86 protein-coding genes and 1 tRNA gene (1 of these 87 cut by a window edge) are annotated in these 90,774 nt (G+C 33.4%); 38 read left to right on the forward strand and 49 right to left on the reverse strand.

Annotation, left to right across the window (positions count from 1 at the left end; all coding sequences use genetic code 11):
- From ACUSJC_RS05425 to ACUSJC_RS05440, 4 genes are all read right to left on the reverse strand, one after another.
- Positions 1 to 626 carry the 5' portion of a vWA domain-containing protein gene (locus ACUSJC_RS05425; RefSeq protein WP_449268538.1) on the reverse strand. Its footprint begins 382 nt before the window's first position, so the window shows 626 of its 1,008 coding nt (coding positions 1–626); it begins with the start codon at positions 624 to 626; its stop codon lies off the left edge, out of view.
- On the reverse strand, positions 619 to 2,307 hold the full coding sequence (locus ACUSJC_RS05430; RefSeq protein WP_449268539.1) for a hypothetical protein: 1,689 nt from the start codon (positions 2,305 to 2,307) through the stop codon (positions 619 to 621). The genes ACUSJC_RS05425 and ACUSJC_RS05430 overlap by 8 nt, the downstream gene beginning before the upstream one ends.
- A gap of 27 nt (positions 2,308 to 2,334) precedes the next feature.
- A complete protein-coding gene (locus ACUSJC_RS05435; RefSeq protein ID WP_449268540.1) occupies positions 2,335 to 3,201 on the reverse strand; it encodes a DUF58 domain-containing protein in 867 nt (288 codons plus the stop codon).
- Positions 3,202 to 3,284: 83 nt separating this feature from the next.
- Positions 3,285 to 4,289 (reverse strand): AAA family ATPase, encoded by a 1,005-nt coding sequence (locus tag ACUSJC_RS05440; RefSeq protein ID WP_449268541.1) that lies wholly within the window; start codon positions 4,287 to 4,289, stop codon positions 3,285 to 3,287.
- A gap of 180 nt (positions 4,290 to 4,469) precedes the next feature.
- On the opposite strand from ACUSJC_RS05440, the gene ACUSJC_RS05445 reads away from it, so the two are divergent.
- The gene (locus tag ACUSJC_RS05445; RefSeq protein ID WP_449268542.1) at positions 4,470 to 5,333 is read left to right on the forward strand and encodes an aldo/keto reductase; all 864 of its coding nucleotides are present in this window, start codon (positions 4,470 to 4,472) and stop codon (positions 5,331 to 5,333) included.
- A 49-nt stretch (positions 5,334 to 5,382) separates the two neighbouring features.
- Positions 5,383 to 6,522, forward strand: coding sequence for a DUF5929 domain-containing protein (locus ACUSJC_RS05450; RefSeq protein WP_449268543.1), 1,140 nt, complete (start codon positions 5,383 to 5,385; stop codon positions 6,520 to 6,522).
- Positions 6,523 to 6,856: 334 nt separating this feature from the next.
- On the opposite strand, the gene ACUSJC_RS05455 is transcribed toward ACUSJC_RS05450, so the two are convergent.
- From ACUSJC_RS05455 to ACUSJC_RS05470, 4 genes are read right to left on the reverse strand one after another with little or no spacing between them, the layout of a single operon-like run.
- Positions 6,857 to 7,534 (reverse strand): response regulator, encoded by a 678-nt coding sequence (locus tag ACUSJC_RS05455; protein ID WP_449268544.1) that lies wholly within the window; start codon positions 7,532 to 7,534, stop codon positions 6,857 to 6,859.
- On the reverse strand, positions 7,527 to 9,554 hold the full coding sequence (locus tag ACUSJC_RS05460; protein ID WP_449268545.1) for an ATP-binding protein: 2,028 nt from the start codon (positions 9,552 to 9,554) through the stop codon (positions 7,527 to 7,529). The genes ACUSJC_RS05455 and ACUSJC_RS05460 overlap by 8 nt, the downstream gene beginning before the upstream one ends.
- A 37-nt stretch (positions 9,555 to 9,591) precedes the next feature.
- Entirely contained in the window at positions 9,592 to 9,774 is a 183-nt protein-coding gene (locus ACUSJC_RS05465; RefSeq protein WP_449268546.1) for a hypothetical protein, read from the reverse strand.
- A gap of 19 nt (positions 9,775 to 9,793) precedes the next feature.
- Positions 9,794 to 10,057, reverse strand: a complete 264-nt coding sequence (locus ACUSJC_RS05470) for a hypothetical protein (RefSeq protein WP_449268547.1) — start codon at positions 10,055 to 10,057, stop codon at positions 9,794 to 9,796.
- Positions 10,058 to 10,212: 155 nt separating this feature from the next.
- Between ACUSJC_RS05470 and ACUSJC_RS05475 the strand changes: the two genes are divergently transcribed.
- From ACUSJC_RS05475 to ACUSJC_RS05485, 3 genes are read left to right on the forward strand one after another with little or no spacing between them, the layout of a single operon-like run.
- A complete protein-coding gene (locus ACUSJC_RS05475; protein WP_449268548.1) occupies positions 10,213 to 10,938 on the forward strand; it encodes a metallophosphoesterase family protein in 726 nt (241 codons plus the stop codon).
- Positions 10,939 to 10,974: 36 nt separating this feature from the next.
- Positions 10,975 to 11,454 carry a DUF6646 family protein gene (locus ACUSJC_RS05480; protein WP_449268549.1) on the forward strand — a complete coding sequence of 160 codons (480 nt, stop codon included), beginning with the start codon at positions 10,975 to 10,977 and terminating at the stop codon, positions 11,452 to 11,454.
- 7 nt (positions 11,455 to 11,461) lie between these two features.
- A complete protein-coding gene (locus ACUSJC_RS05485; protein WP_449268550.1) occupies positions 11,462 to 12,034 on the forward strand; it encodes a PhnA domain-containing protein in 573 nt (190 codons plus the stop codon).
- An 81-nt stretch (positions 12,035 to 12,115) separates the two neighbouring features.
- Here the strand turns inward: ACUSJC_RS05485 and amaB are convergent, their stop codons facing one another.
- The 3 genes from amaB to ACUSJC_RS05500 all read right to left on the reverse strand — a co-directional run bounded on the left by amaB (position 12,116) and on the right by ACUSJC_RS05500 (position 15,539).
- Positions 12,116 to 13,684: an L-piperidine-6-carboxylate dehydrogenase gene (gene amaB, locus ACUSJC_RS05490; protein ID WP_449268551.1), complete on the reverse strand. Its 1,569-nt coding sequence runs from the start codon at positions 13,682 to 13,684 to the stop codon at positions 12,116 to 12,118.
- A gap of 114 nt (positions 13,685 to 13,798) precedes the next feature.
- On the reverse strand, positions 13,799 to 14,332 hold the full coding sequence (locus ACUSJC_RS05495) for a 3-hydroxyanthranilate 3,4-dioxygenase (protein ID WP_449268552.1): 534 nt from the start codon (positions 14,330 to 14,332) through the stop codon (positions 13,799 to 13,801).
- Positions 14,333 to 14,414: 82 nt separating this feature from the next.
- Positions 14,415 to 15,539 carry an endonuclease/exonuclease/phosphatase family protein gene (locus ACUSJC_RS05500; protein WP_449268553.1) on the reverse strand — a complete coding sequence of 375 codons (1,125 nt, stop codon included), beginning with the start codon at positions 15,537 to 15,539 and terminating at the stop codon, positions 14,415 to 14,417.
- 139 nt (positions 15,540 to 15,678) lie between these two features.
- On the opposite strand from ACUSJC_RS05500, the gene ACUSJC_RS05505 reads away from it, so the two are divergent.
- From ACUSJC_RS05505 to hflX, 4 genes are all read left to right on the forward strand, one after another.
- Positions 15,679 to 18,471 carry a carboxypeptidase-like regulatory domain-containing protein gene (locus ACUSJC_RS05505; RefSeq protein ID WP_449268554.1) on the forward strand — a complete coding sequence of 931 codons (2,793 nt, stop codon included), beginning with the start codon at positions 15,679 to 15,681 and terminating at the stop codon, positions 18,469 to 18,471.
- Between the two features lie 11 nt (positions 18,472 to 18,482).
- Positions 18,483 to 19,088 (forward strand): choice-of-anchor J domain-containing protein, encoded by a 606-nt coding sequence (locus ACUSJC_RS05510; protein ID WP_449268555.1) that lies wholly within the window; start codon positions 18,483 to 18,485, stop codon positions 19,086 to 19,088.
- Positions 19,089 to 19,092: 4 nt separating this feature from the next.
- Positions 19,093 to 20,481 (forward strand): DUF5689 domain-containing protein, encoded by a 1,389-nt coding sequence (locus tag ACUSJC_RS05515; protein WP_449268556.1) that lies wholly within the window; start codon positions 19,093 to 19,095, stop codon positions 20,479 to 20,481.
- A 118-nt stretch (positions 20,482 to 20,599) separates the two neighbouring features.
- Complete coding sequence (gene hflX, locus ACUSJC_RS05520) at positions 20,600 to 21,835, forward strand: GTPase HflX (RefSeq protein WP_449268557.1); 1,236 nt, start codon at positions 20,600 to 20,602, stop codon at positions 21,833 to 21,835.
- A 52-nt stretch (positions 21,836 to 21,887) separates the two neighbouring features.
- Here the strand turns inward: hflX and ACUSJC_RS05525 are convergent, their stop codons facing one another.
- The 14 genes from ACUSJC_RS05525 to ACUSJC_RS05590 all read right to left on the reverse strand — a co-directional run bounded on the left by ACUSJC_RS05525 (position 21,888) and on the right by ACUSJC_RS05590 (position 33,574).
- On the reverse strand, positions 21,888 to 22,730 hold the full coding sequence (locus ACUSJC_RS05525; RefSeq protein WP_449268558.1) for a DUF3078 domain-containing protein: 843 nt from the start codon (positions 22,728 to 22,730) through the stop codon (positions 21,888 to 21,890).
- A 73-nt stretch (positions 22,731 to 22,803) separates the two neighbouring features.
- Positions 22,804 to 23,310, reverse strand: a complete 507-nt coding sequence (locus ACUSJC_RS05530; RefSeq protein WP_449268559.1) for a DUF2480 family protein — start codon at positions 23,308 to 23,310, stop codon at positions 22,804 to 22,806.
- 75 nt (positions 23,311 to 23,385) lie between these two features.
- Positions 23,386 to 23,709 (reverse strand): SUF system Fe-S cluster assembly protein, encoded by a 324-nt coding sequence (locus tag ACUSJC_RS05535; protein WP_449268560.1) that lies wholly within the window; start codon positions 23,707 to 23,709, stop codon positions 23,386 to 23,388.
- A gap of 7 nt (positions 23,710 to 23,716) precedes the next feature.
- Positions 23,717 to 25,051 carry an APC family permease gene (locus ACUSJC_RS05540; RefSeq protein WP_449268561.1) on the reverse strand — a complete coding sequence of 445 codons (1,335 nt, stop codon included), beginning with the start codon at positions 25,049 to 25,051 and terminating at the stop codon, positions 23,717 to 23,719.
- A 15-nt stretch (positions 25,052 to 25,066) separates the two neighbouring features.
- Positions 25,067 to 25,486, reverse strand: coding sequence for a SufE family protein (locus ACUSJC_RS05545; RefSeq protein ID WP_449268562.1), 420 nt, complete (start codon positions 25,484 to 25,486; stop codon positions 25,067 to 25,069).
- Positions 25,483 to 25,965, reverse strand: a complete 483-nt coding sequence (locus ACUSJC_RS05550; protein ID WP_449268563.1) for a hypothetical protein — start codon at positions 25,963 to 25,965, stop codon at positions 25,483 to 25,485. The genes ACUSJC_RS05545 and ACUSJC_RS05550 overlap by 4 nt, the downstream gene beginning before the upstream one ends.
- A gap of 12 nt (positions 25,966 to 25,977) precedes the next feature.
- On the reverse strand, positions 25,978 to 27,192 hold the full coding sequence (locus ACUSJC_RS05555) for an aminotransferase class V-fold PLP-dependent enzyme (RefSeq protein WP_449268564.1): 1,215 nt from the start codon (positions 27,190 to 27,192) through the stop codon (positions 25,978 to 25,980).
- Positions 27,193 to 27,244: 52 nt separating this feature from the next.
- Positions 27,245 to 27,712, reverse strand: a complete 468-nt coding sequence (locus ACUSJC_RS05560; protein WP_449268565.1) for a hypothetical protein — start codon at positions 27,710 to 27,712, stop codon at positions 27,245 to 27,247.
- Between the two features lie 52 nt (positions 27,713 to 27,764).
- The gene (locus ACUSJC_RS05565) at positions 27,765 to 28,976 is read right to left on the reverse strand and encodes a hypothetical protein (protein ID WP_449268566.1); all 1,212 of its coding nucleotides are present in this window, start codon (positions 28,974 to 28,976) and stop codon (positions 27,765 to 27,767) included.
- A gap of 102 nt (positions 28,977 to 29,078) precedes the next feature.
- The gene (sufD, locus tag ACUSJC_RS05570; RefSeq protein ID WP_449268567.1) at positions 29,079 to 30,395 is read right to left on the reverse strand and encodes a Fe-S cluster assembly protein SufD; all 1,317 of its coding nucleotides are present in this window, start codon (positions 30,393 to 30,395) and stop codon (positions 29,079 to 29,081) included.
- A 62-nt stretch (positions 30,396 to 30,457) separates the two neighbouring features.
- Positions 30,458 to 31,207, reverse strand: coding sequence for a Fe-S cluster assembly ATPase SufC (gene sufC / locus ACUSJC_RS05575; protein WP_449268568.1), 750 nt, complete (start codon positions 31,205 to 31,207; stop codon positions 30,458 to 30,460).
- 119 nt (positions 31,208 to 31,326) lie between these two features.
- Positions 31,327 to 32,775 (reverse strand): Fe-S cluster assembly protein SufB, encoded by a 1,449-nt coding sequence (gene sufB, locus ACUSJC_RS05580; RefSeq protein ID WP_449268569.1) that lies wholly within the window; start codon positions 32,773 to 32,775, stop codon positions 31,327 to 31,329.
- Positions 32,776 to 32,826: 51 nt separating this feature from the next.
- Complete coding sequence (locus ACUSJC_RS05585) at positions 32,827 to 33,216, reverse strand: four helix bundle protein (protein WP_449268570.1); 390 nt, start codon at positions 33,214 to 33,216, stop codon at positions 32,827 to 32,829.
- A 28-nt stretch (positions 33,217 to 33,244) separates the two neighbouring features.
- Entirely contained in the window at positions 33,245 to 33,574 is a 330-nt protein-coding gene (locus ACUSJC_RS05590) for a HesB/IscA family protein (protein ID WP_449268571.1), read from the reverse strand.
- A gap of 243 nt (positions 33,575 to 33,817) precedes the next feature.
- Here ACUSJC_RS05590 and ACUSJC_RS05595 point away from each other — a divergent pair, with 243 nt between their 5' ends.
- From ACUSJC_RS05595 to ACUSJC_RS05635, 9 genes are all read left to right on the forward strand, one after another.
- Positions 33,818 to 34,678, forward strand: coding sequence for an MBL fold metallo-hydrolase (locus tag ACUSJC_RS05595; protein ID WP_449268572.1), 861 nt, complete (start codon positions 33,818 to 33,820; stop codon positions 34,676 to 34,678).
- 68 nt (positions 34,679 to 34,746) lie between these two features.
- Positions 34,747 to 36,336 carry a S8 family peptidase gene (locus ACUSJC_RS05600; protein WP_449268573.1) on the forward strand — a complete coding sequence of 530 codons (1,590 nt, stop codon included), beginning with the start codon at positions 34,747 to 34,749 and terminating at the stop codon, positions 36,334 to 36,336.
- Positions 36,337 to 36,433: 97 nt separating this feature from the next.
- Positions 36,434 to 38,320, forward strand: a complete 1,887-nt coding sequence (locus ACUSJC_RS05605; RefSeq protein WP_449268574.1) for a M1 family metallopeptidase — start codon at positions 36,434 to 36,436, stop codon at positions 38,318 to 38,320.
- Positions 38,321 to 38,504: 184 nt separating this feature from the next.
- Positions 38,505 to 39,167 carry a hypothetical protein gene (locus tag ACUSJC_RS05610; RefSeq protein ID WP_449268575.1) on the forward strand — a complete coding sequence of 221 codons (663 nt, stop codon included), beginning with the start codon at positions 38,505 to 38,507 and terminating at the stop codon, positions 39,165 to 39,167.
- Positions 39,168 to 39,178: 11 nt separating this feature from the next.
- Positions 39,179 to 40,639, forward strand: coding sequence for an EndoU domain-containing protein (locus tag ACUSJC_RS05615; protein ID WP_449268576.1), 1,461 nt, complete (start codon positions 39,179 to 39,181; stop codon positions 40,637 to 40,639).
- Between the two features lie 18 nt (positions 40,640 to 40,657).
- Positions 40,658 to 41,008 (forward strand): hypothetical protein, encoded by a 351-nt coding sequence (locus ACUSJC_RS05620; protein ID WP_449268577.1) that lies wholly within the window; start codon positions 40,658 to 40,660, stop codon positions 41,006 to 41,008.
- A 110-nt stretch (positions 41,009 to 41,118) separates the two neighbouring features.
- The gene (locus ACUSJC_RS05625; protein WP_449268578.1) at positions 41,119 to 41,340 is read left to right on the forward strand and encodes a hypothetical protein; all 222 of its coding nucleotides are present in this window, start codon (positions 41,119 to 41,121) and stop codon (positions 41,338 to 41,340) included.
- 2 nt (positions 41,341 to 41,342) lie between these two features.
- Complete coding sequence (locus ACUSJC_RS05630; RefSeq protein WP_449268579.1) at positions 41,343 to 41,633, forward strand: hypothetical protein; 291 nt, start codon at positions 41,343 to 41,345, stop codon at positions 41,631 to 41,633.
- A 726-nt stretch (positions 41,634 to 42,359) separates the two neighbouring features.
- Complete coding sequence (locus ACUSJC_RS05635; protein WP_449268580.1) at positions 42,360 to 42,521, forward strand: hypothetical protein; 162 nt, start codon at positions 42,360 to 42,362, stop codon at positions 42,519 to 42,521.
- 78 nt (positions 42,522 to 42,599) lie between these two features.
- On the opposite strand, the gene ACUSJC_RS05640 is transcribed toward ACUSJC_RS05635, so the two are convergent.
- A complete protein-coding gene (locus tag ACUSJC_RS05640) occupies positions 42,600 to 43,295 on the reverse strand; it encodes a S24 family peptidase (RefSeq protein ID WP_449268581.1) in 696 nt (231 codons plus the stop codon).
- A 216-nt stretch (positions 43,296 to 43,511) separates the two neighbouring features.
- Here ACUSJC_RS05640 and ACUSJC_RS05645 point away from each other — a divergent pair, with 216 nt between their 5' ends.
- The 6 genes from ACUSJC_RS05645 (at position 43,512) to ACUSJC_RS05670 (ending at position 51,793) form a co-directional block, all read left to right on the forward strand.
- A complete protein-coding gene (locus ACUSJC_RS05645) occupies positions 43,512 to 47,366 on the forward strand; it encodes a hypothetical protein (RefSeq protein ID WP_449268582.1) in 3,855 nt (1,284 codons plus the stop codon).
- A 66-nt stretch (positions 47,367 to 47,432) separates the two neighbouring features.
- On the forward strand, positions 47,433 to 50,087 hold the full coding sequence (locus ACUSJC_RS05650) for a hypothetical protein (RefSeq protein ID WP_449268583.1): 2,655 nt from the start codon (positions 47,433 to 47,435) through the stop codon (positions 50,085 to 50,087).
- 5 nt (positions 50,088 to 50,092) lie between these two features.
- Complete coding sequence (locus ACUSJC_RS05655; RefSeq protein ID WP_449268584.1) at positions 50,093 to 50,530, forward strand: hypothetical protein; 438 nt, start codon at positions 50,093 to 50,095, stop codon at positions 50,528 to 50,530.
- A 58-nt stretch (positions 50,531 to 50,588) separates the two neighbouring features.
- Positions 50,589 to 50,966 (forward strand): ADP-ribosyltransferase, encoded by a 378-nt coding sequence (locus ACUSJC_RS05660; protein WP_449268585.1) that lies wholly within the window; start codon positions 50,589 to 50,591, stop codon positions 50,964 to 50,966.
- 6 nt (positions 50,967 to 50,972) lie between these two features.
- On the forward strand, positions 50,973 to 51,224 hold the full coding sequence (locus ACUSJC_RS05665; protein ID WP_449268586.1) for a hypothetical protein: 252 nt from the start codon (positions 50,973 to 50,975) through the stop codon (positions 51,222 to 51,224).
- Positions 51,225 to 51,499: 275 nt separating this feature from the next.
- Positions 51,500 to 51,793: a hypothetical protein gene (locus tag ACUSJC_RS05670; protein WP_449268587.1), complete on the forward strand. Its 294-nt coding sequence runs from the start codon at positions 51,500 to 51,502 to the stop codon at positions 51,791 to 51,793.
- 216 nt (positions 51,794 to 52,009) lie between these two features.
- Here the strand turns inward: ACUSJC_RS05670 and ACUSJC_RS05675 are convergent, their stop codons facing one another.
- Positions 52,010 to 52,777 carry a DUF5995 family protein gene (locus ACUSJC_RS05675; RefSeq protein WP_449268588.1) on the reverse strand — a complete coding sequence of 256 codons (768 nt, stop codon included), beginning with the start codon at positions 52,775 to 52,777 and terminating at the stop codon, positions 52,010 to 52,012.
- Positions 52,778 to 52,930: 153 nt separating this feature from the next.
- On the opposite strand from ACUSJC_RS05675, the gene ACUSJC_RS05680 reads away from it, so the two are divergent.
- Genes ACUSJC_RS05680 through ACUSJC_RS05695 form a run of 4 tightly spaced genes read left to right on the forward strand, consistent with a single transcriptional unit; the run spans position 52,931 to position 55,257 of the window.
- Positions 52,931 to 53,407 (forward strand): M15 family metallopeptidase, encoded by a 477-nt coding sequence (locus ACUSJC_RS05680; protein ID WP_449268589.1) that lies wholly within the window; start codon positions 52,931 to 52,933, stop codon positions 53,405 to 53,407.
- A 17-nt stretch (positions 53,408 to 53,424) separates the two neighbouring features.
- Positions 53,425 to 53,883, forward strand: coding sequence for a hypothetical protein (locus ACUSJC_RS05685; protein ID WP_449268590.1), 459 nt, complete (start codon positions 53,425 to 53,427; stop codon positions 53,881 to 53,883).
- A gap of 4 nt (positions 53,884 to 53,887) precedes the next feature.
- Positions 53,888 to 54,214, forward strand: a complete 327-nt coding sequence (locus tag ACUSJC_RS05690; protein ID WP_449268591.1) for a hypothetical protein — start codon at positions 53,888 to 53,890, stop codon at positions 54,212 to 54,214.
- A gap of 5 nt (positions 54,215 to 54,219) precedes the next feature.
- Positions 54,220 to 55,257, forward strand: a complete 1,038-nt coding sequence (locus ACUSJC_RS05695) for a patatin-like phospholipase family protein (RefSeq protein ID WP_449268592.1) — start codon at positions 54,220 to 54,222, stop codon at positions 55,255 to 55,257.
- A gap of 48 nt (positions 55,258 to 55,305) precedes the next feature.
- On the opposite strand, the gene pth is transcribed toward ACUSJC_RS05695, so the two are convergent.
- Both pth and ACUSJC_RS05705 read right to left on the reverse strand, forming a co-directional pair.
- Complete coding sequence (gene pth, locus ACUSJC_RS05700) at positions 55,306 to 55,872, reverse strand: aminoacyl-tRNA hydrolase (protein WP_449268593.1); 567 nt, start codon at positions 55,870 to 55,872, stop codon at positions 55,306 to 55,308.
- 79 nt (positions 55,873 to 55,951) lie between these two features.
- Positions 55,952 to 56,031: transfer RNA gene (locus ACUSJC_RS05705), tRNA-Leu, on the reverse strand.
- A 149-nt stretch (positions 56,032 to 56,180) separates the two neighbouring features.
- Here ACUSJC_RS05705 and ACUSJC_RS05710 point away from each other — a divergent pair.
- Both ACUSJC_RS05710 and ACUSJC_RS05715 read left to right on the forward strand, forming a co-directional pair.
- Positions 56,181 to 57,122 (forward strand): ribose-phosphate pyrophosphokinase, encoded by a 942-nt coding sequence (locus ACUSJC_RS05710; RefSeq protein WP_449268594.1) that lies wholly within the window; start codon positions 56,181 to 56,183, stop codon positions 57,120 to 57,122.
- 28 nt (positions 57,123 to 57,150) lie between these two features.
- Positions 57,151 to 57,762: a 50S ribosomal protein L25/general stress protein Ctc gene (locus ACUSJC_RS05715; protein WP_449268595.1), complete on the forward strand. Its 612-nt coding sequence runs from the start codon at positions 57,151 to 57,153 to the stop codon at positions 57,760 to 57,762.
- A gap of 51 nt (positions 57,763 to 57,813) precedes the next feature.
- Here the strand turns inward: ACUSJC_RS05715 and ACUSJC_RS05720 are convergent, their stop codons facing one another.
- Complete coding sequence (locus tag ACUSJC_RS05720) at positions 57,814 to 58,239, reverse strand: hypothetical protein (RefSeq protein WP_449268596.1); 426 nt, start codon at positions 58,237 to 58,239, stop codon at positions 57,814 to 57,816.
- 135 nt (positions 58,240 to 58,374) lie between these two features.
- On the opposite strand from ACUSJC_RS05720, the gene ACUSJC_RS05725 reads away from it, so the two are divergent.
- On the forward strand, positions 58,375 to 59,091 hold the full coding sequence (locus ACUSJC_RS05725) for a DNA/RNA non-specific endonuclease (protein ID WP_449268597.1): 717 nt from the start codon (positions 58,375 to 58,377) through the stop codon (positions 59,089 to 59,091).
- Positions 59,092 to 59,097: 6 nt separating this feature from the next.
- Here ACUSJC_RS05725 and rodA read toward each other — a convergent pair whose 3' ends face one another.
- The 6 genes from rodA to purH are packed head-to-tail and all read right to left on the reverse strand — an operon-like array spanning position 59,098 to position 66,248.
- Positions 59,098 to 60,357 (reverse strand): rod shape-determining protein RodA, encoded by a 1,260-nt coding sequence (gene rodA / locus ACUSJC_RS05730; RefSeq protein WP_449268598.1) that lies wholly within the window; start codon positions 60,355 to 60,357, stop codon positions 59,098 to 59,100.
- Positions 60,354 to 62,294, reverse strand: a complete 1,941-nt coding sequence (mrdA, locus tag ACUSJC_RS05735; RefSeq protein ID WP_449268599.1) for a penicillin-binding protein 2 — start codon at positions 62,292 to 62,294, stop codon at positions 60,354 to 60,356. Before mrdA ends, rodA begins: the two co-directional genes overlap by 4 nt.
- Entirely contained in the window at positions 62,291 to 62,794 is a 504-nt protein-coding gene (locus tag ACUSJC_RS05740; protein WP_449268600.1) for a rod shape-determining protein MreD, read from the reverse strand. The genes mrdA and ACUSJC_RS05740 overlap by 4 nt, the downstream gene beginning before the upstream one ends.
- 5 nt (positions 62,795 to 62,799) lie before the next feature.
- Positions 62,800 to 63,627 carry a rod shape-determining protein MreC gene (gene mreC, locus ACUSJC_RS05745; RefSeq protein ID WP_449268601.1) on the reverse strand — a complete coding sequence of 276 codons (828 nt, stop codon included), beginning with the start codon at positions 63,625 to 63,627 and terminating at the stop codon, positions 62,800 to 62,802.
- Between the two features lie 10 nt (positions 63,628 to 63,637).
- Entirely contained in the window at positions 63,638 to 64,666 is a 1,029-nt protein-coding gene (locus ACUSJC_RS05750) for a rod shape-determining protein (RefSeq protein WP_449268602.1), read from the reverse strand.
- A gap of 55 nt (positions 64,667 to 64,721) precedes the next feature.
- Positions 64,722 to 66,248, reverse strand: coding sequence for a bifunctional phosphoribosylaminoimidazolecarboxamide formyltransferase/IMP cyclohydrolase (gene purH, locus ACUSJC_RS05755; protein ID WP_449268603.1), 1,527 nt, complete (start codon positions 66,246 to 66,248; stop codon positions 64,722 to 64,724).
- 129 nt (positions 66,249 to 66,377) lie between these two features.
- Between purH and ACUSJC_RS05760 the strand changes: the two genes are divergently transcribed.
- Positions 66,378 to 67,628 carry an ABC transporter permease gene (locus tag ACUSJC_RS05760; protein ID WP_449268604.1) on the forward strand — a complete coding sequence of 417 codons (1,251 nt, stop codon included), beginning with the start codon at positions 66,378 to 66,380 and terminating at the stop codon, positions 67,626 to 67,628.
- Between the two features lie 37 nt (positions 67,629 to 67,665).
- On the opposite strand, the gene ACUSJC_RS05765 is transcribed toward ACUSJC_RS05760, so the two are convergent.
- Positions 67,666 to 69,474 carry a glycoside hydrolase family 15 protein gene (locus ACUSJC_RS05765; protein WP_449268605.1) on the reverse strand — a complete coding sequence of 603 codons (1,809 nt, stop codon included), beginning with the start codon at positions 69,472 to 69,474 and terminating at the stop codon, positions 67,666 to 67,668.
- Between the two features lie 78 nt (positions 69,475 to 69,552).
- On the opposite strand from ACUSJC_RS05765, the gene ACUSJC_RS05770 reads away from it, so the two are divergent.
- Positions 69,553 to 71,763, forward strand: a complete 2,211-nt coding sequence (locus ACUSJC_RS05770; RefSeq protein WP_449268606.1) for a bifunctional alpha,alpha-trehalose-phosphate synthase (UDP-forming)/trehalose-phosphatase — start codon at positions 69,553 to 69,555, stop codon at positions 71,761 to 71,763.
- Positions 71,764 to 71,806: 43 nt separating this feature from the next.
- On the opposite strand, the gene ACUSJC_RS05775 is transcribed toward ACUSJC_RS05770, so the two are convergent.
- Together ACUSJC_RS05775 and ACUSJC_RS05780 are read right to left on the reverse strand one after the other, a co-directional pair.
- On the reverse strand, positions 71,807 to 72,865 hold the full coding sequence (locus ACUSJC_RS05775) for a T9SS type A sorting domain-containing protein (RefSeq protein WP_449268607.1): 1,059 nt from the start codon (positions 72,863 to 72,865) through the stop codon (positions 71,807 to 71,809).
- Positions 72,866 to 72,941: 76 nt separating this feature from the next.
- Positions 72,942 to 73,709 carry a LuxR C-terminal-related transcriptional regulator gene (locus ACUSJC_RS05780; protein WP_449268608.1) on the reverse strand — a complete coding sequence of 256 codons (768 nt, stop codon included), beginning with the start codon at positions 73,707 to 73,709 and terminating at the stop codon, positions 72,942 to 72,944.
- Positions 73,710 to 73,857: 148 nt separating this feature from the next.
- On the opposite strand from ACUSJC_RS05780, the gene rnpA reads away from it, so the two are divergent.
- The 3 genes from rnpA to ACUSJC_RS05795 are packed head-to-tail and all read left to right on the forward strand — an operon-like array spanning position 73,858 to position 76,755.
- On the forward strand, positions 73,858 to 74,232 hold the full coding sequence (rnpA, locus tag ACUSJC_RS05785; protein WP_449268609.1) for a ribonuclease P protein component: 375 nt from the start codon (positions 73,858 to 73,860) through the stop codon (positions 74,230 to 74,232).
- A gap of 59 nt (positions 74,233 to 74,291) precedes the next feature.
- A complete protein-coding gene (locus tag ACUSJC_RS05790; RefSeq protein WP_449268610.1) occupies positions 74,292 to 75,929 on the forward strand; it encodes a S41 family peptidase in 1,638 nt (545 codons plus the stop codon).
- Positions 75,930 to 75,933: 4 nt separating this feature from the next.
- A complete protein-coding gene (locus ACUSJC_RS05795) occupies positions 75,934 to 76,755 on the forward strand; it encodes an OmpA family protein (RefSeq protein ID WP_449268611.1) in 822 nt (273 codons plus the stop codon).
- Here ACUSJC_RS05795 and ACUSJC_RS05800 read toward each other — a convergent pair.
- The 7 genes from ACUSJC_RS05800 to ACUSJC_RS05830 form a co-directional block, all read right to left on the reverse strand.
- Complete coding sequence (locus tag ACUSJC_RS05800) at positions 76,752 to 77,327, reverse strand: Crp/Fnr family transcriptional regulator (protein ID WP_449268612.1); 576 nt, start codon at positions 77,325 to 77,327, stop codon at positions 76,752 to 76,754. The genes ACUSJC_RS05795 and ACUSJC_RS05800 overlap by 4 nt on opposite strands.
- Positions 77,328 to 77,379: 52 nt before the next feature.
- Complete coding sequence (locus ACUSJC_RS05805) at positions 77,380 to 78,165, reverse strand: type 1 glutamine amidotransferase domain-containing protein (RefSeq protein WP_449268613.1); 786 nt, start codon at positions 78,163 to 78,165, stop codon at positions 77,380 to 77,382.
- Entirely contained in the window at positions 78,162 to 78,782 is a 621-nt protein-coding gene (locus ACUSJC_RS05810) for an NAD(P)H-dependent oxidoreductase (RefSeq protein WP_449268614.1), read from the reverse strand. The genes ACUSJC_RS05805 and ACUSJC_RS05810 overlap by 4 nt, the downstream gene beginning before the upstream one ends.
- Positions 78,783 to 78,873: 91 nt before the next feature.
- Positions 78,874 to 79,320: a GNAT family N-acetyltransferase gene (locus ACUSJC_RS05815; protein ID WP_449268615.1), complete on the reverse strand. Its 447-nt coding sequence runs from the start codon at positions 79,318 to 79,320 to the stop codon at positions 78,874 to 78,876.
- An 85-nt stretch (positions 79,321 to 79,405) separates the two neighbouring features.
- A complete protein-coding gene (locus ACUSJC_RS05820) occupies positions 79,406 to 80,386 on the reverse strand; it encodes a DUF4837 family protein (protein WP_449268616.1) in 981 nt (326 codons plus the stop codon).
- A gap of 35 nt (positions 80,387 to 80,421) precedes the next feature.
- Positions 80,422 to 81,924 carry a LysM peptidoglycan-binding domain-containing protein gene (locus ACUSJC_RS05825; protein ID WP_449268617.1) on the reverse strand — a complete coding sequence of 501 codons (1,503 nt, stop codon included), beginning with the start codon at positions 81,922 to 81,924 and terminating at the stop codon, positions 80,422 to 80,424.
- A 48-nt stretch (positions 81,925 to 81,972) separates the two neighbouring features.
- Positions 81,973 to 83,160: a phosphoglycerate kinase gene (locus tag ACUSJC_RS05830; RefSeq protein ID WP_449268618.1), complete on the reverse strand. Its 1,188-nt coding sequence runs from the start codon at positions 83,158 to 83,160 to the stop codon at positions 81,973 to 81,975.
- A gap of 155 nt (positions 83,161 to 83,315) precedes the next feature.
- Here ACUSJC_RS05830 and ACUSJC_RS05835 point away from each other — a divergent pair, with 155 nt between their 5' ends.
- Together ACUSJC_RS05835 and ACUSJC_RS05840 are read left to right on the forward strand one after the other, a co-directional pair.
- Positions 83,316 to 84,464: a DNA polymerase III subunit gene (locus ACUSJC_RS05835; RefSeq protein ID WP_449268619.1), complete on the forward strand. Its 1,149-nt coding sequence runs from the start codon at positions 83,316 to 83,318 to the stop codon at positions 84,462 to 84,464.
- A 6-nt stretch (positions 84,465 to 84,470) separates the two neighbouring features.
- Entirely contained in the window at positions 84,471 to 84,854 is a 384-nt protein-coding gene (locus ACUSJC_RS05840) for a DoxX family protein (RefSeq protein WP_449268624.1), read from the forward strand.
- Here the strand turns inward: ACUSJC_RS05840 and ACUSJC_RS05845 are convergent.
- From ACUSJC_RS05845 to ACUSJC_RS05855, 3 genes are all read right to left on the reverse strand, one after another.
- A complete protein-coding gene (locus ACUSJC_RS05845) occupies positions 84,846 to 87,125 on the reverse strand; it encodes a helix-turn-helix domain-containing protein (protein ID WP_449268620.1) in 2,280 nt (759 codons plus the stop codon). The two genes, ACUSJC_RS05840 and ACUSJC_RS05845, sit on opposite strands and share 9 nt — an antisense overlap.
- An 85-nt stretch (positions 87,126 to 87,210) precedes the next feature.
- Positions 87,211 to 89,874: a TonB-dependent receptor gene (locus tag ACUSJC_RS05850; protein ID WP_449268621.1), complete on the reverse strand. Its 2,664-nt coding sequence runs from the start codon at positions 89,872 to 89,874 to the stop codon at positions 87,211 to 87,213.
- A gap of 10 nt (positions 89,875 to 89,884) precedes the next feature.
- Positions 89,885 to 90,610 carry a GLPGLI family protein gene (locus tag ACUSJC_RS05855; RefSeq protein WP_449268622.1) on the reverse strand — a complete coding sequence of 242 codons (726 nt, stop codon included), beginning with the start codon at positions 90,608 to 90,610 and terminating at the stop codon, positions 89,885 to 89,887.
- Positions 90,611 to 90,774: the final 164 nt, after the last annotated feature.

Here is a 90,774-nt window from a genome sequence, read left to right on the forward strand (position 1 = left end):
TCAATAGTTCCGGAGTTATTGACACCATCGGTCAACAAGATCACAATTCTGCTTTTGGCTTTGCTATCTTTTAACCGATTAATAGCTGTAGCCAAACCTACACCAATTCCTGTTCCATCAGCTAAAACAGTATCATCATATTCAATAGTACTTAACGAATGTAAAACCATGGTTTTATCGGAAGTCACCGGCGTTCTCGTATAACTTTCGCCTGCGTAAACCACTAAACCAATTCTATCGTTAATGCGATCTTCAATAAATTTTGACGCCACTCGTTTTAAAGCTTCTAAACGATTAGGTTTTAAATCTTTGGCCAACATACTTCCGGAAACGTCAATTGCCATTACAATATCAATTCCTTTGGTCACTCTTGATTTTGCTGAAACATCTACACTTCTTGGACGCGCCAAAGCTACAATAATAGCACTCAATGCCAATAGCCTCAACACAAATAAAAGCGGACGAAGTTTTGCCAAAACCGTGTTACCATTTTGAAACGGTTGAATAGAACTCACTTTTAGCGTTGCACTTTGTTCTTTTCGTTTAAAGAAATACCATGCTATTGTTAATGGAAAAACCAAAAACAGCCAAAAAAACTCGGGATGTAAAAAGGTTACATTATTCATTTGGCACGGCTTTATTAAGTTCTACTGATTCTAGCACTTTATCCATTACTTGCGTTGCGTATTCATCATCTTCTCTGGAAACTAGCCACAAAATTTGAGTGGCTCCTTTTTGAGCAAATGCCAATATAACATATTTCATTTTTTCATCTTCCTTTGAAATAGGGTTGAAAGCAGTAAAAGTACCTTGCGCTCTTTTACCTGTCAGACCTTTTGGATCCTCATAATCATCAGTTTCAACTACTATATTTTTTGCTCCTAAAGCTTGAGATTGTTTCAATTCTAATTCTACAGCTTGATCTAAATCAATCTGAGTTGTATCTTTAAAAGCAACTGTTTTTAAAACAATAGAGAAATTATCCGTTAGACTTCCGTAGGTAAAATTAGCCATACTCTTGACATGAGCCGGAAGGTTATTTTGTAGTTTTTCATCAGTAATTCTTTTCAACACTTTAGGTGTAGAAACTGTAATAGCCGGATCGCCATAATCTGAAGTTACCCATTCGCCTTCCAATAAAGATTTGGCATTATGCCCTAACCATTTATCACGTGCATAATCCATCCCTTTGGAAACTACTAAGAAAGTAACTAAGAATGCTACTAAAAAACCAACTACTCCTAACGGAATTGCTAAACGTTGAAATTTCTGTTTTTTCTCTTTTTTGCGTTTTAATTCTTCGGCAAATTGATTTTCTGATTCTTCCTCTGATCTTGGAATAGCCTTGTCTAAAGACATCAAAAAAGTATCTATTATCTTTTTATCGTTCTCAATTTCAAAATCTAATGGTTTTGATTTCGCAAATTTTACCAAATCCGAGGTTCCCATCACTCTTTTAAAACGATCTAATGTTTCGCGATCTAGTTTGATATTTTTTTGACGAACCGCTACTACTAATGCATCATACAATTCGCTTGACGTACTTTCCATTGCCGGAACATCAACTGCTTCTTCAATATAGGTTCTGGTAATATCGGTTAGTTCAGAATAATATTCTTTGGTTTCGCCGTGTTGCCACAGTTCTTTCTTTTCTAAATTTTGAAGTTTACTAAGTGCTTTTTCTATTGGTGAAGCAAACAATTCTTCTTCAACTTTATTTTGTTTTTCCTGATGTTTTTTGATAAAATAATATAAGCCATAACCTAAAGCACCAATAGCCAACAAGGCTAAAATCCAATACAACCATTCGTAATCTGAAGGTTCTTCAACAGTTACAATAGGCTTAATATCAAACATTTGTTGTTTCAACGTATCAACCACAACATTGTTAACTACAACCGCAAAAGAATCGGTTTTTGTGATCTTATTATTGATAACAACCTGAAGTTGAGGCACAACATAACGACCTGAATCAAACTGTGTTAAACCGTACTTTTTAATTAATTCTAATTTATCTTCTTTCCGAATGGTATCAATTGGGTACGATTCTAAAATTTCTAACGGTCCGAAAAACTGTCCTTCCGGAAAAACTACTTTATCCGAGCTTTTTAAACCCGTTGCTTTTATGGTCAAATTGAATTGGGAACCAATTTTAATTTGGGTAGAATCTATAGCAGAAGTTACCGATTGCGAAAAAGACGCTACACTTAGTAAAAAGAAAAAAAGCATGAGAAATCTCATCACTACTTGATGTGACAAAATCTTATATAATAAGTCTTTACTAGTAAGCTTTGTATTGGTTTTCATTTTAGTCTTTCTTCTTTTCTCTAAAATCTAATTTCTCGATTTAAAATATCCCAAAAGTTTGGTTACATAACTCTCATCTACTCTTGAACTAACACTTCCTGCTCCGCAACGCGAAAACGTGTTGGTAAAATAATGAACGTTATCTCGGTAGTGTTTCTCATAATTTTGACGTACAGTCTTAGAATTGGTATCAACCCAAAGTGTTTCTCCGGTTTCTGCATCTAACATGTTCACCATTCCGATATTTGGCAATGCTTCTTCTCTTCGGTCAAAAACTCTGATTCCTGTTAAATCATGCTTTTTAGATGCTATTTTCAAGGTATGTTCATAGTCTTTCACCATGAAATCGGAGATTAGAAATACAATTGCTTTTTTCTTTAAAACACTGGACAAAAATCGCAATGCTTGTGCTAAATCTGTCTTTTTGCTTTTAGGTTTAAACTCTATTAATTCGCGAATGATACGTAAAACATGAGACTTTCCTTTTTTTGGCGGAATAAATAATTCTATTTCGTCTGAAAATAAAATCAATCCTACTTTATCGTTGTTTTGAGTGGACGAAAAAGCCAAAGTAGCCGCAATTTCTGTAATGATTTCGCTTTTCAATTGGTTTTTAGTTCCAAAACTTTCCGAACCACTACAGTCCACCATCAACATCATGGTTAACTCGCGTTCTTCTTCGAAGACTTTCACGTAAGGTTCGTTATAACGAGCGGTAACATTCCAATCGATTGCTCTTACATCATCTCCAAATTGGTATTGGCGCACTTCAGAAAACGTCATTCCTCGTCCTTTAAAAGATGTATGATATTCTCCCGAAAAAACGTGATCGCTCAGTCTTCGGGTTTTAATTTCTATTTTACGAACTTTTTTGAGAATTTCTTTGGTATCCATAATTTCAGTGATTAGTGATTAGTGATTAGTGATTAGTCGAAAAGCAACTGCTATTTACTATTCACTATTTACTATTCACTATGCTATGGCACTTCTATTTCGTTAACAATTTTATTGATAATGTCTACAGAAGTGATGTTTTCTGCTTCAGCTTCGTAGGTTATTCCAATTCTGTGACGCAATACATCGTGAACAACAGCTCTAACATCTTCCGGAATTACATAACCTCTTCGTTTAATGAAAGCATAACATTTAGCAGCCGTTGCCAAGTTGATACTACCACGAGGCGAAGCTCCGAAACTGATCAAAGGTTTTAGTTCTTCTAATTTGAATTTTTCCGGATAACGAGTAGCAAATATGATATCTAGAATATATTTTTCGATTTTTTCGTCCATATATACTTCACGAACCGCTTGTTGCGCACGTAAAATTTGGTCTAATGAAATCACTTGGTTTACTTTTTCGAAACTTCCTGCTAAATTTTGACGAATAACCAAACGCTCATCTTCCAATTTTGGATAATCAATCACCACTTTCAACATAAAACGGTCTACTTGCGCTTCCGGTAACGGATACGTTCCTTCTTGTTCTACCGGGTTTTGAGTTGCCATTACCAAGAAAGGTCTGTCTAATTTAAACGTTTCATCGCCAATGGTTACTTGTTTTTCCTGCATGGCTTCTAACAAAGCTGATTGTACTTTTGCCGGAGCACGGTTAATCTCATCCGCTAAAACGAAATTGGCAAAAATGGGTCCTTTCTTAATGGTAAAGTCGTTTTCTTTGATATTGTAGATCATGGTTCCTACCACATCTGCAGGTAACAAATCGGGCGTAAACTGAATTCTACTAAAACTTCCGTGAACCGCTTGTGACAATGTATTAATGGCTAATGTTTTTGCCAAACCCGGAACACCTTCTAACAAAATATGTCCTTGTCCCAATAATCCAATAAGCAATCGTTCAATCATTTGCTTTTGTCCTACAATTACCTTATTCATCTCTAAGGTCAGCAAATCTACAAACGCACTTTCTCTTTCGATTTTTTCATTAATTGCTCTGATGTCTAAAGTAGCAGTATTATCTTCCATCTCTTTAATTTTTTAGCGTGTCAAAAATTCAAATTTTTTTTAACATTTCAAAATTCAATATTTATTTAGGACTACGGTGTTAATATAGCGTTAAAAAAAAATGCTCATAAGGCTACAAAGCTACATTTTATGAATTTCTTTTTATACTTTTAAGAAAATTTTAAATTCTTTCTATCCAAAATGATAAAATCGCCTTTAATAGCTGGTGTTATGACTTGGGGAGTTTGGGGTAAAAACCTCAACACAAGTGAAATGGTTCAACGAATAAATGCTTTTGTTTCTGAAGGAATTATAACTTTTGATCATGCGGATATTTATGGCGGTTATACTACGGAAGAAAGTTTTGGAAAAGCACTTGCTGAATCCGGCATTTCAAGGAAAACTATCCAACTGATTTCAAAATGTGGCATTCAATATGTTTGCGATGCAAAACCGCATAAAATTAAGCATTATGATTATTCTAAAAATCATATCATCAATTCTGTTAACCAATCGCTTAAGAATTTAAGAACCGATTATTTAGACATTCTTCTTTTACACAGACCAAGTCCTCTTTTGAATGCTGAAGAAGTTACTGAAACCATTACTTTGCTGAAAGAAGAAGGCAAGATTTTACATTTTGGTATATCCAATTTCTTACCGCACCAAACCGAACTTTTACAACGTTATCTAACGATAGATTGCAATCAAATTCAATTTTCGGCTACGCATTACCAACCGATGACCAATGGCGAGCTTGATTTTATGCAGCTTCATGACATCAAACCGATGGCCTGGAATCCGTTAGGTTCAGTTTTTAGGGAAGATACAGAACAAACGCAACGATTGAAAATGCTATTGGCCGATTTGATTTTGAAATATGAAGTTTCAGCAGAAATAATTCTTTTAGCATGGATTTTACAACATCCGGCTGCAATACTTCCGGTGATTGGAACATCTGATTTGGATCGGATAAAAAATTTAAAAAAACTCGACGGTTTTTCATTAAAAACAGAAGATTGGTTTGCCATTTGGACCACTAGCATGGGACATGAAGTACCGTGATTTAGTTGACAGTATACAGTTACAGTTTTCAGTAAAACAGAATTAAAAAATGATTAATAAACGCTTACTTATCAAAAACTTACTAGCTCATCATGATGAGAATTCGTTTTATGATAAAAAGCGTCAGTTGAATTTGCATACCAAAGAAGGAAAAGCTAAATTTTTAAAACATATTTGCGCACTTTCCAATTCTAATCCGGCGAATAATTCCTATATTATTGTGGGTGTGGAAGACGAAAGCAACGAGATTATTGGTGATGATTTTTTTGACGATAGTAAGATTCAGAATTTAGTAAATGCTTATTTGAACAATCCACCAAAGATTCAATATGAAAACATTCATTTTCCCGATTTGAATAAAGACAAAGTGGTGGGATTGGTTACCATAAAACCCAAAAGTAAGATTTCGTCTTTCAAAAAAGGAATTTATACTATTGTTGCCAATGCAAGTTTTGTGAGACGAGGCAGCAATTCTATTCCTACAGAAGACAAAATTCCATATTCCAAGAGCAATACCGAAACGGTTATTAGTATTGAAAACAATTCGCGAAACAGTATTCAGCATACATTAGATGGTGTAATTGATTTTTTATACAATCGCCACAACGATCTAGAGTCGGGTTACCAAGTTTTTAAAGAACTCTTTGTAGTTTGTTGGGCCGGAGTTCAGAAGAAAGTCCGCAACAAAGAATTGCTTTCCAGAGTGGATATTGAATTGATCAACGAACAAATCAAATTATTTTATTCGGCTCAAGATGAAGTTACTTTAGAATTTGATGATAAGACTTTTATTATTACTGAATATATTGCATTGGGAATCAACGACAAGACTAGTTACTATCCGCTTGAAAAGGTAACCATTACTTTTTTCGACAATGGGTATTACAAAATGGATTCAGAAATGTTATTTGAACCGCCGCAATACAATAGAAAATTATTGTATCATATTTTCAATTCCAATTTGGCTTTACTTAAAAAGTTGGAAAACGGAAATAATTTAAACGAACGGGAAATACAAGATTTAGAACATGTCTCTTCTACACTGATGTTGTGTTACTTGAATAATTTTGAAGACGCAAAACACAAATTAATTGATGCTAAACCACTTCTGAAATCTTGGAAAGATCCAAAAGTTTATCAATCATTTAAAGAAGCTATGCGTGTTTTACGAAAAATGAAATACAATTAAAAATATTGCGACTTTTTTCGCATCACAATCATAGTTAAAAATCCTAAATTCAATATAATACCAAAAAAGTAGATCACTTTAAATTGTAAAGCAACATCTTCAAATATAAGATATTTTGTATCTGGAGTAAGATCAAATAAATAAAAAGCCAAATCCAATATGGTATAAACCCAAAGAAATGCGAGTGCCACCAAGACTTTTATTATATGTGAGAAAAATTTCATTACAAAGGGTATTTTATGTACAATTCTGTACTTAATTTTCCAAAGTTAAAATTACAAGAAAACACCCTCTAGTTGGATACAGTTTTTCTGTATATTTTGTTAAAGTTTTTTTATACAAATCCTTGTTTTTTGGCTTCACGAACGATATCTTCATCTGTACCTCCTTTTATCAGAAAATATTCTTTGATCTGTTTCTTTCTTTTATCGATGGCACTTATTCCCAGATTTATATAGTTAGGCATATTCTTCGTTAAAACACCTTGCGCCAAAAGCTGAATGATTTCACGATTGTATTCGTCTAAAAAAATAGTGTTTCTCTCATCCATTAATTCGTTAATACTTTCTTCTACTGTTTTGGTGTAATATGTTTCATCTTGAACTATACTTTCAAAAGCTTTTAATAATTCTTCTGCAGAAAAATCACTTTTTACCAATAAGCCTCTTGGTTCTATATGTCTTTTAATGTCAAAAAGGGTGAAAGCTTCTGCATGGGAAGTTAAAATCAGTATTTTAATTACCGGGAATTTCTTTTTGATCATTAAAGCCAAATCTTGTCCTGAAAACAATTTCTGCTCTTCATAAGGAGGAAGACTTAAATCAATAAAAGCCATGTCAAAAGCATATAAATTATTTGTTTTATTAATAATATCATACGCCATTTTGCAGTCGTAAGCTTTTGTTACATTTATTTCATATCCCAGATTATTAAAAGACAAAATACTTTTGTAGCCCTCAATCATGGAAGGGTGATCGTCTATCATTAAGATGTTTAGTATTTTTTCACTCATGGTCAGCAGTAAGGTTTAATTTTATGGTTAATTTTGTTCCAAAGCCAATTTCGGAAAAAATTTCGAATTGTCCATCAATATTTTCGGCTCTTTCTTTTATATTTTTTAAGCCAATTCCCCTTTTTGCTTTATCCACATTAAATCCTTTTCCGTCATCTTCAATGCTTAAAATCATTTTATTTTCTAGCAATGTGATTCTAAAAATGATGTTTTGTGCGTTAGCATATTTATTAATATTGTTTAATGCTTCTTGAATAATTCTATATAGATTCATTTTTATGGATGCATTAATTACATCCCATTTAATTTCTGAATCAATATCCTTAATGCAATTTGTTCCATAAAGTGCTTCCTGTTCCTTGCAAAGTTCATCCAAAATAGCATCAAAATTATTTTTACCAGAAAAAGACTTACTTACTAATTCATGTGAAATTCCGCGAACTTCTTTTTCAATTTCCTGAATTCCGTTAATATAAGGAAGACATTTTTCTATAGTATCCTCGTCCTTTCTACGATTAAGGACAAATAGATTTAAACGAGTACTTGCCAACTTATTCATAACACCATCATGCAGCTCTCTAGCAATTCTCTTTTTTTCATTGGTTCTAACGTAGTCCAACTTCGATTGCTGTTCCAACATTAATTGGTAAATTTCTTCGTTAGCTTGTTGCTGTTGTTGAGTTAATAATAACTGTTTTTGTTTATTTCTTTGGTAAAAAATAATAAAAAGCATCAATCCAAAGAAGACAATAATAAGAGAACCATATTGTATAACTTCTTTTTGAGAAGAAATTTTATCTTTCTCTTCTAAAATTTCATCTGTTTCATATTCAATACGAGCTAATTTATTGCGAATATTTCGCTCTTGATCTTGTAAACTATCACTTAGCTTTATATATTCTTTAGCATATTTTAACCCATTATCAGGATCTATTCTAGTAGAAAAATTTAATGTTGTAAGAACTTCTTCGTTGTATTTTGAGATTTTTGCTAAAGTATAAGCTTCTTGATTTAATTGATATGCTTTTGATGTGTCTTTTTCTGAAAGATAATATTCGGCTAGATGAATTCTGCTTTTTATCTTCCCGGGGACATCATCAATACTATCTCTAATCGCTAAAGCCTCTTCAAAATCCAATAGCGCTTTCTTTTTATTTTTAAGCTTAAAATTAGTGTAAGCATAATAATCTAAAAGAGAAGTGTATAATCCCGAATGGAGGCTTTTTAATCTTTTTTCTTTCAAGGCCTCTTCATAAATCATTTTTGCTTTATCAAATAAATCCTTTTTCAGGTAAATATGTCCAAGATTATTCAAGATTTCTCCTTTAAACAAAATTACATTGATTTCATTTTCAATATTTTCTATTTGTCCTAAGGCTTTTCCATAATACTCTATAGCTTTATCAAAATTCTTTTGTCCTGCCAAGGCTCTTCCTAAAATTGTATAAGCTTGATAAATTAAATCTTGATCTTCAAGTTTTTCTGCCTTTTTTAAAACTTGTACTGCTAAAGTTTCACAACCTAAATAATCTTTCTCGAACAATAATACACGAGACATGTGCAATATTGTTATTGTCAAATTATACTCATCATCTACAGCTTCATATTCTTTCTTTGCTTTAGTATAATAATAGTATGCACTGTCGCTTTTAAATGTTTCGAAATAATAATCTCCTAAATAGTAATCTGCCTTTGCAATATTTAAAGAATCTTTATTTGATTCTGCTATTTTTTGTGCAATCTTACTATACTTAAAATAACCATCAAATTCATTTAATGCATAATAGCGATTGGCCACTCTGAAAACATTTTTCATCTTAAGACTATCTGTTTCCGGAATATGATCTACAATACTTCTTGCAGAATCTAAATATTGCATTTTTTCTTCCTTACTCAATTCTAAGTTGTATACACTTTCAAAGTAATAGTCTAATTTCTTTTGAGAATGGCTAGTTACATCATTTCGATCACATGAAATGATAACCAAAAATCCTAAAATAATAGTTAATACAGTCTTCAAAGAAAAACGGTTTATAGCAAATCTAACATAAAAAAACTTAATCTTTCTTAATAGGATTAATTATAGGCAAATAATCACCCGAATGATCTGAAATGTTTATATTATAATTTTTATTTAAAAAAGAACCTTTTGTATTATTTTCTTTTTCATTTTGAGTTATAACTGTAGATATTAAAACATACAAAATAACTAGTCCGAATAAAATAGTGGTATTTTTCATTTTTACAAAATATTAAAAATTAATCTTTTTTAGTTCCTGTGATAACTGGATCCGTTTCCGGTATTGTAACTAAACTATTTATAGTAGTAGTATCAGTTTCTTCTACTCCAGTATCTCCTTCTTTTGCGAATTCTGAAATAGCGTCTATCTCTTTATCATTAAAATTATCAATCAACAAATCTTGATCTACAGTTTGAGTTTCTAATTCTAAATCGTCTACCGAACAAGATGCCATAAAGGCAACTAACACAAAACATCCTAATGCAATACTTAAATTTTTCATAATCTTTTTCTTTTTGAGGGTTAATGTTTAAATTTGAATAGATAACAAAGAGTATCTAATTGTAACTTATTGATTATCAGAATAATTAACCAAAAGTAAAGACTTTATAAAAACTGACCATCCAGTTTTTCTGTATATTTTGTTAAAATTTCAATATGAAAAAATTTGTCATTGGAGACATTCATGGAGGGCTTAGGGCTCTTCAACAAATTCTCTCAAAAGCCCCAATATCAGGCGATTCAACCTTAATCTTTCTCGGAGATTATGTGGACGGTTGGAGTGAATCACCTCAGGTTTTAGATTTTTTGATAGAGCTCAGACTAAATTACCCATGCATTTTTATGAGAGGAAACCACGATGACTTGTTATTAAATTATCTTAAAACCGGAGAATATAAAGAAGAATGGTTTATGCATGGAGGTAGGTCTACCATTGAAGCTTACCAAAATATTTCAACTAGCCAAAAGGAAGAACACATTCGATTTATTGAAAATCTAAGGGACTATTACCTAGATAGTGAAAACCGTCTTTTTGTTCATGCCGGTTTTACCAATGTAAGAGGTATTGAAGCTGAATATTTCAAACCTATGTTATATTGGGATCGATCACTTTGGGAAACTGCCCTAGCCTTAAATCCTAATTTAAATAGTGATAGTGATTTTTATCCTCAACGATTAAAACTATATAAAGAAATTTTTATTGGCCACACACCTGTTACCAGAATTCACAAAGAAGTTCCTGTTAATGCTTCTTGTATTTGGAATGTTGATACAGGGGCTGCATTTAAAGGAAAACTAACTATTATGGATGTTGAAACCAAAGAATTTTGGCAAAGCGATTCTTTACCCGAATTGTATCCTGATGAAAATGGTCGTAATTAATTCAAATTTCTATCTTTGTTCTAAATTTTAAGTATTATGAAAAAAATAGTATTCTTAGCATTATTATTCTGCGGAGCAGTTAATGCCCAAGTTTTTACAGGAAAAGGAGATCAAAAATTTCAGGTTGGAGCTAATCTTCAGGATCACGGAACAGGAATTGCTCTTACTTTTGACCATGGTTTGGGAAAAAATTTCTCTATAGGTGTCGTGACTGGATATTTATTAGGAGTAGATGGAGATCCTGACTTTGCAGATCGTTTTGATTTAAAAGGTCGTTTTAATGCAAACATAGCTGATGTTTTTGGTATTGAAGATCATTTTGACTTTTATCCTGGTTTAGATCTGGGATTGAAAAACTTTGGCGGACACGTGGGTGCTCGTTATTTTTTCACCGAAGGCTTCGGTTTATTCAGTGAAATACAATTTCCTATCGCTCAATATGATTCGGATGTCGTAGGATATGAGAAATACAACAATCAATTCAACTTCTCTATTGGAATGAGTTTTAATTTATAGTGTAAAAATGAGTATTATTGAAAAAAAATTAAAAGACAGAAGTGGTTCAAAGTGTGAAATTAGTGGATTAGAACACGATTTAATTGTTTATACCTTAGCTCCTCACACCAATGAAAGTTTGGAACATTCTGTTTTAATTACCAAAATATTAGCAGAACAAATTGATAATCCTGAAACCACAAACGAACAAGATTGGCGTGGTCTGTCAGAAAGTATGTGGAGTGAATTTTTACCCGTTCAAGTGCTTTCGTGGCGTATGTTAGCTCGTTTAAAGAATCATGATTTGTTAGATATGATGTACTTAGACGAAGAAACCTTAGAATGGGCAAAAGCTACAGGCGAAGGTGAGGAAGAAGAAGGTAAAATCATTCACAAAGACAGCAACGGGAACATTTTACAAGATGGTGATTCTGTTGTTTTAATTAAAGATTTAGACGTAAAAGGAGCTAATTTCACAGCAAAGAGAGGTGCCCCGGTTCATAATATAAAATTAGTTTGGGATAATGCCGAACAAATTGAAGGTCGAGTTGAAGGTCAACATATTGTAATTTTAACACAATACGTGAAGAAAACGAAGTAATTCTCTTCCTTATAAAACTAAGAAATCCCGCCAAAAGCGGGATTTCTTGTATTTATTACTCTCTTTTCTTTCTTCCAGAAATTACAAATCAAATTTAATTCCTTGCGCCAAAGGTAAATTTGTAGTGTAATTAATCGTATTGGTTTGGCGACGCATATACACTTTCCAAGCATCTGAACCTGATTCACGTCCACCACCTGTTTCTTTTTCACCACCAAAAGCTCCACCAATCTCAGCTCCTGATGTTCCGATATTTACATTGGCAATACCGCAATCAGAACCGGCATGTGATAAAAACGTTTCCGCTTCACGCAAATTGTTCGTCATAATCGCTGATGATAGACCCTGTGCTACACCGTTTTGAATTTCGATTGCATTTTCTACTGTACCGCTGTATTTCAACAAGTATAAAACCGGAGCAAAGGTTTCGTGTTGTACAATTTCGAATTCGTTTTTAGCTTCGGCAATAGCAGGTTTTACATAGCAACCACTTTCGTAGCCTTCGCCAGATAAAACACCGCCTTCTACTAAAATAGTACCACCTTCAGCTACTACTTTTTCTAACGCTACAGTATACATATCAACCGCATGTTTATCAATAAGCGGTCCCACATGATTGTTTTGATCTAATGGATTCCCGATACGCAATTGTCCGTATGCAGAAACAATAGCATCTTTTACTTTATCATAGATACTTTCGTGAATAATTAATCGGCGTGTTGATGTACAACGTTGACCGGCAGTTCCCACAGCACCAAAAACAGCACCGATTACCGTCATTTTAATATCGGCATCCGGAGTTACAATAATAGCATTGTTTCCGCCTAATTCTAAAAGTGATTTTCCAAGACGACCTGCAACAGTTTGTGCCACAATTTTACCCATACGAGTTGACCCTGTTGCAGAAACCAATGGAACTCTTTTATCTTCGGTCATCATTTCGCCTACTTTATAATCTCCATTGATTAAACACGAAATTCCTTCCGGTAAATTATTTTCTTTTAAAACTTCAGCAATGATGTTTTGACAGGCGACACCGCATAAAGGTGTCTTTTCAGAAGGTTTCCAAACACAAACATCACCACAAATCCATGCTAAAGCAGTGTTCCAAGACCAAACCGCTACCGGGAAATTAAATGCAGAAATGATTCCAACTACACCCAATGGATGATATTGATCGTACATTCTATGACCAAAACGCTCAGAATGTAAAGTTGAACCATTTAACTGACGTGATAATCCTACAGCAAAATCACAGATATCGATCATTTCCTGAACTTCACCTAAACCCTCTTGATATGATTTTCCCATTTCGTAAGAAACTAATTTACCAAGCGGTTCTTTATATTGTCTTAATTTTTCACCAAATTGGCGTACAATTTCACCTCTCTTAGGAGCTGGCATTAAACGGAATGTTTTAAAAGCTTCCGTTGCCGATTGCATTACTTTTTCGTAATCTTCTTGAGTTGTAGTGGTAACCGAAGCAATTAATTGTCCGTCTACCGGAGAATAACTATCTATTTTTTCATCGTTAGAAAACCATTGATTTCCTGTTGATGTTCCTTGATTCAGTTCTTTAATGCCTAACAATTCTAAGGCTTCTTTCATCCCGAATTGTTCTGCTACTGATGATACGGTTATTGTTGACATTTTTATAACTTTTTTAGGTTTGTTTTGTTATATTTTTCACAAATATACGTTTTTTTATGAAAGATTAAAAAGTAGTTGTTTTAATTCTAAAAACCATAACCTTTTAATAAACAACTATTTAATAAATTTAGGATCAGTTTCCATTACATGACCACAATGTGAACAAGTTCTCAATTCTTCCGATTGATAATAGTGTTTAAAATGTGGTAAGAAGTCTTTTTCGATATTATGAAGCTCGAAATACACTTCGTGTAATTTATGATTGCAGTTATCACAAAACCACAATAATCCGTCGGTATAGCCTTTTCCGGCTCTTTTTCGTTCGATAACTAACCCCACAGAACCTTCGGTTCGAGCGGGAGAATGTGGCACTTTTGCAGGATGCAAATACATATCGCCTGCCGAAAGTTGCATCGCTTTCTTTTGACCGTCTTCCTGGATGTAAACGGTAATTTCGCCTTCTAATTGATAAAACAATTCCTCTGTTTCATTGTAATGGTAATCCTTTCTGGCATTGGGTCCACCCACAATCATTACAATATAATCATCCGAATCGACATAAAGATTCTTATTGGCTACCGGAGGCTGAAGCAAATGTTTATTTTCTTCAATCCACTGTTTAAGGTTAAAAGGTTTTGCTATTGCCATATTTTTTTATTTGTAAAGTTACAAAAAAAGAAAAAGGTTGACTGGACGCCAACCTTTTTAATATCTTTATTTTAAATCTGTTTTATTTTGCTTGTTTAATTAAATAAACATAAACAGCAAAGTGGTCACTATACCCTGGAACGCCATTAGAATTTCGCTTAGGATATCCTTTCCATTGTCCCTCCGATTGAATTAAATAAGGTTTTATAAATCGTCCCACTTTCCAATAGGTCCAAGTACTGAAATCTTTCTTTTCGTATTTCGCTTTACGAACTAATGGCTCGGAAAGCATGATTTGGTCAAATAAATTCCAAGCATCTCTATATCCTAATGTTCCTTCTCCGCTTTTGTACATTTTCTCCATTGGATTATACATACCATAAGCTTCAATGTCTTCTTTATTGGCAACTGTTCCTATTTCCTTTTTTACACTCTTATTAACAGGATCATCGTTTAAATCTCCCATTGTAATGATATTTGCATTGGGATTAATTTTGTATAAAGAATCTATAATCTTTCTATTTAATTTACCTGCTGCTTCTCTATAAGGGCTACTTCTTTTCTCTCCTCCAGAACGTGAAGGCCAGTGGTTTACAATAAAACTTATTTCTTCGCCGTCAAGAATACCCGTAACTAATAATTGGTCACGCGTATAAACTCTTTTTAAATTATTATCTGCTGATTCTGATTTATCGTCATCCTCTACATCTTCCTCTTTTTTCCCTTTTTTATTATCTAACATATCTGTATAAATCATCAAAGGAATATTAGTGTAGCTTGTTGGTTTAAAATATTTAGGTTGATATAATAGCGCAACATCAATTCCCCTTTTGTCAGGCGAATCAAAATGAATAATATTATATCCTAAATTTTTAATACGTGGTTGATTTACTAAATCTTCTAAAACTCTTCTGTTCTCTACTTCGCTACAACCAATTACAACTGGAGGATTTTTCTGAACATCACTAGTTCCTAATTCAGAAATCACTCGAGCCAGATTATCCAGTTTCTTTTTATAATTTTTAGAAGTCCATCCTTTTACCGGAAGATATTCTTCATCATAATTCACAGGATCTTTAATAGTGTCAAATAAATTTTCAAAGTTGTAAAAAGCAACCGTTTGAATTTTAAATTGCTTATCTTGAGAAAATGCCTTTTCTATTGTAAAAAAAGCAAGAAACAAGACCAAAATGTGTTTAATTTTCATAAAACGAATGTTATATTACTGTCAAGTTTAGTACAAATTAGGTGCCAAAGGTAAATAATATTATTAAAAATTATACATTTGTAGGCTGTTAAGTTTTAATTGCTTAACTTTTAAGTTATTATTAATTTTAAATTTGTTTATGAAGAAACTTGTATTCAGTACTCTGTTAGTACTACAAGCCATTTTTGTTTTTGCGCAGCAAAAACCTGCCTTAAGGGGTAAAGTGGTAGATTCAAAAAGTTTAAAACCGTTACAAAATGTTGCGGCAACTATTCAAAGCACCAATTACTCTGTTGTTACAGGTGCTGACGGGACTTTTGAATTCGAAACTTTACCAAGCGATGAGCCTGTGTTGGTGATTTCTTACACAGGATATTTATCACAAACCTTAATCTTAGAGCCTACTAAAGGAGAAACTCTAAATTTAGGGGAAGTTTTATTAGAAGAGGACATCACTACCGAACAACAATTAAGTTTGGTAACGATTACAGAAAACGACTTAGGAGACGAAAACACAGGCTCTGAAAGTACTTCAGGATTACTTCAAGCTTCAAGAGACACTTATCAACAAGCCGCTGCTTTTAATTGGGGACAAGCTCGTTTTAGAATCAGAGGTCTAGATAATGCTTATGGCGCCACAATGATTAACGGTATTTCCATGAATAAATTATATGATGGAAGACCGCAATGGAGTAACTGGGGTGGTTTAAATGATGCTACTCGTAATCAAGAATTCACTATGGGTTCGGCTGCTTCTGATTATACTTTTGGTGGTATTTTAGGTACGCAAGAAATCAATACACGTGCTTCTCATTACAGAACAGGAACTAGAGTTTCCTTGTCAGGAACCAACACTAACTATAGTTGGAGAACTATGGCCACACACGCTTCAGGTTTCAATAAAAACGGATGGGCATTTGTAGTTTCTGGTTCAAGAAGATGGGCTAAAGAAGGTTATTTTGACGGTACTGATTACAGCGCTAACTCTTTATTTGCTTCAGTAGAGAAAAAGTTTAATGACAAACATAGTTTAAACTTTACTTCTATTTACGCTGAAAACAGCAGAGGAAAATCTTCCCCTAATACTCAGGAAGTAATAGACCTTATGGGAACTAAATATAACTCTTACTGGGGATGGCAAAACGGACAAAAACGTAACTCAAGAGATAAAGATATCGCAGAACCTATTAATATGTTGTCACATTATTGGGAAATCAGCGAAAAAACATCTTTAAATACAAATGTGGCTTACCAAACAGGTACAATAGGAAATAGTAGAATTGATTACCAAAATGGTAACAATCCTGATCCTACTTACTATGGAAACATGCCAAATTATTATTACAATTCAGGTGACGCTGTTGGTGCTGCTGAAGCTACTGCAAACTTCTACCAAAATCCTCAAATTGACTGGAACGCTATGTATATTGCCAATCAAAATGCCGGAGGAAGAAGTGTTTACGCATTATATGAAGATAGAACAGACGATACACAATGGAGTGCTAATTCTATCTTAAATTCAAGTTTATCTGATAATATTAGCTTAAATGCAGCAGTGAATTTTAAGCACTTAAAATCTCATAACCACCAAAATTTATTAGACTTATTAGGTGGTCAATACTTCTTGGACGTAGATCCTTTTTATGTGGGTTATGACTCCGACACAGAATCATTTTTTGCACCTGGAGCTAATCAATCAGATCTTAACAATCCAAATAGACAAGTTGTAGAAGGCGATACTTATGGCTACAATTACAACCTATTTGCTACTGTTATTGATGGATTTACCCAGTTTAAATTCAACTATAAAAAATTCAATTTTTACTTGTCACAATCATTCTCAAGAACTGAATATCAAAGAGAAGGTCTATACAGAAACGGTATCTATGCTGACAATTCATATGGAAAAAGTGATAAAGTAACTTATGAGAACTTTGGCTTTAAAGGCGGTTTGACTTATAAAATTAATGGTAGACATTCCTTAGATTTCAATGGTTTATACATGACTAAGGCTCCTATTATGAGAAATGTTTTCTCAAATGCACGTTTGAACAATACAATCACACCTAACTTAAGTGATGAAAATATTGTAGCTGCTGATGCAAGTTATATCTTAAAAGCACCTAAATTCAAAGCAAGATTAACTGGTTTTTTCAACAAGATTCAAAACAGTACTGAAATTTCATTCTATTATGCTGAGAGTATTAGTGGTTCTGGTGGAGACAGTGACTCTTTTGTGAGTGAAATTGTTACTGGTTTAGACAAACAATCATTAGGAGGAGAATTAGGTATTGAATACCAAATCACATCTACTATCAAAGCATTAGGATCTGCTTCTTATGGTCAATATATTTATTCTGACAATGCTCACTTAGTAACTAATGATGATAATAGAGCAGCACTTGGACAAAATCCTTTAAAAGATTTCGGAACAGCTTATCTTAAAGATTATCGTCAACCAGGTATGCCACAACAAGCATACTCTATTGGTTTAGAATATCGTGACCCTCATTTTTGGTGGATTAGTGCTAACGTGAATTACTTGGCCGATAGCTATATTAGTGTTTCTAAGATTTTAAGAACTGATAATTTCACAATTGACCCTTCATCAGGAGTAAATTATGAAGGTGCTACTGAAAGCTCAGTAAGAGATTTATTAAGCCAAGAAAAATTCAACAACTTTACATTAGTTAATATGACTGGTGGTAAATCGTGGAGAATCAGTAAGAAAAACAGAAATACTGTCGGTTTCTTTGCTTCTATCAACAACTTATTTGATGTTGAATATAAAACAGGTGGTTTCGAACAATCTAGAAAAGCAACTTACGTTGATCAAGCAGCTGATCAGTTAAACGGAACTCCTTCTTTTGGTTCTAAATATTTTTATGGATATGGAAGAACTTATTTTGTTAATTTCTACATTAACTTCTAATAAATTGCTCTATGAAAAAAATAGTTAAAACAATATTTACAACTGCTTTAATTCTTTCTTTGGTTAGTTGTGTAAAAGATGATGATACTGCATTACCAACGATGAAAGTCCCTTTTTATAGTGAAAACTTCAATGATGCATCGAACCTTGACAATTGGAGTAACGTATCAATAAATGGTGGTAATTTATGGTATATTTCATCTTATGGTGGTGAAACTTTTGTTCAACTTTCTGCTTATGGATCTGGTGAGGCTGAGATGGATGCATGGCTAATTAGTCCTGCAATAAATTTAGATAGCACAGAAAACGAAGCTTTTTCTTTCAAATACCTTACAGGCTACTATAATGGTCAAGCCGTTTCTGTTTGGGTTTCTACAGATTATGACGGAAGCAACACAGCAGAAGCTATTAATAATGCGACTTGGACTGACATGAATGTTAATCTACCTATCTATACTACTAGTGGTTATTCAAGTAGTTTTTCATTAACAGATCCAATCGACATCTCTTCTTACAGCGGGGATATACATATCGCTTTACGCTACCAAGGAGGAACTACTAGTGGTATAACTACTACGTATGAAATTGACAATCTTAATGTTTATGAAAACAAATAAGGCTATGAAAAAAATAAACCTAATTTTAACAACAGCCATTTTCGCTACTTTAATGAGTTGTGTAAATGGTGACGATTATGGCACACCTGATTTAGCATCAGAGTGTATTAGTGAAACACCGACAAAACAAGTTTCTGATGTAACTGCGGCCGCAACTACAAACACTCCTACCTTGTGGCAAACCGACGATGTTATAGAAGCTTATGTTACTTCAAGTGACGAAGGAGGAAATTTCTACAAAACCATTTCATTGGTATCAACCAATGTGATTGGTGAAACTGATAATAGCAGCATAGGTTTTTCAATTCCGGTAAATGCTTATAATACATATACAAAATTTGAACCAGGAAGAAAGGTTTTCATTCACTTAAAAGACATGTATTATTCCTTCACTTCATTTACTGGTTCTTACGAAATTGGAGAACTTTATGTTGATCCAACTTATGGAAATGAAATTGGTAGAATTTCATCTGTCAAATACGAAAATGTAATTTTAAGAAGCTGTGATAAAGTTGATGAAGATGCAATTGTTAAGCATATTTCAATTGGAGACATTGATGATTCATATATGCATAAACTTATTGAATTTGACAATGTTCAATTCAAAGATAATTCAGTAGGATCTACTTATTTTGATCCAGAAAATACAACTGGATCAGGAACTAATCATACAATAGTAGACATTTACGGTAACGAAATCCCTCTAAGAATTAGTCAGTATGCATCATTCCTAACTGAAATTGTCCCTTCAGGTAGTGGAAAAATAAGAGGAGTACTAACAAAATATGGTAGTGGTTATCAATTTATGATAAGAACTTTAAATGATATTCAGCTAAACGAAGATCGTTTTGAAATTGATCTTTACCCTCCAATTGTTGGAAGCTCTTTGACTTATAATAGTTCTCTATTAGAAAACTTTGAATCATATGCAGCTTATGACACAAATTTCCCTCCATATATTAATGATGCAGCTGTGGGAGGTAGATATTGGCAAGTAAGATCATTCAGTGGAAATAAATATATCCAAGCAACATCTTTTGGTTCAAACGAAGCTAATAGAACGTTGTTTATAGTTCCAGTTGATATGACATCTGCCAATACTTTTTCTTTTAGATCAAATGACGGTTATAACAACGGTTCTGCATTAAAAGTTTATTATTCTTTAGACTATGTTGCTGGCGGTCAAATTACTGATGCTACTTTAGTTGACATCACCTCTAACTTTACTATTTCTTCTGGAAACACTTCTGGATATGGTACTTTTGTAAATAGTGGTGTATATAATATTCCTTCTAGTGTAACAGGAAATGGTTATTTCATTTTTGAATATACTGGAAACTCTCCTTCAGGAGTAACTACAACTATGCAAATTGATAATATTAGTATAAATTAATATGCTTCTTGAGTCGTCTCTAAAAGAGGCTCACAAATTTTACAATAAAAAAGACCTCGAAATTTCGGGGTCTTTTTTATTGTAAATAATTGTACTTTTGTACTATTAAGAAAAGACTATGTTAGAAAAAGAAAATCACGTATTTGAAAAAACGGTTGTTGTAGGTATTGTTACTCAAACTCAAGATGAAGATAAGCTTAATGAATATCTTGATGAATTAGAGTTTTTAACTTTCACAGCTGGCGGTGAAGTCATCAAACGTTTTTATCAAAAAATGGATAAACCCAATCCTAAAACTTTTGTGGGATCAGGAAAGTTAGACGAAATCAAATATTTTATTAAAGACAATGAGGTTTCTACCATTATTTTTGACGACGAATTATCGCCTTCACAACAAAAAAATATCAATCGCGAATTAGGAGACGAATGTAAAGTTTTAGACCGAACCAATTTGATCTTGGATATTTTTGCGCAAAGAGCCCAAACTTCTTATGCACGAACCCAAGTAGAATTGGCACAATACCAATATTTATTACCGCGATTAACCGGTATGTGGACGCACTTAGAACGTCAGCGAGGTGGTATTGGTATGCGTGGTCCCGGAGAAACAGAAATTGAAACTGACCGTCGTATTGTTCGTGATAGAATTGCTTTATTAAAAGAAAAAATAAAAACGATCGACAAACAAATGGCTGTTCAAAGAAGCAATCGCGGTGCTCTGGTTCGTGTGGCTCTAGTTGGATATACTAATGTTGGCAAATCAACCTTGATGAATGCCATTGGAAAAAGTGAAGTTTTTGTAGAAAACAAACTCTTTGCTACTCTAGATACTACGGTTCGAAAAGTGGTGATTAAGAATCTTCCTTTTTTGTTGAGTGATACCGTTGGTTTCATTCGAAAATTGCCTACGCAATTAGTCGAGTCTTTCAAAAGTACGCTGGATGAAGTTCGCGAAGCCGATTTACTGCTACATGTTGTTGATATTTCTCATCCCGATTTTGAAGATCATATTGCTTCGGTAAATGATATTTTGAAAGAAATCCAAAGCAACGACAAACCGACAATTATGGTTTTCAATAAAATTGATGCCTATAAACCTGTACATTTCGACGAGAATGATTTATCTGTTGAAAAAACTTCTAAACATTTTACGTTAGACGAATGGAAACAAACCTGGATGCACAAAATGGGAGAAAACAATGCTTTGTTTATTTCGGCAACCGATAAGCTTAATTTTGAAGAATTCCGTCATAAAGTGTATGAAGCAGTTCGTGAAATTCACATTACTCGTTTCCCGTACAACAACTTTTTATATCCGGAATACAACGAAGCTACAGAATCCGAGCAAGAATAAAACAAAAAAACCTCAAAATTGAGGTTTTTTTTGTTTTTAAGCTATTTTTAAATTAAAAATTAGCATTGAATCCCACACCTATAACTTGACGCGTTTGAAAGCCTCTAAATGCATTATCATCATAAATCGTTTGGAAAGCAAAATTAGTTGATAAATATTTATTGATTTTCATCACAATATTCAATTGGTAATCCAAATCTACATTTTGCGGATCTTCTAAGTAATTCGAATATAAATTCAAGATATTTTCAACAGATACATTCTCCATAATAGTGAATTTATAATATCCGTTTAAAGCAGCTCCTAATTCGTATCTGGTAGTTTTTCCTTGTTCCACACCAAATGAAGATCCGAATTCAGTAAAATGGTCATGAACAATTATAAGTTTAGATGTTGCCGGAGCAATATTTACTTTTAAGTTATCACTCTTTTTCCACAACATACCAGGACCAAATTGGAAATACGCCGGTGAAAAGAAATGTGAAATTTTATAGGTTTGGTCATCCGGATCAAAACCAGAATCCATTTGCGTTTTAAAATTTAAAAAAGCAGAGTAATACCAATTTCCTGAAGCTTTTCTTCCCAGTAAAGAGGTAAATTCAATTCTATCATCTGTTTTTTTGGTATCTTCTCCTTTAATTTTGGTTAAACCATAAGCCATAATCAGCTTATTGTCCCAACTCCAATTATCATCTTTATAATTGAAGTCATAATTTATGTTAGCATTCCCGGCAAAGTTATTTTGTCCACCAGCTAACCAGTTATTAAAAGATGATTGATTTGCCAAAAGCGTAAAAACTCCCTTTCTCGTCCAATGTTTTACTGAATCTGTTTCCGTTTGTTGAGCACTCATTCCTAAAGTAACCAAACAAAAAATCCACACTAGTTTTTTCATATCCTAATATTAATAATTTGGGCAAAGATAAGGTTTCTAATTAATTCAAGAAAAAACAAGTTTTAACCTACATCTATTTAGGTTTTTTGTAAAGTGGTACCGCAGAACACGCTTCTCCAAACATGATACTTCTAGCATGTGGCATCAGTTTTTGAATGGCTAATGTATAAATGCTTTGAGGAACTGGTTTTTTAGAACAACCTTTTAAAATAATTGGTTTATCCTTATAAGGAGTATAATCGGTTTTTGACAAAATATCCTGATACCATTCTTTAATAATTTGCTCTTTATCTCCATGCACGATTTTTAAAGCTATAGGTTCCAAATACACCGCTACTAAAGCAAAAGTCCACGCCGGTAAAACAGCATCTGTAGAACATGTTATTCCCACATATTTATCTTCATAAATTGTCCAGTTAAAGTTTTTTAATTGCTCTCGAAAATCTTTTTCTTTTAACAAAAAACCTTCGTATAACCATTGCGCAATGTCTAATTCCACCACGTGGTCGTCCGGAAAATAATCTTCTAAGTCGAAAACTTCTAACGAGCTTTCAGCTACTTTATTTACAATTTCATCCATATTTCAATCACGGCTTTCAGTCACAGTTTTTAGTAAGAAGTTTAAAAAAACTGACTACTGCGACTGCTTACTATTTTAAAGCATTCCTAATTGTAATCTTGCTTCTTCGCTCATTAAATCTTTGCTCCAAGGCGGATCGAAAGTAATCTCTACTTCACAAGATTTCACTGCATCAATAGATTTAATCTTTTCTTCTACTTCTTGTGGTAAAGTTTCTGCAACCGGACAATTAGGAGAAGTTAATGTCATTAAAATTTTTACGTCTTTATCTTCATTAATCATCACATCGTAAACCAATCCTAACTCATAAATATCAACCGGAATTTCCGGATCGTAAATAGTTTTTAAAACGTTCACCACGTTTTCGCCCAAGTTAATGGTATCGTTAAATTCTTCCATAGTTTTATTAGTTCTCTTTCTTTATTAATTTTATTCTTTTTCTATTTTTTTCTGCAAATAACCACGCTCCTATTCCTAATATCAAATATAATAAAATGATACATGCCATTTGTTTCCAATCATGCGTCAATTCATAATATAAAATGAAACAACCTCCACAAGCCAAACCGACTATTGCTGCAATTGTTGCCCAATCAGATGCATTAGTTTGTTTTCTAATCTTAAAATTAGCAACTGCCATTAACAGTGACACTAATAAAAAAGTAATACTTCCAAATTCTAAAATTAGTTCAAGCCCTCCTATCAAGATAAGTATTGAAGCTGCCAGAACCATAGTAATAATGGCATACTTAGGAATACTTTCTTTTCGTTTTGATAAAATTGATGGAAAATAACCATCCGAAGCGATGACAGCAACTTGTCTTGAAGATCCAAAAACGGTACCGCTAATAGCACTACTTGTTGCCAAAACAGCTCCAAGAACTACTAAATTAGAACCTATTTTCCCAATAGCATTTTGCGCTCCAATTGCCAATGCATACTCTTTATTCTTAACAATCTTGGCGGGAGTAATAGAAAACAATGCTCCAACAGCTATTATTAAATAAATCAAAATTGCTAAAAAAATAGCCGTGTAAATCGCTCTTGGAATATTTTTATCAGGATTACTCATTTCATTCACTCCATTAATAACCAACTGAAATCCTTCATAAGAAACAAAAGTTAATGAAGCTACAATGAGAATTGAAAATAGTGTTGAGTGTTGATAATCAACAACCATATTCTGCAGAAAACCAGCAAAATCTACTTCTCCAAATTGAATCAAAACAAAAGAAATTATGGTTAGAATAGCCAGCTTCGTATACACCATAACATCTTCAATCTTTCCCATTCCATTTACGCTCCAACTATTTATTAAAGCAAATACAAATAAAATTAGGATTGCTACTGTTTTTCTTAACCAAACCTCATCCCCTAATGCAAAAGCGCTTAATACATACGATGAAAACGTAAAAGCATACAAAGCCAATGTGCTGATGTAACCAAAAATGATAAACCAGCCTATCATTGATGCCAAAAAATGAGACTGAGGATATGTTCTTTTAAAAAAAGAGTAGGTTGCTCCTTCATCTTTATAAAACAGTCCTAATTTAACATAAGAATAAGCTGCTAATAAAGCAATAAACCCACCTATGATTAAGGCTATAGGAGTCAAATTTCCTATCATAGATACCGAAATTCCTAAAACGGTAAAAATTCCTCCTCCAACCATGCCCCCCAATGCGATAGCTATAAGCTCTAACAAGCCTAACTCTTTATTCCTTTTTCTAATAACAGACATCTATAAAAAATACAGTTACTGTTTAGCTTGAAATGCCAAAGCGTACATTTTGATTTGTTTAATCATAGAAACTAATCCATTAGCTCTAGTTGGAGACAAGTGTTCTTTTAATCCGATTTCATCCACAAAATCAGTATTTGCCTCTAAAATTTCTTGCGGCGAATGATTTGAAAAAGTACGGATCAAAATAGCAATGATCCCTTTGGTTAAAATAGCATCACTATCTGCCGTAAAAAGGATTTTGCCATCTTGTTCTTCAGCGTGAACCCAAACTTTAGACTGACATCCTTTAATAATATTATCTTCGGTTTTGTATTGTTCGTCAATTAAAGGAAGTGATTTTCCCAACTCTATAATGTATTCGTAGCGCTGCATCCAATCGTCGAACATTGAAAACTCATCAACGATTTCTTCCTGTATTTCTTGAATGGTCATTTGGTACTTTTTAAATTTTTATCGGCAATTTCAATAATTTTATTTACTATTTTCTCAATAGCTTGTGGAGGAATACCGCCATCAAAAGCTCCTGATTCATAAATTGTATCACCTTCAATTACTCTAAAGTTAGCAATAGGAGCACCATCATAAAATCTCTTTTGCGTTGGTGATTCCAAATCAGCTAAACCTTCCTTATCTACTGTAGTATATAAATTGATTAATTCTTTCCAGTCTTCATCTGAAATAGAAAATATCACAGGTTTAACATTTCTAGCTGATATGACTGTTACTTGTTGATTTTCAATAGTTATTTTCCTATAATAACCTCTTGACAATGCCTCGTATTCTAAAACAGGTAGTTTTTTTTGTTTTGTCATCTCTTTTGTTGTTACACTTTCTTTTTCAGCAACCGCTTTTTGCGAATTGCAACTGGTTAACATCAATAATCCTAAAATAAATGAAACTAGTGTTTTCATAGTTTTTTGTTTTTATGACAACATGGTTTGTGCTTTTTTAACCGCTTCTACAAAGATATCAATTTCTTCTTTGGTATTATAGAATGCAAAACTAGCTCTAATAGTACCAGGAATGTTGAAATATTGCATAATCGGTTGTGCACAATGATGTCCGGTTCGTACTGCTACTCCTAACTTATCTACAATCGTGCCAATATCATAAGGATGAATTCCTTCGATGTTAAATGAAATCACAGAAGCTTTATGTTCGCCCGTTCCATAAATGCGTAATCCTTCAATTTGAAGCAATTTTTCGGTAGCGTAATCCAATAATTCTTGCTCATAAACCGCAATGTTATCGAAACCAATTTCGTTCAAATAATCAATTGCAGTTCCTAAGACAATTCCTCCGGCTATATTGGGCGTACCAGCTTCAAATTTATGCGGTAAATCGGCATAAGTTGTTTTTTCGAAAGTAACCTCAGCAATCATTTCGCCACCACCTTGATACGGCGGCAATTTGCGAAGCCATTCTTCTTTTCCGTATAAAACCCCAACGCCTGTTGGTCCACAAACTTTATGTCCTGAAAACGCATAAAAATCACAATCTAACGCTTGAACATCAGGTTTTAAATGTGGTGTTGCCTGAGCGCCATCAATCAAAACGGCTGCTCCAACTTTATGCGCTTTTTCAATAATTTCTTCGATAGGATTTATAGTTCCCAAGGCATTCGAAATATGATTAACCGTCACGATTTTTGTTTTCTCAGAAAGCAATCGGTCAAATTCAGTCATCACCAACTCTCCTTTTTCGTTCATTGGAATGACAATCAATTTTGCTCCGGTTCTTTCGCATAAAAACTGCCAAGGTACAATGTTACTGTGGTGTTCTAAATGTGAAACCATCACTTCATCGCCTTCATTTAATAAAGCTGCAAATCCATTGGCTACTAAATTGATTCCGAAAGTGGTTCCGGCAGTAAATATAATTTCGTGATTATGCTTGGCATTAATGTGCTTTTGAATGGTGTTACGAGATATTTCGTAAGCATCAGTTGCCAATTGACTCAACGTATGTACACCACGGTGAATATTGGCGTTAATTTCAGTGTAATACTTTTCTATAGCATCAATAACAACCTGAGGTTTTTGCGCTGTTGCTCCGTTATCGAAATATACTAAAGGCTTTCCGTTTACTTGTTGGTTAAGAATTGGGAAATCGGCTCTTATTTTTTGAATATCAATCATGTTGCAAATTTACAACTTGATTGTTTATAATAAGAATAAATAAAGGTTAAAATCACTTATATTTCTTTTCTATTCTTCGCCCAAACTTCTTAGTTGCTTTTACTACTACTACCCCACAAGATCCCATTTCACCAAAATAAACTGCACTTTTATAAGAATCTAAAATTTCGACACCAACAACCTTCCTTTTATTAATTTTCCTTATCAAATCATATAAATAAGACCTTTTCTGTAAATCCAAATGAAAATATTTCCCATTGTGTTCAATTACAATGATCGTTTTACAGATCATATCATCTTCATTTCTCCTGTCTAAAAGAATTACCCTATGAGGTTCATCACAAAAAAGAGTATCTGAATAAATCTTTCGTTTAATTAAAAATAGCTGCTCCTCAATAGTAGTTTTACTTTTCAAATGATGAATCCATTCCGTATTTTCCTTTTTCCTTTGACAAGGTTTTTCTTGACAACAGGCAGAAATAACGGTTAAACTAATTAAAAAACTAAAAAAAATATTCATTGTTAAAATGCATTAATATAGAAGATAGTCCTCACCAAATTTTAAAAATCTATTATCTGAAATAAACTACTTCTTTCCCATTAAAATATCCTATTCCATTGCTAGTAGTGAGAAATACCATTTCATTTTCTGAAATAAATTCGAATTTTGACACATTCATTTGGTAACCAAGTGCATTTGGCAAACCTGCAGTCCAATTAATCCATGGTTTGAAAAGGAACTCTTTTGTGTAATTATTTTCATTTTTTAGAATTCTCCAAAAACCATTATTTGTATAAAAATAAAAGGAATCATTAAATACATTGAAGGCACATCCTCCTAAATACTCTTCGGTACTATTAAAGAAAATAGCGTCTTCGTAGAAAGGCTCATAATATTGAATTAAATCTTTTAAAAAGAATATTTTGACATATTTATTCTCTATTTCAATAAAATGCAAACTTCCGTTTAACCCCATGTGCATTAAACTTTGAGCTAATAGTATTTTGCCATTTTTATTTTGAGTGATTCCTTTTATAGGGTTATAAATTGGCAAATTATATGGAAATTTGAATAAAATTTTACCATTCTTTAATTTTACTTTATTTGGGTATTTTTTCTTCATTTTCTCCCTATAGCCTATCGAATTTTCATTGAGATAAGGTTTTGATTGATAAATGTATTTATATTCACTATACTTCAGACTTTTTAAATCAAAGAAAACTATATCAACGCCAAATTCTCCATTATCAAAACAAATCCATAATATATCATAGTTATCAAGAAACATTAAATTCGGTTCGTCAAAACCTCTTTTTTTATCGACAGAGAAATTAGAAAGTTTATTAGGTATTCTAAACAATTTATTTTTATAAATTATTCCTGATTTAGACATTATGATATACGCATCTTTATAAGAAATAATTCTATATGGCGTAAAAAAAATCTTTTTTTCAATCCTTTTAAATAATTCATAATCAACAACTTTAACTATTTCAAACTCATCTACTAAAAACACTTGTTTATCTTCATTAAGACCTAACACTTCATTTTTTCGTTTGCAAATTGAAAATGTTTTATCCGTAATGAATCTTGATTTTTCAGCTCTAAAATCGATTTTAATTAAACTATCTCCTTTAGTAACTGCATAAATTAAATTCCCTACAACTTCAAACTCTTTATAATTAGTATTAAATATTTTAATTTCCTTTGCCGGAATAGAATCTGCTTGAGCATAACCCGAAATAAAAACAAAACAAAAGATAAATTTCAAATACAATTTCATAATACAATTTTTTATAAAGAGAGAATTCTCAACTAAAAGGTTGGAAATAAAAATAAAAAAAACCGCTTAAAAGCGGTTTTTAAATATATCTGATCTTATTCTCTACAAATCAAATCCTAAATTAACGCCCAATTTATTGGCTATAATTTTAGTAATTCTATGCTTCAATTCCGGTATTTTAATGCTTTCAATTACTTCATTAGAGAAAGCATACATCAATAAAGCTCGGGCTTCTTTCTTCGGAATTCCACGTTGTTGCATATAAAACATGGCGCTTTCATCTAACTGACCAATAGTACATCCATGTGAACATTTTACATCATCTGCAAAAATTTCTAATTGTGGTTTTGCATTGATCGTAGCTTTATCACTCACTAAAATGTTATTGTTTTGCTGGAAAGCATCGGTTTTTTGAGCTTCTTTTTCCACATAGATTTTTCCATTGAAAACACCTGTTGCGTTATCGCCAAAAATTCCTTTGTAATTTTGGTGACTTTCACAATTAGGCTGCGCATGATGCACTAAAGTATAATGATCTACGTGTTGTTTATCACCTATGATCGTGATTCCTTTCAACGTTGAATCGATACGCTCGCCTTGATGATAGAAATTCAAGTTGTTGCGTGTGATGTTTCCACCAAAAGAAAACGTATGAACCGCCACTCTACTTTCTTGTTTTTGAGCAATATAAGTATTATCAATCAAGTTTGCCGTTTGAACATCGTTTTGCAATTTGTAGTAATCGCAAATGGCTCTTTTTTGTGCAAAAATTTCAGTTAGACTATTGGTTAACACTGGATTTTCGTTCAAGCTTTGATGACGTTCGATAATTTGCACGTGTGCATTTTCACCAACAATAATTAAATTACGCGGTTGTAACATAATTGCGGTTTCGCTTCCAGTTGAAAAATGAACAATTTCTACAGGTTTATCAGCAATTTTTCCTTTTGGAATATTGATAAACGCGCCTTCTTGAGCAAAAGCCGTATTTAACGTAGTTAAGGTTTCGTCTTTGCTCGCCACTTGGTTAAAATACGTATCTAATATCAATTTGTATTTTGGCTTGTTTAAAACCGAAGACAACAAACAAACGTCGATTCCGTCGTGTGTGGTTTGCGATAAAAACGAACTGAATTTTCCATCGATAAACACCAATTTATAGGTGTCGATATCGTGTAAAAAGTATTTTTTTACGTCTTTGAATTCGATTGCCGATTCTGATTTTGGGAAAACACTAAAATCATTTTTCAATACCGCATTCAAAGAAGTATATTTCCAAGCTTCCTCTTTTTTAGAAGGAAAACCTTTGGTTTCGAAATTTTTTATGGCTTGATTTCGGATATCATGCAACGAAGAATGATCATCGAATTTTTCTTCGAATGCAAAATATGACGAAAGTAATTTTTCTTTTAAATCCATTTTTCTTTAGTTAAAAGTTGGCAGTTACTAGTTGACAGATAAATACTGAACGTTGCGACTGCTTACTGAATTTCTGCTTTAATCCAATCGTATCCTCTTTCTTCTAATTCAAGCGCTAATTCTTTAGTTCCTGATTTTACAATTTTCCCGTCCATTAACACGTGAACAAAATCGGGCACGATATAATCTAACAAACGCTGGTAATGTGTAATCACAACTACTGCATTATCGGCACTTTTTAACTTATTTACACCATTTGCCACAATACGTAATGCATCAATATCTAAACCCGAATCGGTTTCGTCCAAAATAGCTACTTTAGGCTCTAACATTGCCATTTGGAAGATTTCGTTACGTTTCTTTTCACCACCTGAGAATCCTTCATTTAAAGAACGAGAAAGGAATTTTTTATCCATTTCTAACAATTCTGATTTTTCACGAATCTTCTTCAACATTTCGTTTGCAGGCATTTCTTCTAAACCTTTTGCTTTGCGACCTTCGTTAATTGCCGTTTTGATAAAATTGGTTACTGAAACTCCCGGAATTTCAACCGGATATTGGAACGAAAGGAAAATACCCGCATGTGCTCTTTCTTCCGGCGCTAATTCAGCAATATTTTCACCTTCCAAAATAATTTCACCTTCTGTTACTTCGTAATTTTCGTTTCCGGCAATAATAGAAGAAAGCGTCGATTTTCCGGCACCGTTTGGCCCCATAATAGCATGAATCTCACCTGCTTTTACTTCTAAATTAATTCCTTTTAATATTTCTTTATCTTCTACCGAAGCGTGTAAATTTTTAATGCTTAACATCGTAATTTGTTAATTTGATGAATTGTTTTGTTTCTTGTTGTCATTCTGAACTTGTTTCAGAATCTTATAAAATTTCTCGAATCCACTCGAAATGACAAGTCTATATTTATCTAAAATTGTTAACCTACCGATCCTTCTAATGAAATTTCTAATAGTTTTTGAGCTTCCACAGCAAATTCCATCGGTAACTTATTCAATACTTCTCTACTGAAACCGTTTACGATTAATGCAATCGCTTTTTCCGTAGGAATTCCTCTTTGGTTACAATAAAACACTTGGTCTTCTCCAATTTTTGAAGTCGTTGCTTCGTGTTCAATTTGTGCCGAAGAATTTTTACTTTCTATGTATGGAAACGTGTGCGCGCCACATTCATTACCCATCAACAAAGAGTCACATTGTGAAAAGTTACGTGCATTTTCAGCTCTTGACGAAATTTGTACCAATCCTCTATAACTGTTTTGTGATTTTCCGGCAGAAATACCTTTTGAAATGATGGTTGATCTGGTATTTTTACCCAAATGAATCATTTTCGTTCCGGTATCGGCTTGTTGGAAGTTATTGGTAACCGCAATTGAATAAAACTCTCCAATAGAATTATCGCCTTTCAAAATACATGAAGGATATTTCCAAGTTACTGCCGAACCGGTTTCTACTTGTGTCCAAGAAATTTTCGCGTTTTTCTCGCACAAACCTCTTTTGGTCACAAAATTATAAACCCCACCTTTTCCTTCTTTATTTCCGGGATACCAGTTTTGAACTGTAGAATATTTAATTTCGGCATTGTCCAAAGCAATTAGCTCAACAACTGCAGCGTGCAACTGATTTTCATCACGACTTGGCGCAGTACAACCTTCTAAATAGGAAACATAACTTTCTTCGTCAGCAATTACTAGAGTTCTTTCAAACTGACCGGTTCCTCCTTGATTGATGCGGAAATACGTTGATAATTCCATAGGACAACGAACACCTTTTGGAATGTAACAGAAACTTCCGTCTGAGAAAACTGCCGAGTTTAAAGCCGCATAGAAATTATCCGTTTTAGGCACTACTGTTCCTAAATATTTTTTCACTAATTCCGGATGATTTTGAATCGCTTCAGAAATGGAACAGAAAATAATTCCTTTTTCTGCCAATGTCTTTTTAAAAGTCGTTGCTACAGAAACTGAATCCATTACGATATCAACCGCTACACCGGCCAATTTCTTTTGCTCATCAATAGAAATACCTAGTTTTTTGAACGTTTCCAACAACTCAGGATCTACCTCGTCTAAACTTTCATATTTGTCTTTTTTCTTTGGCGCAGAATAATACGAAACCGCTTGAAAATCGGGTTTTTCATATTTGACATTAGCCCATTCCGGCTCGATCATTTCGCTCCAAACACGAAAAGCTTCCAAACGCCATTCCGTCATCCATTCGGGTTCGTTTTTCTTTTTAGAAATGGCACGAACAATGTCTTCATTTAAGCCCGCAGGAAATGTATCGGATTCTATATCAGTATAAAATCCGTATTCATATTCTTTTGAAGCTAGTTCTTCTTTTAAATGTTCTTCTGTGTATTTACTCATATTTTTTATTTAAAAAATCTAAAAAATCTAAAAAATCTAAAAAGAAAGTCACTAAGACTTGTTATTTTGTTTTTCTAAATTCTTTAAATATTTAATATAATTACCTAACTGTTTTGAAATTTCTAAAACATCATTTCTATATTCATAAAAATTTTCTTCATTAACATATTCAAACATTTGAAGAAAATTGAACATGTTTCTACATTCTCCTGCCGAACCTTTAGAAATATACAAAAAACGTATTAACTCTTTTTTCGTTTCCCTTTCAAATCCTCCAGCAATATTGTTTGATATTGATAATGCTGCTCTTTGCAACTGATCCTTTAAACCAAAATCTTTAGCAATTTGTTGATTTGTCAACGTTAATTTATAAACTTTCACACCAAATTGAAGTGCTTTTTTATAAACTTCCATTTCTTCAAAAGAACTATATTTTGCCATTTTGATTGCTTTTGATCTTTTGGATTATTTATAACGAAAACGACTCTCCACAACCGCAAGTTCTGTTTGCATTTGGGTTGTTAAAAACGAATCCTTTTCCGTTTAGCCCTCCTGAATATTCTAATGTAGTTCCTATTAGGTACAAAAAACTCTTTTTGTCAACCAAAATCTTCACTCCATTATCTTCAAACAGCTTATCTTCTTCATTTTGATGGTTATCAAACTTTAATTCATAAGATAAACCGCTACAACCACCACTCTTTACTCCTACTCGAATAAAGTCATTGATAGCATCAAAACCGTCTTCAGTCATCAACTCGACAGCCTTTTTTTTAGCAGAATCCGACACTTTTATCATACCTTAATTTTGATTTTGTCTAAATTAACCGCAAAGATATGGTTTTTAACACTCATTTCATAACCTCTAACATTTTTATAACTTATGGATAGATAGGATTTTTCTATTATTCATAAAACTCATTTTCAAGACTTATTTCCAACAAATCATTAAAAAAACAGCTTGCTTTTAGAAAATTCAAAAAGGGAATCACTAATTTTAGCACTCAAAATTAATTCTCGCTAAAAATACAGTACTACCTATATGAAAATTCACGCTATAGAAGCCGGAAACTTTAAGTTAGATGGCGGAGCTATGTTTGGCGTAGTTCCGAAGACTATTTGGAACAAAACCAATCCAGCAGACAACAATAACTTAATTGATTTGGCTGCACGATGCATGCTAATTGAAGACGGAAACCGTCTAATCTTGATTGACACCGGAATGGGCAACAAACAATCGGATAAATTTTTTGGTTACTATTCTTTATGGGGCGACTTCTCTTTGGAAAAATCACTAAAAGATAAAGGGTTCCATCCTGATGACATTACCGATGTTTTTATGACACACTTACATTTTGATCATTGTGGCGGAAGTATCAATTGGAACAAAGGTCGTACGGGTTATGAAACGGCTTTTAAAAACGCTACGTATTGGAGCAATAAAAACCATTGGGATTGGGCAACCATTCCTAATGTCAGAGAAAAAGCCTCTTTCTTAAAGGAGAATATTTTACCAATGGAAGAAAGCGGTCAACTTAAATTCATTGAAAAAGGAGATAGTGATTTTATGACAGATAGTCCGCTAGGCTTCGGAATTCTTTTTGTGGATGGTCATACCGAAAAACAAATGCTTCCTCATATTCAATACCAAGGAAAAACTTTGGTTTTTTGTGCCGATTTATTGGCTACAGCCGGACACATTCCTATTCCTTATGTAATGGGATATGACACACGCCCCTTATTAACCGTAGATGAAAAAGCAAAATTTATAACCAAAGCCGCAGATGAAAATTATTTACTATGGTTAGAGCATGATGCTCATAATCAAATCATAACCGTAGAACACACCGAAAAAGGGGTTCGCCTTAAAGAAGTGTTAACTTGTCATGAAGTTTTAAAATAATCTTACCTTTGTAACAATTTTAAAAAATAAGGTACTTATACCTAAGTAATTTAATGATTTAAGAAATAATGAGAAAAACTAATCCGTTTTATGTATCTGCATTATTAGCATTAGCGTTAGTAAGTTGTGGACCACAAAAAATGATTTCTACTCCGATAGAAAACGTTGATAATTTACCTTTAAAAATCACTCCTTTAGCTGAAAAAGATTTAAAAAGATGGAGCGATTTAGATTTAGTTAAAGATACCGTTCCGGGAATGAGTGTCGATAGAGCTTATGCCGAATTATTAAAAGGTAAAAAAGGAGAAATTGTTATTGTTGGTGTTGTTGATTCTGGTGTTGACATTAACCATGAAGATTTACAAGGGAAAATTTGGACCAATACTAAAGAAATTCCCGGTAACGGAATTGACGATGACAAAAACGGTTACATTGACGATATTCACGGATGGAACTTTTTAGGCGATGCAGTTAATGAACAATTAGAGTTGACACGTATCGTAGCTAAAGGACCGGGAACTCCTGATTATGACAAAGCAAAAGCTGAACTTGATGCTAACTTACAAGAGTTACAACCTGCTAAAATGCAATTAGATATGATTCTTAATGCAGAAAAAGCAATTATTGATAAATTAGGCAAAAAAGATTTTACTTTAGCAGAAGTTCAAGCTATTGAAACTACTGATACCGGGCTAACTCAAGCTAAAGAGATGTTCTCTAACATTTTGGCGAAGAGCGACAAAGCGGCTTTCGATAAAAAAATCGGAGATTATAAAGATTACGTTTACGGGCAATTAAACTACAACTTAAACGTTGATTTTGATGGTCGTTCAATTGTTGGCGATAATCCAGATGATCTAACAGACACTAAATACGGAAACAATAACGTAATTGGTCCTGTAGCTAAAGAGGCTAAACACGGAACTCACGTTGCAGGTATTATTGCTCAGGTTAGAGATAACAATTTAGGTGGTGATGGTGTTGCTACTAATGCAAGAATTATGGCGGTAAGAGCTGTACCGAATGGTGACGAATATGATAAAGACATTGCTTTAGGAATTCGTTATGCGGTTGATAACGGAGCTAAAGTAATCAACGGATCTTTTGGTAAATATTTCTCACCTCACAAAGAATGGGTTCAAGATGCCTTAAAATATGCTGCCGAAAAAGATGTATTAGTAATCTTTGCTGCCGGTAATGACTCTAAAGACTTAGATGTTGAAAACAAATATCCAAGTGATTCTTACGATGGTGCCCCAGAAATTTCTAACAACGTTTTAATCATCGGAGCTTTAAATGTAGAATATGGTTCTAAAATGGTTGCACCATTCTCAAACTACGGGCAACGCAATGTAGACATCTTTGCTCCGGGAATGAAAATTTATGCTACAACTCCTGAAAATACATACGAGTATTTACAAGGGACTTCAATGGCTTCACCAAATGTAGCCGGAGTTGCTGCCTTAATTCGTTCGTACTATCCAAAATTAACTGCTGCTCAAGTAAAACAAGTAATTATGGAAAGTGGAATTTCATTAAAAAATGAAGTTAAAGTAGGTGAAGACCAACACAAAGCTAATTTTTCTACAGTTTCAAAAACAGGAAAAATCGTAAATGCTTACAATGCATTAATTTTAGCGGATAAAATGTCGAAATAATTCAATTCTTTCGAAACCTTATAATGAAACCACGAATTCGCAAGCAATGTTTTGCAGATTCGTGGTTTTTTAGTTACTTGACAAAAATTTCCATAAAATGAAAAAATTAGCAATCCTTTCCCTTTTTTCACTTTTAGGCTTTAGCCAAAACAATCCTAATCCCGGCTATTGGCAACAACATGTTGACTACAAAATGGAAGTTGACATGAACGTGAAAAATTATCAATACAAAGGGAAGCAAGAATTGGTGTATACCAATAATTCCGCCGACACTTTATATCGTGTTTTTTATCATTTATATCCAAATGCTTTTCAACCGGGAAGTGCTATGGACGCTCGTTTACAAAGTATTTCTGATCCCGATAAACGAATGGTAAAAACATTTAAACAAGCCGAAAAAGAAGTATACGAAAGTAGAATTAGTACATTACAGCCTAATGAAATTGGTTTTTTAAAAATCACTAATCTAAAACAAGATGGTGTTGCTACAGAAACCAAAGAGGAAGGTACTATTTTAGAAGTAAAATTAGCTCAACCTTTATTACCGCATCAAAAAACCACTTTTACCTTAGATTTTGACGGACAAGTTCCGCTACAAGTGCGCCGTTTAGGAAGAAATTCGGAAGAAGGAGTGGCACTTTCTATGACGCAATGGTACCCTAAAATAGCTGAATATGATTTTGAAGGTTGGCATGCTGATCCTTACATTGGAAGAGAATTTCATGGCGTTTGGGGTGATTTTGACGTCAAAATTACTTTAGATAAAGAGTATACCATTGGTGGAACCGGATATCTGCAAAACAAAAATGAAATTGGTCACGGTTATGAAGACGAAGGTGTAACAGTAAAATATCCTAAAAAGACCAAAACCTTAACTTGGCATTTTGTAGCGCCCAATGTACACGATTTTGCCTGGGGTGCCGACAACGAATACATCCACGATAAAATCATAGGGCCTAATAATGTTGAATTACATTTTTTTTATAAAAACAAGAAAGAAAACCTAGAAAACTGGAAGAAAATGCAACCTAAAACGGCTGAATTATTAGATTTCTATAACAAATCCGTTGGTGCTTATCCATACAAACAATACTCAGTAATTCAAGGCGGTGACGGCGGAATGGAATATGCTATGTGTACTTTAATTACCGGAAACAGAAGCTACGGAAGTTTAGTTGGCGTAACTGCACACGAGTTTGCACACTCTTGGTTCCAACATATTTTAGCTTCAAACGAAAGCAAACACGAATGGATGGACGAAGGTTTTACATCTTTTATTTCTGATTTGGCTATGGAACAAGTTTTGCCTTCTAAAAAGAAAGAAGGAGAAGACCAAAATCCGTTTCAAAGTGCTTACGGAAACTATCGCTATTTGGTAAAAACAGGTAAAGAGCAACCGCTATCAACTCATGCTGATCGTTACGATTACAACATGGCTTACGGAATTGCCGCTTATAGTAAAGGGGAAATCTTTTTGGCGCAATTGGGTTACATCATCGGAACAGAGAATCTAATGAAAACGCTAAAACGTTATTATTACGATTACAAGTTTACGCATCCGACACCTAACGATATCAAACGTTCGGCTGAAAAAGTTTCAGGCGCTATTTTAGACTGGTATTTAGTGGATTGGACGCAAACTACCAACACCATTGATTACGCTGTTCAAGCCGTTGATGAAGAAAATGGCAAAGCCAAAGTAACTTTGGAACGTATTGGGCGTATGCCAATGCCTATTGATTTATTAGTAGTTTACGAAGACGGAACTCAAGAAACTTATTATATCCCGAATACTTTAATGCGTTGGGAAAAAGAAAACCCATATCCAATTGAAAGAACCGTTTTAAAAGGATGGGATTGGGCATTTCCGACATTCAGCTTTGAAATTCCAAAAGCAAAAGCTGATATTAAAGCTATTGTTATTGATCCAAGCGGTTTAATGGCCGATGTCAATTTAGACAACAATGTTTATGAGAAAAAATAAAATTGACCAAAAATCTAATACCATTAAAAAAGCGGACTTTTCAGTCCGCTTTTTTATTAAAACCAAAAACACTTTTAGATTTTTTTCTTGTAATTAGATTTTTTTCTTATATTTGTATTCGATAACGTTATCTTTTGCCGAAACACTGCAGGTTTCATTTATACAAACAATAAATCTGAATAAAATGAGCAGAAGAGAATTTCTTTACCAATATGATTTAAATAGTCCTTTGGGAGACAAAAGCACTTTCAACAATGCTTTTGTAGACCCAGCAGGAACTCTATACGACATCCCGATATCTGAGGAAAAACAATACTTTTACAAAATAATAGTATGCGATACGGGTTTAGATGTCTTTGAGTATTATAAAAGCGACATTTATGCTCCTACTGAAAGGTCTGCTTATATTTTTGTAGAAAAGAACAATCCTGAAAAAGCAAACTTTTTTGGTACGGCTTGTCGTGTCAAAATGGATTATGAATTTCGATTACTTTTAATAAAAATACATAGTAAAAGTATTAATATTAGTGTTGAAGACTCCAGTGTATTAGCAAAAAATCTTGTGGAATTTTCACATGATATTGCCGCAACTTCCAAAAAAGTAGAGTCTAATATTCTATACTATGCTTTTTTACTGGAAATCAATCAGGAAAATGCTTTTTCAAAAGGAATAGAAGCTATATTCAGCCTAAATAACAAATTAGCTGACTGGATGGCGAAAGGCATAGAAACTGTTGAAGAATGGAAACTTACCGAAGAAAACTATGACTATCAAAAGTATTATCTTACGCCTAACTACAACAAAAGAAATGGATTTAAGAATGATAACATTTTTTTAAACCTCTGATTCCAGTACCAATGATTGGAAACAACGGTTTTACGAACCAAAAAATTTCGGAAAAAACCGCACTTGGACAACTTGAAAAAATGCATGATCACTTTGATGAGTTAGCAATGGGAATTGTAATAGGCATAGTAAAGGCAACTCCTACCGTTACTGACGACGTCATTCTTGCAATGGTATTTTATGTTAAAAATTATCTTGAAGAAAAAGTTTTAGGACAGTTTAAAAACGTGCTGCTGAAAGCAAAAAAGTTGCTAAAAGAAGCTATTATATTCGTAAAAAATGTCATAACAAAAACTTCTGAAATAGGTGCACAAGCAATAGCAATGGCAAATGCCTTACTATGCGGTATTATAAACGGATTGTTATCTCTTTTGCAAACTATTTTAGGGTTATTAGCCTTTCTAGTCGGGAATTTTCCTTTAAACGAAATAGAAAAAGCACTGCCGAAAGCTTTAGCCGAACATCAAGAAAAACTAGAGTTTATAGAAGATTTCATAGACCTGATCACAGAAAACATAAAAAGTATTTTTGAAGGAATATTAAACGTTTTTTTAAACATAAAAATATGGAGCGATTTTTTTACATTTGTAAAAAGCCTTTGGAAAAAAGGGATTAATACTTTAAAAAACACAAATGAATATTTCTGGGCCTATGTAGCCGGAGCTATAGTATTTGAAGTATTGGTAGAACTGGTTCTGGCATTTTTTACAGGAGGCACCGGCAATGTTGCAAAAGCAGTAGCTAAAATATCAAGAGCAGCAGACAAGGCTAAAGACATACTAAAACAAGGTGCAAAAATTGGCCAAAAAATTGTCAAAGAAAGCACAGAAAGTATTGCCTCAATATGGAAAGTACTCAAACGCGAATTTGAAGAGCTGATCGAAGCTATAAAAAGTGGCAAATTTGTTAGCTGGCTTCAGAAAAAGTTTTATCAATTAACTGATGATACAGAGGGTTTAAGGAAATTATATCTAAGCAAATGGATAAGAAAGTTTGATAAAGGTTTTTTTAATCATATCGAAGGAGAATTTAACACTAATTTGCTTGAAAGAATAATGCCTTCGGGATTTATATACAAAGATGAATTTTTGGTTTCTCAAGGAGGACATAGAGGTTCAGCAATCTTAAAAGGAAGTATTGATGTAGAAAAAATCATTGAACCAGAAGGAATATATTCTATGATCCAATTAGCAGATGATGTTCCTTTTAAAGCTAAAATTAGTATTAAATACAAAGATGGATACTTAATAAAAAATGCCAATTCGTCTATGTTTCCAAAAAATTGGAACATCACAAGAATTCAAGAAGAAGTTGCTTATGTTTATGAAAACACAGTAGTAAAAGGGATTAATATTTTCAGAAATAACGGAAAATTTGATCAATATTTATTTACCTCTTCCGACGAAAGTTTTAAAATTTTAATCGAAATTGACAATTTAGGTAATATAATGAATGCTTATCCATATTTATAAATTTTAAAATATAAAATAATGAAATATAAATTTTCAATAAGAGAAGTATTAGAGTTAAAAGTTTACACAGTAGACTTTGAAAACGGATACAATGTAATTAATAATTTTACAGATGCAAATTGGACACCACAAAAAGTACAAAAAATAATAGATGGCGTTGAAAACAGTAGATACCAAGATTCTGACAACTCTTTTGACTGGCAGAATGAAGATGTTTTCTTACGCAGTAATAAGTATGGTGTATTTTTTATAGATCTTATGAAACAACGTGCAGGGCAAAAATCTGAAAAACAAGATTTAGATTTGGAACATGATGAGTTTATTGAATTTCTACAAGAATTTAAAAAATTTGTAGAAGAAAATAGTTAACTGTTAACCGCTCAAAAGTTGAGCGGTTTTTTTTCTATGTCTTGTCCTGAAAAAAGTTGACTAAAAATTATATAACATGTCAACATAAAAGAGAATCTTAAAAATTAAGAATGCCCCACAGATTTATAGTGAAGGATTCAAAAGACAAATTGTTAATAAATTTGAAAGAGGATTATTTAACAAAAAGCGAAATCGACCATGCTGTTTATTATATCAATGATAAAGTAAGAAATAGATTTGGTAAAGACCCTATTGATTTAGATTTTGATTTATCAAAAATACCTGAGGTAAGAAAAGAGATTAAAATAAGTGAAATTTTAAAAGTTAAGTAAATATGATAACAAAATATAAAGTTCTAGAAATAGCTTTAGAAGTGCTAAAAAATAAAAAAATAGAATATTCAAGTATTGACAATATCAATAAAATAACATTTACTTCAAAAGATGAAATGAAGCATCCCTTTCCGCATGGGAAGTACAAAGGCATAAAAAAAGATCATTTTACAATTTCATATGGAGAGATTTGGGGTATCGAAGAAAGAAGTATGTTTTTAGACATTGATGCCGATACAGGAGAAGCATTGTTTATCACTACCCCACATGGATATATAGACATAGACGATTAATCTGATATGAGAGGCTGTTTTTTAGCCTCTTTTATTTTTTAAAATGTAGAACGTAAAAGCATAAAAATATCAAATAGACCTTTTGAAACGGTTAAAAAGGAAGTTTAAAGAATTAGTAAAATCACTGAAAAACAGATAAATTCGTAGAATATCTGAAAAAGAAATTTACTGAACTAACAGGAGATACGGAGGGATTACGTAAAACTTTATTTAAACAAATGGGCAAATAGTTTGAGAAAGCCTTTATGAACAATCATTTAAGAGGTTGTTTAGAAACTAATCATCCAAAAATAGTTGAATTGAAGAATGTTTTATAGAAAAGCGAAAGGCAAGGATATCAGTGGTGAACAAGTTTTTAAAAAATATATCTGGTTTACATTTTCTCAGGAATATCAAAAGTAGCACAACTGGCAGGCAACGTCTTTTTTAAAGCTAAAATTATTATTACATACAAAAAGGGTACTGATAAAAAAACACTTGTTTTATATATTTTCAAAAAAATGGAATATAACAAAAAAGCAATAAAAAATCGCTTATATTTATGAAAATACACAAAAAATGCAAACTTAATGAGGGAAAATAGAGAGAGATAGACATTAACGGAAATATAATGAAGCATATCCTAATCTTCAAAAAAATGAAAAAAAAAAATTAACCCGCGAAAAATTAATTGAACTTGGAAAAAAAATAATTAATTGTGATGGTACTGAAGAAGAAATAGATAAAATGTATGATTTATTTAATGAAAATGTACCTTATCCAGATGGAGCAAATCTTTTTTATTGGCCAGAAAATCATGATATGAGAAAAGATGATATTTCAAAGTATAATCCAACCGTAGAGGAAGTGGTTGATAAATGCTTATCATATAAGCCTATCCAATTATAAAGAAATAGAAAAACTATCTAAATTAACATGTCCCAAAAAGTTAGGTGCTATTTGGGGCATGTTCAAAATTCCGCTTTTTTAATTCATTGAATTTATTCTTATACTTGCTTTTACCAAAGCTAAGGCTCTTATCTTACTTATCTCGACTTCCTTATCCTGGTGGTGTTTATTTTGACTGACTAATTTTACATATTGAGGATTCTCAGATTTTTGAATATATTTTACCATTACAAATTCTTCTCCGCTCATTTCAACACTTAGCAAATACATTTCACCCCAAAATATTTCATTTTTAATATCGTTTATTTCTTTATACAAAACAATATCTCCGCTTTTTAGCAAGGGATACATACTGTCTCCCGTTACATATATAGCACCATCACATTTTGGCAAATTAGGAATAGAAATATAATCCAAAGGGATATTATTAGACGATTCCGTAAATAAAGGAATAAGTCCGGCAGTAGCTTCTAAATCATACAAGGGAATTTGTTGATTATGCATAGCAAAATCTGATTTTAAAGGATATGCTTGAATGGATCTATTTGTTAAAAATTCTTCTTCTTTCAACATTGAGCCTTCACCGGTCAGCAACCATGTTGGATTTAAATCTTCGTATAAGTTCAATATATTCTCTAAAGTATTAGATCCTATACTTTTACCTTCTTTAACAGCTTTAGATATACTTCCTCTTCCGGCATTTAAAGCATTTTCAATAGCATAAAAACTTATATTTTTTTTCTCTAAATATTGTCCTAATCGTTCTGAAACCATACTGTATAAGATTATTTTTTAGCAAAAATACGATTATTTTCTAAAAATCAAAATAAAAATATGCTTATAGTCAAATATTTAGCTTTAAAACAAGGCTTTGTTTGATTTTTTTCTTGTTTTAATTTGTCTATTTGATTTTAATCTTATATATTTGCATTGTAATTACAAAAAAAAGAATATATTCTTATTATTTAAATCAATTTTTATTCTTAGACGATGAGTAACGAAATTAAAAACACGCTCTTCCGCTTTGTTAGCATGAGAGCTCCTGAATTATCAACCGAAAATGAAACCAATAAAGGTTTCATTTTACAGCCGGAAGCTGCAAATGGCGAATTCAATAATGCTATTATCGATAAACCAGCCGGAAAAACAAAACTGGAAGCGTTGAAAGAAGCAGCTGCAGATTTTAAACCCTTAACAGTAGAAAACATTAAAACTTTAGACGAAAAAGTATATGCTTTTTCTGTTTGGATAGCAAAAAACAAAAACACTATTAGTGACGCTGAATTAAAGGAAAAAGCAGAGGGCATTGAACCTTTAAAAGATGAAAGTATTATAAAGTCGATTTGGCAAAATCTATATTATCAGGTAATTACGCAGAAAGATTTCTATGCAAAAGAAACTTTAATGCAATTGGTATTAGCTCAACATATTTTAGAGAATTACACTTCTGTAAAAAGTAGTGATTTATTAAAAGCTAAAGTGATTTTACCAAAAGCACTATTTGTTGAAGACCAAACGGAAGCAAGTACCATAGCAGCAAAAGTTGGCACTACAGCAAACCAGATTACTTTTTCAAATCCTGCAATGCAGAAATTAGAAGTTTCTTCCAAATTAAAAGAAGATAATGCTTCTTATCTTAAATTAAAGAAAGAATTACAAAAAGCAGAAAAAGCCTATCGCAAAGAGTATGAAGCGACATATAAAAAACAATTAGAAGCACATGAATTAAAAATCAAGCCTCTTTTAGATCAGTACAATAAAGAAGTGGAAACTGCACGACAAGCGTATTGCAGTATAAAAGATCCGAGTATTGTTTATGACCCAAATGATCCATGCCAGCAACCGAAACCGGTATCGCTACCTGATTTGCCAAAATTTGAATTCAATTTCAGAGATGAAATGGATATGGATTTTCTATCCAACCAATTATCAACTGAAAGTTTTGAGATCTTGAATATTTTAACTAATCCTTCCATTCTAACTGATGAAAGAACTTTTGAAAGAAGTACAGAACAAAGTCGTCTATTACAAGATTTTTCACTTGTTCAGGATTTCAGTTCTTTCGAAAGCACTTATAATGCTTTAACAGATTTGACAGCTGCTAATGATGACTTAATCTTGCAAAACCAAACAGGAAGCAATAATACAACCGTTGTTATTGGTGAAACAACTCTTGAAACCAGTAATAACACAAGTAATCTAGCTCCGTTTGAGTATGAGGTCAAAACAACAGAAAAGAGTAGTTTTAATACCACTACCCGTCTTTTATCTTTAATGGTCGGTATTCCTGACTCATCTTGGAGAACCTCAAGTGTTTCTTATAAGATGATACTGTTAGATGATTTTGTTATTGAAAAATATGCTACCAAAGTACTTCATTTAGGAAGTTTTGATTCATTCCTAAAATTAAGCATGGACAATATTTCCACTGATCTTAAAGAACTGTCAGCAACTGTGCAGTTCACCAATGGGAATGAAAAAACATTTGTAATCTCTAACTTTAACTTAGCTGCTGTTTATAAAGGTTTCTTAACAGATCCTATTGAGGTAACATCTGGAAATACATCCGGAAGCACTATTAGTCCTGATAATACTTTTATTCCAACCGGATTTGGTGTGAAACAATTGGGAATTGCCGATTACAACAAAGTAGAACAAACCATTCACGGTTATGTAGAAGGTGAAGTAGCCCATATTGAAAATGTTATGGCTCGTGAATACAAAGAAAAAGCCACACGACGTTTACGAAAAAACGAAGTTACGGAAACTACCTCTACTGAGACTGAAAAAGAACAATTGACCGACACCTCAACAGTTAATCGTTTTGAAATGCAAAATGAGATTTCAAGTGTTATTGCAAATAGCAAAGATTTTACTGCAGGAGGTTTTGTAAACACTTCTCATGAAGGACCGTGGAAAGTTCAAATGGGAGCAAACATGAATTATGCCACACACAACTCTAAAGAACAAAGTGCCTTTCAAGCGACGACCAATGCCAAGGAGATCACAGAAAGAGCTTTAGATCGCATTGTGTCCAAAGTAAAAGAGGAGCGTATTGAAAAAATTGTGGAAGAGTTTGAAGAAAACAACACACATGGTTTTGACAATCGCAAAGGCGACAAGCATGTAGTCGGTGTATACCGTTGGGTAGATAAAATCTTCAAAAATCAGATTATAAACTATGGCAAACGTTTGATGTTTGAGTTTATGGTTCCTGAACCGGCAAAATTACATAAGCTGGCTATGAATTCATTAGTAAAAACCAAAACAGCTATGGCGTTGGAAATACCAATTGATCCTAGAACATCTGAAAATTATACCTTAAGCGATTATTCTCAATTAACTAATGATAAGCTAAAATATTGGACAGGGAAATATAAAATTGAATTTGAAACCAAACCAGTAGACTTTTTAGAAATCTCTAAATCATTTGATGGGAGAGATCCTTCTTTTAATGGCTATGATGATAATAAGGTGCAAATTGTATCCGGAAACGGAGAATTGGACATCCCTGAAAATTATGTTGTAAAAAGTGTTGATTATGCATTTGGAACCTATCCACATCATTTCGGCGGCACCCATCAAGCTAATTTAACAATAGGTGGTAAGAGCTCTACATGGATAATTGGTACTGCACAAACATTGAAAACAGGCACTATAAGCAACTTAAACATTGAAAAAAAACTATCTTACTCGTTTTCAACCGGAGAAAGCCCAATTATATCCGGAAGTATAAGTGCAAAATGCTATTTAAACAATAGTTCTATTGAAAAATGGCAACAAGAAACTTTCAATGCCATTATTAAAGCTTATGAAGAAGCATTGGTAAATTACAATGATGCATTAGCACAAAAACAAGCAGAAGGTGTTCAAATTTTAGGTACAAATCCACTTTTCTATCGTGAGATTGAAAACACTATTTTACGTAAAAATTGTATCTCATATTTGATTGATCAAACTACGACTGCTAAAAGAACGTATGGTAAAGATTTCCTAAACGGAGCTAATACTTTTGGCGGCACAGAAGTTAATCTAAGTGCTGGTCTCGATGATTATGCGTCTTTTGTGAAATTTATGGAACAAGCCTTTGAATGGGATATCATGAGTTATAATTTTTATCCATATTACTGGGCTAGCCGTAAAAACTGGTTAGAAATGTATCAATACGATCAAACCAACGACTCTGTTTTCAAAGCATTTATGCAAAGTGGTATGGCTCGTGTTATTGTAACCGTTCGTCCGGGATTTGAAGAAGCCGTACGTTATTATATGCAAACCGGACAAATCTGGAATGGTGGAGAAGTTCCGGTTATCGAAGACGAATTGTATTTATCAATTGTCGATGAACTACGTGCTCCACAAGGTGAAAAAGTTGGTTTGGCTTGGCCAACACGTGTACCAACGTCTATGACTATTCTACAAGCGGAAAGCATTGGCTTAAAAGTAGACAAGGCATTACCGTTTAATGAGGATCTAACAGACTTTGAAAACCCGGATGAAGTACCGCAATCGTCACAAATTATTCTTGACGAAGCTCAAATAGGTGGAGTACAAACTGTTGTGAGAACTGCAAGAGTACTCGGTAAAATTGTAGGAAGTAACGGAATCAGTGCTAAAATTCTATTGAAGAACATTGACGGTTCTATACAAGATCTTACATATTGTGATGCTAACGGAAGCTGGGAATTGAATCATTTACCGGCCGGAAGATATGAATTGTTGTTAGATGCGGAAAATGACTTCCCTACCGACACATATCAGGTAACCGAAGGTTCAAAAGAACAAGTAGTGGAATTACAAGATGATCAAACGGTTGAGATCAACATTGTAGTTGAACTTCTTTAATTCTTATTAATAACCTAAACCTCCGGCAGATAAATCTGCCGGAGTGTTTTTTAATCTATTATAATTATGAGTGATTTTAAAGAGATTATTGATTACTTAGAAGTTTTTAGAAATGAAGCACTTTCAAAATCTCAATTAGTTGCTAAAGTTGATTTTGATTTCGATGAAAATTCCATATTTGAAGAGGAATTAATTTCTGTTAACAAACAAGATTTATTAACAAATTCAAAATTTTATTATAACCTCGAGAGTAACATTTATGATCAAGGTCTGAAAACTTTATATCTACAGCCCCAAAATAGTGGTAACGTTTTTTATTATAAAAAAATTGAATTTTCACAAAATAACACTTTTATCACAAAATATAAACGAGTCCCTGATTATTTTTCTGATCAGTTAGAAGATCTCGATGAGAACACTTTAACTCCTATCAACATTACGTCGACAAAAGGATATTATTATGACCAAAAAAACGATATAATTATTTATGCTAATATATTAAATAATACTACCGTTACAAATGATGTTTTTAGTTATGCTCCAAACGATTTAAGCCTTCAATCGGGCAGCCATATTATTGATGAAGGAGATTTACAAAACAACAAAAATTTTTCTATTGGGTATTATATAGGAAACAAAGAACTTGTAGATAGAGATATTAACACCTTTAATGTAATAAATCGGGAAGTCAATTTGTTTAAAAACACAAAATCCGGTTTAGTCAATTTATTTCCATCTCTTAATAATAAAACACTTGTATATGCTTATTATGAAAAGGGGATACCAGTCACTAGTTTTTTAGCTAAAAACAATCCAGCCATTTCTTTATCCTTTAAAAACCATTTAATTCTTTTAGAGTTCTTAAATCATACTATTTTTTATGAATTTGATAACTTGGATCAATTTTCAAATGGTGACAGAAATAAATTCCTAAAGGGTTATATTAGTTATATTGAGGTTTTAATTAATCAAAACAGAAAAAACTTTTTAGACACGTTGCAAATTCTATACTATATCCCTGCTTATGTTTTAAAAGTTACAGGATACACTTTTCTCTGGAATCTATTAGACAGAGCTATACTTGCAGGTTTTGTTACAGAAGACCGCAATGCAAAAAAAGAAAGCTTTCTTATACATATCTTAGAAGGCTTATACGAAAGCTACTATGATAAAAGCTTTTTTATGCTTCATTTACTAAATACAATACAAGGTAAAACCCGTTTAGAACATTTACATTACAGAATAGATACCGAAAACAATGTCAAACTGGTACAATTATTATTCAAAGCATGGAAAAAGACCCGATTTGTAAAACCTGACATTGAGAAAAACCCGGAATTTAAAATAACAAACGGTCCTGTTTTTTTACCCTATGACTCACAAAAATGGGCAGGCTTTTATTTTAGCAATGCTAATGTAAATTTTGAAAAACAAACGATAGAAGTAGAACTAGAAACAGGTAAAAAAGTATATGAGCCTATAAGAAGAAAAACAGAAGATGGTGTTTGGGTAGATGATGTAAAAGAAAAAGAAATCAAAGAAAATTACAACTACCATCCTCTTTACCCTATTTACATCAAAAACATAGAAAAACAAGACACCACCATTGCCTTTGAAAGTATTATCCCTGCATTTTTATTATATGTAAACGAAAACAAAGCCTGGTGGAATAATTTTGTAAAAACGGGTGAATATGTTGTAGATGTATTAACAATATCTTCAGGATTTGCTTCTTTAAAAAGTGCAAAATACTTCGCCAATATAGCTCGAATGGCTCAAACTGCCGAAAGTGTTTCCGGCGCAGAAAAAGTAGCGGAAGCTGCTAATATTCTCAAAAACATTAAGAATGCTTCCGGAGTAGTTGAAATAAGTAGTAGTAGCGTAAATATTATGCTGAAAATAACGGAATTAGATGAAACAGAATTTGGACAGAATTTAAGTAAAGTTTTATTTTATTTAGAGCTGTTAACTTTAGCTGGTGAGTTAACAATCCCAATGAAAGCTAATTTAAAGAAAAGTGCTAAAGAAGTTATTCATACTTCTGACGGAGCACTAAGAAAAAAATACCCTGAATTGTTTACTGAACTCTATAAGATAATTGGTTTTGACGACCTTGGAAGAAAGTTAGTTTACATCGTTAATTATCAAGAAATTGGCAAACAAGGAAATAAGATTATTTTTAAATTGGTAGATCATACTGGTAATGAAATTGGAGAACTTATCAGAGGAATAGGCATAAAAGGAAGAAGTACAAAATATCAACTCATTATAAAGGGTAAAAAAATAGATTTAAACTCCGAAATTACATTATATAATGCTCAAATGGGGAAATCAAATAACTTACCTATAAAAGCAGGGGAAGAAATTCTTTATGCTGACATAAACATACCTACTAAGATTACACAACAATATTCAGGTTTAGGAGAAATCATGTTGGATGAATCATTGGCTTATTTTAATAATAATGTTAAATTTGGCAAAGTAGATGGAAACTTTGGCTATTGGGTAAAGTTTGAAGAATATTACAAAGATTACGGTGGACAATCCATCAACCTTAAACAATTCTGGCAAGCCGTAGATGCTGGCAAACCCTATGAAGAAGCTGCTTTTGAAACTTTTACAGGAAAATGGGCGGAAAAAAATGGGTTTACCAAAATAGTAATTAATGATGTTAAAAAGGATATTTCAAAAGAAAATGTAATAATAAAATTTATAAAATAACAGAAATGAAAGGATTTGACCTAAGCAACTCGAAATTGAAAGGATTAACCCCTTTAGATTTATACCGAAATGAAAATATAAAAGCTTTTAGAGCAGGTGGAATATTAACAGAACGTCTTATTCCAATGTATCAAGAATTACTACGTTTAGCAATAGGAGATGAGGTAAGTAAAAACTTTTACGACAAGCCTTTAACTAAACAGCAAACCGAGAAAATACAATCAATTTTTGAAGAACAAATAGACAAAACGTTACCTGTTTATGAAGATTATAAAGGAACAAAAATTCCACACAAACGATTGGAGTGGAAAGGAAAAGTGTACGAACTGCATTTAGGGCTTAATAGCCCAAATAATAGAAAAATAGATGATTTCCATAAAATAGTCACAATCGCGGAGGAATGTTTAAAGGAGAATAAACCTATGTATCTCTCTATAGAATAAATATTTTTTAACCGTTCAAGAAATTGAGCGGTTTTTTCATATCTAATCAAACTACTTAATGAATCAAGCATTAAATAGATTGCCAAATTATGAAACAAATACTTTATTGTATAGAATTGAAAATCTTACAGATGCTCAAATTAAAGAGTATTATAAAGTTGGTGAAGAGGTTACAAATAAGCATTTTACTTCTAGCACATACAATTATGAAGCTCTAAGAGATGCTGTTTTAAATAGACCATTTACTTTAATCATAAGAATAAAATCGAAAAATGGAAAATTGATAGAGAACATTTCTACTTTAAAAAAAGAAAAAGAAGTGCTTTTCAAATCAAATTCGATATTTATTCTAGAAAAAATTGGAAATACAATTAATCCAATTGATCCAGATAATTTTATGAATTACGTAAAAGAAATAACTTTAATTGAAAAATAATTAATTATGGAAAATTTAAAAGAAAAACTAAACTTATTAAAGAAAGAAAAAGACGAATTGAAATTTTTATACGATGTTTCAAAACCTTCTGAAAAAGAGATGGTTGATTTTATTAAAAAAAATCAAAGTAAATTAGCTAGATTGAAAGAAATAGAAAAAGAAATAAAAGAAATAGAATGGCAACTAATGTCTGAAAAGGAAAAACAAGAATATTTTGAATACCAAAAAAAAATTAAAGAAAAATATTCAGATGATTAAATTTCAGCCGCTTCACATGAAGCGGTTTTTTAAATTAAAAAACAAAAAATTATTTTACTTAGATCTGTTAATGCTAGATACAGGTTTTGACTATACAGAACTAAAAATCTTAAGAATTAGTAATATTCAAGACATTCGAAATCAATGAAATAAAATAATATTTAAACTTTTAGACAATGAGGGCAATGAAATAGGAAGCTTCTTAATGGGAATAATGGAAAAAAATGGAAATTTGAAATAGAATTACAAAAAATAGGAATAAAAATATAATAATTATGGTAACAAAAGAGCAGATACAAGCAACAATGGATGTTTTGTTAGAAACTTTCCCAAAAATAAAAGAAATAATAATAGAAAGCAGCTATGATATTCGAAAAAAAGAAAATGGTTGGGATTGTTTTATGACTGTAAATTACAATAATCAGTTTGACCAACCGGGTTTTGTTTATACAGATTTTGATTCAGAAGGTAATCCAACAAAAATGTCAATTCATGATTATGGCAGGCCTAATAGTGTATTAATTTCTAAAGATGCGAATGGTAAGTTTGTAGCAAAAAGTAAAGAATAATTTAATTTGCTGAAAAAGAAACTTTAATGAAACCTAATTTTAGTTTTAACATTTTATACAAGAAAGCAAAATCACATTGGGTTATTTTGAAAGTCATCTCTTAGAGTTGCTTAAGAAAAATTTTCCCGTTAACTAAAACAAACCTCAAAATCAATTATTAGTTTCAATCGCTCTTCTACAAAAACCGATGCTAATGATATAAAAAATATTTTTAAATCAAATCACACTCCTCAACTTTTCTATTTTAGCATCAACAGATCCTATTTCAAACAAACGCATGATTTTAAACAAAAGCGAAGCAATTTTTCCCGGTTTTATGACCAAATCGGCAATTTTTGTTATGGCATTATCTCTTTTATTAATACAGTCTGTCAACTGACTCGCATCTAACGGAGCTAACTCAACAGCAAATTTCCAAGCTCCTTCCCTAGCCTCCTGCATACTAAAGTCTATCAAAAAAGTATCGATGTGTTTGGTTTTCTTCAAGATCCATTTCAGTACCGGCCACACATCAGATAAGGCTTTTTCAACATTTCCTACTAAACCCGACAAAATCTCATTAATAGTGTTAAAGTCATCATGCAGATCATTGATAGCGTCCTTTGGATCTACTTCAGCCGCTGCTATTCCCAAATCGAGGTTAATATGAGCATTCATTCCTAACAACAAATGCTGTAATACAATGATCCAGTAATCCTCTGCATATTCAAAAGCAACTTCCCAACAAGACGATGCTTGGATTCCATTCCTGTGCTCATAATAAGCCTTGATATACCGATTAGCAAAAATAATATCTAACCGCTCCATTCTGGGACCGTTTTGAAACATTCCGTTGGCAATACCTTCCTTTACTTTCTCCGTAACCTTACAATATAAAACGGCAAAATAGCCTAACGGCGAATTCTGTTGGACAGATTCATCTATTATGGTGTTTAAAATAGTAATAACCTCATCAATAGACTTGGCTTGTGGCATCGTTGACATAACAAAAGTTTAAACTAAAATAATAAGAAAATTTTTAAAAACGAATAATACTATAAATAATTTTTTACAAACAACGAAAAACAAAAAGACTATTTTCTTTTTGATTAGATTTTTTTCTTGTATTTTTGTATTATAAAATTATCGAATAAAATCATGGACAAGTTTACTCAAAAAAGGATCAATCTTTTGCATCCAATGGTACGCGATGAAATAACAACCATCATTAACGAATGCAATCGTTCTTTAACCGGAAAAGCAAAAATACGCATTACGCAAGGCCTGCGATCCGTTGAAGAGCAAAACAAATTATATGCACAAGGAAGAACTAAAGCCGGCAAAAAAGTGACCAATGCAAAAGGCGGACAATCCATTCATAATTATGGCTTTGCCGTTGATATTTGCTTAATCATTAACGATAAAACAGCTTCTTGGGATACTGCTAAAGATTGGGATAACGATCAAGTTTCCGATTGGTATGAATGTGTAAAAATCTTTGCTAAATACGGTTGGGAATGGGGCGGAAATTGGAAGAATTTCAAGGATTTACCTCATTTTGAAAAGCGAGGTTACAACAATTGGAAAACATTATCAAAAATAGAAAAAGACCAGAACGGTTATATTATAGTTTAATAGTAAAAAATCAGAAAATGAAAACACTAAAAAAATGGATCGGACTTACAGCGGTTATCTTATTTACTTCTTGTCAATCCTTGCAAACCGCTGTTTATGATCAATATTCCTATCAAAAAACAACAGCACTTAAAATTGAAGCAGAAAGCCTAATGTCAAAAGCTTCTTCAGCGTATGAAACCCATAAAAAGGAAGTCGAACTGTTTCTCATGGAAGTCGCTAAGCTTAAAGAATATGAAAAAAACAAACCTAAAAACGAAATAACGTATGAAATGTGGAAGATCATGACTGACGAAGAAAAAAATCTTCTAACGGCTTATTTCAGGAAATGGGAAAAGGAACGATCACTCTCCCCTTTTTTCATAAAAGAAGCTTCAGAACAAATTATTGAAGCTTTTGACCTGTTGATCGAATATGAGATCAAAAAAGACAAAACATCCCAACGCAATTTATTAGACGTTATAGCACAAAATTAAACCCATGGAAAAGAACAATAATATAGAAGAATTAAGAAAAGCTTTAATCGATACTTTAGGGAAAGAATACAATGATTTAAAACCTGAAATCCAAAAAGATATTGATGATTTTATACAAAAATCAGAAGCTAAATTAATCCGTTGGACAGCTTATGTTGCTGATGCTGTTCTGACCGCATCTGAATTAGAATGGCTTCTTAAAAGTCAGCAAGCTATTTTGACTTTAAAAGCATTACAGGCAGCCGGAATTTCAAAGATACGGTTGAACAACATTAAAAAAAGTATTCTGGAAACCACCTTTACTTTATTAATCACCACAACTTTAAAATAAATACTATGGCAAAAAAAATCAGAATTCTAAGCTTAGATGGCGGTGGCATCCGAGGCATTATAACTTGTGTTATTTTGCGTTATATTGAAGAACAATTGCAAAAAATTGACCATCCAAACGCAAAAATCGGTGATTATTTTGATTTGATTGCCGGAACCAGTACGGGAGGTCTGTTAACCGCCATTTTATTATTTCCCGACAACACTGGTAATGCAAAATTCTCTGTTGAAGAAGCCTTGGACCTTTATGCAAAAAAAGGAAGTTCCATTTTTAATGTTTCTTTTTGGGAAGGAATCATCAATCCATTTGGACTATTTAATGAAAAAATCTCTCAGAAAAACTTAGAAAAACAATTGGAAGACGTTTTTAAATCTTTACAATTAAAAGACTTAACAAAGCCTTGCTTAATTACATCTTATGATATCAATCAGCGAAAAGCCAAACTTTTTTGTAGTCACGAAGCACATTCTTCTTTAGAAAATTTTTTCGTCAAAGATGTTTGTCGGGCAACTAGTGCCGCTCCGACCTACTTTGAACCGGCAAAAATAAAATCTTTATACGGACAAGAGTTTGTACTGATCGATGGAGGTGTTTTTGCCAATAATCCGGCTTTAAGCGCTTATGCAGAAGCTCGTAAAATTCCTTTTTCAGAAGTGCTACGCGATGATTTAAAACCGGATTATCCCGATATTAATGATATTATCTTGGTTTCTATAGGAACCGGAGAAGTATTCAAATCCTATACGTTTGAAAAATTTGAAAATGCCGGAAAAATAAAATGGATCTCGCCTTTAATTGACATTCTGTTATCGTCCAATGCGGAAACTGTAAATTATTTATTAACTAAAATCTATGGAACTCTAGGTCCTCGAAATCGAAAAAATTACTATCGATTAATGCCTCAGCTCAAAAATGCCTCTTCAGATATGGATGACACCTCACAAAAAAACATCTTTGAACTGATACAGGCCGGATTATATTATGTGGATCAAAACAGAGGCACTTTAGACGAAATCGCTAAAAAACTGGTGAAAAACAAATAAGCATAAAAAAACAGCTCTTGGGCTGTTTTTTTATAAATATCATCACTCTTATTTTCCATTAAAAGTGTTCATCGTATTATTCAACCCTGCTAAGGCAAAAGACTTAACAACTTCTGAGGCAGTTTGAAGCCTTTCTTGAAGTTTTTCTTTTTCTTCATCACTCCATTCCCCTAAGACATAATCAATTTGTTGTCCTTTTTTAAATGCGTCACTAATTCCAAATCTAAATCTCGGATATTCTGAAGTATTCAGTAATAATTGAATGTTTTTTAATCCGTTGTGACCGCCATCACTTCCTTTTCCTTTTATTCGGATTGTTCCGAAAGACAAATTTAAATCGTCTGTTATAATTAAAATATTCTCTTTCGGAATATTTTCTTTTTCCATCCAATAGTTAACTGCTTTTCCGCTTAAGTTCATGTAAGTATTGGGTTTCAGTAAAAGAAGTGTTCTCCCCTTAACTTTTAACTCCGCAATATCACCTAGTTTAGCTGTAGTAAAATCTATATTTTCTGTTTTAGCTAAATAATCTAAAACTTTGAAGCCAATGTTATGTCGTGTATTTACATATTCTGACCCGATGTTTCCTAAACCGACAATTAAAAACTTTTTCATTGCTGTTTTTTGTTGTGAAGTTAAATAAAGAAGTTATTGCAAACAAAAAAAGACTGTTGTGCAACAGTCTTTTCTTTCGTACCGCGGGTGGGAATCGAACCCACACTCCGAAGAACACGAGTTTGAGTCGTGCGCGTCTACCAATTCCGCCACCGCGGCTTCTGAAATTGTGAGTGCAAATGTAATTCTTTTTTCAAAAAGAACAACTAAAAAGCTTAAAAAAATCTTTCAGTGTCAAAAATTATTTCTAAATTTGCAGCCTGATAATTTCAGAACAACACTAACTAACTACTAAACAAATAATTAAAATGTCATTCAACGAACCGGAAGCAAAGATATTTGCATGTTCTCAGAGTGTATATTTAGCGGAGAAAATAGCTGATGCTTATGGAGTGCCGCTAGGTAAAGTTACGTTCTCAACATATAGTGATGGAGAATTCCAACCTTCTTTTGAAGAATCAATTAGAGGATTACGAGTTTTCTTAGTTTGTTCAACTTTTCCAAGTTCAGACAACTTAATGGAATTGTTGTTAATGATTGATGCCGCTAAGCGTGCTTCAGCTCGTCATATTACAGCAGTCATCCCTTATTTTGGTTGGGCAAGACAAGATAGAAAAGATAAACCAAGAGTTCCGATCGGAGCTAAATTGGTGGCAAAACTTTTAGAATCGGCAGGCGCAACAAGAATTATGACTATGGATTTACATGCCGATCAGATTCAAGGATTCTTTGAAAAGCCAGTGGATCATTTGTTTGCATCGACAATTTTTTTGCCTTACGTGAAGAGTTTAAACTTAGAAAATTTGACTATCGCTTCTCCTGATATGGGAGGATCAAAAAGAGCGTATGCTTATTCTAAGTTCTTAGAATCAGATGTAGTAGTGTGTTACAAGCAGAGAAAAAAAGCCAATGTTATTGATACTATGGAGCTTATTGGTGATGTGAGAGGAAGAAATGTGATTTTAGTAGATGACATGATTGATACAGGTGGCACTTTAGCAAAAGCTGCCGATGTGATGATCGAAAAAGGAGCATTGAGTGTAAGAGCGATTTGTACTCATCCTATCCTTTCGGGTGATGCTTATGAAAAAATTGAGAAGTCTAGCTTGAAAGAACTTATTGTTACGGATTCTATTCCGTTGAAGAAAGAATCTAGTAAAATTAAAGTGGTTAGCTGTGCTCCTCTTTTTGCAGAAGTAATGCACATGGTGCAGAATAACAATTCCATTAGTGGGAAGTTTTTAATGTAAATTATTATTAATTTTTATATTTTTTTAAATGAAATCAATTACGATTAAAGGATCAGAAAGAGAAAGCGTAGGTAAAAAGGCAACTAAAGCCGTACGTGATGCTGGAATGGTTCCTTGCGTTATTTACGGAGGATCAGAACCAGTACATTTTGTAGCAGATGAAAAAGCTTTCAAAAGTTTAGTTTACACTCCAAACGCACACACTGTTGTAGTTGAGTTGGAAGGTGGGAAAAAAGTTGACTGTATTTTACAAGACATTCAATTTCACCCGTTAAGTGACAAAATTTTACACATTGACTTCTACCGTCTAAGTGAAGATAAAGAAGTGGTTATGGAAGTTCCGGTAAAAGTAACAGGTAAATCTCCTGGTATTATGGCTGGTGGTACTTTACGTTTAAATTTACGTCGTTTAAAGGTAAAAGCTTTGCCTAAAAACTTACCTGACTTTGTAGAAGCAGATATTACTCCGCTTGAAATGGGTAACAGATTGTATGTAACTAAATTAGTTGCTAATGATTTTAAAATTATGCACCCGGATAATACTGTAGTATGTCAAGTTAAGATTTCTCGTGCTGCTATGAAAGCTGCTCAAGAGGCTGCTAAAGCTGAAAAATCTGCAAAAGGTGGTAAAAAGAAATAATTTTAAAAAGTTATTATACCAAAAAAGGGAAGCAATTGCTTCCCTTTTTGTTTATTTCAATTTAGCTCGCTTATTTCTGGCCTTTTCTAAATCTTCATTAAGATCCTTTATTTCCTTTTCCCTTTTAGCAATTTTTTCGTTGATCTTTTGTTTGTCTTCTTCGGTTAATTTGTTTTTAGTCTTATCTTTTTCTAGCTTTTTTTGGTAATCTTCAATATCCTCTTTTCTATCCTTGATCTTTTTATCTAGTTTATCAATATTTTTATCAGCTTCTTCTATTTTTTTCATTTTTTTAGCGGCCTTTTCTTGTTCTTTTTCTGCAGCTTTCAACGCTTTTTCAGCATTTTTCCTGTCTTTTTCCATTTTCTTTTGCTGTGCGATCAATTCCTTTTGCTGTTTAATCGCTTGCTTGTCTTCCTGAGCCTTTGAAAATTGTATAGTCAATAAGGTTATTAAAATTAATAAATAGGTTTTCATTACATTCAATTTTAGTTACTTTTACACAAATGTACTAAATAAAGCACAATGAAATACCGACAAATCTTACTCTTTTCCCTATCTGTTTTGTTTTTAAACTCTTGTCGAGAAGGCATACATGAAGATCAAACAGAAATGGAAACTCTGACAATTGAAGATGGTAATTCAGGAAATTTAAATGCCGTTTTTGATTACTTACCTACTTCCACAACACAAACTATTTATCATCATGAAGCTTACAGTTTTTCGTATCATGAAGCTTATGAACAATCCGAATGGGTAGCTTATACATTAGAAAATGAAGATCTAAACAATCTTAATTATAAACGACCTTATTTTAACCAAGATCCTATTGTAAAAACGAAATCAGCTGACTGGAGGAACTATAAGAACTCCGGATACAATAAAGGCCATTTATGCCCTGCAGGAGACCGAAAAAAGAATCTAAAAGAATATGAAGAAACTTTCTTTACTTCGAATATATCGCCTCAGAGATACGAATTCAATTCGGGTGTATGGAATAGACTGGAACAAAAAGTTCGCTATTGGGCAGAAAAATATAATGGCATTTATGTGATTACAGGAGGTGTTCTAAGCGATAACTTAAAAACTATCGGGTATGAAAAAGTAGCTGTACCTAATTACTTTTATAAAGTTCTGCTTACTAAGGATAAAAAAAGAATGATTGCTTTTCTTGTCCCTCATAAAGATTCTGAAAGGGCGCTATATGAATTTGTAATCTCTGTTGATGATCTAGAAAAATTAACCGGAATAGACTTTTTCCCTCAATTAGATGATTCCGTTGAAAATAAAATGGAACAAGAATCAAGTTATAAAGAATGGAGCTTTTAACTTGAACTACCACTCATTTACCTTGTTGGCATCTAATTTAATGAATACAAAAAGCATAATGGTAAAAGCCCATAAACTTGATCCTCCATAAGAAAAGAAAGGTAAAGGCACCCCAATAGTTGGAAACAGCTTAATAAGCATGGCTATATTGACAAAAAAATGGATAAAAAGATAAGTAGCAACACAGTAGCCATAAACTCTGCTGAATTTTGTTTTTTGATGTTCCGCCAAATATATAATTCGTAAAAACAAGGTCAGAAAAAGTAAAATTACAACGGAGCTGCCCGCAAATCCCCATTCTTCTCCAACCGTCGTAAAAATATAATCTGTATGCTGTTCAGGCACGAATCCTCCTTTTGTTTGTGTTCCTTCCAAATAGCCTTTTCCTGTAAGCCCTCCGGAACCAATAGCAATCATAGATTGATTAAGATTATATCCTTCTTTCTTCATATCTACATTGTCACCTATTAAAACATCAATTCTGTCTTTCTGATGAGGTTCTAAGACATTGTTGTACATATAGTTCACAGAATAAACAAAACCTGCTACAACAATGCATACAAAAGCATAAACAAAAGGATTTCTCGAAATTTTTTTATTATTTATAAAATGTAAGATCGTAAGTAATAGAAAACCTATAACGATGTAAAGAGGATTAATTAGTAAAGCTAAGAAGAACAGAACTAAAGCAGTAACCCCTGATATTAAATACCATCCGGGTAATCCTTCTCTATACAATACGAAAACAAGAGCTAAAAAAATCATGGCACTCCCTGCATCGGGTTGTAACATAATCAATAATACAGGTAACCCAATGATTCCAAAAGCAATTAATTGATGTCTCCAAAGCTTTAAATTAATCTGTGAATAGCTCAAATACTTTGCTAATAATAAGGCTGTTGCTGTTTTTACAAATTCTGAAGGTTGAAATCCAAACCCTCCGAATTGATACCAATTGGTTTGTCCTTTTATCGTTTTTCCGAAAACAAAAAGTCCTAGTAAAAGGAGTATTCCTAGTCCATAGAATACAAAGGAAAGCCGTTCAAAAATCTTAGCGTCTAAAAATAATATGATTAAAATTAATGGAATAGACAAAGAAATGAAGAGCATTTGCCTTCCGTAGGTTTGATTTAAATCAAAAATTGGTGTTGGTTCAAGTGGTAAAGAAGCAGAGTAAATAGTCATCCATCCCATGCCTACTAAAATAACATAAAGCAAGATAGTTAACCAGTCAATTCCTCTATTTACATTCCTTGATGAACTCATTCTTGATTTTCCTCCTCTTTTTTAGCTTCTTTGTTAACATTATTTGTTGTTGTCGCAACCGCAGTATTATTTATTGTGGTATTACCAGTGGCCGTTCTTCCGTAAATTATATTCTCAAGCTTTTGATATTCGTCCTGAATAGAACCTTTCAACATGCGATCTTCCAAGTCTTTCCTAGTGATTTTACCTTTAATGTATTTCTCTACCATTAAGGTTGCAATAGGTCCGGCCCAACGGCTTCCCCAATATCCGTTCTCAATAAAAACAGCAATGGCAATTTTAGGATTGTCTTTTGGTGCAAAAGCTACGAAAATAGAGTGATCCTGCAATTTATAAGTAACTCCACCAACTCGTATTTTGTTTTCTGCAGTTCCTGTTTTTCCACAAATTTGAAGACTATCTACTTTTAAAGCCGAAGCTGTTCCTACGTTGTAAACATCAGCTAAACCTTGAACTACGGGTTCAAAATATTTTTTATCAATAGAAGTTACATGTTTGGTTGTAAATTTCTTGTCAAGCTCTTGTCCTTTAATCTGTTTAACAATGTGAGGCGTATAATAGTAGCCTCTGTTGGCTACAGCTGCCATCATATTAGCTAATTGAATAGGTGTCGTTAAAATCTCTCCCTGTCCAATAGCGTTCGAAATAATGTAAGAACTTCTAATTGGAGCTCCTTTATACACTCTTTTATAGAGTTTAGAGTCAGGAACAAGACCTTTAGCACCAATTGGCATATCGGTTCCTAAAAACTGCCCTAAACCGAAGCTTTTAACGTGATTAGCCCAAGTATCTACACTTTCAAAAGAGTTAGGGTATTTTTCTATAGTTCTTTTGTATGCATTACCAAAATAACTATTACAAGATTTATAAATGCCATTATTCAACTGAAGAACGTGTAACCCACAGTGGCATGCCATAAATCGACCAAAATTAGCCCCATGATTACAATAAAAAGTAGTATGCTCATCTATTACCTGTTCTTGCAAACCAATTAATCCAGTTAAAATTTTAAAAGGCGATCCCGGAGGATAAGAGGCTAATAAAGCCCTGTCATATAGAGGCTTTGCAATGGAATCATAATACAAAGCTGTATAGTTTTTAGAACGTTGCCGTCCTACTAGAAGTGCTGGGTCATAAGTAGGCGCTGAAATTAAAGCTAAAATTTCACCGGAACTCGGTTCGATAGCCACAATTCCACCGCGTTTGTTCACCATTAATTTGGTGCCGTATTCTTGTAGAGCAGCGTCAATGGTTAAAGTCAGATCTTTTCCTTGTTGAGAAATAGTATCAAACTTTCCTTCTTTGTATGGTCCAATAATTTTATTATGCTTATCGCGCAATAGATATTTAACCCCTTTTACTCCTCGTAATACTTCTTCGTACTCTCTTTCAAGACCTTGTTTTCCTATTAAATCTCCACTGTTGTAGTAAGGATTTGCCTTAATCCCCGCGTCATTTACTTGAGCAATAAATCCAAAAATATTGGCTCCAAAATTCACTTGGTAATCTCGAAGTGCTCTTTTTTGAGTATAAAACCCTTCAAATTTTCGTTCTTTCTCTTGAAAAGCGGCATATTCTCGTTTGTTCAATTGCGGAATAAAGACAGAAGGAAGTCTTCTGCTGTACTTAATGGCTTTCGCTATCTTTTTGTCAAAATCTTGTTTAGTAACCCCTAATAATTTACACAATTCTAATGTGTCAATATTTTTCATTTCATTGGGAACCACCATAATATCATATGAAGGCTGATTGGCCACCAAAAGCTTACCGTTTCTATCATAGATATAGCCTCGCTCCGGAAAGTCAAATTCTTTTTTTATGGCATTATTCTCAGATTGTAGTTTAAAAGACTCATCGATTACTTGTAAGTAAAAAAGCTTAACAAGCAATAATATAACTGCAGCAATTATTAATCCGGGTAAAAGAAATTTTCTCATCGTTTATTTGGCTTTATCAAATAGATAATTAAAAGACTAACGATAAACGTGAATAGCGTAGTGGTTACTGTTTTCCAAATAATGTCTAAAAATAAATTCAATCGGAAAAACTCCAACAAAAATAATACCAAGTGATGTATAAAGATCGATAAAATTAAAAAGGTTATGCGTTCCGAAGAAATCTTGTCGGCAATTTTAATGGTTTGATATTCATAACTTAAACCAAAAGAAAAACGAAACAATGAAGGTCTTACAAAAGCCAAAACAACAGATGCTGCCGCATGAATTCCTCCTGAGTCCAGAAACATATCTAAAAAAAGCCCCAACAGAAAAGAAGTAAGCAATAAAATACTTCTGTTTCCATTAACGGGATAAAGCAAAATAAACAACAAATAAGGATATGGATTTAGAAATCCAAACAAGTTGATGTTCTTAAAAAGCAACACTTGTAAGAATAACAAAACGAAAAATCGAATTATGTTTTCTAAAAATATATTCACAAACGTTATTTATTAGATTGGGTTTGGGCTTCCAAAGCTTCTTTTTCTGTTTTTAATTTATTTTCGATGATATAAACATACCCTAATGCCGTCATGTCATTAAACAAACGTACATTAATGGTGTAATAGTTGGTTTTTTTATCAATGAAAACTTTATCAATCTTACCAATGGGAATATTTTCAGGAAAAATTTCCGAATCGGCCCCTGTTACAATAGAGTCTCCTTTTCGCAAAGAAGCTAGTCTTGGAACATCAATCAGCTGAACATACCCTACATTTTTTCCGTCCCAAATCAGTGAACCGAAATGATCCGAATTTTTGATTTTAGCATTAATTCTCGATTTGGTATTCAAAACACTTAAAACGGTTGAGAAATTCTTAGATGTTCTTTCTACGATTCCGACAATTCCCTTATCATTCATAACACCCATATCAGTTTTTATGCTGTCTCTTGCTCCAATATTGAGCGTTAGATAGTTTTCTTTTGTGTTAAATTGGTTTTTAACTACTTTCGCTTTACGAATCGAAAATTTATCGTGTTCTCTAACGACAATATCTTTGATGTTAAGCAACGTATCTTTCTTATTGAACAGCAACTCTTTCAAGCGTGCATTTTCTTCCGCTAAATCACTGTTTTTATTTTTCAGACTTAAATATTCGTTCATGGAATTAATGTTTTCATAAATTCCTCCGGTAACTGCATTAGCCGAATTAATATACTCGCTTCTATGATACGAATGCGATTTTATAGTAAGGATTAAGCTAATGCCCAAAAGCAGCAAAAACAGCATACGATAGCTGTTTTTTATAAAGAAATTTATGATTTGCTGCATGAACTATTTTTTATTTGATCAAGATACTTTTGAAACGATTAATATTTTTTAGTGCAATTCCGGTACCTCTTACTACGGCTCTAAGCGGATCTTCGGCAATGTAAACCGGCAAATCGGTTTTTAGTGAAATTCTTTTGTCTAAACCTCTTAGCATAGAACCACCACCTGCTAAATAAATACCAGTATTATAAATATCGGCCGCTAATTCCGGTGGCGTTTGTGACAACGTTTCCATTACGGCATCTTCCACCCTTTGAATCGATTTGTCTAAGGCTTTTGCAATTTCGCGATAAGAAACATCGACTTGTTTTGGCTTACCGGTCAATAAATCTCTACCTTGAACGGACATTTCCTCTGGTGGACTATCTAAATCTTCAGTAGCGGCACCAATTTGAATTTTAATTTTTTCGGCTGTAGTTTCTCCCACAAATAAATTGTGTTGGGTTCTCATGTAGTAGATAATATCATTTGTGAAAACGTCACCGGCAATTTTAACCGATTTATCACAAACAATACCTCCTAATGCAATAACCGCAATTTCGGTAGTACCACCTCCAATATCAACAATCATGTTACCCTTTGGCTGCATAATATCGACACCAATACCGATAGCAGCAGCCATAGGTTCATGAATTAAATATACTTCTTTACCATTTACACGTTCCGCTGATTCTTTTACCGCACGCATTTCCACTTCGGTAATCCCGGAAGGAATACAAATAACCAAACGGAGCGCCGGTGTAAATAATTTTTTCTTTAAAGCCGGGATGCTTTTGATAAACATTTGAAGCATTTTTTCTGAAGCATCAAAGTCAGCAATAACACCATCTTTCAAAGGACGTATGGTTTTGATGTTTTCATGCGTTTTCCCTTGCATCATATTTGCCTCTTTACCAACAGCTATAATTTTCCCCGTTATCCTATCACGAGCAACAATTGACGGACTGTCAATTACCACTTTGTCATTGTGAATAATCAAGGTATTTGCGGTTCCAAGGTCAATGGCGATGTCCTCGGTCATGAAATCAAAAAATCCCATACTAATTTTCCAGGGTTTTAAAGTTAATATTTTCTAATTAACAAAATTAATAAAATTAATGTTTAAAATGACGCGTTCCTGTAAATACCATTGCTATATTATTTTCATTGCAATAGTTGATACTTAATTCGTCTTTTATAGAACCACCTGGTTGAATTACAGCTTTTATTCCTGCGTTGTCTGCAATTTCCACACAATCCGGGAAAGGGAAGAATGCATCACTGGCCATTACAGCTCCTTTTAAATCAAAATTAAAAGAATTTGCTTTTTCAATAGCTTGTCTTAGTGCATCTACTCTTGAAGTTTGGCCCGTTCCGGAAGCACAAAGCTGTCCGTCTTTAGCTAAAACAATAGTGTTAGATTTGGTGTGTTTGCAAATTTTAGACGCAAATAATAGGTCATCAATTTCAACTTCAGTTGGTGCTAGTTTTGTAACGACAGTTAATTGTTCTTTATTGTCTGCTACATTGTCTTTTTCTTGAACTAAAATTCCGTTTAAGCAAGTTCTTACTTGTTTTTCAGGAAGTGTTACGTTATGTTGTACTAAAATGATTCTGTTTTTCTTTTCTTTTAGTAAATCTACTGCTTCTTGATCAAAAGAAGGAGCAATGATTACTTCACAAAATAAAGAATGAATTTCTTCTGCTGTTGCCAAATCAATATTTCCATTAGCAATTAAAACACCGCCAAAAGCACTTGTCGGATCGCCCGCTAAAGCATCCGCATAAGCTTCTTTCATGGTAGAACGAGTGGCAACACCACAAGCATTGTTGTGTTTTAAGATAGCAAAGGTAGGTGAATCATATTTGAATTCGCTAATTAAATTAACCGCAGCGTCAACATCTAATAAATTGTTGTATGATAATTCTTTACCGTTTAATTTGGTAAATATTTCGTCAAAATTACCGAAGAAGAATCCTTTTTGGTGTGGATTTTCTCCATAACGAAGCGTTTGTCCATTAGCAAAGCTAGCTTTAAAATAGGTATCGTCAGTATTGAAATAATTAAAAATAGCCGTATCGTAGTTAGAAGAAACGTGGAACGCTTTCGTTGCCAATACTTTTCTTTGTTCCAAAGTCGTTGCGCCTTTTTCTTGAAGGTAAAAATCTAAAAACAAAGCATATTCTTCAACAGAAGCAACAATTACCGTATCTTTGAAATTTTTAGCAGCTGCTCTAATTAGAGAAATTCCTCCTATATCAATTTTTTCAATAATATCAGCTTCGCTTGCTCCGGAAGCAACTGTTTTTTCGAATGGATATAAATCAACAATCACTAAATCAATTTGCGGAATATTGTATTCTTCCATTTGTTGCACATCGCTTGGATTGTCTTGTCTGTTCAAAATTCCTCCAAAGATCTTTGGGTGTAAAGTTTTCACTCTTCCTCCTAAAATTGACGGATAAGAAGTTACATCTTCAACCGCTACAACAGGGATTCCTAATTCTTTAATAAAAGCTTCTGTTCCACCTGTAGAATAGATAGTTACATTTTTTTGATGTAATGCTTTAACGATAGGTTCCAGTCCTGTTTTGTCGAATACCGAAATTAAGGCTGATTGAATTGTTTTTGTTGCGTTCATTGTGTTGTTTTATTTAAGCTGCAAAAGTAGTTATTGTTGTGTGTACTTTCAAAATTAATAGTTTGATTTTCTTTTATTTTTTGTAACAAAAAGGCAATTATTTCTACTTATGAACAATAAATGTAGTTTATGCTTTTATATTTAAGGTTATTAAAGGAAAGTTTAAGTTTTGCTCTGAATGCATTACGCAATAACAAACTACGTACATTATTATCCTTATTAGGAGTAACTGTAGGTATTTTTTCAATTATTGCTGTTTTAGCAGCAGTGGATTCTATGGACAAAAAAATCAAAGAGGATTTAAGCGATATGGATTTAAATACCATATACTTGCTTCGGTTTTCTTTTGGACCTTCCGATGTACCGAGATGGAAAAGAGAGCAGTTTCCTGATGTCACTTATGAAGAATATGAATATTTAAGAAGATCTGTTCCTGATATTGATAAAATTTCCTTTAATCTTTTTACGCGAAATGAAAATATCAAATATGAAGATAAGACTGTTAGTTCCATTCGTATTAAACCTTCTACTGACGAATTCATTGATATAGAGCCGATAAAAGTTGAAAAAGGACGTTTTTTTAACGAATCAGAATCCAACTCGGGTGTTCCGGTTATTATTATCGGAAGCGAAGTTGCTACCGGTTTGTTTGGCGAAGTGGATCCTTTAGGCAAAAAAGTGCGATTGTATGGACAGAAGTTTACAGTCGTTGGTGTTCTGAAAAAGGAAGGAGAAGGAATGTTTGGCGACAGTAATGACGTTGCCGTGTTTTTCCCGGTTAATTTTTTGAGAAGAATGTATGGTGATAATAGTGATATGTTGACACCGGCCATCATTATGAAACCTAAAAAAGATGTTGATATTGATGAATTTAAAGCAACCGTATCTCAAAAATTAAGAACATTTAGAGGGTTGCGACCTGACGAAATGAATAACTTTTTCATGAATGTTCTTTCCGGTTTCACTGACTTCATTGATAATATTGTAGGGCAGATGAACTTCATCGGATGGATTATCAGTGCTTTTTCGTTACTCGTTGGAGGATTTGGAATTGCGAATATTATGTTTGTTTCGGTAAAAGAGCGAACAAATCTTATTGGAATTCAAAAGGCTTTAGGCGCTAAAAGACGTTTCATTTTATTCCAATTTTTATTTGAAGCGGTAATCTTATCCATCATTGGAGGAATGGTTGGAATGTTTTTAGTATGGATTTGCGCTGTTGGCTTAAGCTCTGCTTTAGATTTTGAATTTGTATTGAGTACTCAAAACATACTTTTAGGGACAGGTCTGGCCGGATTAATTGGTTTAGTTTCGGGAATTTTACCTGCTATTTCAGCTTCTAAATTAGATCCGGTAGAAGCCATTCGAACAGGAATGTAGTTCTCTTTCTCTTTAGAATAAATATAAAGACAGATTATTAATCTGTCTTTATTATTCCTTTTAGCTCATCCTCTTCTGTAATTCCTCCGGCAAAATTAGTTGCCGTTTGAATTAATGCTAAATGCGAATATGCTTGCGGGAAATTACCCAACAACCGTTTGGTTTTAAAATCAATATCTTCACTAAACAAACCTAAGTGGTTACTATATGACAATAATTGGTTAAAATATTGAATAGCCTTCTTCTTCTCTCCTATTTTAAACAAACTGTCGATAAACCAAAAGCTACAGATGGTAAAAGAAGAGCTTGGTAACCCAAAATCATCTTTATTTTTATAGCGATACATCAAACCATCCTCGCACAAGTCTTTTTCTATCGCTTTAACAGTACTGATATAACGGGAATCATCTGCTCTTACAAAACCATAATTCTGCATCAGAAGTGTTGAAGCATCTAAATCGGAAGAACCGTACGATTGTGTATAGGCTTTTATTTCGTCGTTCCAAGCATTTTTATAAATATCATCATAAATTGCCGCGCGCAATTGTTTCCATTCGCCCAAAGGAGCTGTTTTACGAATCAATTCTGCGATTTTCACCGCTCGGTCTACCGCAACCCAACATAAGAGTTTAGAAAATGTAAAATGACGGTCTTCTGTGCGTAATTCCCAAATTCCTTTGTCAGCTTTTTGCCAGTTTTCTTCCACTACGTGAACAATTCCGGTTACCACGGTCCAAAGTTCTTCACTATTTTCTAAAGTGGTCTCAAAACGGAAAAACTGTTGGTAAATCACTTCCATCAAAATTCCGAAGATATCATTTTGTTTTTGCACATAAGCAGCATTCCCTACCCTAACCGGTTTAGAATTTTCATATCCCGCCAAATGATCTAAGAAATATTCTTCCAATTTTTGTTCACCATTAATTCCATACATGATCTGCATTTTGTCGTTTTTCTCCGGAATAATGTCAATTAGGAAATCCAAAAAGTGTTGGGCAGACGAAGCGTGACCTAATTGGATTAAAACACTCAGCACCATAGAGGCATCGCGAATCCAACAAAAACGATAATCCCAATTTCGAACTTCGCCTATGGTTTCGGGCAACGAAGTGGTTACTGCTGCTAAAACAGCACCCGATTTTTGATAGGTCAAAATCTTTAAAACCAAGGCACTTCTTAAAATCTCATTGTTATAAAACTTGTACGAAGTGGTTCTTTCCGACCAATCTAACCAATATGCATAGGTTCTTTGGTAATGCAATATGCTTCTGTCGATATTTTGAGGTAATAATTTTTCGTAGTAACTCAACACGAGAAAAGATTCTTCAGTTAGTGCAATTTCTTCTTGATTTAAGATAGCATCATAATCAAAATTGGAATATAAATACACCGAATCGTAATCACCTTCTACAGTGTGGCTTTTGATGTAACCATCTTTAACTCGACTAATCGTTTCTTCTTTAGCATAAACCACTTTAGGATTGTAATTGATTTTGAATTTGGGCTTGCCTTTTAAGGGAACCAAATAACGCACAATTAAAACCGGAGCATGTAATTTTCCGTTGTTATCATAATAACGGGGCATAAAATCTCTAACTTCAAAAGTGGCTTCATCACTTTCAAATTTGGTCACCAAAATATTAGTCTTAGGTAAATAATTCTGAGAAATCTTATACGATTTGTCTACTATAAAAGAAAAGTTCCCTCCTTTTTCATCGTCTAGTAATTTAGCAAAAACGGAAGGTGAATCGAATTTTGGAAAACAACACCAATCAATAGATCCTTCTTTAGAAATTAGTGCCGCCGTCATACAATTTCCTATGATTCCATAGTTTAAGTTTTTCATCAATCGGTAAATTTTTACGGGTTTTTAAAAAATTCTTTGTAAATTAAGAAATTATATTTTCATCCTAAAATTTTTTTAATGAAAAACAAAACTATCATTGTATCGAACAGACTTCCTTTAAACGTATCCATCACTAAGCATGAAGACGAAAATGAAATCAAAATTTTACCTAGCGTAGGCGGTTTAGCTACGGGTATGAAATCGATTCATCAGAATTCAGACAGTTTGTGGATTGGTTGGTCAGGAATAGCTTCAGATGATGTCAATGAAGCTACACGCCACGAAATAAATCAAGCCATTCAACAACAAAAATGCGTTTCAGTAGATTTATCACAAGCCGAAGTCGAGGATTTTTATTTTGGTTTTAGCAATGATTTGCTTTGGCCTTTGTTTCATTATTTTACTGAATATTCACATTATGAAGATGAACACTGGGACGCTTATCAAAAGGTGAATCAGAAATTTGCCGACAAGATTTTAGAACATCTAAACGACGGCGATCAAGTTTGGGTTCACGATTATCAATTGTTGTTGTTACCTCAACTTATTAAAAGCGTTAAACCCAAGGTTTCTATTGGTTTCTTTTTACATATTCCTTTTCCTTCATACGAAATTTTCAGGGTTTTACCCAAACGAGAAGAATTGTTGAAAGGAATGTTAGGCGCCGATTTAATTGGTTTCCATAATTACGATTACGAAAGACATTTTATTAGTTCGGTAAGTAGAATTTTGCGTTACGACGTCAATTTCAACACCATTCAAGTAGGCAGACGAAAAGTAAAGATTGATTCGTTTCCGATGGGTATTGATTATGCAAAATTTAGAGATGCTGCCATTGAAAACGCTAATACACCTCAAAAGGAAAAAAGCCAACTCAAAGTAAGATTAGAACAACATCTGGAACTAGGTGATGATGCCAAACTTATTTTATCCATCGATCGATTGGATTACACCAAAGGAATTGCTCAACGTTTACGCGCTTTTGAATATTTCTTGACCAAATATCCTCAGTTTTTGGAAAAAGCCAGACTAGTGATGCTTGCTGTTCCATCGCGAGAAAATGTTCCGCAATACCAACGATTAAAACGAGAAATTGACGAATTAGTTGGGCGAATCAACGGAAAATTCTCAACGGTAAGTTGGACACCGGTTTGGTATTTTTACCGGTCTTTACCTTTTGAGCAACTGATTGACTTGTACACTTCTTGCGAAATTGCACTTTTAACGCCTATTCGCGATGGAATGAATTTAGTTGCCAAAGAATATATCGCTTCGCGAATTGACAAAACCGGAACCCTTATTCTGAGTGAAATGGCCGGAGCAGCACAAGAAATGAGCGAAGCTCTAATTATTAATCCCAACGATTCCAATCAAATCGCTGAAGCTTTGAAAGTTGCTTTTGAAATGCCAAAAGAAGAACAAATGGTACGCAATAAATTTATCCAAAAACGAATTAAACGTTATGATGTGGAAAAATGGGCTTCTGAATTTATGAAATCACTAGAAGCTACACGAGAATTGCAAAAAGAGAAGAAAACTAGATGGCTAGATGAGGTCGAAATGAACAAACTAAAGCAAAATTTTGACACTGCTGAAAACAAAATTTTCTTTCTAGATTATGACGGAACTTTGGTTAACTTTCACCCCGATCCTGAATTGGCTTTGCCTGATTCTGAATTATTTTCCATTCTAGATCAATTACTTCAAAAACAGATTGATTTGGTTATTATTAGTGGAAGAGGAAAAGATTTCTTAGAAAACCAATTTGGCCATCTTCCCTTAACTTTGATAGCAGAACATGGAGTTTGGACCAGAAAAAAAGGAAAAGATTGGGTAGTCAACCAGACATTAAACAACAATTGGATGGATTCAATTCGCCCGATTATTGAAAACTTTGTAGATCGTACTCCGGGTTCGTTCTTAGAAGAAAAAGATTATTCTTTGGTTTGGCACTATCGAAAAACAGATCCTGAATTAGGTGAAATACGTGCCAACGAACTTTCGACTGTTTTAACCGGATTTTTATCAAACCACAACATAGCTGTTCTCAAGGGAAATAAAGCCTTAGAAGTGAAAAACGGTACCGTAAACAAAGGTGCTGCTGCTAACCGACTACTTCATAAAACCTATGATTTTGTTTTTGCCATAGGCGACGACCGAACGGATGAATTTATGTTCCGATTGTTACCTAAAGAAACCATTAGCGTTAAAGTGGGCGAAGAAGATACCAGTGCACGATTTTATATTGAGGATACGGCTAAGGTGAGAGAAATTTTGAGAAAATTTTAACATAAAGGCTGCCTCAGAAAAGAAACAGCCATTATTCTTTATTCTATCTTTTAATCACTTTAAAATTTTGTTGTAAACCATCCCCTTTTATTTTCAGCATATATATTCCGGAAGGAATTTCTGCAAGGTTGATAGAATTCATAATCATTTTTCCTTGTTTTAATTGTTTTCCTGTTAAGTCATACAATTCATAATCTATAACATTGTGTGTACTTAAAAACAATTGATTTTCAAATGGATTGGGATAAACACGTAATGAATTGTCTTGAAAACTTTCGGTTGATAATGCTGCAAAATTAAGTTTAGCAATTTTATAACCTGCTCCTACTGAAGAATCGGCAGAAAAATACAAATCAGTTGCATTAACAACCAATACTTCAGGACTTCCTAAACCTGTTAACACATCAGTTGCAGTTGTTGGTAAGCTAGCCGTGATATCAACTTTAGAAATTTTATTTCCATCAGGTTCCGTAACATATAAATCGCTACCTGTTATGGCTAATTGAAGTGGTTTATTGAGACCTGTTGCCACATCTACAGCTATTGGAGACGGATCGGTAATATCAATCTTGGACACTTTATTTGCTAAAACCTCAGCTATATATAAATCGTTTCCATTTAATACAATTCCCAAAGGTGTATTTAAACCTGAAACCACATCTGTTGTGGTGGTTGGCAAACTAGCGGTAATATCAACTTTAGAAATTTTACCATCGCCTAATTCCGAAATATACAAATCATTTCCACTTAATGCTAAAAATGCAGGTTCGTTTAAACCTGTTACTACATCGACAACCGAAGGGGTTGGGCTTGTTATGTCTATTTTAGAAACCTTATTTTCGGTTGCTTGAGTAAAATATAAATCATTTCCGCTTAATAAAAGTCCTGTAGGTTCATCTAATCCGTTAATGATATTTACAGGTGAAGGATTAGTAACACTAATATCTATTTTAGAGATACTGTTGTCATGACTGTAATACAATTCGTTTCCTACCAATAAAAAGCCTGTTGGCGTTCCATTTAATGGATCTATTACATCTTCTGCTTGAGAAAAAGAAATTGTAGTAAGAAATAATAAAAATAATTGAGTAATTTTTTTCATAGTCCGAGTATTTATGATTAATTTTCCAAAAATACCCCTTGATTCAATATGAAAAAATACTCAGGACTGAGTATTTTTAATGCTCCTCTATTGTGTATGCTTTTAGTTCGTTAAAAGAATTCTGCTTTGTTTTCTTTAAAATTTTTCTTCTATGTGTATCTACTGTATGGCGACTAATAAAAAGTAACTCTCCGATTTCTTTGCTGGTAAACCCTTTCTTAATATGTTCAAAAATTTCTAATTCCTTTTTGGTTAGTAATGAATTAAAATATTGATTAGAAAAATTTCTAGTTAATAAAGTTTCGTACTGATTCTTTTCATTAAGAATTTTTATTGTTCCAATAATAGGCGTTGTATTTCCTTCGCCAATTATAGTATGTTGAGTAACTCCCACAACGGGTTTCCCTTCTTCGTCTAATACAACCGGTAAAGTGTGCGCATAAATGGTTTTATAATTCCCCCAAATTGTTCGTATTCTAAAATTCCACCCATACGTTAAGTTCTTCCTATTGTCTAAAGAAACTTTTTGTAAAGTATAACGCATCATTTCGTGCATCATATTTACCCAAATTATAGCATCATCGGGATGTATAAATTGGTGCCAATATTTAGTTCCTTCTGTTTTCATTTTTTCAGGATCTAAACCCAAATTAGCATGAAATCCTTTGCCTACAAAAGGATAATTTTGCCTTGTAGTATTGGTTACAATAAAATAAGAATTGTGTGCCGGCAAGAAATCATCTATTTCAAGATGTTTTTCAATGTGCTTTTGTAGAAGTGCATTATCATATTCTTCTAAAGATTCAAAAACTTCACTATAAATATTTAAAACTTCATTCTTCAAGGTTAAAAATTTAAATTAAATACTTTTAATACAGCAAAATAACTTTTTTTTACTTCTAATCCAACTTTTTAAAGGTTTTCAAGAAAAACTAAGTCAGTACTTGAAAATAAAAACTACAAAATATATTGATTAGTTATACCTTTGCAGCATGAATTTCAACTACCCAAAAAGCGAAAAACTAAAAAGTCAAACTGTCATTAGCTTGTTGTTTACTGAAGGTAAATCAGTTGCTAAATATCCGTTGCGTTTAGTTTATGTTGAAAACCCAACTTCGGAACAACAGCTTCAAATGGGGGTTTCTGTTTCTAAAAAATACTTCAAAAAGGCCGTTGATCGCAATCGTTTCAAAAGATTACTTCGCGAAACGTACCGTTTAAACAAACACATTTTGAACGAAAATTTAGAAAAGAAATATGCTATGATGTTCTTTTATCAAACGAAAGAGCGTTTATCTTTTCAGGAAATTCAAGAAAAAACCGTTATTCTCTTTAATAAATTAGTAGAAGCCGAAGCCAATTCCTAAAGCTTTTGATTCATTTTTTGTTGAATAATAACTACATTCGTAGTATTAAACCGTGTTGTATGAAAATTAAATTGCCCAAAAAAGTCGTAGTTCCGGCTTTAGCAGCATCTTTTTTATGGATTGGTGTAAGTTTTAAAAACGATTTTTTTGAAATTGCAAAACAAATCGAAATCTTCACGAATACCTTTAAAACCGTTAACCAAAACTATGTTGACGAAACCAATCCCGGCGAGTTGATGGATGTTGCCCTAAAAAGCATGTTAAAGGAACTTGATCCTTATACTGTATTTTTTAGTGAACAAGATGTTTTAAAGTTTAAAATTAACAATACGGGCGAATATACAGGCATTGGTGCTATGGTGCAACGCAAAGAAGGGCGTGTTTTCCTGAAAGAAATTTTCAAAGGATTTCCGGCAGACAAAGCAGGTTTAAAAGCAGGTGATGAAATCATTCAAATTGGGGACATCAAGTTAACCGATTATAATGACGATGCTTCTCAATTGCTGCGCGGATCTAAGAATACCAAAATAGAACTTCAATTTTTAAGACAAGGTCAGAAGAAAAACACGACCTTAGTCTTAGATGAGGTAGAAATTAAAGCTGTTCCTTATTTTGCTATGCTTTCTGATAAAAAAACAGGGTATATTATTCTTTCAAAATTTATTGAAACAGCTAGTAAAGAAACAAAAGCTGCTATTATAAGCTTAAAAGAACAAGGTGCAACTCAGTTAATTTTGGATCTCAGAGGAAATCCGGGCGGATTGCTTCATGAAGCGGTTAATATTTGTAATTTATTTGTTCCGCAAGGCGAAGTTATTGTAACCACCAAATCAAAAAATGTTAAACACAACAACACGTATACTACAAAAAACCAACCTTTAGATTTAGATATTCCGCTGACTATAATTGTAAATGGAAAAAGTGCTTCGGCATCTGAAATTGTTTCCGGTGCATTACAAGATTTGGATAGAGCAGTAGTTATAGGAAGTCGTAGTTTTGGTAAAGGTTTGGTGCAAAGACCACTTAATTTACCTTATGGAACTCAGGTTAAAGTAACCGTTTCTCGTTATTATACACCTTCCGGACGTTGCATTCAAGCTTTGGATTATTCCCGAAAAGATGAAAACGGTAAAGCTATTAAGAAAACGAAAGACGAATTTAACGCTTTTAAAACCAAAGCAGGAAGAATAGTTTATGACGGCGGCGGAATTTCACCGGATATTGTCATTACTGAAAGTAAAACCAGTTCTATTACCGATGCATTAACCAATAACGATGCAATTTTTGATTTTGCAACACAATTGTACTATAAAAATCCGACAGCAACACAATATCCAACGGTTAGTGATGCTGATTTTTCTGCCTTTAAGACCTTTATCAAGCAAGATAAATACAAATTGGATACAGAAACCGAAAAAGCTTTGGAAAATGTGCTGGAAAAAGCTAAAAAAGAACAAATTGATGCTAGCATCACAGCCCAATATGAACAACTGAAACAAGCGTTAAAAAAGAGCGAAGAAACCGAAGTAGAAAAGTATAAAAGTGAAATCAAACGCTTGCTTCAGGAAGAAATTATTATTCGATATGTTTATAAAGAAGGGTTATATAACTATTTCACTCAAAATGCAGCTGAAATTAAAAAAGCGCAAGAGATTCTAAACACGACTTCTGAATACAATAAAATTCTAAAAAAATGATAGTATGAAATTTATTTACAGCTTATTGTTTTTCTGTATTTTTTCAAATCTGATGGCTCAGGAGGAAGAAGTACACTCCATTTATTTTGAATTTGACAAATTCAATTTAAAAGAAGAACAAGCAGAAGCTGTAGTTAAATTTGTTCAAAAATTAGATACATCAAGAGTGGAAACTATTGAAATCTTTGGCTATTGCGATGATAGGGGAAAAGATGAATATAATTATAAATTATCGAATAATAGAGCTAATACCGTAAAAAACAAACTCATTGAAAAAGGAATAAAAAATAAAATTATCATCACTATTGAAGGCAAAGGTCGCGTTTTAATTGATGATGATTTACAAGAAAATATTCCGGAAATTCGATCTAAAAATAGGAGAGTGGATGTAGTTGTCAATTACAAGCCTATAACGGTTGAAGAACTTAAAATTCCGGGAATTTATAATACACTTCCAAAAGACCCTATTGTGGGTGACCGTATTTATCTTGATAAATTATTATTTGACAGAGGAAGCAGCGTGTTAACTCCGGCTTCTAAAAAAGAACTGGATCGTATTGCTAAACTGCTTTTAAAACACAAAAATGTCCGTTTTGAGATTCAGGGACATGTTTGTTGCACACCCAGCTATCACAAGGAAGCTATCGACAGAGGAACAAAAAAAAGAGAATTGTCGACCAATCGGGCTCAAGCGGTTTATAAATACTTAATAATAAAAAAAATAGCCAAAACCCGAATGACATTTAAAGGTTATGGCAACACACAATCGTTAGGAAAAGGACCGCTTTTAGACCGTAGAGTAGAATTGGTCATTACTAAAATTTAATTTTCTTTTTCCAATCGGCTTAACGTTTCTCTTGAAACGCCTAAATAATGAGCGATCATTGTTTTAGAAACTCTTTGAAATAGTTGTGGATATTGTCCCAAAAGCAACTCATATTTTTCCTTTGCCGAATTTTTTAATAATGATAAAACTCTTTTCTGCAAAGCTACATAGCCGCTAAACGCTTTCTGTGCATAAAATAGGTACATTTTCGGAACCTCATCACACATCTTTTTTTTGTTTTCTAATGATAATTCTAAAACCAAACAAGACTCCAACGCCTGAACACATATTTCTCCTTTTTCCTGAACGGAAAAAGCCGGATAATCTGAAACCCACCAATTTTCCATTGCAAATTGAATGATATGTTCTTTCCCTGCATCATCATAAGTAAACGCCTTCAACAAGCCTTCAACAACTAGAAATTCAGAAGTGACTTTTTGACCACCTTCAATTAAAAATTCCTTTTTGGAAACTTGTCTGGGAACAAAATAGGAAAGAATCAATACAAATTCTTCATCTGTAAGTTGTATTATTTCTTCTATGTGTTGACGTAAAAAAGAAGCATATTCCATTTTGTAAAGATACAAAACGAAATATGCTCACAATAACTATTTAATTCCGTAATTATTCTGCTAAAATCTTCTTGATGGCTTCACCAACTCCTTTAGCGGATTGCGGATTTTGACCTGTTACTAACCTTTGATCTACTGTTACATGTACTTGCCATGGTTCTGATTTTTCAAAAACTCCGCCACGTTCAATCAATTTGTCTTCTAACAAGAAAGGTACAACTTCGGTTAATTTTACGATACTTTCTTCTTCATTGGTAAATCCGTTTATTTTTTTTCCTTCTACCAGATATTTTCCATCAGTCAATTTTACGTTTACCAAACCTGCCGGACCATGACAAACCGCTGCGACAACTCCGTTATTTTCATAAACCTCAGCTGTAATTTTTGCAATTTCTTCGTTTAAGGGCAAATCCCACATGGCGCCGTGTCCGCCTGTAAAGAAAATTGCTTTGTATTCTGAAGGATTAACTGCTGAAGGCTTTAAACTATTTGAAATTTTATTGTGATAATAGGTATCTTCCCAAAACTTTTTGTTTGTTGCGTCTTCCAGATCAAAACCGTCTACCGGCGGATTTCCTCCTTTTGGACTTACAAAATCGATTTCATATCCTGCTTCTTTCAACACTTCCCATGGATGAGAAACTTCTCCTAAATAATAACCTGTTTTTTCTCCGGTATTTCCTTTTTCATCGTGGCTGGTTACCACAAATAATATCTTCTCTTTCATTACTTTTTCTCCTTTAGTTTCAACAGTTTCTTTATTTGTGTTTTCTTTTTCTTTACAACCTGTAAATACCAGCGCTAAACACAATGCGCTAAATCCAATATTCTTTATCATTCTACTGCTATTTTATTACTACTTAAAACGTTTTCTAAATGTTCCTGATATTTGTTTACATAATTTTCAATTCGTTCTACTGAACCATTTTTTTCTAAATCATGGAAATGAAAACTGTCCATTTTTTCCATTCCAATAAAAGCATTCATCCTATGAAAACCAAACATTACGCCTTCATCTACCGAACGTTGCTTAAAAAACTCATCGGGCAATGTAAAAGCCGTTTCGGGAGCGTTCCAACTGGTCGTCAATAAATATTTTCTACCTTGAAGTGAACCTCCGGTGCCGTAATTAATCTCCGGATTCTCATTTTTTCTACCATCACTATAGTAGATTCCTTTACGATGTCCTGCTGTTAAAACTAAATCTAAATATTCTTTAAATTTATAAGGCAAACCGAACCACCAAACCGGCGTATGATAAATGACTACATCGGCCCAAACAAATTTTTCGATTTCTTCTTCTAAATTGTAGGGATTATTAATGTCGGTTAGCTGCAATTCAAAACCTTTTTCTACTGTAAAAAAAGTGCTATCTGCTTCTGTAATGGTCTTATTAAACTTTCCTCCCGAATGTGCAAAGTGCTGACCTCCATTGATTACAAAAATTTTCTTCATACTCTTTTATTTTGAGGCAAAGTTCCGATTTGTGAACCAATAATACCTGTGACCTAAATCACAATTTTACAAAATAAAAAAGACTGATAAATCAGCCTTTTCTCATTCGTATATGCGGAATATCGTCTTCCAGATACATTTCGCTTATTATCAAAAAACCGTGGGATTCATAAAACTTCTGCAAATATTCTTGTGCTGAAATGGTTATGATATCTTCTCCGTAAAAATCGGAAATCGCCTGAATTGATGTTTTCATCAAATCGTGTCCGAATTTTTTATCGCGATATTTCGGACTCACCACAACTCTTCCTATAGAAGCTTCATCAAAGTAATATCCTTTATCAAATAATCGAGAATAAGCCGCTAAATTGCCTTGATAATAGCCTAAAACATGCAATGCCTTTTGGTCTTTACCATCAATGTCTTGATAAACGCAGTTTTGCTCTACTACAAACACTTCCGATCGCAATTGCAATAATTCATACAACTCAACCGTAGAAAGTTCGTCAAATCGCTTTATTTTAAATTCTAAATTCATTCAAAAAATATCTAATAAAAAAATGTCACTCCGATCATAAGATTTCTCCCTTCGCTCGAAATGACAATTATAATGTTGGTTTTTATTATTTCAGAAATTTTACTGATTTGATAATCGCTTCTAGTTCAAACACTAAATCGCGTTTGGCTTTCGACGGATTATAAGTGAATCCTTCCAATACTAAATAACGGTTATTCTTTTCATCGCGAATGGCATAATTGATAAACGGTCCCGCCATGAAATCATTTTTCAGTTCCCAAGTTCCTTTGGTTTCGTACGTTTTTCTGCCTTTAATAGTCGTATTAAAAAGGTAAGGAGCATAGGCTTCTTCGGTAATCATCCAAGTGTTGTCTAATGTTCCGTGGATGAACTCTTTTCCAATAGAATCGCGCATTGCTATTATATTCCCGATAGTATTGGTGTCTTTGTCAATAACATTCAACGGAACTTCATACACTAAAATACTGTTATATCCTGATGAAAATTCTTTTCTAATCCAAAGGAATTTATCTTTCACCATATCGTATTTGTATCCGAAACCAATGTTCATTTTAACACCAAAACGCTTTTCTACCTCTTTATCGCTAATCAAGGATTTATTCAATCTTCGTTGGTTTTCAGTAATTTCAGACGCTTTAATGCTCTTGATTATTTCCGGAGTTTTTTCTTCAATTAACTGTAAAAGTTCTTCATTGGTTTTACCCACTAAATAGAAAACTTTCTGCGGCTTAGCAAACTCATTATCTTTTTCTACGAAACCTGTTCTGTTTCCTTTATTAATGATCACAATATTGCGACTTTTACGAATAATACCTTCAAAAATTTTAACCGGATATTGATTTAGGTTAAACAACGGTTCTTCTTGTGGAAGTGCATCTACCGGAGCTGCAAATTTCTTACGAATAGAATCGCCTATTTCACCATTCCAAAGGTTTTCATCAATAACAACTGAAACATTGTTTATTTTTCCGTTTGATTCCGGCAACAAGGCTTTATCATCTTGTTTTTTGTCTTCACACGATAAAAAGAATAGGGCACTTACAGCGATAATAAAAAACTTCTTCATTTTATAAGGTTTACAGTTATAATAGAGTCCCGAAATTAACCGTTTATTTTCAGTTTCATTCCCGGTTGAATATTATTACTGCTAATATCGTTCCACTTTTTTAAATTCTCGGCAGAAACACCCGGAAATTTTTTTGCAATGGAGTATAATGAGTCTCCTCTTTGTACTGTATAATATTCGCCATTCCCTCTGTTTACAGATACTGAAGACGATCCGGAACCATTACCATTAGAATAAATTTTTAAAGTTTTTCCGGCTTGGATAACATTACTACGCAGATGATTCCATTTTTTGATATTAGTAATCGAAGTTCCATATTTATCCGCGATTAATCCGATACTTTCTCCTGAACGAATTTTGTGATAAATTAAACTTCCTCCCGAATTTGAACTTGCTAAAGCAGTATTGGTAACTGAAATCTTTTCTTTTTGAGAATCCAAATAATCTACGTAAGCATAAATTTTTTCTTCGTTAGAAACAAAAACACCCATTTTGTTTTTAGGCAAACGTAAAAAATGTGCTTTTTCAGTCGTATACGGGATGACATTGATTTTATAAATAGGATTCAAGAATTCAATTTGTTCAACCGGAACATCTAAAATATCAGAAATTTGTTGAAAAGACAATTCTCGTTTAACAGCAATCGTATCGGTTTCAAAATACGTCATTGGTGCTTTATTTGCTTTAATGCCGTGTTCTTTCTGATATTCGTAAATGTACATTGTTGCTAAGAAAGCCGGAACGTAATTAGCCGTTTCTTTGGGTAAATTTCTACGAATGTTCCAATAGTTTTGACTTCCTCCCGAACGGCGAATGGCTTTGGAAACATTTCCAGGTCCGGCATTATACGAAGCTAAAACCAAACTCCAGTCACCAAAAATTCCATATAAATTAGATAAATATTGACAAGCTGCTTCCGTAGCTTTTAACGGATCGTAGCGCTCGTCAACATACGAATTCACTTCTAAGTTATACTGTTTTCCTGTTGGGTACATGAACTGCCACAAACCGGTTGCTCCTACACGCGATCTCGCTTTAGGGTTTAACGCTGATTCTACAATGGCTAAATATTTAATTTCCAGCGGAACATTGTACTTCGCTAAGTGTTCTTCGAACATTGGAAAATAATATTCCGAAATGGCCATCAAACGCTCAAACGAAGCTTTTCTGTTCTTCAAAAATGCTTTGATCACATTTTCTAATGCCGGTGTATATTCCACATTGAAAGGCGATTTTGCATCTAGTTTTGCCAAACGATCTTTTAAAACATCAATCGGTAAATCAAAAGTTACGATAGAATCAATATCTGTTGTTTCTACATCGGTTAACATTTCTTCAAAAATCTCTTCGTTTGACAATTCAGCCATCCAACGTTCATCAATACACGTGCTGGTATTGTGATTCACAAAAGTAACCTTAAGCGAATCTAAATACGACAACTTCGGTAACTCCAATGTAGGTTCCGTTAACTCTGTTTCTTGTGAAAAAGCTGTTAATGAAACTACTACTGCTAAAGCTGATAATCTTATTTTTTTCATTATTTGTAGTGTTTAGTTTGGGGCAAAACAAACATACGCATTTTTTACTTAATCTAAAATAGCCGCAATTCCCGGTAAAGTTCTTCCCTCTAACATTTCCAACATAGCACCTCCACCTGTTGAAACATAGCTTACTTTATCTTCAAAACCAAATTGTTTTACGGCAGCCACACTGTCACCACCTCCTACAAGCGAAAACGCTCCGTTAGCAGTAGATTCGGCAATGAAATCACCCATTTTGATAGTTCCTTTAGCAAAAGATTCCATTTCAAAAACACCTAATGGACCATTCCAAAGGATCGTTTTTGAATCTAAAATAATGCGTCTGAAAATCTCTAATGATTTTGGCCCTGCATCTAAACCTTGCCATCCGTCAGGAATATGATTTACATCCACTTCTTGTGTATTAGCGTCATTTGCAAAAGCATCAGCAGCTACAACATCAATCGGCAAATGAATTTGAACGCCTTTTTCTTTCGCTTTTTTCAAAATTTCAATAGCCAATTCTAATTTATCATCTTCACAAATAGAATCACCGATTTTTCCGCCTAAAGCTTTCACAAAAGTAAAAGTCATACCACCACCAATAATCATGTGGTTTACTTTATCTAAGATATTCTCGATAATCGTAATTTTTGACGAAACTTTACTTCCTCCTAGAATTGCCGTTACCGGTTTTACTGAATCGTTTAATACTTTGTTGATACTTTCAATTTCTTTAGCTAAAAGCAGACCAAAACATTTTTTATCGCTAAAGAATTGAGCAATAATTGTTGTAGAAGCGTGCGCACGGTGTGCTGTACCAAAGGCATCATTCACATAAATGTCACCTAATTTGGCCAATTTTTCAGCAAAAGCCACATCTCCTTTTTCTTCTTCAGCATAAAAACGAAGGTTTTCCAGCAAAATAATATCTCCTGCTTTTGCATCAGCAACAACAGCTTCTACTTTATCGCCGATACAGTCGTCAACAAAAGTTACTTTTTTTCCTAAAACTTCTTCTGTTTTAGCTACAATATGTTTTAATGAATATTTTTCTTCAACTCCTTTTGGTCTACCTAAATGACTCATCAAAATTACACTTCCGCCATCGCTCAATATTTTATCAATGGTAGGTTTAGCCGCCTCAATACGAGTAGCATCAGTTACATTGAAATTTTCATCTAAAGGAACATTAAAGTCTACTCTAATAATTGCTTTTTTGTTATTGAAATTAAAGTCGTTAAGTGTTTTCATTTTTTATATTATTTTTGGAATACTTGCAAATATAAAGTATTGCCAACTACAAATTTAAAACATATATCATATTTAGCATATTTTTTAACGGAATCGTTTTCGTATTTTCAAAAATTAAAATTTATGGTTTAGCATTTTTTGATTAGGTTTGTGATATGTTATTTCAAGACGTTTTAGGACAAGAACATATTAAAAACCACCTGATTAGAACTGCTAACTTAGGAAGAATTCCGCATGCACAACTTTTTGTGGGTCCCGAAGGCAGCGGAACTTTACCCATGGCTATTGCTTATGCGCAATATATTTTGTGCCAAAACAAAGGGGAAAACAACAATGGGAATGAAGCTTGTAATTTAAAATTCAATCATCTTTCGCATCCCGATTTGCATTTTGTGTATCCGGTGACCACAAGCGAAGAAGTGAAGAAAAATGCAACCAGTGCCAGTTACTTAACACAATGGCGTTCTTTTGTGATGGAAAATCCTTATGGAAATCTGTTCGATTGGTTAACGTCAATTGGTGTACAAAACAAACAAGGGCAAATAGGAGTAGACGAAGCCACAGAAATCAACAAAGCCTTAGCACTTAAAGCTTATGAAGGCGGATACAAAGTGATGATTATTTGGATGGCTGATAAAATGAATACTGCGGCTTCCAACAAATTACTGAAACTCATTGAAGAACCGCCTGCCAAAACCATCTTTTTACTCATTACCGAAAATCAGGATGAGATTCTTCAAACCATACAATCGCGTTGTCAAGTCATTGATTTTTTAGCGGTTGACGAAAATTCGATTGCTCAATCGTTGATGAAACACAAAGGTTGCGAAGAAAATTTGGCCTACAAAATTGCGCATCAATCCAACGGAAATTATAATAAAGCCTTGCATTTATTTCATCGTGATGCTGACGAATTTCCTTTTGAAAAATGGTTTATCGATTGGGTTCGAAGTGCTTTTCGTGCCAAAGGAAATGCAGCCGCTATTTTAGATTTGATTACGTGGAGCGAAACCATAGCCGGACTTGGGCGAGAGGTTCAAAAGCAATTTTTGTACTATTGTATCGATTTTTTCAGACAGGCTCTTTTGCAAAATTACGGCGTACAACCCTTGGTTTACCTAGAAACAAAAACAGAAAAATTTGAACTTCAAAAATTTGCACCTTTTGTGGATGGCGGCAATATTTTACCCATTTTTAAAGAACTGGAAGATGCTATTTACCACATTGAACGCAACGGAAACAGCAAAATCATTCTAACCGATTTATCTATTAAACTAACACGACTTATTCATAAAAAACAATAAACTATGATTCCTCAAGCAGCACCTATTTTAATTTTGATTTTACTAGCCGTAACCTTTTTACAGTCGGGTTATGATAAAATAAAAGACTGGAAAGGCAATGTAGAATGGTTGAAAAGCCATTTTAACGGTACTTTTTTAGCTAATCAAGTTCCATTAGCGCTATTCGTTATTTTAATTCTTGAAATTTGTTCGGGCGTTATGAGCGTTTCGGGCGTTATCGAATTATTCAACACACCAAAAACGACTGTAGGCTATTATGGCGCGGTTTTATCGTGTATTACGCTTTTGTTTTTGCTTTTCGGACAACGCGTTGCTAAAGATTACGACGGTGCACGAACCATCGTTATCTATTTCATTCCGGCCGTTTTAGTCGTGTATTGGTTAGGCTAACGACGCTTTATACAAACGCAATTCATCCCACGTAAATTGGTCACCATACGCTTCTTTGAGTTCACTTAAACTTTCGCTTTGATAGGTTTTAAAAGCCTTTTGCAATTCGGAAATTTTATCTTCCGGTAAAATATCGGAAAGTTGTACTTTTTCCATTTGTATCAATTTTGAAAAGTGATTCAAAATGGTTTGGTTGGTCAATTTACGTTGTTCAGCTATGTCTGAAATCGAAAAATTTTGTTGCCAAAGTTCAAAGGTTTCTTCAATAGTTGATTTCTTTGGTGCTTTTGATTTTTTCTTTTTCGGTTTTTCGTAATACGTGGCGTCATCGTCTAAATCTTCATCCAATAACGAAGCAAATTCTTTTCTAAATCGATCGGCAACAGTAACTAACTTGTTGATTTTATAGATAGAAGCATCGGTTGTTACCCAATTTTCTTTTTTGATTTCTTTGCCTTCCGCCACAATTTCGATTAGTTTTTTCGCCTTTTTCAAATTTAAAACGGCTGTAATCTGAAGTTCTTCCAAATCGGTTAGCTCTTCGTAAAATGCTTTTACTTTTTTGGTTCGCTTTATTTCTTCAATTTTCAACAAAAGATCTTCTGTAATTCCGTCCAAAATCTTAAAAAAATAATCATACGCCGCATGGCAACGCTCTTGAATAAAAGCCAAATCAGGATGTTCTGCGGTAAAAAGTTTATACAACTGCGACTGAAATTTTTGAGAAGGATCTTCCAAAGCCGCCATTTTCTCGAATGCCATTTTCGCCCACTGATCGTGTTTGGATTTTGGCGATCTTGGTGCTTCCGCTTTAAAACTGAACACCAAATTGCGCCATTCTTGTATTACTGATTTGAAATTGAAATACTTGAGCATAGATTGCATCAAAAACTTTTTAGTTTCCTGTTGTAACGAAGCTGCTAAAACCTGCTCGGAAGATTTATTTTCGGCATAACCCAAGACTTGTTCGTCGCTAGAAAGCCCATTCATTCGGATAGGAGCAAGCAAAATAAGCCCTTTTAACGAACGCAAACGCGAAAGTGCCACATAGGCTTGTCCAGGCGCAAAAACTTGCGATACATCGAGCGCGGCTTTGTCAAACGTTAGACCTTGACTCTTGTGCACGGTTATGGCCCAGGCCAATTTGATAGGGTAGTGGACAAATGTTCCGATGACTTCTTCTTCCACTTCCTTGGTATTTTCATTGATTTTATAACGAATATTTTGCCATTCGTATTTTTCTACTTCAATGGTTTTGTTTTCTTCGGGAAAGTGAACCAAAATTTCGTTTTCGGATAACGAATGAATAACGCCCATTTTTCCGTTGAAATATTGCTTTTCAAAATTCAAATCGTTTTTTACAAACATGATTTGGGCGCCCACTTTCAATTCTAATCTTCCCTCCAAAGGAAAAATTTTTTCGGGAAATTCGCCCACAAGTTCCGGAAAATAGGAATACGATTTTCCTTTTAAGTCTTTCAATGACTGTTGGTTTATAGCATCCGCTTTTGCATTGTGTGTGGTCAGCGTGATATAGCCTTTGTTCTTTTTGAGATCAAAATCAGGTTGCACAAATTGATTGAGCACTTGTAAATCGCTCGACGTAATTTTATTCTGACGAAGATTATTCAGTACTTCAATAAATTCGCTATCGGTTTGACGGAAAATCTTTTCCAACTCAATATACAACAACGGATGCTGCTGAATGACATGCGAATGGAAGAAAAACATGCCTTGGTAATATTTGCACAACACTTGCCATTCTTCGTTTTTCACTACCGGAGGCAACTGCAACAAATCGCCAATAAACAATACCTGAACGCCACCAAAAGCTTGTTTGTTTTGGCGAACTCTTCGCAGCATAAAATCCATAGCGTCTAAAACATCGGCGCGAAGCATAGAAACCTCATCAACGATCAGCAATTCCATATTTCGGATAACAGACCGTTTGGTGGCATTCATCTTAAAATGACGCGTTAGTGTAGCGCGACTTTCAAATTTTATGCTTCCCGAGAAATTGGAATTTTCTTCGTGATTGGGCAAAAAAGCAGCAAACGGCAGCTGAAACAACGAATGAACAGTTACTCCGCCTGCATTAAGCGCAGCGATTCCGGTGGGTGCAACAACAACCGTATTTTTATGCGTGGTAGCAATGATCTCTTTGAGTAAAGTGGTTTTTCCGGTGCCGGCTTTTCCGGTTAAGAAAAGAGAGGTATTGGTTTGATTGATAAACTGTAAAGTGTACTTGGCTTCGGCTGATAAAAATTCCATGGCTTGTATTTTGAATGACAAATATATAAACTAAAATACTATTTATTAATTTGTAATCAAAATACTATTCTTCTAAATTCAACTGTTACAATTTATAACTGATGCCCAACATTACAATTCGGGGTAAAATGTAAGTTGTGGTATTGGAGATCAAATAATCGGAAAAACTGTTGTTAATTTTTGTACCGTTGTTGAGGAAGTTTTGCGCAGAAAGCTCAAATCGGAATGGGTTATTTTTCTTTTGGTAACTCAAAAAAGCATTGGCAATTCGGTAATTGTTGTTTTGATTGTTGCTGTTTCGGTTAAATGTTACTTCGTAATCGGTTTTAAAATTGAAATTTTTCAGAAAATCAATATCCAAATCAAAAGTGATTCTATCGTTTGTAAAATCAGATTGGGTTAAACCTGAAAATTGACTAAAATCTTTGGCATAACCCACACTTACTGACGGCCATTTTTTGGTAGCTGTTCGCAATTTTAATCCTAATGACTGATTGTTTCTGTCGTTTGATGTTGTGGTTCCGTTTAGGGTTTGCACGTAATTGAACCAACTTAAATTCGTATTCAGTTGCAAGCGGAAACGATAGATTTTTTTGGAAATATTAGCATTGACACGCCAATTGGTTTCCGGATTATCAGTAATGACCGGTGTTGTAAACTGATTGATTCCGTCAAGCTCAATTGCATTTCTAATGGTTCTCACTTTTTTATTGAAACTGGCATTGGCAAACAACATTAAACCGCGATACATACTGGTTTTAGTGTATCGCAACGTAGCCGAATGAAAGCGTTCGTTTTTCAACAAGGCGTTTCCTCTAAAAACCGAATTGTAACTTTGTAAGGTATAACGTTCTAGCAATTGTGTGGCATCGGGGAAATCGTTACTTAATTTGTAATTTAATTTTACATTTTCCGATTGATTGAATTCGTATTCGCTAGTCCATTGCGGTTCAAAATAGTTTTTATTCAACACGTAATCGGCTGCCATTTGTTTGGTCTTCAAATGATAAAAGTGTGCATACAGCGCCGGTTTATTGATCCATTTTCCTATTTTGAATTTGTATTCCAATCCTATGTAAAAATCGTTCAATGTATACTTTAAATCGTTACCAAATCCGTTGGATGCAAAATCATTGACAGAACCATCCGTTAGCAATTGCTTTTCGGAAATGGTTATGGCTGAGGTTCCGAGGTTGTTTCCCACATTGGTATACAAATGATTGAAACTGTTTAGAATCCAATAATGTTTAAATAAAGCATCTACGCTATTGCTTTTCACCCTTTTGATTTGCTGAATTTGATATTCGGTATCGTCTACTAACGGAATTAATCCAGCTAAAAAATCAGTGTCGGTAAACCAAAGATTTTGTGGTTTGTTGTGATCGTAACTTTGGTTGACTACAAAAGTCGTGGTATGATTTTTATTTTTGTATTGTTTGTGCCATTCCACATACTGCTTTAACTGAGCGTTATCAGCATTTTGAAAATTTTGAAATGTATTTTGCGCTCCGTCACGAACCGACAGGATTTGACTGGCAATATCATTGCTGCTCGCTTGAAATTGGGCGTTATAAAACCACTTTTCGCGATTGTTGGGAGAGAAGTTTAATTTTACGTTTCCGATTCCTAAAATCGCTTTATTTTGCGTAGTACTCGTTTTGTCTTCAAAAGTAAACGCACTGTTCTGCAAATATTCGTTTTGAGCTTCACTTAAAGAAGCGGTAAAGAGTTTTGAAAAGATACCAAAGCCTTCCACATCTAATTTCGGGTTGATTTCCTGACGAAAATTAAGCGCTGCAAATTGTGATTTATTTTCCACCACATCCGTATTATCGGAAGCGAAGTTGTACAAATTGGTCAACTGTTTTCTACCGGAAATAAAACTGCTTGCTCCGCCTTGAAAGCGCATCATGTCTTCAAACGAAAAGGTTCGTTTTCCAATATTGTTGAGGTCGCCAATAAAACTGACATTGGTTTTTGGTGCATAATAAAACAAACCTGTGTGCCCGAGATAAAATCCGTTGTCATTGGCTACTTCGGCAGCGGCTTCTACATCGCCAAAGATAAATTTCTTTTTATCTTCTTTGAGTTTCACATTCATGGCTAAGTCTTCGCTGTCGGAAACTTGCTTTAAAAACTCAACTTCGTTGAAATTATCGATAACTTCTACTTTGTCTAACGCATCGGCGGGAATGTTTTCTACTGCTAATTTAGTACCGCCACCAAAAAACGATTTGCCTTCTACGAGCATTTTGGTTACTTTTTTACCTTGCACGGTAACCGAACCGTCTTTGGCTACTTCTACGCCGGGCATTTTTTCGAGCACTTCTTTCATTTTGCGCTCGTTGCCATTGGCAAAAGCTTTAACGTCGTAAATAAGCGTGTCTTTTTTAGCTACAACAGGTTGGTAATCATAGTTAATCACGATTTCTTTTAACTCTTGTCCGGTTTCTTTTAGTTTAAAAATATGTTCGCGAATAGTAAAATTAGCCGGAAGGTTTAAGACTTCTTCCTGAAAACCCAGATAGGAAACTTTAACCTCGTAAGGCGTGTTTTTCTCCAATTCTAATTTGTATCGCCCTAAATGATCGGCGATGGAGAATTTTAAACCGGCTTTTTCAACCAAGGGTTTAGCAATAACATTAGCATTTTGCAAAGGTTTGCCTAAACTGTCTTGCACCACACCGGTTAAAGTTTGGGAGAAGGAGAGGAATGGGAGAAAGAAAAATAGAAAAAGATATTTTGACATTTATGTTCTTTTAGTTTCTTGAGTCTTTCAATTCTTTTAATTCTTTTTCCATTTCCTGTGAATTATATTCTTCAATATTTTGAGGAATAGTAATATTAGTATTTTTTGAAGACAACTCAATTTTTGTTGCAAACCAAGTTTTAAAAGACTCACTTAATTCTAAGATTAATCCTGGTAATAAACCGCCATATCGCAAAGGACCAAACCTATAGGGTAATTGTGGACAGTACCAAGCGGTAACGGGAAATTCTCGGTCTTTTCCATTCCAATAGAATTTATGAATTGTTGTGGCTTTATAACACGTATAACCACTTATTTCTTTAGTTTCATTGTGTAGTTCCCATTCATAATCAGCAGTCTTGTTTCTCAATTCCCTTAACCCATTATAATACATAGCGAACTCATAAACAGAATCTTTTTCTAAATCTGTATAATATTGATCATCATATTTAAAATAACTTTTCACAATTTCTACATAAATTGGTTTAAACTCATCTGATGGCATATATTTCAATGCATAGAATTTTGACATTTTATTATTAAATATCATTTTAAACTCCAAGGTTTTGGCAATAATATCTGTATGATAATATTGTTCATAAAGTGCTTTATTTTCTATTTCTATTTCTTTGGTTGCACGAGCTTCATTTATATAACTACTATAATATACTGCTCCTGATTGAATTTGTGCAATGGAATAATTAAAAAATAAAAGTAAAAAAAGGACGTTTTTCATTGTTTTTCGATTTAAAAACAAGGACGTTACCTTGACATGTAACGTCCTTCAAATTCTATTTTAGATTAATATCCTGGAAATGGTTCATCACAACCGTTACTTGTGTAACAAACATTCATATTGTGTCTCCAAGTAATTAATCTAGGATCATTTCCATCGTCCAA

Source organism: Flavobacterium sp. U410 (assembly GCF_053570605.1).

What these genes read in the sequence shown, in the direction of transcription:
- ACUSJC_RS05675 (WP_449268588.1), bottom strand. Translation starts at nt 52,777, where the DNA reads ATGTCAACGATGCCACAAGCCAAGTCTATTGATGAGGTTATTACTATT.
- ACUSJC_RS05845 (WP_449268620.1), bottom strand. Translation starts at nt 87,125, where the DNA reads ATGGAATTTTTATCAGCCGAAGCCAAGTACACTTTACAGTTTATCAAT.
- ACUSJC_RS05495 (WP_449268552.1), bottom strand. Translation starts at nt 14,332, where the DNA reads ATGGCAATAGCAAAACCTTTTAACCTTAAACAGTGGATTGAAGAAAAT.
- ACUSJC_RS05805 (WP_449268613.1), bottom strand. Translation starts at nt 78,165, where the DNA reads ATGATAAAGAATATTGGATTTAGCGCATTGTGTTTAGCGCTGGTATTT.
- ACUSJC_RS05550 (WP_449268563.1), bottom strand. Translation starts at nt 25,965, where the DNA reads ATGAAAACACTAGTTTCATTTATTTTAGGATTATTGATGTTAACCAGT.
- ACUSJC_RS05600 (WP_449268573.1), top strand. Translation starts at nt 34,747, where the DNA reads ATGAGAAAAACTAATCCGTTTTATGTATCTGCATTATTAGCATTAGCG.
- ACUSJC_RS05680 (WP_449268589.1), top strand. Translation starts at nt 52,931, where the DNA reads ATGGACAAGTTTACTCAAAAAAGGATCAATCTTTTGCATCCAATGGTA.
- ACUSJC_RS05760 (WP_449268604.1), top strand. Translation starts at nt 66,378, where the DNA reads ATGCTTTTATATTTAAGGTTATTAAAGGAAAGTTTAAGTTTTGCTCTG.
- ACUSJC_RS05765 (WP_449268605.1), bottom strand. Translation starts at nt 69,474, where the DNA reads ATGAAAAACTTAAACTATGGAATCATAGGAAATTGTATGACGGCGGCA.
- ACUSJC_RS05825 (WP_449268617.1), bottom strand. Translation starts at nt 81,924, where the DNA reads ATGAAAAAAATAAGATTATCAGCTTTAGCAGTAGTAGTTTCATTAACA.
- ACUSJC_RS05720 (WP_449268596.1), bottom strand. Translation starts at nt 58,239, where the DNA reads ATGAAAACCTATTTATTAATTTTAATAACCTTATTGACTATACAATTT.
- ACUSJC_RS05470 (WP_449268547.1), bottom strand. Translation starts at nt 10,057, where the DNA reads ATGAAAAATTTAAGTATTGCATTAGGATGTTTTGTGTTAGTTGCCTTT.
- ACUSJC_RS05505 (WP_449268554.1), top strand. Translation starts at nt 15,679, where the DNA reads ATGAAGAAACTTGTATTCAGTACTCTGTTAGTACTACAAGCCATTTTT.
- ACUSJC_RS05685 (WP_449268590.1), top strand. Translation starts at nt 53,425, where the DNA reads ATGAAAACACTAAAAAAATGGATCGGACTTACAGCGGTTATCTTATTT.
- ACUSJC_RS05635 (WP_449268580.1), top strand. Translation starts at nt 42,360, where the DNA reads ATGTATGATTTATTTAATGAAAATGTACCTTATCCAGATGGAGCAAAT.
- amaB (WP_449268551.1), bottom strand. Translation starts at nt 13,684, where the DNA reads ATGTCAACAATAACCGTATCATCAGTAGCAGAACAATTCGGGATGAAA.
- ACUSJC_RS05435 (WP_449268540.1), bottom strand. Translation starts at nt 3,201, where the DNA reads ATGGATACCAAAGAAATTCTCAAAAAAGTTCGTAAAATAGAAATTAAA.
- ACUSJC_RS05620 (WP_449268577.1), top strand. Translation starts at nt 40,658, where the DNA reads ATGAAATATAAATTTTCAATAAGAGAAGTATTAGAGTTAAAAGTTTAC.
- ACUSJC_RS05750 (WP_449268602.1), bottom strand. Translation starts at nt 64,666, where the DNA reads ATGGGATTTTTTGATTTCATGACCGAGGACATCGCCATTGACCTTGGA.
- mrdA (WP_449268599.1), bottom strand. Translation starts at nt 62,294, where the DNA reads ATGAGAAAATTTCTTTTACCCGGATTAATAATTGCTGCAGTTATATTA.
- ACUSJC_RS05605 (WP_449268574.1), top strand. Translation starts at nt 36,434, where the DNA reads ATGAAAAAATTAGCAATCCTTTCCCTTTTTTCACTTTTAGGCTTTAGC.
- ACUSJC_RS05770 (WP_449268606.1), top strand. Translation starts at nt 69,553, where the DNA reads ATGAAAAACAAAACTATCATTGTATCGAACAGACTTCCTTTAAACGTA.
- ACUSJC_RS05555 (WP_449268564.1), bottom strand. Translation starts at nt 27,192, where the DNA reads ATGATTGATATTCAAAAAATAAGAGCCGATTTCCCAATTCTTAACCAA.
- ACUSJC_RS05510 (WP_449268555.1), top strand. Translation starts at nt 18,483, where the DNA reads ATGAAAAAAATAGTTAAAACAATATTTACAACTGCTTTAATTCTTTCT.
- ACUSJC_RS05585 (WP_449268570.1), bottom strand. Translation starts at nt 33,216, where the DNA reads ATGGCAAAATATAGTTCTTTTGAAGAAATGGAAGTTTATAAAAAAGCA.
- ACUSJC_RS05655 (WP_449268584.1), top strand. Translation starts at nt 50,093, where the DNA reads ATGAAAGGATTTGACCTAAGCAACTCGAAATTGAAAGGATTAACCCCT.
- ACUSJC_RS05795 (WP_449268611.1), top strand. Translation starts at nt 75,934, where the DNA reads ATGAAATTTATTTACAGCTTATTGTTTTTCTGTATTTTTTCAAATCTG.
- ACUSJC_RS05540 (WP_449268561.1), bottom strand. Translation starts at nt 25,051, where the DNA reads ATGTCTGTTATTAGAAAAAGGAATAAAGAGTTAGGCTTGTTAGAGCTT.
- ACUSJC_RS05445 (WP_449268542.1), top strand. Translation starts at nt 4,470, where the DNA reads ATGATAAAATCGCCTTTAATAGCTGGTGTTATGACTTGGGGAGTTTGG.
- ACUSJC_RS05645 (WP_449268582.1), top strand. Translation starts at nt 43,512, where the DNA reads ATGAGTAACGAAATTAAAAACACGCTCTTCCGCTTTGTTAGCATGAGA.
- rodA (WP_449268598.1), bottom strand. Translation starts at nt 60,357, where the DNA reads ATGAGTTCATCAAGGAATGTAAATAGAGGAATTGACTGGTTAACTATC.
- ACUSJC_RS05800 (WP_449268612.1), bottom strand. Translation starts at nt 77,327, where the DNA reads ATGGAATATGCTTCTTTTTTACGTCAACACATAGAAGAAATAATACAA.
- ACUSJC_RS05630 (WP_449268579.1), top strand. Translation starts at nt 41,343, where the DNA reads ATGATAACAAAATATAAAGTTCTAGAAATAGCTTTAGAAGTGCTAAAA.
- ACUSJC_RS05710 (WP_449268594.1), top strand. Translation starts at nt 56,181, where the DNA reads ATGTCATTCAACGAACCGGAAGCAAAGATATTTGCATGTTCTCAGAGT.
- ACUSJC_RS05475 (WP_449268548.1), top strand. Translation starts at nt 10,213, where the DNA reads ATGAAAAAATTTGTCATTGGAGACATTCATGGAGGGCTTAGGGCTCTT.
- sufD (WP_449268567.1), bottom strand. Translation starts at nt 30,395, where the DNA reads ATGGATTTAAAAGAAAAATTACTTTCGTCATATTTTGCATTCGAAGAA.
- ACUSJC_RS05830 (WP_449268618.1), bottom strand. Translation starts at nt 83,160, where the DNA reads ATGAAAACACTTAACGACTTTAATTTCAATAACAAAAAAGCAATTATT.
- ACUSJC_RS05450 (WP_449268543.1), top strand. Translation starts at nt 5,383, where the DNA reads ATGATTAATAAACGCTTACTTATCAAAAACTTACTAGCTCATCATGAT.
- sufB (WP_449268569.1), bottom strand. Translation starts at nt 32,775, where the DNA reads ATGAGTAAATACACAGAAGAACATTTAAAAGAAGAACTAGCTTCAAAA.
- sufC (WP_449268568.1), bottom strand. Translation starts at nt 31,207, where the DNA reads ATGTTAAGCATTAAAAATTTACACGCTTCGGTAGAAGATAAAGAAATA.
- ACUSJC_RS05660 (WP_449268585.1), top strand. Translation starts at nt 50,589, where the DNA reads ATGAATCAAGCATTAAATAGATTGCCAAATTATGAAACAAATACTTTA.
- ACUSJC_RS05850 (WP_449268621.1), bottom strand. Translation starts at nt 89,874, where the DNA reads ATGTCAAAATATCTTTTTCTATTTTTCTTTCTCCCATTCCTCTCCTTC.
- ACUSJC_RS05440 (WP_449268541.1), bottom strand. Translation starts at nt 4,289, where the DNA reads ATGGAAGATAATACTGCTACTTTAGACATCAGAGCAATTAATGAAAAA.
- ACUSJC_RS05775 (WP_449268607.1), bottom strand. Translation starts at nt 72,865, where the DNA reads ATGAAAAAAATTACTCAATTATTTTTATTATTTCTTACTACAATTTCT.
- ACUSJC_RS05530 (WP_449268559.1), bottom strand. Translation starts at nt 23,310, where the DNA reads ATGGATGAAATTGTAAATAAAGTAGCTGAAAGCTCGTTAGAAGTTTTC.
- ACUSJC_RS05525 (WP_449268558.1), bottom strand. Translation starts at nt 22,730, where the DNA reads ATGAAAAAACTAGTGTGGATTTTTTGTTTGGTTACTTTAGGAATGAGT.
- ACUSJC_RS05665 (WP_449268586.1), top strand. Translation starts at nt 50,973, where the DNA reads ATGGAAAATTTAAAAGAAAAACTAAACTTATTAAAGAAAGAAAAAGAC.
- ACUSJC_RS05590 (WP_449268571.1), bottom strand. Translation starts at nt 33,574, where the DNA reads ATGATAAAAGTGTCGGATTCTGCTAAAAAAAAGGCTGTCGAGTTGATG.
- ACUSJC_RS05625 (WP_449268578.1), top strand. Translation starts at nt 41,119, where the DNA reads ATGCCCCACAGATTTATAGTGAAGGATTCAAAAGACAAATTGTTAATA.
- ACUSJC_RS05670 (WP_449268587.1), top strand. Translation starts at nt 51,500, where the DNA reads ATGGTAACAAAAGAGCAGATACAAGCAACAATGGATGTTTTGTTAGAA.
- ACUSJC_RS05715 (WP_449268595.1), top strand. Translation starts at nt 57,151, where the DNA reads ATGAAATCAATTACGATTAAAGGATCAGAAAGAGAAAGCGTAGGTAAA.
- ACUSJC_RS05835 (WP_449268619.1), top strand. Translation starts at nt 83,316, where the DNA reads ATGTTATTTCAAGACGTTTTAGGACAAGAACATATTAAAAACCACCTG.
- ACUSJC_RS05695 (WP_449268592.1), top strand. Translation starts at nt 54,220, where the DNA reads ATGGCAAAAAAAATCAGAATTCTAAGCTTAGATGGCGGTGGCATCCGA.
- ACUSJC_RS05725 (WP_449268597.1), top strand. Translation starts at nt 58,375, where the DNA reads ATGGAAACTCTGACAATTGAAGATGGTAATTCAGGAAATTTAAATGCC.
- ACUSJC_RS05595 (WP_449268572.1), top strand. Translation starts at nt 33,818, where the DNA reads ATGAAAATTCACGCTATAGAAGCCGGAAACTTTAAGTTAGATGGCGGA.
- ACUSJC_RS05790 (WP_449268610.1), top strand. Translation starts at nt 74,292, where the DNA reads ATGAAAATTAAATTGCCCAAAAAAGTCGTAGTTCCGGCTTTAGCAGCA.
- hflX (WP_449268557.1), top strand. Translation starts at nt 20,600, where the DNA reads ATGTTAGAAAAAGAAAATCACGTATTTGAAAAAACGGTTGTTGTAGGT.
- ACUSJC_RS05465 (WP_449268546.1), bottom strand. Translation starts at nt 9,774, where the DNA reads ATGAAAAATACCACTATTTTATTCGGACTAGTTATTTTGTATGTTTTA.
- ACUSJC_RS05650 (WP_449268583.1), top strand. Translation starts at nt 47,433, where the DNA reads ATGAGTGATTTTAAAGAGATTATTGATTACTTAGAAGTTTTTAGAAAT.
- mreC (WP_449268601.1), bottom strand. Translation starts at nt 63,627, where the DNA reads ATGCAGCAAATCATAAATTTCTTTATAAAAAACAGCTATCGTATGCTG.
- ACUSJC_RS05560 (WP_449268565.1), bottom strand. Translation starts at nt 27,712, where the DNA reads ATGAATATTTTTTTTAGTTTTTTAATTAGTTTAACCGTTATTTCTGCC.
- ACUSJC_RS05610 (WP_449268575.1), top strand. Translation starts at nt 38,505, where the DNA reads ATGAGCAGAAGAGAATTTCTTTACCAATATGATTTAAATAGTCCTTTG.
- ACUSJC_RS05640 (WP_449268581.1), bottom strand. Translation starts at nt 43,295, where the DNA reads ATGGTTTCAGAACGATTAGGACAATATTTAGAGAAAAAAAATATAAGT.
- ACUSJC_RS05615 (WP_449268576.1), top strand. Translation starts at nt 39,179, where the DNA reads ATGATTGGAAACAACGGTTTTACGAACCAAAAAATTTCGGAAAAAACC.
- ACUSJC_RS05545 (WP_449268562.1), bottom strand. Translation starts at nt 25,486, where the DNA reads ATGACCATTCAAGAAATACAGGAAGAAATCGTTGATGAGTTTTCAATG.
- ACUSJC_RS05815 (WP_449268615.1), bottom strand. Translation starts at nt 79,320, where the DNA reads ATGAATTTAGAATTTAAAATAAAGCGATTTGACGAACTTTCTACGGTT.
- rnpA (WP_449268609.1), top strand. Translation starts at nt 73,858, where the DNA reads ATGAATTTCAACTACCCAAAAAGCGAAAAACTAAAAAGTCAAACTGTC.
- ACUSJC_RS05455 (WP_449268544.1), bottom strand. Translation starts at nt 7,534, where the DNA reads ATGAGTGAAAAAATACTAAACATCTTAATGATAGACGATCACCCTTCC.
- ACUSJC_RS05500 (WP_449268553.1), bottom strand. Translation starts at nt 15,539, where the DNA reads ATGAAAATTAAACACATTTTGGTCTTGTTTCTTGCTTTTTTTACAATA.
- purH (WP_449268603.1), bottom strand. Translation starts at nt 66,248, where the DNA reads ATGAACGCAACAAAAACAATTCAATCAGCCTTAATTTCGGTATTCGAC.
- ACUSJC_RS05480 (WP_449268549.1), top strand. Translation starts at nt 10,975, where the DNA reads ATGAAAAAAATAGTATTCTTAGCATTATTATTCTGCGGAGCAGTTAAT.
- ACUSJC_RS05565 (WP_449268566.1), bottom strand. Translation starts at nt 28,976, where the DNA reads ATGAAATTGTATTTGAAATTTATCTTTTGTTTTGTTTTTATTTCGGGT.
- ACUSJC_RS05820 (WP_449268616.1), bottom strand. Translation starts at nt 80,386, where the DNA reads ATGAAGAAGTTTTTTATTATCGCTGTAAGTGCCCTATTCTTTTTATCG.
- ACUSJC_RS05515 (WP_449268556.1), top strand. Translation starts at nt 19,093, where the DNA reads ATGAAAAAAATAAACCTAATTTTAACAACAGCCATTTTCGCTACTTTA.
- ACUSJC_RS05690 (WP_449268591.1), top strand. Translation starts at nt 53,888, where the DNA reads ATGGAAAAGAACAATAATATAGAAGAATTAAGAAAAGCTTTAATCGAT.
- ACUSJC_RS05535 (WP_449268560.1), bottom strand. Translation starts at nt 23,709, where the DNA reads ATGGAAGAATTTAACGATACCATTAACTTGGGCGAAAACGTGGTGAAC.
- ACUSJC_RS05430 (WP_449268539.1), bottom strand. Translation starts at nt 2,307, where the DNA reads ATGAAAACCAATACAAAGCTTACTAGTAAAGACTTATTATATAAGATT.
- ACUSJC_RS05810 (WP_449268614.1), bottom strand. Translation starts at nt 78,782, where the DNA reads ATGAAGAAAATTTTTGTAATCAATGGAGGTCAGCACTTTGCACATTCG.
- ACUSJC_RS05855 (WP_449268622.1), bottom strand. Translation starts at nt 90,610, where the DNA reads ATGAAAAACGTCCTTTTTTTACTTTTATTTTTTAATTATTCCATTGCA.
- ACUSJC_RS05485 (WP_449268550.1), top strand. Translation starts at nt 11,462, where the DNA reads ATGAGTATTATTGAAAAAAAATTAAAAGACAGAAGTGGTTCAAAGTGT.
- pth (WP_449268593.1), bottom strand. Translation starts at nt 55,872, where the DNA reads ATGAAAAAGTTTTTAATTGTCGGTTTAGGAAACATCGGGTCAGAATAT.